Source organism: Neisseria maigaei (assembly GCF_958267405.1).
GTDB lineage: Bacteria > Pseudomonadota > Gammaproteobacteria > Burkholderiales > Neisseriaceae > Neisseria > Neisseria bergeri.
On the sequence record NZ_CATQFT010000002.1, the window covers coordinates 1 to 111,557 of the forward strand.

Below are 111,557 nucleotides of genomic sequence, written 5' to 3' on the forward strand. Positions count from 1 at the left end.
TGCCTGATTATCAGGTATCCGGGGAGGATTAAGGGGGTATTTGGGTAAAATTAGGCGCAATTAGGGGCGAAAACAGCCGAAAACCTGTGTTGGGGTTTCGGCTGTTGGGGGAAAAGGAATTTTGCAAAGGTCTCAAACCGACAAAATCATTCCACCATTGACCGTGTATTTGCGGTTTTAGGGATAGGGTAGCGGGTATTTTTTGCGGGTTAAAATGGAACAGTGCAGATTGGCGGGATGAAGTCCGCCATTCGGGTTTGCGAACCGCCCTGTACGTTGCGGATGTGTATTTGGAATCGGCAGGGAATTTGGATTTGAATTGGTAAAAGCGGTATGGAACGATGAGTTCAACCCGCCACATCCTTGGAAACGCATCGGGTTGCGGACATAAATCGGCAAAATGGTTGTCATCGTTAAGCGGGAATGCCGTTCTACCGTTTGTGTTTTTGCATTAATAAGGATGGTGCGGATTGGTGGAATCGGAGGGATAAAACCCGCCTTACGAAAATGTCCTGCGGATTTATGTTTTTACCGAAACTAAAAATAATCGGCGCAACCCTGCAAGCTGCCGGAAACGGTCTGCCGTTACAACCCGGTTTTGTTTTTGAGGGGGAGTTTGACATGGGGTTTGGCGGGTTTCGTGGCTTCTTTCAAACCGAGTTCGATTTGCTGGGCTTCGCTCAAGAGGTTGCTCCAGTCGCCTTTTTTGTACCACTCGCGCCCGTCCAACTCAATGGGGTGTTGGATGCGCTCGCAGCCGTTGCCGCACTGCAAATCGTCTTCGCGGCAATATTTGTCGCAACCCCAGCAGATGCGCTCCGGATTTTTTGGGAAAATGGGGAATTTTTTTGCCATATTCGGTGCCTTGTTTTTTATTGGATGAAATTATAGGGGATACGGCGGTGGCGGTTTCGGGTTTATACGGTTTTTACGCGTGGGTGTTAAGGTTTGTGAAATGCCGTATTATGAGGCGGTGTCGGTATTTTATACGGTAGATGTGTCAAGCGCGGGGGTGTTTTTTGGGAATAAGGTGGGGGAGTTGGTAGGATGGGTGGGTGGATGGGTGGATGGGTGGGCTGAAGCCCACCGCTACGGCTTTCTATAAAAATACCTAAACCGTCATTCCCACGAACCTACATTCCGTCATTCCCACGAAAGTGGGAATCTAGGACTCGGGACTGGAGAAACCTTTTTACCCGATAAGTTTCCGCACCGACAGACCTAGATTCCCGCCTGCGCGGGAATGACGGCATCGGTCTGCCGTTTTCAGACGGCATTTCGGCTCAATCCAGCAGTGCGTCCACAAACGCGCGCGCGTCAAACGGACGCAAGTCGTCTATGCCTTCGCCCACGCCGATGTAGCGGACGGGAACTGGACGGTCGGAGGCAAGCGCGGCGAGGATGCCGCCTTTTGCCGTGCCGTCTAGCTTGGTAACGATTAAACCGGTCAGCCCCAATGCGTCGTCAAAGGCTTTGACTTGGTTGACGGCGTTTTGACCGATGTTGGCATCAAGCACGACGATGATTTCGTGCGGCGCGTCGGGCATGGCTTTTTGCAGCACGCGCTTCACTTTTTTGATTTCTTCCATCAAATGAAGCTGCGTGGGCAGGCGGCCGGCGGTGTCGGCCAGCACGATGTCGATGCCGCGCGCTTTGGCGGCTTGGACGGCATCAAAACAAACGGCTGCGGAATCGCCCGTGGTTTGTGAAATCACGGTTACGTTGTTGCGTTCGCCCCATGCCTGAAGCTGCTCGCGGGCGGCGGCGCGGAAAGTATCGCCTGCCGCCAGCAATACGGATTTGCCCTGCGCTTGGAAATATTTGGCGAGTTTGCCGATGGAGGTGGTTTTACCCGCGCCGTTGATACCTGCCAGCATGATGACGAACGGCTCTTTCGTTTCTGGCAACACCAGCGGTTTTTCCAACGGCTTAATCAGGTCGTACAGCGCATCCTTCAGCGCGCCGCGCAATTCGTTGCCGTCTTTCAGCCCTTTGAGGCTGACGCGGTCGCGCACGTCTTTCATCAGGTATTCGGTGGCTTCCATGCCCATATCACTGGTAATGAGCACGGTTTCCAGCTCTTCGTACAAATCTTCGTCGATTTGTCCCCCGCCGAACACGCCCGCCAGCGATTTCGCCATTTTGTCGCGCGATTTGGTCAAGCCTTGTTTCAAACGCGTAGCCCAACTGAGCTTGTGTTCTTCAGTTGTCGCAACGGCTTCTTGAACTTGCTCGACAGCCTCGCTGACGGTTTCGGCAACAGCTTCTTTCGCCGCTTCGACTTGTTCCGCTGCTTTTTCAGCCGCTTCCTCTGCTTCAGACGGCATCTCGGCAACGGTTTCTCGAACCTGCTCAACGGTTTCGCTGACGGTTTCAACAACGGCTTCTTTTGCGGATTCAACGTATTCCTCTACTTTTTCAGCCGCTTCCTCTGCTTCAGACGGCATTTCGGCAACGGCTTCCTTTACCTGTTCAACCGCACTACTGACGGTTTCAGCAACAGCTTCTTTTGCCACTTCGACTTGTTCCGCTGCTTTTTCAGCCGCTTCCTCTGCTTCAGACAACATCTCGGCAACGTTTTCCTTTACTTGCTCGACAGCCTCGCTGACGGTTTCGGCAACGGCTTCTTTCGCCGCTTCGACTTGTTCCGCTGCTTTTTCCGCAACCTCAGCCGCTTCAGACGGCATCGCGGCAACGGTTTCCTTTACTTGTTCAACCGCACTACTGACGGTTTCAACAGCCGATTCGACCTGCCCTTTGACGATTTCCGTTAAAGATTCAGAATCTTCTTTAATATTTTCAACTATTTGAGCAACTTCAGATTCTACTTTTGCTGCGGTTTCCTGAATTTGAGCCTCATTGGAAGCCGGAGTTTCCTGTTTTTTCTTGCGACGGAAGAAGCTGAACATTGAATTTTCCTTTTAATTTTAGAAACTTGAAATAGGGAGTATTGTAGCGTATTTTACGCGGCAAGGTTGTCTGAAAATCCGGGCTGTAAGGTTTCAGCATCTCAAACGTCTAATCATACAAACCGTCCACACAGGAAACATTAAAATGAAACCCCGTACTTTCTTTTCCCTTTGCGCCAAGTTCGGCTGCCTGTTTGCGCTGGGTGCCTGTTCGCCCAAAATCGCCGATGCCGGAGCCGCGACCGTGCCGCACACTTTATCCACTTTGAAAACCGCGGACAACCGCCCCGCCGATGTTTATTTGAAAAAAGACAAACCGACGCTGATTAAATTCTGGGCGAGCTGGTGTCCTTTGTGTCTGTCCGAATTGGGACAGACCGAAAAATGGGCGCAAGATGCAAAATTCAGCTCCGCCAACCTGATTACCGTCGCCTCCCCCGGCTTTTTGCACGAGAAAAAAGACGGCGACTTTCAAAAATGGTATGCCGGTTTGAATTATCCCAAGCTGCCCGTCGTTACAGACAACGGCGGCACCATCGCCCAAAGCCTGAATATCAGCGTTTACCCCTCGTGGGCGTTAATCGGTAAAGACGGCGACGTACAGCGCATCGTCAAAGGCAGCATTAACGAAGCGCAGGCATTGGCGTTAATCAGCGATCCGAATGCCGATTTAGGCCGTCTGAAAAATTCGTTCTACAAACCCGACACACAGAAAAAGGATTCAAAAATCATGAACACGCGCACCATCTACCTTGCAGGCGGCTGCTTCTGGGGCTTGGAAGCCTATTTCCAACGCATCGACGGCGTGGTTGACGCGGTATCCGGCTACGCCAACGGCAAAACGAAAAATCCGAGCTATGAAGACGTGTCCTACCGCCATACGGGTCATGCCGAGACCGTCAAAGTTACCTACGATGCCGACAAACTCAGCCTCGACGATATCTTGCAATATTATTTCCGCGTCGTTGACCCGACCAGCCTCAACAAACAAGGCAACGACACCGGCACGCAATACCGCAGCGGCGTGTACTACACCGACCCTGCCGAAAAAGCCGTCATCGCCGCCGCCCTCAAACGCGAGCAGCAAAAATACAAACTTCCCCTCGTTGTCGAAAACGAGCCGCTGAAAAACTTCTACGATGCCGAGGAATACCATCAGGACTACCTGATTAAAAACCCCAACGGCTACTGCCACATCGACATCCGCAAAGCCGACGAACCGCTGCCGGGCAAAAGCAAAGCCGCCCCGCAAGGCAAAGGCTTCGACGCGGCGACGTATAAAAAACCCAATGATGCCGAACTCAAACGCATCCTGACCGAAGAGCAATACCAAGTTACCCAACACAGCGCAACCGAATACGCTTTCAGCCACGAATACGACCACTTGTTCAAACCCGGCATTTATGTGGACATCGTCAGCGGCGAACCTTTGTTCAGCTCCGCCGACAAATACGATTCCGGCTGCGGCTGGCCGAGCTTCACCCGCCCGATTAACGCCGCCGCCGTTACCGAACACGACGATTTCAGCTACAATATGCGCCGCACCGAAGTGCGCAGCCACGCCGCCGACTCACACTTGGGACACGTCTTCCCCGACGGCCCGCGCGACAAAGGCGGACTGCGCTACTGCATCAACGGCGCAAGCCTGAAATTCATCCCGCTGGAACAAATGGACGCGGCAGGCTACGGCGCGTTGAAAGGCAAAGTGAAATAAACCGCACCGCCGCCCAACCCGACAAAATGCCGTCTGAAACCCGAAACGTTTCAGACGGCATTTTTTATCCGATGGGGATTTTGTTCAGACGGCATCGCCGCCGCTTTCTACCAGCCCCGCCAACCTTTCCAACGCAAAGGCGACCGCCTGCGCGCGAACGGATTCGCGGTTGCCGTCAAAACGGCGCATTGCTTCGCAACTTCCGCCCGGAAAGGCAAACCCGAACCAAACCGTGCCGACGGGTTTGCTTTCGCTGCCGCCGCCCGGGCCGGCGATTCCGGAAATACCGACGGCGTAATCCGCCTGCGCCACGGCTTTCGCGCCGCGCGCCATCTCATAGACGGTTTGGCGGCTGACCGCGCCGTGTTCGAGCAGGGTTTCGGGCAACACGCCCAAGCGGTCTTCTTTGGCTTTGTTGCTGTATGTTACAAAACTCTGGTCGAACCATTGCGAACTGCCTGCAACGCTTGTGAATGCGGCGGCAAGCATTCCGCCCGTGCAGGATTCGGCACAGCTTACGGTTTGACGTTTTTTCGTCAGGTTTCGGGCGATGGTGTGCAACGCGTCCATTTCCCACTCCCCTTTCAGACGGCGTTTAAGAATTGATGATGTGTATGTCGCGTTGCGGGAACGGGATGTTGATATTGACTTTGCGGAGGTTTTCGACCACTTGTTCGTTCAAGTCGCATTGCAGCGTCCAGCGGTCCGACTCGTGTGCCCAGGCCCACAGTGTGATTTCGATGGCGTTGTCGCCCAAGGCGGTGATGTAGGCGGCGGCCTGCCGCTCTTCGTTTTGAATGCTCAAGGGGTGTTCGGTGGCGGCTTTCAACACCGCCTCTTTCGCCACTTTCAAATCGCAGTTGTAATCGACGCCGACAACCACTTGGGCGCGGCACAGCGGCAGTGTGGAACGGTTGACGATGCTGTTGCCCATCACCACGCTGTTGGGCAGCACGACTTCTTCGTTGTCGGTCGTCCGCAAAGAAGTCTGCACCATTTTGATTTCCCGGACAAACCCTTCAAAACCGCCGACGCGGATAAAGTCGCCGACTTTGAACGGGCGGAACAGGATAATCAGCGCGCCGGCGGCAAAGTTGGACAGTTGGTCTTTCAGGGACAACGCCACCGCCAAACCCGCGCCGCCGATTAAGGCGGTTACGGATGTTGTGGAAACGCCCAATCTGCCCAATGCGGCAATAATCACCAAAATCAATAAGCCGATATTGGCAACATTACACAAAAAACTAATCAGCGTGGCATCGACCTTGGCGCGCGTCATCGCCGTCCTCATCACGGCGACAATGCGTTTCGCCGCCCATTTTCCGACCAAGAAAATAAGCAGCGCGGCGGCAAGGTTCAGCCCGAACGCCCACGCCTTTTCAGCCAGATGCTCCCAACCGGAAACACTCATCAGGTGTAAAAAATCAAATTGTTTGAAGTCCATTGTTTTTCCTCTCGATCGAATATCCTCCCCGTGCGGCGGAATCGACACCGGTGTAAAAATGCCGTCTGAAGCCCTGCGGGGCGGTATGTTTGTTTTATTTCAAAACCGTCCTGATCCAACGGGAAACCCATCCGCGCTGGTTCGCATCAATATCGCGCTGCGCGGGTGCGGTGGTGTGCGTCGGAGCTTGGGCGAAACGGAACACGTCGGGCAGGCGCGTGTTTTTGACGGCGGGGTAAACCCACATTTCGGACGGAACCGCCTGCTGCACTTCCCGACTTTGCAGCCATTGCACCAGTTTTGCCGCCAGCTTCGGCTGTTTCGCGCCCTTCAAGACCGCCGCGCCTTCGACCTGACGGAATACGCCGCCTTTTAAAAACAGGTTGCCCGTCGGCGGCTCGCTATATTTGCCTTTGGAAAAATACACTTCCGCCGCCGGGCTGGCGGCATAACCGACCACCAGCGGGTACGCGCCGCCGTTGTGCGAAAAGTCGGTGTAATACGCCTCGCTCCAGCCTTTGGCGACCTTCACGCCGTTCTGCCGCATCTGTGCCCACCATTTGAACGCGCCTTCTTCGCCCATCCCGCTGATGTTCGCCATCAGGAAGCCCAACCCGGGGGACGACGTGGCGGGAGACGGCACGACCAATAGGTTTTTATATTCGGGGCGGGTCAAATCCTGCAGGGTTTGCGGCAGGGGCAGCTTTTTGCCTTCAAACCATTTTTTGTCGTAATTGATGGACACATAGCCGTAATCGACCGCCAAAGCCGAAGGCAGCCCGACCGCGACGGGGGCGGATCCGGGTTGCGCCGCCGCCAAAATACCCATTTCCCGCGCCTTGCCGATATTGGCGTTGTCCAAACCGTACACCGCGTCGGCAATCGGATTGGCGCGGCTCAAAATCAGCTTGTTGAGCATTTCGTTCGCGCCGCCCGCCTGAATGACGGACACTTTCGCATCGTTTGCCCGCTCGAAGCGCGCAATCAGCCCTTTGGGCAGGCTGAACGACTTATGCACCGCCAGCCTGACTTCCGTCTGCGCCTGCAGGTATGCCGAAACCGCCAACAGCGGCAGCAGCCAAATTTTCCGTTTCATTCCGAGTCCTCCTCTATTCGCTGTAAAATAACATTCTAACAAATTTTCACGGTTCAAAATGCAAGAAAACCCGACCGTGTGGCTGTTCGACCTCGACAACACGCTGCACGATGCCGACGCAGGCATCTTCACACTCATCAACCGCGCCATGACACGCTATATGGCACGCCGCCTCAAACTCTCCGAATCCGCCGCGTCCGACCTGCGTCAAGACTATTGGCATCGTTACGGCGCAACGCTCGCCGGACTGCACATCCACCATCCCGAAATCGACATTGCGGAATTTTTGCGCGAAAGCCATCCGATCGATGCAATCCTGACCAGGCTGCACGGTATGGCGGATACGGAACACACCCTATGCCGTCTGAACGGACGCAAGGCGGTTTTTTCCAACGGCCCGTCGTTTTACGTCCGTGCCGTTGTCGGCGCACTCGGTTTGGAAAACCGTTTCGACGCACTGTTCGGCACGGACGATTTCGGACTGCTATACAAACCCAATCCGCAAGCGTATCTCAATGTTTGCCGCCTGTTGGACGTACCGCCCGAATGCTGCATTATGGTGGACGACAGCGCGGACAACCTGCATCAGGCAAAAGCATTGGGCATGAAAACCGTCTGGTTCGGTACAAAATCCCACGCTCTACCCTTTATCGATGCCTGCGCACGCGATATGGCGCAACTGGCTTGGTATGCAGAAACTTTGTCAGAACACCGCCAAAATCATTACAATACCCGCACAAACCCCGAAAATACGAAAGAATGCTATGCGTAAAACCTTCCTCCTCCTAACGGCCGCCGCCGCCCTTTTGTCGGGCTGCGCGTGGGAAACTTATCAAGACGGCAACGGCAAGACCGCCGTCCGTCAAAAATATCCTGCCGGTACACCCGTTTATTACCAAGACGGCAGCTACTCGAAAAATATGAACTACAACCAATACCGCCCCGAACGCCATGCCGTGCTGCCCAACCAAACCGGCAACAACGCCGACGAAGAGCATCGCCAACACTGGCAAAAACCAAAGTTTCAAAACCGATAAACCCAACCTATGCCGTCTGAAGCCGCTTCAGACGGCATTGCACAGGAAACCGTCATGCCGCACAACACTTTAAACATCGTTATCCTCGCCGCTGGCAAAGGCACGCGCATGTATTCGCAAAAACCCAAGGTTTTGCACGAAATCGGCGGCGAAACAATGCTCGGGCGCGTGATCGGCACCGCCGCCGCGCTGAATCCGCAAAACATCTGCGTCGTTATCGGACACGGCAAAGAGCAAGTTTTAGACACCGTCAAACGCGATGTCGTTTGGGTCGAACAAACCGAACAGCTCGGCACCGGCCACGCCGTCAAAACCGCCCTGCCCCACCTTGCCGCCAAAGGCCGCACGCTGGTGCTGTACGGCGACGTTCCTTTAATTGACGTTGAAACCCTCGAAACCCTGCTCGAAGCCGCAGGCGACGAAGTCGGCCTGTTGACTGACGTGCCCGACGACCCGTCAGGTTTGGGGCGCATCATCCGCGATGACAACGGCAGCGTAACCGCCATCATCGAAGAAAAAGACGCAAGTGCCGCCCAAAAGGCCGTCCGCGAAATCAACACAGGCATCCTCGTCCTGCCCAACGTCAAACTGGAAAACTGGCTGAACAGCCTTTCCAGCAACAATGCCCAAGGCGAATACTACCTGACCGACCTCATCGCAAAAGCCGTTGCCGACGGTATTAAAGTTCATCCCGTCCAAGTCCGCTCCTCCCATCTGGCCGCCGGCGTGAACAACAAACTCCAACTGGCCGAACTCGAGCGTATTTTCCAAACTGAACAGGCACAAGAATTGCTCAAAGCAGGTGTAACCCTGCGCGATCCGGCGCGTTTCGATTTGCGGGGTCGTCTGAAACACGGACAGGATGTCGTGATTGATGTGAACTGTATCTTTGAAGGCGAAGTCGAAATCGGCGACAACGTCGAAATCGGCGCAAACTGCGTCATCAAAAACGCCAAAATCGGCGCAAACAGCAAAATCGCCGCCTTCTCCCACCTCGAAGACTGCGAAGTCGGCGAAAACAACCGAATCGGCCCATACGCCCGCCTGCGTCCGCAAGCACACCTTTCAGACGACGTACACGTCGGCAACTTCGTCGAAATCAAAAACGCCGCCATCGGCAAAGGCACAAAAGCCAACCACCTCACCTACATCGGCGATGCCGAAGTCGGCAGTAAAACCAACTTCGGCGCGGGCACGATTATTGCCAACTACGACGGCGTGCACAAACACAAAACCGTCATCGGCGACGAAGTGCGCATCGGTTCAAACTGCGTACTGGTTGCCCCTGTAACACTGGGCAACAAAGTAACCACAGGCGCAGGCAGCGCGATTACCCGCAACGTCGAAGACGGCAAACTCGCCCTCGCCCGCGCCCGCCAAACCGTCATCGAAGGCTGGGTAAGGCCGGAAAAAGACAAACAATAAAGCCATGCCGTCTGAAGCCGGTTTCAGGTTTCAGACGGCATCAAACCCCTCTGATATCAGATAAGGACTGCAAACCATGTCATTACCCCCATGCCCGCAATGCGCCTCCGAATACACCTATGAAGACGGCGGACAATACATCTGCCCCGAATGCGCCCACGAATGGAATGAAACCGAATCCGCCGCCGACCTTGCGGCTCAAGTGCGCGATGCCAACGGCGCGGCGCTGCAAAATGGCGATACCGTCATCCTCATTAAAGACCTCAAGGTAAAAGGCAGCTCGATGACGATCAAACAAGGTACGAAAGTCAAAGGCATACGCCTGCAGGAAGGCGATCACAACATCGCTTGCAAAATCGACGGCAGCGCGATGAATTTAAAATCCGAATTCGTCAAAAAAGCCTGACCGCCCAAAAACAAGAAACGCCGTCCGAACTCGTTTGACAAGGTTCGGACGGCGTTTTCACAGTGCGGATAATATCGATTGTTTTTTAAACTATTCCGGTTCTATCCTTTTTGATTGCAAACTGAAGCAGCCACTTTACCCAAAGCTCCCTCCGAATCAACCGGTTCCATCTTTAGGGTTGGGTAGTATCTTTGGACAGTTTTAGCAGCATTCATATCAAATTTTTCCATATATTCATGCCCTACACTTTGGCTGTTGCAGTTAACCCTGATCCGAGAAAATAGAACCCACCCTTTCTTAAGCCCAAGTTCCTTAACATCATCCATCGCCCATATTGACATTACCCCCACTCTATACCCATCCATATAGTCAATATCTTTACTTACAAGCCACGCCACTTTCCCATCTATATACACAAGATCAAATTTGTCTGAAAATTCAGATGCATACGCAGATGAAGAAACCAACAGCAAGAAAACAATAAAGGCTTTTATTTTTCCGATAACAGACAAAATATTCATCACATCCTCCAAACTCAAACGACATTTTCTCCGTATCCAACACACACTTCCGATCTGTCTCAACAGGCGGTTCGTCAGGAAAAAAGGCCATTCCCTCCCCTGCATCGCGAGACCCATTGGGAATGGGGCGTATCAGCCGGTTTTCCCACAATAAATCGCTACCCCCTTCTTGCATCCTTTGAATACATTGCCGGACGATTTCCTCATCCCTATCGTCGGCAGCGCGTATATTCCCATAACAATAGTTTGAACCTTCCGAAAACCTGTTTAAATAAATATCCACAAATATGGGAATTTTTTTACTCATATTGTTCTCCGGTATGTTTATAACTTGAGGTACTTTCCGTCAAGGAAAGTACCTCAAAAGTGTACACTTTTGAAAAAATCTGCCCGTGTAACAAACCAATACCTACACCGCTGATTCAAAATCCGAATTCGTCAAAAAAGCCTGACCGCCCAAACAGTAAAATGCCGTCTGAACCCCTTGTCGGATTCAGACGGCATTTATCCGTCAGGCAGTTTTATACGCCCAGCAGCCCTTGTCCCAAGAATCCGCCTTTTTCCACGCCGGGCAAGACGAAGAAATAGCCGCCGCCAAAGGGGCTGATGTATTCTTCCAGCGGTTCGCCGTTAAGGAGGTTTTGCACGAAGATGAAACCGTCGGCAAGGTTTGCCTGATAGCAGACGAACACCAGCCCGACATCAAGCTGTCCGCTTGAGGCAAGTCCGCGCGAATAGCTGTAGGCGCGGCGGAAGAGGCGGTGTTTTTTGAGGAACTCAGGATCGCGCGGGTTCGCCAGACGCATATGGCTGTCTTTGGGCGTGATATTACCCTCGGGGTCCTTGGCGAAATCCGGTTGGTCGGCTTCTTTTTTGCCGTCCATCGGCGCGCCGCTGTATTTGCGCCGCCCGAAAATGTCGGTTTGCTCTTGAAGCGGCGTCCTGTCCCAAAACTCGACAAAGTGGCGGATAAGGCGGACTGCCTGATAGCTGCCGTTTTTCGCCCACTCCGGTTCGTCAAGGCTGTTGGCGGCCACGCCCGTCCACAAAACCTCGTCTGCGGTTTTGGGGTCGGAAACCTTGGGATTGCCCGTGCCGTCGCGGAAGCCCAACAGGTTGCGCGCCGCCATCGCGCCGGGTTCGGATTTGGGCTGCCATCCGTCGATACTCCAGCGGATAACGGCGGTTTGGGCGGTGTGTTTGATGATGTCGCGCAGGGCGGCTTGGCAGGTTTCGGGGGTGAAGGCGCAGATTTGCAGGCTCAAATCGCCGTCGCACCAGCTTTTTTGCAGCTTATCGTTGGAGAAGTCGCGCATTTCCTGCAAATGAACCGGTTTTTTGTCTTTGAGTCCGAACCGGCCGTCAAACAGGCTGCTGCCCACCCCCACGGTAACGGTCAATCCGTCGGGGTTGAAGGCTTTGCCCAAAATGCCGCTGCCGGCAGGCGGGAGTTTGTCGTCGCCGTCTTGGTATTCGCCGCCTTGGGTGAGAAACTCGATACGGGCGGTCAGCGTGCGGAACAGGTTTTCCAACTGCTTGGCACTTTGCGCGGTAACGTCGAAGGCGCACATAATGGAAAACGCCTGCTGCGGCGTAACGATGCCTGCCTGATGTTCGCCGTAGCAGGGATAAGCTTGGGGCGAATGTTGGCTTTCGGCGGTGCGTTCGGCGGTTTCGCCCTGTTTTTTGCCGCCGAACCAGCCGCCGATTGCGCCGACTGCTCCGGCTGCGATCGCAGTTTTAAAGAGAGTGCGCCTGGTCGGTTGTGTCGGGTTATTCGTACTCATGTTTTATCCTTTGTTTAAACTCTGTATCCGATACGGCGGAACGCGGGGAACGGAAACCTCCACCTTTTTCAATACCTTTCCGGTTTTGCAGATAAAATTTCAGACGGCATCTGCCGCCAAATGCCGTCTGAACGCTTAAGGCTTATTTCAAGCCGAGTATGCCGCGAAGTTGGGCAAGGTCTTCAGCAAGCGCGTTGACGGGGGCTTGTAACGCTTTGCGGTCGGCTTCGCTCAGCTTGTCGTAGGTTTCAAAACCGTCTTTAGTCCGGTATTTCGCCAGAATTTCGTTGACCTGTTTGAAGTTGGTATCGGTTTTTTCCAACAAGGCTTTGTTTTTAGCCTCAATCAGCGGACGGAACAAATCAACGATTTTTTTCGAACCGTCCACATTGGCTTGGAAGTCGCTCAAATCGGTGTGGCTGTAACGGTCTTCTTCGCCACTGATTTTACTGCCCGCCACTTCTTCAATCAGTTCGGACGCGCCGCCGACCACTTTGCCCGGAGGGAATGCCAATGCGTCGATTTCTTTTTGCAGGGCTTCGACATCGGTCATCAGTTTGGCTGCGGTTTCCTTCACGCCGGACACGTCTTTTTCCACCCAAAGGGCGTGTTCGATACGGTGGAAGCCGGTAAATCCGGCATCTTTCGCGCCGTCTTTGAAGTCGTCTTCACGCGCATCGATGACGGGGTCGAGTTCGCTGAAAAGCTCGGCAATCGGTTCGATGCGTTCGTAATGGACGCGGGTGTCGGCAAACAGGGATTTCGCCTTTTCAATGTCGCCTGCTTTGACGGCTTCGGTAAAGGTTTTGGTTTTCGCCACCAGCTCTTTAACCTCGCCTTGAACGTAGGCTTTATAGTCGGCGAGCGGTTGGGACAGTTTTTCCAAATCCGCTTCATTGGCGGTGTCTTTAAAGCCGCTGTCGGTTACCACCAGCTTGCCGCGCGGATTGGTCAAAAGGCCGCAAGTCATTTCGTATTCGCCCGGCAACAGGGTTACGGTCATTTTGTCGGAAAGTCCGGGGGCGATGTTTTCGCGCTCGTCCACCACCATCACGCCTTTCAGGATTTCCCATTCGAGCTTGCGGCCGCTGTCGTTTTTAATGTTGAACACAACCTGTCCGCTCGGTACGGTCAGATTCATCGGTTCACAGGCATTGTCGTTGACGGCGATACTGACCGAACCGCCTTCGTTAGCGGATTGGGTCTCACCGGACGCAGCCGGTGCGGCTTTCTCCGCTTCCGGTGGCTGGCAAGCAGTCAAACCTAAGGCAAGCATCACAGACAATGCGGTCAAATTGAGTTTTCTCATTTCAGCTCCTCTTTACGGGTTAAAGTTTCAGACGGCCTACTGCCGCGCAAAAACCAAGTCATGACGGGAATAAGGTACAACAGCCAAACCAAGGCCTCGCCCTGCGTCGGATGGTCGGTATAGCCGAAAAATCCGCCGAGCAGCACGCCCAACGGACTGTCTTCGTGCAAATATTTTGATGAGTCGAACACAATATCCTGAAGCGCGTTCCAAATACCTGCCTCATGCAGCGCGCGCAGCGAGCCGGCAAGCAGACCGGCGGCAACGACAATCAAAAACACCCCCGTCCAACGGAAAAACTTCGCCAGATTCAGGCGCATCCCGCCCTGATAAATCAACGCGCCAATCACGGCGGCAGCCAAAACCCCCGCTACCGCACCGGCCGGCATCTGCCACGTCGGGCTCTGTTTGAATACGGCAAGCAGGAAAAAAACGCTCTCCAGACCTTCGCGCGCCACGGCAAGAAACGCCATACCGACCAAGGCCCATCCTTGACCGCTGCCACGGTTCAAAGCCGCCTGCACGGAGTCCTGAAGCTGCTGCTTCATCGAACGCGCCGCCTTTTTCATCCATAAAATCATATAAGTCAGCATCGCGACGGCAACCAAACCGATAATGCCGACGACGAACTCCTGCTGCTTCTGGGGAATCTCGCCCGTTGCCGAATGGATGCCGTATCCCAGCCCCAGACACATCAAAGAAGCAAGGACGACCCCGAACCAAACCTTAGGCATCAGTTTGGAATGTCCGGACTGTTTCAAAAAACCTGCAACGATACCGACAATCAGTGCAGCTTCGATACCCTCGCGCAACATAATTAAAAAAGCAACCAGCATAAGTATCAGTTTATAAGTAAATGGACGGTATATTATCAGGACATTTATATGACTTGTAAATAAGAATACAAACTATTTTGCCCTATTTTTTTCAAACTACCCCACCGTCGGAAAACTTTAGGGCTGTGTTAAAATCTCCTTTTTCAAACCTTTAAAAAATCAGTCGCTTGAAAATCCGACTCAAGGATTTCAACGTCATTGCCCATTATGAAAAAACATCTGTTTCAAACGGCACTGTTCGGCATGGTTGCCGCCATTCTTGCCGCCTGTCAAAACAAAAGCATCCAACCCCTCCCGATTCCTGACACATCCGTTATTCAAGGCCCCGACCGCCCTACTGGTACCCCTTTTCCTGTCGGCACTACGGTTTCAGGCGGAGGGGCGGTTTACACGGCGGTTCCTCACGACAGCCTGCCGCACTGGAGCGCGCAAAACTTTACCCAGAGCCTGCAGTCTTTCAGGCTTGGCTGCTCAAATTTGAAAAACCGCCAAGGCTGGCAGGATGTGTGCGCCCAAGCCTTTCAAACCCCCGTCCATTCCTTTCAGGCAAAACAGTTTTTTGAACGCTATTTCACACCGTGGCAGGTTGCAGGCAACGGAAGCCTTGCCGGTACGGTTACCGGCTATTACGAGCCGGTACTGAAAGGCGACGACAGGCGGACGGCACAAGCCCGCTTCCCGATTTACGGTATTCCCGACGATTTTATCTCCGTCCCGCTGCCTGCAGGTTTGAGGAGCGGAAAAACCCTTGTCCGCATCAGGCAGACGGGAAAAAACAGCGGCACAATCGACAATGCTGGAGGCACACATACCGCCGACCTCTCCCAATTCCCTATCACCGCGCGCACAACGGCAATCAAGGGCAGGTTTGAAGGAAGCCGCTTCCTCCCTTACCACACGCGCAACCAAATCAACGGCGGTGCGCTTGACGGCAAAGCCCCGATACTCGGTTACGCCGAAGACCCCGTCGAACTCTTTTTTATGCACATACAAGGCTCGGGCCGTCTGAAAACCCCGTCTGGCAAATACATCCGCATCGGCTATGCCGACAAAAACGAACATCCCTACGTTTCCATCGGACGCTATATGGCGGACAAAGGCTACCTCAAACTCGGGCAAACCTCGATGCAGGGCATTAAGTCTTATATGCGGCAAAATCCGCAACGCCTCGCCGAAGTTTTGGGGCAAAACCCCAGCTATGTCTTTTTCCGCGAGCTTGCCGGAAGCGGCAATGACGGTCCCGTCGGCGCACTGGGCACGCCGCTGATGGGGGAATATGCCGGCGCAGTAGACCGGCACTACATTACCTTGGGCGCGCCCTTATTTGTCGCCACCGCCCACCCGGTTACCCGCAAAGCCCTCAACCGCCTGATTATGGCGCAGGATACCGGCAGCGCGATTAAAGGCGCGGTGCGCGTGGATTATTTCTGGGGTTACGGCGACGAAGCAGGGGAAACAGCAGGTAAGATGAAAGAACCGGGTTACGTCTGGCAGCTTCTACCCAACGGCATGAAGCCCGAATACCGGCCGTAAACCGGCAAACAATGCCGTCTGAAGCCCATCACGGCCAATCGGGCGCATTAAGGTGAGGTTTTGAGATACCGCAGGCACAAGTCGGCCGGTCGGACAAAACGCCTTTCTTATTTGACGGAATTATAGTGGATTAACAAAAATCAGAACAAGGCGACGAAGCCGCAGACAGTACAAATAGTACGGAACCGATTCACTTGGTGCTTCAGCACCTTAGAGAATCGTTCTCTTTGAGCTAAGGCGAGGCAACGCCGTACTGGTTTTTGTTAATCCACTATAATTTCCGCCCGAACGGAAATACCCTTGCAAATGATCGGAATCAAACGGGTATTCAAACGCGTCCGAACAAAAAAAGGCGGACATTCCTGCCCGCCCGTACCGGTACGGAAACCACACATCCGATTCGGACGGCGGCATCCTCCCGGTTGTCCCCTGCTAAAACGACAATGTCGGTTTGCCGTTGCATTTGATTTCTTTTTCCAATTCATCGAACTCGGCTTCAAACCGCCGTTTCAACTGCTCGATCGCCGCCTGACGCTGCTGATACGTTTGGTTTGACGGCAACGCATTTCGCGCGTCGAGGTATGCCTGTTCCGTTTGTCTGCACTTTTTCTGATGGGCGATGATTTTGTCCTTCATCGCCGCATCGGTTTTGACATACTGCCTGCGTTCGACATACAGCTCTTTCCCGTCATCGGAAAGTTTGATCGGGATTTCCCCTATCCCCGTATTTATCGAAAGCGCGCCGTCTTTTTCAGATAAAAGCAAAGACTCTTCCTTGCCTGTAAACACATTGATTTTATTAAGGAAGTAATTGCCTTTTTCTTTTTTGACAGCAATCACGCCCTCTTTTTTGTCCGACTTTTCGCGCCAATAACCCTCGTAACCGCCGGCATCCTTGCCGCAGCCTGCCAACACCGCCGCCACGCCGACGGCCAAAAGCATTTGTTTCATTTCCATACTCCTTTAACATTAAGACCAAGCGAGTATATTGTTTTTTTTTTTCAGCTTGTCAATATTGATTTGCAAAAACTATAAACCAGCAGCAGGCAATGCCGTCTGAACGCCCATCCCGGACAAACAGGGAAATCCCTCTTTTTTTGAGCAAGCCCAAGCTTTCAGACGGCATTTTGCTGTTTCCCGACACGGAAGGCGGTTTATAATCCGAAGAGGAAGGTGCGGCACGGAAGCCGTCCGCGCCTGTTTTTTTTTCAACCGGATACTAAGGAACAGTTATGTGCGGTATCGTCGGCGCCATCCGCGCCCATCACAACGTCGTCGATTTTCTGACCGACGGCCTCAAACGCCTCGAATATCGGGGTTACGACTCATCAGGCATTGCCGTCAACACCGACGGCAAAATCAAACGTGTGCGCCGCGTCGGACGCGTACAGCTTATGGAGGACGCGGCACGCGAAAAAGGCATCAGCGGCGGCATCGGCATCGGGCATACGCGTTGGGCGACACACGGCGGCGTTACCGAGCCGAACGCCCACCCACACATCAGCGGTGGTATGATTGCCGTCGTCCACAACGGCATCATCGAAAACTTTGAAAGCGAACGCAAACGCTTGGAAGGTTTGGGATACCGTTTTGAATCGCAAACGGATACCGAAGTCATCGCCCACAGCATCAATCACGAATACGCGCAAAACGGCGGCAGGCTGTTTGAAGCAGTGCAGGAAGCAGTCAAACGCTTCCACGGCGCATACGCCATCGCGGTTATTGCCCAAGACAAGCCTGATGAATTAGTTGTGGCGCGTATGGGCTGCCCGCTTTTGGTCGCTTTGGGCGATGATGAAACCTTTATCGCTTCGGACGTGTCCGCCGTCATCGCCTTTACGCGCCGCGTGGCGTACCTCGAAGACGGCGACATCGCACTGCTGGCTTCAGACGGCATCAAAAGGCTGACCGATAAAAACGGCCTGTCCGCCGAACGCAAAGTCAAGGTATCTGAACTCTCACTTGCCTCTTTGGAATTGGGGCCGTACAGCCACTTTATGCAAAAGGAAATCCACGAGCAGCCCCGCGCGATTGCGGACACGGCGGAGGTTTTCCTCGACGGCGGCTTCATCCCCGAAAACTTCGGCAAAAACGCCAAAAGCGTGTTTGAAAGCATCCGCAGCGTTAAAATCCTTGCCTGCGGCACTTCCTATTATGCCGCGCTGACCGCCAAATACTGGCTCGAATCCATCGCCAAAATCCCGGCCGACGTCGAAATCGCCAGCGAATACCGATACCGCAGCGTGATTGCCGATCCGGACCAACTGGTCATTACCATTTCCCAATCCGGCGAAACGCTGGACACAATGGAGGCTTTGAAATACGCCAAATCCTTGGGACACTGCCACAGCCTCTCCATCTGCAACGTGATGGAATCCGCCCTGCCGCGCGAAAGCAGCCTCGTGCTTTATACCCGTGCCGGTGCGGAAATCGGCGTCGCCTCGACCAAAGCATTTACCACGCAACTGGTTGCACTGTTCGGTTTGGCGGTAACGCTGGCGAAGGTACGCGGCTTGGTATCCGGCGAAGATGAAGCACGTTACACCGAAGAACTCCGCCAGCTTCCCGGCAGCGTGCAGCATGCTTTGAACCTCGAACCTCAAATTGCCGCATGGGCGCAACAGTTTGCCAAGAAAACCAGCGCGCTGTTTTTAGGGCGCGGCATCCATTACCCGATTGCCCTCGAAGGTGCGTTGAAGCTGAAGGAAATCACCTACATCCACGCCGAAGCCTATCCTGCCGGCGAACTGAAACACGGGCCGCTTGCCTTGGTGGACGAAAATATGCCCGTCGTCGTCATCGCGCCCAACAACAGCCTGCTGGACAAAGTCAAAGCCAATATGCAGGAAGTCGGCGCGCGCGGCGGCGAACTTTTCGTCTTTGCCGACCTCGACAGCAATTTTAATGCCACCGAAGGCGTGCACGTCATCCGCGCGCCGCGCCACGTCGGCGAACTGTCCCCTGTCGTGCATACCGTCCCCGTGCAGCTCCTCGCCTACCACACCGCCCTCGCACGCGGCACGGATGTGGACAAGCCGCGCAATCTGGCGAAATCCGTAACCGTCGAATAACCCCCGCCGTTTTGCAAAAATGCCGTCTGAAGCCCGATTTTTCAGGCTTCAGACGGCATTTTCCCGTTTGATTTGCGGTATAATCCGCCTTTACCCATTGTTTGCAAAGCACAATATGACACGCAAAATCTTAGTTACCTCCGCCCTGCCCTATGCCAACGGCAGCATCCACCTCGGCCACATGGTCGAACACATCCAAACCGACGTTTGGGTGCGCTTCCAAAAACTGCGCGGCCACGAATGCCACTACTGCTGCGCCGACGACACCCACGGCACGCCCGTGATGCTGGCCGCGCAAAAACAAGGCATCGCGCCCGAAGACATGATTGCCAAAGTGCGCGAAGAACATCTCGCTGACTTCACCGGTTTCGGCATCGGCTACGACAATTATTACAGCACCCATTCCCCTGAAAACAAACAGTTTTCCCAAGACATTTACCGCGCACTGAAAGCCAACGGCAAAATCGAAAGCCGCGTTATCGAGCAGCTTTTTGACCCCGAAAAACAAATGTTCCTGCCCGACCGCTTCGTCAAAGGCGAATGCCCCAAATGCCACGCTCAAGACCAATACGGCGACAACTGCGAAGTCTGCGGCACGACCTATTCCCCGACCGAACTGATCAACCCGTATTCCGCCGTTTCCGGCGCGAAACCCGAATTGCGCGAATCCGAACACTTCTTCTTCAAACTGGGCGAATGCGCCGACTTCCTCAAAGCATGGACTTCCGGCAACAACCCGCACGACGGCAAGCCCCATCTGCAACCCGAAGCCCTCAACAAAATGAAAGAATGGCTGGGCGAAGGCGAAGAAACCACCCTGTCCGACTGGGACATTTCCCGCGACGCGCCGTATTTCGGTTTTGAAATCCCCGACGCGCCGGGCAAATACTTCTACGTCTGGCTGGACGCGCCCGTCGGCTACATGGCATCGTTTAAAAATCTGTGCGACCGCATCGGCATCGATTTTGACGAATACTTCAAAGCCGGCAGCCAAACCGAGATGTATCACTTCATCGGCAAAGACATCCTCTATTTCCACGCCCTGTTCTGGCCCGCCATGCTGCATTTCTCCGGTCACCGCGCCCCGACCGGCGTGTACGCACACGGCTTTTTGACCGTGGACGGACAAAAAATGTCCAAATCGCGCGGCACCTTCATCACCGCCAAATCCTATCTGGAACAAGGCCTGAACCCCGAGTGGATGCGTTACTACATCGCCGCCAAACTCAACAGCAAAATCGAAGACATCGATTTGAACCTGCAAGACTTTATTTCGCGCGTCAACAGCGACCTCGTCGGCAAATACGTCAACATCGCCGCCCGCGCGTCAGGTTTCATCGCCAAACGCTTTGAAGGCCGTCTGAAAGACGTTTCAGGCAGCGCATTGCTGGCAAAACTTGCCGCCGAAAGCAACAACATAGCCGAGCAATACGAAAACCGCGAATACGCCCGCGCCCTGCGCGACATCATGGCATTGGCAGACATTGTCAACGAATACGTCGATGCCAACAAACCGTGGGAATTGGCGAAACAAGAAGGCCAAGACGAACGCCTGCACGAAGTATGCAGCGAACTCATCAACGCCTTTACCATGTTGACCGCCTACCTCGCCCCCGTATTGCCGAAAGTGGCCGAAAATGCCGCCAAATTCCTGAATTTGGAAGCCATCACTTGGGCAAATACACGCGAAACCTTAGGCGAACACGCCATCAACAAATACGAACATTTAATGCAACGAGTGGAGCAAAAACAAGTGGACGATTTGATCGAAGCCAACAAACAAAGCATCGCCGCCGCAGCCGCGCCTGCCGCCGAAGAGAGCAAATACGAAAAAGTCGCCGAACAAGCGAGCTTTGACGACTTTATGAAAATCGATATGCGCGTCGCCAAAGTATTGAACTGCGAAGCCGTCGAGGGTAGCACCAAACTTTTGAAATTCGACCTCGATTTTGGTTTTGAAAAACGCATTATCTTCTCCGGCATCGCCGCGTCTTACCCGAACCCTGCCGAATTGAACGGCCGCATGGTCATTGCCGTCGCCAACTTCGCCCCGCGCAAAATGGCAAAATTCGGCGTATCTGAAGGCATGATTCTCTCCGCCGCCACGGCAGACGGGAAACTGAAGCTCTTGGATGTGGATACAGGCGCGCAACCGGGCGACAAAGTCGGTTAAGTAGAAATATCAAAAACAATGCCGTCTGAACCCTTTGGGCGTTCAGACGGCATTGTTTTTCGTCATCCCGACAAGCTCAAACCACGCGGTTTTGCGCCTCACCTTTCACAAAGGCGTGAATGTTCGCCAACAATATATCAAACAGCCTGTCCAAAGCCTCGCGGCTCGCCCACGCGGTATGCGGCGTAACAATCAGATTGGGCAGGCGTGCATTCAGCAAGGGATTGCCGCCCCTTGGCGGCTCCTCCGTCAAAACATCGACACCAGCTCCGCCGATCTGCCCGTATTTGAGTGCGGCAATCAGCGCGTTTTCATCCACCAGCCCGCCGCGCCCGCAATTAATCAAAACCGCACCGGGCTTCATCTGCCGCAATTCGTTTTCGCCTATCATATTTTCAGTTTGGGCGTTCAGCGGACAGTGCAGCGACAACACGTCGGCAGTCCGTACCGCATCTTCAAAGGAAACATAGCCTTCGCGCACAACGGGCGCGTGTTTGTGTTCGGCAAACACCACCCCCATACCGAATGCCTGCGCGTATCCGACCAGCGTCCTCCCGATATTGCCGCGTCCGAAAACCGCCAGCGTTTTGCCGTTCAAATCCCTGATTGGCGCGCCGTAATGGCAGAAAAACGGCGACTTCTCCCATAATCCTGCCGCAACATCACGCTGATAGGCGGGCAAATTCCGCATCAAGGCAATCATCAGCATAAAGGCGTGTTCCGCAACCGATTCGTTTCCGTATGCGCGGACATTGCATACTGCAACGCCCGCCGCCTTCGCCGCCCCGATATCGACATTGTTCACACCGGTCGCACTGACGGCAATCAGCTCCAACTGCGGATTAGCCGCAATAATGTCGGCGGAAATCATTACCTTATTGGTAATGACAACATGTGCGTCGTGCACCCGTTCTGCCGTTTCATCCGCACCTGTCGTACCGTAAACTGCGAGCTCGTGCGGAAAATCAAAATGAAAAACCCGGCCGGGCAAAGTATCCGCATCCAAAACAACGATCTTTTTATGATTCATAATTTCTATCCATATTTGAAAAATGATTTATTTACACTAACAACAAATAGCAAATTTAAACCGCGCAACCTTATGATAATCTTTATCATTCCTCCGTCAATGTCCAATCTGGGAGAGGATGATGCTTAAGGGCATCGCCTTCGGCGGAGATTTGTGCGCCTTTGGCTTCGATGTTGCCTTCGGTGGCACGGATGCTGAGATGGTGGCCGGCTGTCAGCGAGCTGCCGACGGCTTCGGCGCTGCTGCCATCCTGCACCTGCGTGCTGCGGCTGCGGGCACAATCAGAGCCGAACCGAAACCGAGCAGCAGGCTGAAAGCCAGCGTGCCCAAATGCAAACGACAGCCTGAACGGGGTTTCGGGCTGCCTTTAATCTGCATTATGGAATCATGATTAGCCATACGGGTTTTCTGTTTTTTGCTTTTCTTCTTTAAACCATTGTTCAAAAATATTACCCGGTGTTAAATCATCTCTATGCGAGAAAAATTTTTCATATGAATAATTAGCGGATGCTTTCTGATTTACATTGTCATATATGAGTTTCAACTGAGTTGGAATTTCCTGATGATTCTCGGCAAAGACAGAGCATAGTTCCGAATAATCTTCCATTCCAAGATTAAGAAACTGCCATTGAATCTCTTTTGTATTAAAAGACTCCTTTCTCATAATTTTATTATCCACTTTAAAAAAAGCATCAAAAGACAATACGTTTCTTTCCCTTGCACCATATATATAGACAGCGGTACCCCCCTCTCCTGAAAATTCAAGTGCCAAGCTAAGCATACGTTTTTGTATTTCTGATATCTTATCTTCTTGGTAGGCTTGGGCACCGGCGGCTAGGGTTTGCATAGAAAAAAGATACAAGGCAGCAAGCCGCCTACGCTTACTCGATACTCTGTACGGGAAAAAATATCTTACCCCACGGCATATCGTTTTCTTCAAAGATGCTTTCAAGATGATCGATAAAGGTGGGATTCACGGCATTGTCGTCTTCTGCACTGTTCACTACTTCGGGATCAAAATATTTAAAATAAAATAATTCTCCCTTAGAGGTAAGGTTAATATGTGTAAGCCAATAATATCCCCACCAACGATCAAATTCTTGACTTTTCAAATAAAGATCTGCATCGGGATCATAACGGGCAAGATTCCGGCAATACTCCCAGATGTCTTCATCCGTAATCTCTTTCTGCGGCCAAAATTCCATCCATCTCAAGGTAAACAGCCGGTAAATAATCTCTACTGTTTCCTGCCAATCAATCCCTGAATTGGGAAGGTCTACAGGTTCTGTATCAACAAAAGCTAATTTTCGAAATACATCCTGAATAGCAGATGCTTGTCGTTCATTCATTCTCATAATACATTACCTTTTCATTTATATTACTTTATTGGAAATTTCAATTTTAAATTTTCGTTAAATTTCATTTTTACTTTCCTGTGTTGTAAATCTTTTCAACTTTTTTAATGCCATCAATTTCATATTGAATAACAAAATGATCTGGCCTTAAACTATTTCCCTTGTATTGTATATCGACATTTACCGTTACGCGTTTCTTTTCCATTAATGCATTTGCCCATTCATTTTCTAGAATTTTATAATTGCTTAAATTAACTCCGCTAAGCTGGGATACCAGATTATCCAACTTTGGAGCCCCGCCAAATCTATCTCCCGCTATACTGACGGGCAGTATAGGCGTATCGGGGGCGGTCGCGCTGGTCGAACCCCTAATCAACACCGTCGTTTTCTATTTCCATGAAAAAGTCTGGAACCGTTACGAAAAAAACAAAACGGCCAAACAACAACCGCTGTTCCCATTGCACCGGTGCGGCTGACGTTTGAGCGGCATTTGATTTCCCTGCCCGGTATGTTACCCTTGTTTCTTTTAACAGATACGCGAAAGGACAAATATGGGTGACCTGATTATTGAAGATTTGCAGGAAGGCTTCGGAAAAGAAGCAGTTAAAGGCAAAGAGATTACCGTGCATTACACGGGTTGGCTGGAAGACGGAACGAAATTCGACTCCAGCCTCGACCGCCGCCAGCCGCTGACCATCACGCTCGGTGCCGGACAAGTTATCAAAGGTTGGGACGAAGGCTTCGGCGGAATGAAGGAAGGCGGCAAACGCAAGCTGACCATCCCTTCGGAAATGGGCTACGGCGCACACGGCGCGGGCGGCGTGATTCCCCCGCACGCCACTTTGATATTTGAAGTCGAGCTGCTGAAAGTGTACGAATAAAGCTGCCTGCTCCATGCCGTCTGAAACACAAACAAATCGTTTCAGACGGCATTTTGTTTTAAATAAAACATCCGTATTGGCAAATACTATTGAAAAACATAGCCTGTTTTTCCGGTTTTATCGTATCATTCCCCAACTTACCCCATTGATAAGGAAGCGGTTTATGCTGCAAAGAACTTTGGCGAAATCCATCAGCGTTACCGGAGTCGGCCTGCATTCCGGCGAACGGGTCGCACTAACCCTGCATCCCGCACCTGAAAACAGCGGGATTTCCTTCCGCCGCACGGATTTGGAAGGAGAAATGGGTGGGCAAATCAAACTGACCCCTTATTTGATCAACGATACCCGCCTTTCCTCCACCATCGTTACCGACAAAGGCGTGCGCGTCGGCACCATCGAACACATTATGTCCGCACTGTCCGCCTACGGTATCGACAATGCGCTGATTGAGCTGAACGCGCCCGAAATACCGATTATGGACGGCTCCAGCCTGCCGTTTATTTACCTTTTGCAAGATGCGGGCGTGATCGATCAAAAGGCGCAAAAGCGTTTTTTGAAAATCCTCAAGCCCGTCGAAATCAAGGAAGCGGGCAAATGGGTACGCTTTACACCGTATGACGGATTTAAAGTTACCCTGACCATCGAATTCGACCACCCTGTTTTCAACCGCAGCTCGCCAACGTTTGAAATCGATTTCGCTGGCAAATCCTACATCGACGAAATCGCACGCGCGCGCACTTTCGGCTTTATGCACGAAGTGGAAATGATGCGTGCCCACAATCTCGGCTTAGGCGGCAATTTGAACAACGCCATCGTGATTGACGACACGGATGTCCTGAATCCCGAAGGTTTACGCTATCCCGATGAATTTGTCCGCCACAAAATCCTTGATGCCATCGGCGATTTGTATATCGTCGGACACCCGATTGTCGGCGCGTTTGAAGGCTACAAATCGGGACACGCCATCAACAACGCCCTTTTGCGCGCGGTTTTGGCAGACGAAACGGCTTACGAATGGGTGGAATTTGCCGACAGCGATGATTTGCCCGACGCATTTCACGAGCTGAACATTAAAAAATGTGGATAACGCTCCCTTTTCCAAACAAATGCCGTCTGAATCGATAAAATACCCGCTTCAGACGGCATTTTTATATACGTATCCCCATCCGAAACTTTACTTATACACAACTCGCCCAAAGCTATCTTTTTGAAATATTACGAGATTTACCCGAAAATCTCATTTTCTCCACTACTTATACACAAACTCGGATGCACACTCTGCCAATATGCAGAAAAAAGACATTCGTGCCGACACTTTCTTATTCCCACAAGTTCCAAACACACTTCCTGCTCAAATCTCCACAGCATTCCCATCCTTAAAGGCACCGGCAGCCATTCGGTAAAGAAAAGCGGGATGTCATCTGCACAACAAGCAAACTATCCACAAAGCCTATTCCCCACGAAAAACAATCCACAGGGATACACAAAAGGAAAACTGCCTTACCGACACCCTTTAAAAGCGGCAATCCCGATGATTTTAAAAATAAAAAAAAGTTACCCACAGAAAACTTCCCATATCAATATAATCATCGTTTTATTATTTAAATTTTATATTTTATTAATAACCCTTCAGCGAAATGGCACAGCAAAGCGTAAAGGCATCTTTTCAAAAAATTAAAAAGTTAAGGATTGTTAAACAAGTGTAAATCGGGTAGAGTTGTAGTCGATAAATTAAATCTATAATGGAGCTTCCTGCAATGAAAGGCGATATTGGCGTAATCGGTTTGGCGGTTATGGGGCAAAACCTGATTCTGAATATGAACGATTGCGGATTTAAGGTGGTTGCCTACAACCGGACAACCAATAAAGTGGACGAGTTTTTAAACGGCGCGGCAAAAGGGACGGGTATTATCGGCGCGTACTCCCTGCAAGACTTGGTCGATAAGCTGGCAAAACCAAGAAAAATCATGATGATGGTTCGCGCAGGTTCGGTGGTTGACGACTTTATCGGACAACTGCTTCCGCTGTTGGAAGAAGGCGACATCATTATCGACGGCGGCAATGCCAATTACCCCGACACGATACGGCGGACACATTACCTTGCCGGAAAAGGGATTTTGTTTGTCGGCGCGGGCGTATCCGGCGGCGAGGAAGGCGCGCGGCGCGGCCCGTCCATCATGCCGGGCGGGGATAAACGCGCTTGGGAAGCCGTCAAACCGATTTTCCAGGCGATTGCCGCCAAAACGCCGCATGGCGAACCGTGTTGCGACTGGGTCGGCAGGGACGGCGCGGGACATTTTGTCAAAATGGTGCACAACGGCATCGAATACGGCGATATGCAGTTGATTTGCGAGGCTTACCAGTTTATGAAAGACGGTTTGGGACTGTCCTACGACGAAATGCACCGCGTGTTTGCCGAGTGGAACAAAACCGAGCTGGATTCTTATCTGATTGAAATCACAGCGGCAATTTTGGGCTATAAAGACGAAGGCGGCGAACCGCTGGTTGAGAAAATCCTCGATACGGCAGGGCAAAAAGGCACGGGCAAGTGGACGGGCATCAATGCCTTGGATTTGGGCATTCCGCTGACGCTGATTTCCGAAGCGGTATTCGCCCGCTGCGTTTCGTCGTTCAAAGAACAGCGCGTACAGACCGGCAAGCTGTTCGCCCGAACCGTTACGCCCGTCGAAGGCGGCAAACAAGAATGGGTCGAGGCGTTGAGACAGGCCCTGCTTGCATCCAAAATCATTTCCTACGCACAAGGCTTTATGCTGATCCGCGAAGCGGGCGAAAGCTACGGCTGGGATTTGGACTACGGTAACACTGCGCTGCTGTGGCGCGAAGGCTGCATCATCCGCAGCGCGTTTTTGGGCAATATCCGCGACGCGTATGAAAACAATCCCGATTTGGTGTTCTTGGGTACGGATCCGTATTTCAAAAATATTTTGGAAAACTGCCTGCCGGCGTGGCGCAAGGTGGTTGCCAAGGCGGTCGAATGCGGCATCCCTATGCCCTGCACGGCATCCGCCATCACGTTCTTGGACGGCTACACGACCGAACGTCTGCCTGCCAACCTCTTGCAGGCGCAACGCGACTATTTCGGCGCGCATACGTACGAGCGGACCGACAAACCGCGCGGCGAGTTTTTCCATACGAACTGGACGGGCAAAGGCGGAGATACCGCTTCAACGACGTACGATATTTAAAACTGTTTCAGGATATGCCGTCTGAACCGTTCAGACGGCATTTGTTTTACGGAAAATTTTAATGTTTCAATGGCTTTATGATGTGTTGTGGCGGTTTGTGCCGGTGTTGATACGGTACCGGCTTCGCAAGCGGGCGGAGAAATCTCCGGCGTATAGGGAAAATTGGGGGGAACGCTTCGGCAAACCGCATCCGCATCCGGTTAGCGGTGCGATTTGGATACATGCGGTATCTGTCGGTGAAACGCGTGCCGCCTTACCGCTGGTGAAGGAGTTAAGGCTGCGTTTTCCCTGCGTGCCACTGCTGATTACCCAGATGACACCGACAGGGCGGGAAACGGCTCAGGCGGTGTTTCCTGATGCGCAATGCCGTTACCTGCCTTATGACAGGAAGGCATGGGTGAGGCAGTTTTTGCGCGAACACCGCCCTTTGTTCGGCGTGTTGATGGAAACGGAAATCTGGCCCAACCTGATGACGGCGTGTCGGAAGGAAGGGATTCCGCTGTTTTTGGCAAATGCAAGGCTGTCGGAAAAATCTCTGGAAGGATATTTAAAAATACTCAGCCTGATCCGTCCTGCAGCAGCTTCATTGTCCGGCTGCCTGGCTCAGACGGAGGCGGATGCCGCCCGCCTGATGCGGATAGGCGTACGGGAAAGCAGTGTGTGCGGCAATACCAAATACGACATGATGCCGTCTGAACAGATGAAAACGCTGTCGTGGCAGTTTGAAAAACGAATCGGAGGTCGTCCGGTTGCCGTGTGCGGCAGTACGCGCGTATACAAAGGGGAGGACGAGGCGGAGAAATTGTTGGCGGCATGGCAGAAATATCGCGGAAATGCACTTTTGGTTATTGTCCCACGGCATCTCGAGCATTTTCAGACGGCATTTGAAACGGCAGAACGCTTCGGGTTTAAGGTTCAGCGGCGTAGCGACGGTTTGCCGGTAGCGGCCGATACGCAGGTGTGGATAGGCGACAGTATGGGCGAGCTGTATGCGTATTACCTGTGTGCCGATGTCGCTTTTGTCGGCGGCAGTCTGGTCGATTCCGGCTGTCAAAACATCATCGAACCGCTTTCCTGCGGCGTTCCGACGATATTCGGCTTTTCTACCTACAACTTTGCACAGGCATGCAGCCATGCGCTGGAGGCCGGTGCGGCAATCCAGGTAGATTCTGCAGACGGATGGCGGGAGACGGTCGAATCGGTATTGGCGCAGGGAGGAAGCGGCACACCGATGAGTGAGCGTATCGAAAAATTCATTTCCCAACATCGCGGGGCCAGTGGGAGAATGGCGGAAATGATTTGCCAGACGGTGCGAAATGCGGATTCCGTATGCGAGTGATACAATCGGCATTCACAGATTTAGGTAGGGGTATCGTATGAGTATTTATGCCGTCGCGCACATCGTCCATCTGTATTGCGCCATTGCCTTTGTCGGCGGCGTGTTTTTTGAAGTGCTGGTTTTGTCCGTCCTGCACACGGGACGGGTGTCGCGCGAGGCGCGGCGCGAAGTGGAAAAGGCAATGTCCTACCGTGCCGTCAGGGTGATGCCGTTTGTGGTCGGACTGCTGTTCGCCAGCGGCATCGTGATGGCGGCAAACCGCTACCTTCCTATATTGGGCGAACCGTTTGCCACTTCCTTTGGTACGATGCTGACGCTGAAAATCCTGTTGGCGTTCAGCGTGTTGGCGCATTTCGCCATCGCCGTCGTCAAAATGGCGCGTTCCACACTGACGGTCGGCTGGTCGAAATACATACACGCCGTCGTCTTTACCCATATGCTGCTGATTGTGTTTTTGGCAAAAGCGATGTTTTATATCGGTTGGTAACACAACTACATTTCAAATCAGGAGATTGAACCATGACAGAATATCCCGGTATCGGGTCGCCGTTGTTTTACGGCGTTTTTTTTGCGGCAGTGCTGGTCATGATTGCCTTGGATATGTTTTCGCTGAAGAAAAACGGCAGCCATAAAGTCGGTGTCAAAGAAGCCTTGGCATGGAGCGGCTTGTGGGTTGCCGTATCCTGCCTGTTTGCCGGATGGCTGTATTTCGAACTTGCCGGCAATCCCGGCTACGGCGCGGCAGTCGCAAAAGAAAAAGTATTGGAATTCTTTACCGGCTACATTTTGGAAAAATCGTTGGCAGTCGACAATATTTTCGTGTTCCTGATGATATTCGGCTACTTCAAAGTCGCTCCGCAGTTTCAGCACCGCGTGCTGCTGTACGGCGTATTGGGCGCATTGGTATTGCGCACCGTCATGATTTTCGTCGGCGCGGCACTGGTTCGGCAGTTCGAGTGGATTCTGTATCTGTTCGGCGCATTCCTGCTCTATACCGGCATACACATGATGAAGCCCGAAGGCGATGAGAAAGAGGATTTGGCAAACAGCAGGCTGCTGAATGCCGTCAAGAAAGTCGTTCCGGTCGGTACGGCGTTTCACGGAGAGAAATTTTTTACCGTCGAGAACGGCAAAAAAATCGCCACGCCGCTGTTTTTGGTGCTGGTCATGATTGAATTGAGCGATGTCGTGTTTGCCGTGGACAGCATTCCCGCCGTCTTTGCCGTTACCACCGATCCGTTTATCGTGCTGACTTCCAATATTTTCGCAATTCTGGGCTTGCGGGCGATGTATTTCCTGCTGGCGGATGTGGCGGAACGCTTTATCTTCCTGAAATACGGCTTGGCATTCGTGTTGGGTTTTATCGGTGTGAAAATGCTGGTAATGCATTGGGTGCATATCCCGATTTCCGTTTCGCTGTCGGTCGTCTTCGGAGCGTTGGGTGCATCGATACTGACCTCGTTAATTTATACGAAAAAACAGCCTGATAAATAAAATGCCGTCTGAACACCGACAAAATGGTTGACAGCATCAGGCTTGATGTATAGAATTTCGAGCTTATCGGGTCGTTAGCTCAGTCGGTAGAGCAGCGGACTTTTAATCCGTTGGTCGAGCGTTCGAATCGCTCACGACCCACCAGATAAAACAAAAAAGCTGAGTTTTCAAAACTCGGCTTTTTTTGTTTTCCGACAATCCTTGTTCGGAAAGCGCGGCATTTCGTCAAATTCTTTGGTGCGGCTTCCGTATTTTTCCCGAAAATCCCTTATAATTCCTCCTCTGCAACCTTCATCGGGTGATGCTTTATGCGTTGTCCCGAATATTGAAATATTATAGTGGATTAACAAAAACCAGTACGGCGTTGCCTCGCCTTAGCTCAAAGAGAACGATTCTCTAAGGTGCTCAAGCACCAAGTGAATCGGTTCCGTACTGTTTGTACTGTCTGCGGCTCGCCGCCTTATCCTGATTTAAATTTGATTCACTATACAAGTACCCACCAGGAAAGAACAAACGTGGACAAACTGAAAATCTCTGCAAACGGGCCGCTCAACGGCGAAATTACAGTTTCCGGTGCAAAAAATGCAGCTTTACCGCTGATGTGTGCTGGCTTGTTGACATCAGGTACGCTCCGCTTGAAAAACGTCCCCATGCTGGCTGATGTCAAAACCACGCAAAAACTGCTTCAAGGGATGGGCGCACGCGTTCTGACCGACAATATCAGCGAATTTGAAATCAACGGAGGTACGGTAAACAATACTTGCGCCCCTTACGAATTGGTCAGAACCATGCGCGCCTCAATTTTGGTACTCGGCCCTACGCTGGCGCGTTTCGGTGAGGCGCAAGTCAGTCTGCCGGGCGGTTGTGCCATCGGTTCGCGCCCCGTCGATCAGCATTTGAAGGGCTTGGAGGCAATGGGGGCGGAAATCGTCATCGAACACGGTTACGTCAAAGCCAAGGGCAAACTCAAAGGCGTGCGTGTGGCGATGGATGTCGTTACCGTCGGCGGTACGGAAAACCTGCTGATGGCGGCGACGCTGGCGGAAGGTACGACGGTTTTGGAAAACTGCGCCATCGAGCCCGAGGTGGTCGATTTGGCGGAGTGCCTGGTCAAAATGGGCGCGAAAATCAGCGGCATCGGAACATCGACCATGATCGTGGAAGGTGTGGGCGAGCTGCACGGCTGCGAACACAGCGTCGTCCCCGACCGGATTGAAGCAGGGACGTTCCTGTGCGCGGTGGCGATAACCGGCGGCAGGGTGGTTTTGCGGAATGCCGCGCCGAAAACGATGGAAGTGGTGTTGGACAAACTGGTCGAGGCAGGTGCGGTGATCGAGGCGGGCGACGATTGGATCGCCATCGATATGCGGCAGCGTCCGAAGGCGGTGGATATCCGCACGGTCGTCCATCCCGGCTTTCCTACCGATATGCAGGCGCAGTTTATGGCATTGAATGCCGTGGCGGAGGGAAGCTGCCGCGTGGTGGAAACGATTTTTGAAAACCGTTTTATGCACGTCCCCGAGTTGAACCGGATGGGGGCGAACATTACAACCGAGGGCAATACGGCATTTGTGCAGGGGGTGGAGCAGCTTTCCGGCGCGGTCGTCAAGGCGACGGATTTGCGCGCGTCCGCAAGCCTCGTTATCGCCGGTTTGGCGGCACGCGGCGAAACCGTGGTCGAACAGATTTACCACTTGGATCGCGGTTATGAAAATATTGAAAAAAAACTTGGCAGCGTCGGCGCGAACATCGAGCGCGTATCCGGCTGATCGGGTTGCGATGCCGTCTGAAGGCTTCAGACGGCATCAATTGTTTCTGTATCGCAAACACTGATTGAAAAGGACTGATTATGGCATTTTTAAAACTGACCGAACAAAACGTGCAGGGCAAAACCGTCCTCATCCGCGCCGATATGAACGTGCCGTTCAAAGACGGCAAAATCAGCGACGACACCCGTATCCGCGCCTCGCTCGCGTCCGTCAAATACTGCTTGGACAACGGCGCGTCCGTTATCGTGATGACCCACTTGGGCCGACCGACCGAAGGCGAGTTCCACCCCGAAGACGATGTCGCGCCCGTTGCCGCGCACTTGGGCGGCCTGTTGGGCAAAGACGTGAAAGTATTGAACGACTGGCGTGAAAACAAACCTACCCTGAACGCGGGCGATGTCGTCATGCTGCAAAACGTACGCATCAACAAAGGCGAGAAGAAAAACGATTTGGAACTGGGCAAAGCCTACGCTTCTTTGTGCGACGTGTTCGTCAACGACGCGTTCGGTACCGCCCACCGCGCCCAAGCTTCTACTGAAGCCGTTGCCCAAGCCGCGCCCGTTGCCTGCGCCGGCGTATTGATGGCGGGCGAACTCGACGCTTTGGGCAAAGCCTTGAAAGAGCCTGCGCGCCCGATGGTGGCGATTGTCGCCGGCAGCAAAGTGTCCACCAAGCTGACCATCCTCGAATCGTTGGCGGACAAAGTCGATCAGCTTATCGTCGGCGGCGGCATCGCCAACACCTTCCTGTTGGCAGAAGGCAAAGCCATCGGCAAATCTTTGGCGGAACACGACTTGGTGGAAGAATCCAAAAAAATCATGGCGAAAATGGCGGCCAAAGGCGGCTCCGTACCGCTGCCGACCGATGTCGTCGTTGCCAAAGCCTTTGCCGCCGATGCCGAAGCGGTCGTGAAAGACATTGCCGACGTTGCCGAAGACGACATGATTCTGGACATCGGCCCGAAATCCGCCGCCGCGCTTGCCGAGTTGCTCAAAGCCGCAGGCACGGTGGTGTGGAATGGCCCGGTCGGCGTGTTCGAGTTTGACCAATTCGCAGGCGGCACGAAAGCCCTTGCCGAAGCCATTGCCCAAAGTAAAGCGTTCTCGATTGCGGGCGGCGGCGACACGCTGGCGGCGATTGCCAAATTCAGCGTTACCGACCAAATCGGCTATATTTCTACCGGAGGCGGCGCGTTCTTGGAGTTCTTGGAAGGCAAAGAGTTGCCCGCCGTAGCCGCTTTGGAAAAACGCGGCGCGTAAGCGGTTTGATATAAAAAATGCCGTCTGAAACGTTGTGCTGTTTCAGACGGCATTTTTGTGTGGCGTTTATTGTGCTTTGGCTGCCCATTCCGCCGGTGTGGCGGCTACCGAAATGGAAAGTGCGTGCAGTTCGTTGCTTTCCAGTTGGGCTTTGAGTCCGTCTTTAATCAAGCGGTGGCGCGCGAGGCGTGCTTTGCCTTCAAATTCTGATGAAACGATGACGGCGAAAAAATGGTGTCCGTCGCCTTCTACTTCGATGTGTTCGCATTTTGCCACGCCTGCAATCAGGGCTTTGACTTGTTCGGGTGTCAGCATAGTGGGGAGTCCTTATTGGGAAAATGCGCCATTATACTGGCAAATCGAAATGCCGTCTGAAAACGGGTTCAGACGGCATTTTTGACGGTGTTTTATTTTTTGGCCTTGAAGCCGAGCAGGTGCTGGGTGGTGGCAAGCCACGCGCCGAATACGCCCAACGCGATGACGAAGCAGAACACCAGCACGATTTCTTCAGGGTAAAAGAAACGCCAGCCGATGTTCAAGCCGTAGGGTTTGAAGATGGCATCGACCAAGGGGCGCACTGAGGAAAGCAGCCAACCGCAAAGCCCCAGACTGACGGCTGCGGAAAGAATGCTCTGCCACATGGCTTGATAAAGGAATGGGCGGCGGATAAACGATGCGGGCGCACCGAGCAGCTTGGTGATTTCGATTTCTTCTTTGCGGCTGAGGATTTGCAGGCGGATGGTGTTGTGTGCGACAAGGACGAACGCCATCCCCAGCGTCAGTGAAAGAAACCATAAAATTTTACGGATGAATTCGTTGATTTGGTACAGTGTCTGTACCCATTCCGTATCCATGTTAGCGGATTCGACCATAGGCAGTTTGGTAATGTCCCGGTAGATTGCCTGCATTTGGTCGGGAGTAGTTGCCGGGTCGGGGGTAACGATAAAGACATCCGGCAGGGGGTTGCCGTCAAGCATGGAAATCAGATTTTGGTCGAGATTGGACTGTAATTCTTCCAAACCGTCTTCTTTGCTGATAAAGCGGATGTTGTCGAGTCGTTTGTCGCGCGTCAGCAGGCTGCGCACGGTCTCGCTGTCGCTTTGTGCGGCGGCGGTTTCCATATAGATTGTGATTTGCGGCGACTCGTTGAGTTTGCCCAACACGCTTTGTCCGCTTTGGATGCCCAAATACATAAACAGCGGAAGCGTCATGGCGACGGCGAGCATCAGGAGGGTCAGTATCGTGCCGACAGGTTGGCGCATGAGTTGTTTGAGTGCGGTGCGTGCGGATTCGACGTGTAGCGAGACGTAGTGGATGATGCTCATGCGAGTCGTCCTTTCGAGAGGCGCAGGATGCGGTGTCCGTAGTCCGCCATGAGGGTTTCGTCATGGGCGGCAACGATGACGGTTGTTCCTGCTTCGTGGAAGGTTTTGAACAATTCCATGATGTCGAGCGCGTAGGCGCGGTCGAGGTTGGCTGAGGGTTCGTCGGCAATCAGCAGGCTGGGCTGGTGAACGACGGCGCGGGCAATGCACAGCCTCTGCTGTTCACCGCCTGAGAGGGTTACGGGATCGTCCAATTCTCGTCCTTTCAAGCCGACTTTTTCAATGGCGATTCGGGCGCGTTCTTCGGCTTTGCGCGGCGGATAGCCGATAATCCGCAGGGGCAGGATGACGTTTTGCAGGACGTTGCGGTCGTAGAGGATTTTGTGGTCTTGAAACACGATGCCGATATGTTGGCGCATAAAGCCGATTTGGTTGTCGGTCAGTGTGCCGAGGTCTTGGTTGTTGAAGTGGACTTTGCCCCTGCTTGGTTTGGTAATGCCCGAAATCAGCTTGAGGACGGTGGATTTGCCTGAACCGGAGTGTCCTGCGATAAAAATCATCTCGCCTTTGTTGATTTGGAAGCTGACGTTTTTCAGGGCTTCAAAACCGCCGGGATAGGTTTTGGAAACTTGTTCGAAACGGATCATGGGAGGTCCTGTGAGGAATGGGCGGCATATCGTTTCGGGCGGTTGCGTCCGCAGGGATATGCCGTCTGAACAATAGGTAAGACAGTACCGATTATAAAGATTCCGCCTGTTTTTAGATAGTGGATAAGTTTGCACCGGCAGGCGGGTGGAAAAGAAAAATGCCGTCTGAAGCGGCTTCAGACGGCATCCGGCATTTAACGGCATTTTGAACGGGCGAGTTTGACGGCTTCGGTCAGGCTTTTTTCGTTCACTTCCCCGGTAATGGTCTGCCTGTATCCGCATTTCGGGGCTTCGACGACGGTAAAGGGCAGTACGCCGACATTGTTTCCGTAGGATTTCATAAAGTTTCGGCTGTTCGCCCCGGTGTAACGCCAAATCGGATAGCTGACGGGGGTTTGCTTGAGGAAGTTGCCGATATTGTCGGATGTGTCGAGCGCGATGCCGACCATATCGACGCTGCCTTTTTTCTGCGCTTTGTACCATTTCGACATGGCGGGCATCTCTTTTCGGCACGGGCCGCACCAAGTCGCCCACAGGTTGACGATGCGTACGGGGGCTTTGAGCGATTGCAGGTTTTGCGGGGTGTTGTCTTTCCATCCAGCAAGCTCGTCTGCCGAGGCGGTATGTGCGGCAAATGTGGCGGCAAGGGCGATTGCGGCAAGATTCAAGTATTTCATCGTTTTGTCCTTTGTATGTCGATTCGGGTATTGTAAACCGTTTGGTACGGTTGGAGGCGGGATATTGAGTAAAACCCTGCGTAAGCCGATAATAAGGGGATTGTCGAGAAGTAAGGAAATGTCATGTCTGAAATCAAAATTTTCCACAATCCGCGTTGCAGCAAATCGCGTGCCGCCTTGTCCCTATTGGAAGAACGCGGCATTGCTGCCGAAGTGGTCAAATATTTGGATACGCCGCCCGACTTGTCCGAATTGAAGGATATTTTCAACAAATTGGGCTTGGCATCGGCGCGCGGGATGATGCGCGTGAAAGATGATTTGTATAAGGAATTGGGTTTGGACAACCCTGATTTGGACAATGACGCGCTGCTGTGTGCCATCGCCGATCATCCCGCCCTGTTGGAGCGTCCGATTGTTTTGGCGAACGGTAAGGCGGCTGTCGGTAGGCCGTTGGAAAATATCGAAGCGGTATTGTGAATAAACGGCTGTTTTGCAGCCGCAACGGCTTGCGCTATTACCTGTTGGGCGGTTTCTGTTTGAGTGTTTTTCCGCTTTTGCTGGTGTTTGCCTCATCCGTTTGGGCGGTTTATCGGACGGGCGGGCAGGTTTTGCCGCCGTATGTCCGGGCGGATGCCGCGCTGGTGTTGGGGGCTGCCGCGTGGGACAAACGCCCCTCCCCGGTTTTTCGGGAACGCATCAACCACGCCATCGCGCTTTATCAGAGCCGCAGGGTAGGCAAAATCGTGTTTACGGGAGGCCGGACCAAAAAAGGCTATATGACCGAAGCCGAGGTCGGGCGGCGGTACGCGCTCAAACAGGGGGTTCCGGCGCGCAACATCCTGTTTGAAAACACTTCGCGCAACACTTATGAAAACCTGAACAACATCCGTCCGGTTTTGCGTGCCAACGGTATTGCCAGCGTGGTAATTGTCAGCGATCCCTACCATTTGGCGCGGGCGGCGGAAATGGCGGAGGATTTGGGTGTCCGCGTTTATATGTCTGCCACGCCGACCACGCGGTTTGATGCGGGAAATAAGAAAAAAATCTTTATGCTGCAAGAGGGATATGCGTTATCCCTTTACCGGTTGGAAAAATGGGGGCGGGATTTTTTCAATTGGCTGTTTCATTGAACCTTTTTTTCGGACGCAATCCCGAAGGAATCCGGTCGGCGGCGCATGATACACTGTTCCGCGTGCCGAAGCATTGAAAACAAGGAAAATGCCGTCTGAAACTTATCCATAGGCAGGGTTCGGACGGCATTTTTGATGCCCAAGCACGGTAAAAACAGTAAAATAAACGCTTTCAAAGATTTCGGAGCCATCATGACCGTCAAAACCCGTTTCGCCCCCAGCCCCACCGGCTACCTGCACATCGGCGGCGTGCGCACCGCCTTGTTTTCATGGGCGTTTGCCCGCCATCATAAAGGCGAATTTTTATTGCGTATCGAAGACACCGACTTGGCGCGTTCCACCGCCGAATCCGTCAACATCATCCTCGACGGTATGAAATGGGTCGGCCTGAATTACGACAACGCCGACAACGTCGTTTACCAAACCCGCCGTTTCGACCGCTACAAAGAAGTCATCGCCGAACTCTTGGCAAAAGGCGCTGCCTACTACTGCTATTGCAGCAAAGAAGAATTGGAAGCCATGCGCGAGAAAGCCGAAAAAGAAGGCACGGCGACTTACGACCGCCGCTGGCGGCCGGAAGCAGGCAAAACCCTGCCTGAAATCCCTGCCGGCGTGCAACCCGTCGTCCGCTTCAAAACGCCTTTGGACGGCGTAACCAAGTGGGCGGACCTGGTCAAAGGCGAAATTTCCATTCCCAACGAAGCCCTCGACGACCTGATTATCGCCCGTGCCGACGGCACGCCGACCTACAACTTCTGTGTCGTAGTGGATGACTTCGATATGGGCGTTACCCACGTTATCCGGGGCGACGACCATGTGAACAACACCCCTAAGCAAATCAACATCTTGAAAGCCATCGGCGCGAACCTGCCCGAATACGGTCACCTGCCGATGATTCTCAACGAACAAGGCAAAAAAATCTCCAAACGCAGCGGCGATACCGTCGCCATTACCGATTTCGGCGCGATGGGCATCCTGCCCGAAGCGATGCTCAACTATCTGGCGCGTTTGGGCTGGGCGCACGGCGACGACGAATTTTTCACGATGGAACAATTCATCGAATGGTTTGATTTGAAAGACGTTTCCCCGTCCCCAAGCCGTATGGACTTGAAAAAGCTCTATTGGATCAACGGCGAACACATCAAAATCACGCCCAACGAAAAACTCGCCGAACTCGTCAAACCCCGCCTTGCGCTGCGCGATATTCATGAAACCGAAAAACCTGCGTTGGAAGACGTGTTGGCACTGGTCAAAGACCGTGCCCAAGACCTGAACACGCTTGCCGACGAGTGCATCTACTTCTACGTCAAACAAACCCCTGCCGAAGCGGACGTGCAGAAACACTGGGACGACGAAGCCGCCGCCCGTATGCTGCGCTTTGCCGAACGCCTCGAAGGACTGGAAGACTGGAACGCCGAAGCCATCCACGACCTGTTCAAACCCTTCTGCGACGAAGAAGGCATCAAAATGGGCAAACTCGGCATGCCCCTGCGCCTCGCTGTATGCGGTACGGCGAAAACCCCGAGCGTCGATGCCGTATTGGCATTGATCGGCAAAGAGGAAGTGTTGAAACGCATCCGCGCTTAAGTTATCCACAGGTTCGTGCAATGCCGTCTGATGTCGGAATGCGGCTTCAGACGGCATTCAAACGGAAGTTGAATATGAAAAAAATATTGTATTTTCTGATACTTGCTTTTTCTACAGGCGTATGGGCGGGGGATGCGGAAGACAATCTGCTCAGCATCCAATCCGGCTATCGTGCCTTACTGCAAAAACAAAACAATCTGGACGGAAAAATCATCGGGATGCAGTCGGATTTGGAAGATGCGCGCCGGCGTTTGCAGACGGCGCAGGCGGATATTACCCGTTTGGAAGCGGAAATCCCCAGGGCGATGGCGGTGAAAGCGCGTCAGGAAGAGGAATTGAGGCAGGCGGGATTGCGCTTGAACAAGGCTTGGAATGCGGTTTACGGCGCGGGCGGGACAAAAGCGGCGGGAAATTGACCGATGAATTCCCTCTTTGTGGACAATACTGTTTTCATTACACGGCTGAAAGCCGGGCATATCGGTAGGTTGGTTCAGGCGTTGTTTGAGGAGTGGCACGGATTTGAACCGTGGTCTTCTGTGGATAAGATTCGTGCCTATTACGGCAGGTGTTTGAAGGATGACGAACTGCCGCTGGCTTTTGCGGCTGTGGATGATTCCGGCACCCTGTTGGGTTCGGCTGCGGTCAAGCGGCATGATATGGAAAGTTTTCCACAGTATGAATATTGGTTGGGTGATGTCTTTGTTTTACCTGAATATCGCGGAAAAGGCATTGGCAGGAGGCTGGTCGCCCACTGCATAGGCGCGGCTCGTTCGCTGGGGATAAAATTCTTGTATCTTTATACGCCTGATGTGCAAATATTTTATGAATCATTCGGCTGGGCGGTTGTCGGGCGACATTTCCATAACGGGGAATGGGTTACGGTTATGCGTTTGGATGTGGATAAGGTTTAAGCCGAATGGACAGATGCCGTCTGAGCTGTTCAGACGGCATTTTTATGTTTGGAAACTTCCTGTCAGATATAGTGGATTAACAAAAACCGGTACGGCGTTGTCTTGCCTTAGCTCAAAGAGAACGATTCTCTAAGGTGCTGAAGCACCAAGTGAATCGCTTCCGTACTATTTGTACTGTCTGCGGCTTCGTCGCCTTGTCCTGATTTTTGTTAATCCACTATAAAGTTTATCCACAGATTTTTCCATATGGTTTGATGCTGCTCCGCCAACGGAAATTAAGATACGGATTTGCACAAATCTTTCAGGCGGTACAGTTCTGACAATGCTTCGCGCGGGGTCAGGCTGTCGGGATCGAGTTTCTCCAAGGCTGCTGCCAATATACCTTCAAAATGTTTTTCCTCTGCTTTGTCCACAAAGCTGTCCACATTCGGTTCATCTCCTTTTTCAGACGGCATGGTACTGAAAATATCCAGTTGGGGCTGGTTTGCGGCGGCTTGGTTTTCCAGTCCGTTCAAATGCTTTTGGGCGGATTTCAATGCGCGTACGGGCAGGCCGGCGAGTTTGGCGACGGCGATGCCGTAGCTTTTTCCGGCAGGACCCGGTTGGATTTGGTGCAGGAACACGATGTCCTGTCCCTGTTCTAGCGCGGAAAGGTGCATATTGAATGCGGCGGTGTGGGCTTCGGGCAGGTAGGTCAGCTCGAAATAGTGGGTAGCAAACAGGCTGAAGGATTTGTTTTTTTGCAGCAGGTGTTCGGCGATGGCGTGCGCGAGGGCGAGACCGTCGAAAGTGGAAGTACCACGTCCGACTTCGTCCATTAAAACAAGGCTTTGTTCGGTGGCGTGATGCAGGATGTAGGCGGTTTCGCTCATTTCGACCATGAAGGTGGAGCGGTTGGAGGCGAGGTCGTCCGATGCGCCGATGCGGGTGAAGATTTGATCGATGGGCCCGATTGTGGCGGCATCGGCAGGCACAAAACAGCCGGTGTGTGCCAATAAAACAATCAGCGCGACTTGGCGCATATAGGTGGATTTGCCGCCCATATTGGGTCCGGTGAGCAGCATAAGGCGGTGTTTGTGGTCGAGGTCGGTGTGGTTGGCGGTGAAGTGGCGTACCTGCTGTTCGACAACGGGATGGCGGCCGTTTTCGATGTGGATAACCGGATAGTCAGCAAACTCGGGGCGGACGAAGTTCCGCTCTTTTGACAAGGCTGAAAATGTGGACAACACGTCCAGCGCGGCGGCGGCTTTGGCGGCTTTTTGAAGCTGCGGCAATGCCGTCTGAAGGTTTTTCAATACGCCGTCAAAGAGTTGTTTTTCTAAGGCGAGGGCTTGGTCTTGAGCAGTCAGCACTTTGTCTTCAAAGGCTTTCAGTTCCGGCGTGATGAAGCGTTCGGCGTTTTTGAGGGTTTGCCGGCGTTGGTAGTCGGCAGGTGCTTGTTCGGCTTGGGTTTTGGACAATTCAATGTAAAAGCCGTGAACGCGGTTGAACTCGACTTTGAGTGTGGACAAACCGGTACGTTCGCGTTCCTTGGCTTCCAAATCCAGCAAAAATTCGTCGCCATGGTTTTGAATGCGGCGCAATTCGTCCAGTTCGGGATGAAAACCGTGGTTGATGACATTGCCGTCTTTCAGCCAGACGGAAGGTTCGGGCAAAATGGCTTGGCGGATCTGCTCGGCTGTGGATAGGTTTTCAGGGAAAACGGCTTTGAGGGTTTCTAAGAGACTGCTGTCCTCGGCGGACAATTCGATTTCGGACAGGGCAAACAGGCTGTCGCGCAGGGCGGCGAGGTCGCGCGGGCGGGCGTTGCCCACGGCAATACGGGCGGCGATGCGTTCTATGTCGGCAATGCTTTTCAGACGGCATTGGAGGGGTTCGTATTGCGAACCCAGCGCGGCAACGGCTTCTTGGCGCGCTCGGATGTGGGCGCGGTTGCGTAAAGGGTGGTGCAGCCATAATGCCAACAGGCGGCTGCCCATATGGGTGGCGCAGCCGTCGAGTATGGAAAACAGGGTCGGCGATTTTTTGCCGGAGAGGGTTTGCGTGATTTCGAGATTGCGGCGCGTGGCGGCATCCATGCCGATATATTGGCTGTCGGTTTCGAGCGACAGCCCGTCCAAGTGTTGCGGCATCAGGTTTTGCGTCAGGCGGATATAGTTCAACAGCGCGCCCGCCGCGCCAATCGCAACGGCGTGTTCTTTGCTGTCCAAACCGAAGCCGTGCAAATCTTGGCAGCCGAAATATTCCGTCAGCAGTTTTTCCCCCGCGTCGGCGGCAAACTGCCACGCGTTCAGACGTGTAACACCCGATGCCTTCTGAAGTTGCGGTGCGTTTTTACTGTCCGGCAACAGAATTTCCGCCGCCTGCAGGCGCGCCAGTTCGTCGTTCAACTTATCCACAGTTGTCAGTTTGGTTTTGAATTCGCCGCTTTGCAGCGATGCCCACGCCAAACCGATGTATTTTTTGTCGGGAGACACGGCAACGATGCGGTTGGTTTCCTTGTCTTCCAGCAATGCGGAATCGGTCAGCGTGCCGGGCGTTACGATGCGGACAACTTTGCGTTCCACCGGTCCTTTGCCCGCGCCGACTTCGCCGACCTGTTCGCAAATCGCCACGCTTTTGCCCATCTTCACCAACCGCGCCAGATACTGTTCCGCCGCGTGAAACGGCACGCCCGCCATTTTAATCGGCACGCCGTCCATCTGCCCGCGCGTGGTCAGGGTAATGTCCAGCAGCTTTGCCGCTTCCACTGCGTCATCCAAAAACAGCTCGTAAAAATCGCCCATGCGGTAAAACACCAGTTTGTCGGCATGTTGCGCTTTGATGGCGAGATACTGCTGCATCATCGGGGAAACGGAGGGTTTGGACATGGGGCTGCCTTATCATTAGGAAAACGGTATTGTAGCAAAAGGTTTTGTCTTCGACGGAATGAGACTGACCGTAAGCCTGTCAATAAAGTTGTGGAGATAAATAGGAAAACAGCAAAGTTATCCACAAAAATATCATTAAGTCAAAAAACATCCACGCTTATCTGTCTTATACGGCAAGCCTTAAACTCAAACTTATTTGACAAAAAGGTAATGAAAATATTGGATATTTGCTACTTATACACAAGCAGGTCGGCAATCATCAAAATCATCATTAAAATTTTAAATTCAAATATTGATAATAAAAGTTTTGGAAATCTGTGAAAACAGCAAAATTCATCTATATCAAATAAGCGTCAAGTAGTTGGATGTAATAGTAGAATGTAACTTTATTTCAGAATACAATACAGGCATTGAAATTTCGTTTCATAGCTTGGAGTATAAACATGAGCATTAAAGTAGCGATTAACGGTTTCGGCCGCATCGGCCGTCTGGCATTGCGTCAAATTGAAAAAGCCAAAGGCATCGAAGTCGTCGCCGTCAACGACCTGACCCCTGCCGATATGCTGCTGCACCTTTTCAAATACGATAGCACCCAAGGTCGCTTCCAAGGTACTGCCGAATTGAAAGACGATGCCATCGTAGTGAACGGCAAAGAAATCAAAGTTTTCGCCAATCCGAATCCTGAAGAATTGCCTTGGGGCGAATTGGGCGTAGACGTCGTCCTCGAATGTACCGGCTTCTTTACCAGCAAAACCAAAGCCGAAGCCCACATCCGCGCCGGTGCGCGCAAAGTCGTGATTTCCGCCCCCGGCGGCAATGACGTGAAAACCGTCGTATATGGCGTGAACCAAGACATTTTGGATGGCAGCGAAACCGTCATCTCCGCCGCTTCCTGCACCACCAACTGCCTCGCCCCGATGGCGGCAGTCCTGCAAAAGGAATTCGGTGTAGTCGAAGGCCTGATGACCACCATCCACGCCTACACCGGCGACCAAAACACCCTTGACGCGCCGCACCGCAAAGGCGATTTGCGCCGCGCCCGCGCCGCCGCTCTCAACATCGTGCCCAACAGCACCGGCGCCGCCAAAGCCATCGGTCTGGTTATCCCCGAATTGAACGGCAAACTCGACGGCTCCGCCCAACGCGTCCCCGTCGCAACCGGCTCGCTGACCGAATTGGTTTCCGTCCTCGAACGCACCGTAACCAAAGAAGAAATCAACGCCGCAATGAAAGCCGCCGCCAGCGAATCTTACGGCTACAACGAAGATCAAATCGTTTCTTCCGACGTCGTCGGCATCGAATACGGCTCGCTCTTCGATGCGACCCAAACCCGCGTGATGACCGTGGGCGGTAAACAACTGGTGAAAACCGTTGCCTGGTACGACAACGAAATGTCCTACACCTGCCAACTCGTCCGCACTTTGGAATACTTCGCAGGCAAAATCTAAAAGATTTCGGATTGGGTAAACCAGTCTGTGGATAAGTTAAGAAAAAAGGTCGTCTGAAAACCTAAATCTAGGTTTTCAGACGACCTTTTTTCTTATTGACTAAATAATTATTGCAACATTTTGTTACTTATAGTCCGTTGCTTTATATGTAACAAAAAGGATAATTGCTTTGAATTCGGAGGTTGAAATGGTACTAGAAAAAATTGGAGCAAGAATTCGAGAATTGCGTAAGGCTCAGAATCTAAGCCAAGAAAAATTTGCTTTGAAGGCTGAAATTGATAGGACTTATCTTGCAGGCATTGAACAAGGAAAAAGAAATCTATCCATGAAAAATATGGAGAAAATCATTAATGCTCTAGGAACTACATTCCATCAATTTTTTGAAGATATATAAATTTGTAGATTATAAGTAACAATTGATATAAAATGGAGAGACTAATGTCTAGTTTTATTCAGGCAGAAAGAGATATTCAATCTTATTTTGAAATTGGTCAGGCAGTTTGTTTCAACGGTCAATCATGGTGTGTACAGAACGTAGGTAAACCTACTTGCGGAAACGGCGAACCTAAAACGGATATTTATATTTTATTAAAAAGTGAATCATCTGAAGAAATAAGAGAAATTAAAATTTCATACAAGAAAAGTAATGCTGATTTTGTAGAAAATAAAATTAAAGCAGACCGAGCTGAAATGATTTTTGGAAATAATTGGGCAAAAATTATTCAAAGTTCAACAACAAATATTCGTAGGAAATTTTTAGATAAAAATCTAATTTTTAAAAAAAGCAAGGGTAGGACAGACAATGGATCTATTACGCTTGGTTGGAAGTTTGAACTTGTTAATAAATTAAACGGGGAATTATCAGATAAAGTAGATTTAACTACTGAACAATTATTAGATATTTACGTAGGTAATAATCTAGATGAAGAAAAGAAAAATGCGAGTGTAAATGGGGTAATTATTCCAAACTCTGGTGTTGCGAATTATATTCTGATAGGAGACGAATTTTCGTCTACTGAAGAAATACTGGATAAAATTGTTTCATTAGATGAATATGTTAGGGATAATCCTAATATTTATTTTGCCTGTAAAGCACTTAATTATCGAAGTTTCGAAGATAAATTTGATGGAGATAGACCACTTGCAGTTCAAGTAAAATGGGAAGTTGTTAATGGAAAACTGACTCATGAATTGATTTTTGATAAACCATTTCAATGTAATGGGAATAAAGTTGCGAAACAATTAAAACAATGCCTAATTAACTTAGGTGTTCAAAATACAGATGATTTAAATGATAAAAACACGCAAGATTGTAATATTTTTCAATGAAAGGAACAGATGAAGATAATTAGTTTATTTAGCGGTTGTGGTGGTTTAGATTTAGGCTTTGAAAAAGCAGGATTTGAAGTGCCTGTTGCAAACGAATATGATAAAACCATTTGGTCAACATTTAAGGCTAATCATCCTAAAACACATTTGATTGAAGGCGATATACGCAGTATTAAGGAAGAAGATTTTCCTGATGAAATCGATGGTATTATCGGAGGTCCTCCTTGTCAGTCATGGTCGGAAGCAGGGGCTTTGCGAGGTATTGATGATGAGCGGGGTCAATTGTTTTTCGACTATATTCGTATTTTGAAAAGTAAGCAGCCTAAGTTCTTTTTAGCTGAGAACGTTAGCGGTATGCTTGCAAACCGCCATAATGAAGCGGTACAAAATTTACTGAAAATGTTTGATGAATGTGGGTACGATGTAAGCCTGACTATGGTAAATGCCAAAGATTATGGTGTGGCTCAAGAACGTAAAAGGGTCTTCTATATTGGTTTTCGTAAAGATTTGAAAATCAAATTCTCATTTCCAACAGGTTCGACAGTTAAAGATGGAGATAAGATAACATTGAAGGATATTATTTGGGATTTACAAGATACAGCCGTTCCTGCGGCTTTTCAAAATAAAGCTAATCCTAATGCTATTAATAACAACGAATATTTTATAGGTAGTTTTTCCCCAATTTTTATGAGCAGGAACCGTGTGAAAGCATGGCATGAACAAGCATTTACAGTTCAGGCTTCGGGGCGGCAATGCCAGCTTCATCCACAAGCTCCAAAAATGGAGAAACATGGAGTAAATGACTACCGTTTTGTAGTTGGAAAAGAAGCTCTTTATCGTAGGATGACTGTGCGTGAAGTAGCGAGGGTTCAAGGCTTTCCTGATGATTTTAAATTTATCTATCAAAATATTAATGATGCGTACAAAATGATAGGTAATGCTGTACCTGTTAATTTAGCTTATGAGATTGCGGTAGCAATCAAAAAAGAGTTGATAATTTAAGAAAAGGTCGTCTGAAAATTTTTCAGACGACCTTTTTTAATAGAATTGTGAATAAAATTTCACACAACACTTATCCCAATAACCGTCGCGCGGTTTTCCTCGATTTGAAACCTGACTTCGTAATCCGCAATATTCATCACATAAATCCGTTCGGGAATATCCTGATAGGCGGGGCGCGGGTCTTGGGCAATACTTTGGCTGATGAGTTTTTTCGTGTTTGCAGATAAATTTTCCGCGCCGATGTTTTCCTGCCAAACGACCTCCAATTCTTCGGGTTTGCCGCTGACGAAACCGGATGCGGCATCGGGTTTGGATTCGATAAAGGGGATATAAGGTTTGATGTCCACAATCGGTGTGCCGTCCAGCAGGTCTGCGCCGCTGCAGTAGAGGCGGACGGGTTTGCCGGTTTCGATGCGTTCGAGTCTCAGGAGCGAGAGTCCGAGATGGTTGGGGCGGTGGGGGCTGCGTGTGGCGAATACGCCCATTTTTTGTTTGCCGCCGAGCCGTGGCGGGCGCACCATTTGTACCCAGCCTTCATCTAATACGCCGTGAAAAATAAAACTTATCCACACATAGTCGAAGTGTTCCAGTCCGCGTACGCTGTCTGCGGTAAATTCAGGATTCAGCTCGATGCAGACTTCTGCGGCGGAGACCAAACCGGGCTGGCGGGCGATGCCGAATTTCTGTTTGTAGGGTGAGCGAGCGGCGGCAATGGGGACGATGGTGTAAGTCATGATGATTGTGGATAAGTTTTTCGGAAAAACGCTATCTTATCACAGCCGGTTTTACCGCTTTGGGGTAGTAATTTGTTATAATACAGGGCATTTTAATCGTGTTGAAATAAAGTAGCACAGAATCCTCGTGTCCAAGACGCTCTTAAAAAAGGCATTGGAGTATTGATAAAAAAAAGAAGCATAACGGTTCGCTATAACGAAGAGGGAATCCCGTATATTACACCCAAGTCAGGTTGTTATCTTTCCTTTCAGATCTCACCTATAGGAGGTGAGATTGAAATTTTGGGTAATAAAATCGGATTACAGCTTCTAGCAAGGAGCATCTTAGGTATAGCTAAAATGGAGGAGGTGGATATGACATATCATATCCACCTAGATGAATTGTACTCCTTAAATAAAGAAGGTAAGAGTTTTGTTATTCGTAAAATAGAGAATGACGATCTTAAGTGAAGAAGTAATGAGATGATTGTTTCTATTGATGTTGATGCACAAAAAACGTTTACGCCTTTGTGTCCTAAAGAGCTGCCTGTGAACGAGGGGCATTTGATTGTCGAAGAGTTGAATGCCCAAGCCGCTTTGGCGGATTTGCGCGTGATGACGAAAGATGCGCATCATATGGCGGCGAAATGGCTTGTGGATAACCCTATTGATATGTTGAAACCGACAGGTTTGCCCGATGCGGATTTGACTTGGGTGGCTCATGCGATGGTCGGTACGCGCGGCTATGAATTGTTGGACGGGCTGCCTTCTGTTAAGGAATACGATTATTGCGTTTGGAAAGGCGTTGATCCTGAATTGCATCCTTACGGCGCGTGTTTTCATGATATTGAGGAAAAACTGAGTACAGGGCTGATTGAATGGCTGTGTTGTCAAAATACGGATACAGTCATTGTCGGCGGGTTGGCTACGGATTATTGTGTTAAAACAACGGTTTTGCAGTTGCTCAAAGGTGGCAGTTGGCAGGTTATCGTTAATGAAGCGGCTTGTCGGGGTATTGCGCCGGATACTATCGAAACGGCATGGCAGGAAATGCGTTCTGCCGGTGCAATCATCTTAAAAAACGCTGAAGAAATTAAAAAATATATTAATAATCAATAATTTTAAAAATGTTTCACGTGAAACCCCTTTCCTAAATATGAAAATTTTGCTTGTCCGCTTGTCCAGTATGGGCGATTTAATTCACACTTTGCCTGCAATCGAAGATTTGGCGCAACAATGTCCTGATGTAGAACTGCATTGGCTGTGTGAAGCCGGGTTTGCGGATATTGCGCGCCTGCATCCGTTTGTGAAAAAAATCCATGTGATGAAATGGCGGCAATGGCGCAAACATCTTTTTCAGGCTGAAACTTGGCAGGAAATAGGTCGTCTGAAACAGACTTTGCGGCAGGAAGCATTTGATTTTGTATTGGACAGTCAAGGTCTGATTAAAAGCGCGTGTTTCGCCAAAATGGCAAAATCCCCTATTTATGGTTTGGATAAAAACAGCGCGCGCGAGGGATTTGCTGTGGTTGCGTATGTGAAAACATACGCTGTACCTAAAGGGAAAAATGCTGTTTGGCGCAATCGTGAGCTGTTCGCCCAAGTATTTGGATATGCAATGCCGGAAACACAGGTATTCGGTTTGACCGTTCCCGAAGCAGGTCGTCTGAAAAATTTGGAGCAGCCGTATTATGCGGCTTTGCACGCGACCAGCCGGGACAGTAAGTTATGGCCTGTGGAAAACTGGCGGGCGTTGCTGCAAAAGCTGAATGAAGAACAACAATGCAACATTTACCTGCCATGGGGAAATGAAACTGAAAAAACGCGTGCCGAACAAATTGCAGACGGACTGCCATTTGCCATTGTGTGCGACAAAATGAATTTATTGCAGGCGGCGTATCTGCTGAAACACGCGGTCGGAATTGTCGGTGTGGATACCGGTTTACTGCATTTGGCAAATGCTTTGGAAAAACCTGTGATCGGTATTTATACCGATACCGATCCGATTAAAACAGGCGTTCAAGTTTCGGCTGTTGCAAAAAATTTGGGCAATATCGGGCAGATTCCGACTGCGGATTTGGTTTATCAAACGTTGATGGATTGTGTTGCAGCAGACAAAGGCTAAAGTGTCGTCTGAAACTGATATAACGGCATGGTATTTACAGTTCGTTGAGTGCAGGAATGTATACCCACCAGCCTGAGTAAATGCTTTAAAAATGGTATAATCGGCAAACATTATCTGAAAGATTTCTGAATGAATTCGTTTTTAAGGAAAACGGATTTGATTTTATAGAGAAGAAGGTTTGGCTATCGCTTGATAGCGAGAGTAGCGTTCTTTTTAGGAGAATTCAATGAAAGCACTGGTCGCAGTAAAGCGCGTAGTGGACTACAACGTCAAAGTTCGTGTAAAAGCCAATGGTTCGGATGTGGATATCGGCAATGTCAAAATGTCGATGAATCCGTTTGACGAAATCGCTGTGGAAGAAGCCGTCCGTTTGAAAGAAGCCGGAAAAGTAAGCGAAATCGTAGCGGTTTCTTTGGGCGAAAAGAAATGCGAAGAAACGTTGCGTACAGCTTTGGCGATGGGGGTCGACCGTGCAATTCATGTTGAAACCGATGCGAAATTGGAGCCGCTGGCAGTTGCCAAGTTGCTGAAAGCCGTTGCGGACAAAGAAAATCCACAAATTTTCTTTTTGGGCAAACAAGCGATTGATGATGATGCCAACCAAGTGGCGCAAATGCTGGCTGCTTTGCTGAATGCGGCGCAAGGTACGTTTGCGTCCAAAGTACAAATTGAAGGCGACGAAGTGCAGATCGTGCGGGAAATTGATGGCGGCGAAGAAACCATCGCATTGAAACTGCCTGCTGTTATCAGTGCGGATTTGCGTTTGAACGAGCCGCGCTTTGTCAAACTCCCCAATATTATGGCAGCAAAGAAAAAACCTTTGGAAAAACTGGCTCCTGCTGATTTGGTTGCGGATATTTCACCTCGTCTGAAAACAGTGAAATTCGCCGAACCTAAAGCGCGTCAGGCAGGCGTAAAAGTAGCAAGCGTTGCCGAATTGGTTGAGAAATTGAAAAACGAAGCCAAAGTGATTTGAGGAGACTGAAATGAGCGTATTGATTATTGCTGAACACGACAACAAACAGTTGAATCCTGCCACTTTGCATGCTGTTACCGCTGCCGCTAAACTGGGTAAAGTCGATTTATTGGTTGCCGGAAACGGCGCATCTGCCGTAGTGGAATCCGCGAAACAAGTAGCGGGTGTGGAAAAAGTTTTGGTTGCGGATGCTGCCCATTATGCCGAGGGTTTGGCTGAAGAACTGGCTCCGCTGGTTGTCAAATTGGCAGCGGATTACCGCTATGTTGCAGCAACGGCAACCACATTCGGTAAAAACCTTTTGCCCCGCGTGGCCGCTTTATTAGACGTACCGCAAATTTCTGATTTGACTGAGATTGTGGATAACACGACTTTTGTGCGCCCGATTTATGCAGGTAATGCATTTGAAACCGTGCAAGCTGATACAGAAAAATTGGTGCTGACCTTCCGTGCGACGGCTTTTGACGCAGCGGTGGCGCAAGGTGGTAATGCCGAGGTAATTAATGTTGAAACAACCCCTGCTCAAAACCTGAGCCGTTTTGTGAACCGTCAGCTTTCCCATTCTGATCGTCCTGAATTAACTCAGGCAAAAGTGATTATTTCCGGTGGTCGTGCGTTGGGTAGTGCAGAAAAATTCAATGAAGTGCTGACACCGTTGGCGGATGTTTTAGGTGCGGCAATCGGTGCATCCCGTGCGGCAGTTGATGCCGAATATGCGCCAAACGATGCTCAAGTCGGACAAACCGGTAAAGTGGTTGCGCCGCAACTCTATTTTGCAATCGGTATTTCAGGTGCGATTCAACACGTTGCCGGTATGCAAGATAGTAAGGTGATTGTTGCAATCAATAAAGATGCTGATGCGCCGATTTTCAATGTGGCCGATTACGGATTAGTTGGCGATTTATTTGAAATCGTCCCGCAATTAACAGAAGCATTGAAAAATTGATGTTTCACGTGAAACGTTCAGACGACCTTGTTATTAATGAGGTCGTCTGAAAACATTTCAGCATGATTACGACTTATAAAACCATTACTTCCCCGACGCAGGCTGAGTTTAAAGATAAAGGCAGTCGTTTTATTGTATTTGCCTATCCGATTCGGACGTTGGCTGATGTGAAAAAATACCTCGATCCGTTAAAGGAAGAGCATCATAAAGCACGACACTGGTGCTATGCCTATCGTTTGGGTGTGGATGGTATGCAATTTCGTGCCAACGATGATGGAGAGCCATCAGGAAGTGCTGGACGACCAATTTTGGGGCAGATTGATTCGGTGGGTATCACCGATGTTTTGGTTGTGGTCGTCCGCTATTTTGGTGGTACTTTATTGGGTGTTCCAGGTCTGATACATGCGTACAAAGAGGCGACGGCTCAAGCGTTGGCAGTTGCAGAAGTAGTTGAAAAGAATATTGAAAAAACCGTTTGGCTGAAATGTGAATATCCGTTTTTGAATGAAGCGATACGCATTGCCAAACAATATCAGGTGGATATATTGGAGCAGGATTTGCAGTTGGATTGCCGATTGACGGTAAGTTTGTCGTTGGCAAATTATGAAGTCTGTGTTGCGGCTTGGAAGAATACACGGCAGATTAAAGTAAATACGGAAAAGTCTTTTGAATGAAAAGGTCGTCTGAAAATCCACATCTTAGGGTTTTTAGACGACCTCTTCGCTGATTAATCTTCTTGCGTATATCTGTCCAAGGCATCGACGCTGGAGCGCAAATATAGCCAGGCTAATTGATGGAATTCGCCAAGCGCGTTCCATAGTGCATCTTCACTCATAATGCTGTATTCGCCTTTCGTACTTAAATCCAGTTCTGCCCCGTCTTCAATAGCCTGATGACACGCCTGATACTCGTGGGTATAGAAATTGTCCATATCTCGAATTAAAGCGACGGCATGTTTCCAACGCAGGATGTCTTCTTCCAATTGCGGTAGTAAATGACACCATTCGCGGTATTTGCTTTGGATTTCATCAATACGTTTTTGCATAGCTACTTGTCCTTTTTCAATTTTGTGGATAAGTTAAGTTAAATAGGTTGGTATAGTGGAGTGAGGCGGTCTTTGTTTGATTCCACTAAAATTTCTTCAAACGGGACAATAGTCCCTTTATGTCGAGTTTTCGTTAAAAGTATATATTTGTCAAGGAGATGGCATGAAACTGCTGGTTATCGGTAATGGCGGTCGCGAACACGCGCTGGCTTGGAAATTGGCGCAGTCGCCCAAAGTGGAAACAGTATTTGTTGCACCCGGTAATGCCGGTACGGCGATTGAACCTAAGTTGCAAAACATCGCCTTGATCGCGCATCGGGATTTGATTGAATTCTGTCGTAAAGAAAATATTACTTTTACCGTCGTCGGTCCTGAAGCACCTTTGGCGGCAGGTGTTGTGGATGATTTCCGTGCCGTAGGACTGAAAATATTTGGTCCGACACGATATGCGGCGCAGTTGGAGAGTTCTAAAGATTTCGCCAAAGTATTTATGGCGAAATACAACATTCCGACCGCGCAATATCAAACCTTTGAAAACGCTGATGCTGCACATGATTACGTCAATCAGAAAGGTGCGCCCATCGTCATCAAAGCCGATGGTTTGGCGGCAGGCAAAGGCGTGATTGTGGCGATGACTTTGGATGAAGCGCATGCTGCCATTGACGATATGCTGCTGGGCAACAAAATGGGCAATGCCGGCGCGCGTGTTGTGATTGAAGATTTCCTGCAAGGTGAAGAAGCGAGCTTTATCGTTATGGTTGATGGCAATCATGTATTGCCTATGGCGACCAGCCAAGATCACAAGCGTCTTTTAGACGGCGACAAAGGCCCGAATACGGGCGGTATGGGTGCGTACAGTCCCGCGCCTGTGGTAACGCCTGCTGTGTACGAGCGCGCGATGAACGAGATTATTTTGCCGACCGTGGCGGGTATGAAAGCGGAAGGGCATGAGTTTACCGGCTTCCTGTACGCAGGTTTGATGATTGATCAAAGCGGCACACCCTATACGATTGAGTTTAACTGCCGTTTCGGCGATCCCGAAACCCAGCCTATTATGAGCCGTCTGAACAGCAACTTGGCGGATTTGGTCGAAGCAGCAATAGACGGCAAACTCGATAGTGTAACCGCAGAATGGGACCCGCAAACTGCCGTAGGCGTGGTGCTGGCGGCACAAAATTATCCCGAAACGCCTAAAAAAGGCGATGTTATTTCCGGTTTGGATGCTGCCAACCAAGTAGGCAAAGTTTTCCATGCTGGCACAATGGCAAACGATAAAGGCGACGTATTGACCAACGGCGGACGCGTATTGTGTGTCGTAGGATTGGGCGACGATGTGGCGCAAGCCAAAGCCAAGGCGTATAGCGCATTGGAAAAAATCAGCTTCGACGGGATGCAATACCGTAAAGACATTGCCGATAAAGCGATTAACCGTTAATTAGAAAGAGGATGATGCCGTCTGAAGCCAAGTGACTGATACGCTTCAGACGGCATTTGATATTATGTTATTTCCGAGAATTATCGCAGCATCAGCGCAACGTAAGTTAAGCGTTTATTTGAAAAAAGGCGGTTTGGTCGCTTATCCGACCGAATCTTGTTATGGCTTGGGGTGTCTTCCGACATTAGCCAAAGCACTCAGTAAGTTGGTGCATTTGAAAAAAAGGCCGCAACACAAGGGTATGATTGTCATCGGGAATCAATTTGAACAGTTGCAGCCTTTACTTCAAATGCCGTCTGAAAATCTGCAGGCTATGCTTAGAAAAGAATGGCCCGCCCCTAAAACGTTCCTATTATCCGCCAAATCATGCGTATTACCTGCGTTGCGCGGGAAGAGGCGCAGCAAGCTTGCGGTTAGAGTGCCCGATCATACAGGTGCAAGGCGTTTGTGTCAGGCATTGGGTATGCCTTTGGTTTCCACTTCATGTAATCGGGCGGGCAAACGCGCGTGTCGGACGGAGAGGGAGGTTAGAAGGCAGTTCGGACGCGATGTATGGATTGTCGGTGGGAGAATCGGCAGGCAGAAATCGCCGAGTCAGATTATTGACGGGGAAACAGGTAAACGTTTGCGTTAGATATGGGTACTTGAATGAAAACTTTTTTGCATACACAAAGAAAAAATTTTTCGGATGGTATTTCTCTACATGATTGTTATTGCACAGAGATAAAGGTAGAAGGACACAACGTCTGCTTTGATTTTGAGGACGGTTTTATCGTTCTGAACAACAATCCAAACAATCAAGTGGGAAAGCATCTGAAAACAGATTTTTCCCGTGTTGTTTTAACCCATGAAAATGAAAACGCCGAAGACGATTATTTGGTCGATATTTTTGAAGACATCGTCTTTTTAGGGAAACGTTTGTTTACGGTCAGAAAATTTCTTGATCTTTCTGAATTGCTTGAGATGGTCAATGCACAAGGCTATTTTCTTGAATTTCTGTATCTGTATGAGTGTATCGGTGTCAAAACAAGCGATTATTTTTTAGAGGCTGTGTTGGTTACGGGACGGAGCCGGGAATGCAAAAAATGCTTTATCAAAATTATGGGGGCAAGCAGTTTTGTGTATCAATGGAACAATTTACGTTTGGATAATGAAATTGTATAGCGGGTTTATATTTCGGATGGAAGCCGGTTTAAAAAAATAATGTGGATAATTTCAGGGATAACTTTTCAGGGAATGGCAAAATGCCGTCTGAAATGCTGATATTTCAGTATTTCAGACGGCATTTTTATAATAAGGCTTATGGATAAGTTTGTGTATAAGTTGAAATCAGAGTTTTTTCCCGCATACGGTTTCATATTGTTTTTCAGTTAATGTCCCGGACAGGATGCTCATCGGGCGGAGGGAAGAGGCTGTGTAGCTTTGTGTGGAAATTTCTGTGTTTTTTGTATCAAACAACTGTAGCGAACTTAAGCGGTATGTTTTGTTGTTGCAGTGGATTTCCCACTCGGCAATGGCAGTCTTGTATGCGGGGGTGTTGGCAAAACGTTCTTGTTTTAGATTGGTAACAACTTTTTTATCTTGGAAAATCATCAGATTTCCGTTTTTTCTCACGCTGTCTTTATTGATATATGTATGAATATTGCCGTTTGAGATTGTGCCGATATTTTCCCATCGGGCAGACTTGTCCGGTGTGCTGCAGGCGGTTAGCAATATAGGGAGTAAAACGAAAGATAGGAAGATTGGGCGCATTGGGGTTTCCTTAATCATTGAAATCTGCTCATTCAGAAAGAACGGGTTGGGCGGGAGGGATAATGCCGTCTGTAAAATGAGGTAAATATAGCAAATTGATGCAGCCTTCGTGTTTTACGTATTTATATATTCCGTATGGGGAATATGCTGCTTTTGAAGTGTGTATTATGGATGAACTGCCGATAACAGTAAATCGGTTTGATTTGTTTCCGTCAGCTTATGCCGTCTGAAGCCCTTTCAGACGGCATTTATTTTGAAGTTCTGGTTGTTTTTGCCAGTGATATTTTGATGGTTTGAAGCTGTCTTTTATATTCCCGGCAATGCGGGCAGAACAGCAGGTGTGTGTATATGGAAATCTTCTCGCCCGGGGTGGTTTCCCGTTCCTGATGTTTGGAAAGAAGCAGGGCAATATCGCGGCATTTTTTCATAACGGTTACTTCGGGTTTTCTTGGTTGAACCATTTGATTTGCAGGCATTGGCGCAATGATTCTCGGGCGCGGTGCATAATGGTGTGGTAGTTGGCTGTACTGATACCGCACATTTGTTGTATTTCGTTGGATGAAAAACCGAGTATTTCCTTCAGGGTGAATACCCGTGCGGTGTTTTCAGGAAGGTTGTATAGGCAGCTTTGCAGAATTTTTTGAAATTCGTTGTTATTTAATGATTTTTCCGGAGTGTTCCAATGTTGAGGCTGCCCTTCCGGCGTCCAATGCCCGTTTTGGGAAAAATAGCTTTCAAATGCTTCATCCAGCAGTTCGTCATCTAGTGCGGTAAAGACTTTCCTTTGCCTCCCGATTTGACGTAATGCGTCAATAATTTTGTTTTTCAATATGGCAAAAAGCCAGCTGTTGACAAGCGCCCTGCCTTGAAAACTGTCGCCTGCGCTGTATGCGGACAGCAATGTTTCCTGCACTAAATCTTCAGCCAAATCAGGGTGGTCGGGCAATTGGAGCCGCGCAAAATGCAGAAGCAGTTTGCGCGACTCCATTAATTCGGCATCGGTCAGGTCGGGTAGCGGCATAGTATCGGGAACAAGGTAATTTTATGCGGATAGATAGTTTTAGCCCGGGGAATTGCCTTCCATATTTTCGGATATGGCGGACAAAGAGGGGATGATAATCCTTTGTTCAATCCAGCCTGACCATTTCCCAAGCAAAATATTTTTCCAATTATCGGCTTCGGGCATAAATTCGACAAGGGTATGGGTAAGGGTGTCAAACGAAAGTGCGGAAGCCCCCATTATCTCCAGCAGCATAATATCGAAGCCGTCCAATGTTTGGTACATTACATCATCTTCGGCGTTTCGCCATATTAACAAGGCTGTTTCCGCTTCCTGCAAATCATCGGTAACATCATATCGATATTGCCGGATAAAGGCCGCTGGGGAGGGCGTGTATTTGCTGTGATTTGAATAATGAATATCGGGAATATCCGGAATTTGTGCAACTTCTGCCAGCAATTGGGTATATTCAAAATCCATCAGTGCCAAAATGCCGTCTGAAAGTGGCAGGCTTTGGCAATATTGTAGGAACTCGCCGGGGATTTCTTGAAAATAGGGCGTTTGGGCGTGCGCGTCGCGGACGAAACCTTCCTTCAGACGGCCCCATTCTTCGCTGTCAAAGTATTGCAGCGTTTCGGTATAGCAGCGGTCGATAAAGCTGTGGATATTGTTGCGTATCAGGCGGATATAGACGTTCAGTCGGTCCTGCGGCAGGCCGTCTGCGGCTTCGCCCCCGCGTATGGCTTGGGCGAAACGGTGCTGGTATTGGGCGGAGGTTTCAGGCTGCACGGCGGTATTCCTTTCCGGCACGCGTTTGATAATCGGCGATTTTGGCGACTTCGGCTTCGAGTTCGGCAAAAGGCGGAAAATTGAAATCGCGTTCCAACAGGGTGGGCGGAATCGTCGGCAGCTTGGCATAGGCAAGTTCAAGCAAGTCCCAAACGGTCGGTAAAACTGCCGCGCCGTGGGTATCAATCAACAATTCGGGATTTTCGGCATCGTGTCCGGCGATGTGGATGTAGCACACGCGCCCTGCGTCAACGTTTTCCAAAAAAGCCTCCGGCGACAGCAGACCGTGATTGACGGCGTTGACGTAGATATTGTTCACGTCCAGATGAATGCCGCAATCGGCCTCGCGTGCAACCGCGTTGAGGAACTCGACCTCGTTCATCTCGGCAAGCGGAGAATGCAGGTAGTAGGACGTGTTTTCCACGGCGATGCGGCAGCCCAAACGGTCTTGCACTTCGCGGATACGCCGCGCCGTATGATGCACCATTTCTTCAGTGAAAGGCAGCGGCAACAAATCGTAAAGATGACCGCCGTCGTGGCAGTAGCTCAAATGGTCGGAGAAAAACGTACAGTCGTAACGGCGCATCATTTCTTTGATGCCGTCTATCAAATCAGTATCCAGCGGGGCTTGCCCGCCCAGCGACATAGACAATCCGTGCAACGCCAGCGGCAGCCGTTCCGCCACGCGGTCAAACTGTTTGCGTGCCCTGCCGCCCATTTTCAGCCAATTTTCCGGTGCGGCTTCGATAAAGCATATCGGGCTGTTTTCGGAAAGCGAGAGAAAGTCTTCCGCCAAGTCGCGGCGGTAGCCCAAGCCTGTGTGTTGAATCATATTTTTACCCGGTTCGGATGGCACAAAAGAATAATGTGCTGGTTTAAAAAAATCTTTGTTTGCTGTTAAAAAAGCCGCATTTTATCGAAAAACGCGGCTTGGGTTGAAGGGGCGGTATTATTTAGAACCGCATTTGCCTTCGCCGCATTTGCCTTCGGCAGATTTGGCTTTGGCTTTAGATGCCTTAGCGTGTTTGTGGGCTTTTTTTACGGTTGCACCGCATTTGCCCTCGCCGCATTTGCCTTCTCCTGCTTTAGAAGCAGCCGCGCCGCACGAACCTTCGGCAGATTTGGACGCGCCGCAAGAGCCTTGGGCGGATTTTTGAACGCCTGTTGCGTTGCTTGCCGGTTTGTCGGCGGCAACGGCACCGGCAGCCAAAGACAGGGATAAAGCACCGGCGAGTGCGGCAGCAATGTTTTTGTTCATTTCTATTTCCTTTTCAGAATATCAAGTTAACGAGATAAGGTTGGAATGTTTAAAGTCAGATTCCACGACTGAATCAATCTTGTTTCAGACGGCATCGGGGGCAAAACCGTTTTTTCAGCAGCGTATCCAGCGACCATCCGCCCGCACCCTGCAAAAGCAACGGGATTAATACCACGATATAAATTAAAGCCATTTTATAACCGTTGTCGCAGACATTGTAACCCGAACCGGCGTGAACCGCAGCCCAAGCGACGGCGGTAACGACCATCAGCCCCAATGCCGACAGGCGCGTTGCCAAACCCAAAAGCAACAGTACGGGCAGCAAAAGCTCCGCATACATCGCGAGATTCCAGTTTAACGCGTCCGGCAGCAAGTTGAACGGGAATGGGAATTGATCGTTGATTTCGGAAAACCAATTCTCCCCGTTCCATTTTTGCAAACCCGATTCCAAAAATTCATATGCGGCAAACAGACGCAAAACCAGCATAGCGGATGCCGTCTGCCAAGTTGTTCCGATTTTCATAAGTGTTCCTGTTTTTGGTTCTGTTGATACCCCGTTAGACGGATTTTGTCGGAAAAACTGACACTCGGCAGCCAATAATTTAACAAGTTAATGAATATAAAGATAAAGTATTTTGATGGGAAGAAAGGAAAAAAGGCGGGTTATTTAGATAACGGCGGTGTTGTGAGATAATTCTCGCCTTGGACGGTATGCTTTTAAATACAATTTCCGTAAAGGAAAAAAAGAAAATATTAATTTTGATGATGACTTAACAAAGCCCCTTTCGCTTGGCTGTCAAAGGTGGTTGTTAAGAAAAGCAATCCCCCTTTGACGGGATGCGATATATAAAGGAATGGAAAATATGGTAACGTTTTCAAAAATCAGACCACTTTTGGCAATCGCCGCCGCCGCGTTGCTTGCCGCCTGCGGTACGGCGGGAAACAATGCCGCCCGCAAGCCGGTGCAAACCGCCAAACCCACCGCAGTGGTCGGTTTGGCACTCGGTGGCGGAGCATCTAAAGGATTTGCCCATATAGGCATTATTAAAGTTTTGAAAGAAAACGGTATTCCTGTGAAGGTGGTTACCGGCACATCGGCAGGTTCGATTGTCGGCAGCCTTTTTGCATCGGGTATGTCGCCCGACCGCCTCGAATTGGAAGCCGAAATTTTAGGTAAAACCGATTTGGTCGATTTAACCTTGTCCACCAGTGGTTTTATCAAAGGCGAAAAGCTGCAAAATTACATCAACCGAAAAGTCGGCGGCAGGCAGATTCAGCAGTTTCCCATCAAATTTGCCGCCGTTGCCACTGATTTTGAAACCGGCAAGGCCGTCACTTTCAATCAGGGGAATGTCGGACAGGCGGTTCGTGCTTCCGCAGCCATTCCCAATGTGTTCCAACCCGTTATCATCAGCGGGCATACATATGTTGACGGCGGCCTGTCGCAGCCCGTGCCCGTCAGTGCCGCCCGGCGGCAGGGAGCGAATTTCGTGATTGCCGTCGATATTTCCGCACGTCCGAGCAAAAATGTCGGTCAAGGCTTCTTCTCGTATCTCGATCAGACGCTGAACGTAATGAGCGTTTCCGCGTTGCAAAATGAGTTGGGGCAGGCGGATGTGGTTATCAAACCGCAGGTGTTGGATTTGGGGGCTGTTGGCGGTTTCGATCAGAAAAAACGCGCCATCCGGTTGGGCGAGGAGGCTGCACGTGCCGCATTGCCTGAAATCAAACGCAAACTGGCGGCATACCGTTATTGACGCTATGCCGTCTGAACGTGTTTCCAGAAGGCTTTATCCATAGAAAAAAATACCCGAATCCCGTACAATACGCCCCTAAAATTTTGAAAGAACACAAGAATCATGGAAGCCGAAGTAATCAACCAGCTTAACAACACCCTGAACGACTTGGAGAAGCGCAGCGAAGACATCCGCGTTTATATGGATTATCAGGGCAAGAAAGACCGATTGGAAGAAGTCATCGGCCTTTCCGAAGACCCCGAACTTTGGAACGACCCGAAACGCGCCCAAGAAATCGGCAAAGAGCGCAAAATCCTCGAAGGCATCGTGCTGACGCTGGACAACATCGCTTCGGGCATCGAAGACAACCGCATGCTGATTGAAATAACCGTTGAAGAAAACGACGAAGAAGGTTTTACCGCCGTGCAGGAAGACGTGTCGGGACTGGAAAAACAGATGGCGGATTTGGAGTTCAAACGGATGTTCAACCAGCCTGCCGACCCGAACAACTGCTTTATCGACATCACCGCAGGCGCGGGCGGTACCGAAGCGGAAGACTGGGCGGGTATGCTGTTCCGTATGTACAGCCGCTACGCCGAGCGCAAAGGCTTCAAAATCGAAATCCTTGAGGAAGACGACGGCGAAATCGCAGGCATCAACCGCGCCACCATCCGTGTGGAAGGCGAATACGCCTACGGCTTGCTGCGTACCGAAACCGGCGTTCACCGCTTGGTGCGTTACTCGCCGTTTGACTCGAACAACAAACGCCATACCTCGTTTGCCTCCGTGTTCGTTTACCCTGAAATCGACGATTCTATCGAAATCGAAATCAACCCCGCCGATTTGCGCATCGACACCTACCGTGCATCGGGCGCGGGCGGTCAGCACATCAACAAAACCGACTCCGCCGTGCGCATCACCCACGAGCCGACCGGGATTGTGGTGCAATGTCAAAACGACCGTTCGCAACACGCCAACAAAGCCGCCGCGATGGAAATGTTGAAATCCAAACTGTACGAATTGGAAATGCGCAAACGCAACGAAGAGAAACAGGCGTTGGAGGAAGGTAAGTCCGATGTGGGTTGGGGCAGCCAAATCCGTTCGTACGTCTTGGACTCCTCGCGCATCAAAGACTTGCGTACAGGCTACGAAGTCGGCAATACCAAAGCCGTATTGGACGGCGACTTGGACGGCTTTATCGAAGCCAGCCTGAAACAGGGTGTGTAGTTTGAACTGTATGCCGTCTGAAGTCTGTGCCGCTTCAGACGGCATTTTTGCGTTTCGTGTTATAATCCGCGCCGCACACGGGACGGGCAGACAGTCGCCGCGTATCGCGTAAGGCATACGGGGAGGAAAGTCCGGGCTCCGCAGGGCAGAATGCCGGTTAACGGCCGGGCGCGGTAACGCGACGGAAAGTGGAACAGAAAGCAAAACCGCCGATGGCTGCTTTGGCAGCACAGGCAAGGGTGAAAAGGTGCGGTAAGGGCGCACCGCGCATTTGGTAACAATATGCGGCAGGCCAAACCCCATTCGGAGCAAGACCAAACAGAACGCAATGACGCTGCCCGCCGAGCGTTCGGGTAGGTTGCTTGAGCATACCGGCAACGGTATGCCTAGAGGAATGACTGTCCGAGACAGAACCCGGCTTACCGCCCGTCCGGTGTGCATCCGATACGCAAATGCCGTCTGAAACCTGAAATACGGTTCAGACGGCATTTTTATTTAGGCTGTGTTTTTATATTCCGTTGATGCAACTCTAATTTAGTCGGACAAAATGCCTTTTTCCAATGAAACCAAACTGTTTCCATACAAACGGAAATCAACGGCTTTCCCTTGCGTTATTCAAATGACAATCGGCAGGCTGCCTTCCGGTTGGGCAGGAGCCTGTCCTGTCGGATGGAAACGGTTTGGTTTCATTATGCGGAAAAATGCCGTCTGAAGGGTTCAGACGGCATCGGCGCGTCGGGGCGGGGCTTAGTCTGTGCCTTCGAGCATTTTGTTCAATTTGGGAACGAGCAGGAGCAGCAGGAAGCCTGTGGCTGCGCCGATGTAGAATAGCAGCCGGTAAAAGCCGATTTCGTCGCCCGCCTGATAGCCTTTTTCAAATAATACGCCGCCCAAAGTGAAGCCTAATGAAAAGGCAAGGAAATTAAGGGCGACCATTTGGGTTTTGAATAAAGGCGGTGCGATTTTGGTGGAAATGGACAGCGCAATCGGGGAAATCATCAGTTCGCCTATCGTGATGGCGAGGACAATCAGTGCGAAAACCGCAATAGGCATCGGCGTGCCAGAGGAAATAAAGGGGACGAATCCCAAAAACGACGCGCCGGTAACAAATACCGCCATAGCGAATTTCAGCGGGGTTTTAGGCTGTTTGCGCCCCATTTTTGTCCACATTGCCGCCATTATTCCGGAAAATAGGATGACCCACAGGCTTTGCATAGAATCTTTCCAGGCGACGGGTACGGTAAACGAACCGATGGTGCGGTTGACGGTTTCGTCGAAATAGACGGTTGCTACGGTGTAAATCTGAAACCAGACGGCCCAAAACATACAGATGGTCAGGAAAAGCGGGATGTAGGCGATGATGTGCCGTTTGTTGTTGGAACTGACGCGGGGGTTGGTCAGCAGGCGGGCGAAATAGGCGATGACGGCAAGGATGACGGTAGATAAGAGGATGCCGGAGAAATTGTCGAGGTTGACAAGCCCGGTTTTGATGGCGGTTGCAAGTGCGGCGATGAGGGTGATGCCGACGGCGGCCGCAGTTTTGCCCTGTCCTTTTGAAAGCGGATGGGGGACGGTGGGGTGGGGCAGGTTTTTACGTCCCAAGGAATAACGCCACAAGCCGAATGCCATACCGACCGCCGCTGCGCCAAAGCCATAATGGAAACCGATGTTTTCTTGAAGCAGGCCGGTCAGCAGCGGGCCTAGGAAGCCGCCGATATTGATGGCGATGTAGAAAATGGAAAATCCCGCATCGCGCAGCGGGCGCATTTCGTCTTGTTCGTATAATGTGCCCACCATAGAGCTGGCCGTGGATTTCACGCCGCCGCTGCCCAATGCGATGAATATCAGCCCGATTAAAAGGCCGTACAGGCCCGGTGCTACGGCAAGGACGATGTGTCCAAGCATCACGACGATGCCCGAGAGGAAGAGGGTTTTTTCCGCACCCCATACGCGGTCGGCAAACCACGCGCCCAAAATGGTGGACAGGTACACGCTGCCGCTGTATGCGCCGACAATGCCGCCAGCGAGGGTTTTGTCTATGCCCAAGCCGCCTTTATCGGCGGTGTAATAGAGGTAAATCAGCAGGATGCCCTGCATTCCGTAAAATGAAAAACGTTCCCACAATTCGATATGGAAGAGAGTGGAAAGCTGGAAGGGGTGGCCGAAGAATGTTTTTTCTCCGGTGCGGGCGGGATGCCGGGACATAAAGGTTCTCCTAAAAGATTTTCTCTCAATGCCGTCTGAAACGGATGCGGACGGCGGCGGTGTTTTTTGTATGAAAATCGGTTTTTAACCGATATTTTCATTCTTTGTCAAACGACGCGCTGCCGTTTCTGCGGACGGATGTTTTATATTTGTTTCAATTCAACGGATTGAATTTTAGAGTACGTGTTCTGATACGGCGCGGGTAAAGCCTTTTCTGTCAAGGGATTATCCGATAGGACGGTTTTTACTTAGATGGAAAATCACCGCCTTATATATCCGCCACGCCGAAGGGCGCATTATAGTGGATTAACAAAAACCGGTACGGCGTTGCCTCGCCTTAGCTTAAAGAGAACGATTCTCTAAGGTGCTGAAGCACCAAGTGAATCGGTTCCGTACTATTTGTACTGTCTGCGGCTTCGTCGCCTTGTCCTGATTTTTGTTAATCCACTATAAAGACCGTCGGGCATCTGCAGCCGTCATTCCCGCGCAGGCGGGAATCCAGACCTTAGAACAACAGCAATATTCAAAGATTATCTGAAAGTCCGAGATTCTAGATTCCCGCTTTCGCGGGAATGACGAAAAGTTGTGGGAATGACGGTTCGGGCATTCCTTAAATTACCCGTGTATCGCTGTAAATCTTAGAGATGGCGGAATATAGCGGATTAACAAAAACCGGTACGGCGTTGCCTCGCCTTAGCTCAAAGAGAACGATTCTCTAAGGTGCTGAAGCACCAAGTGAATCGGTTCCGTACTATTTGTACTGTCTGCGGCTTCGTCGCCTTTTCCTGATTTTTGTTAATTCACTATATCGATTCTGTTCCCTTGCAGGTGGACGGCGGAAAAGCAGGTTTTCAAATGTCCGGTTTGGCAGCGCGCCTTTCAGACGGCATGGCGGCGGACAGTGCCATGCCGTCTGAAAACCGTTTATTTCCCTTTGCCGTTTCCGGCGGTGTCTTTTTTGTCCGAACCGAAGAGGTGGTCGAAACGTATGGTGTATGTCAGTTCGCCGCCCGACGAACGGCTGCCGATACGGGCAACCGCCTGTATGGCGCGGGTCAGCCGGTAAATCAGTTTGACGGACTGTTCCGCGCTGGAGATGCCGTATTCGTAGCCGATGTAGAGTTTGCCGGTCAGTTGTTTGCCGACGGTCAGCACCTGTTCGGCGGGGTTGAGTTCGCCGGTTTGCGCGTTGCGGCTGCGCTTGCTGGTAAAGCCCAAATCATCCACCAGCCCGATGCGGTCGTTGATTTGTCCGGCAAGCAGCGCGCCTGCGGCTGCGGACAGGGCGGCATTGTCGCCGCTGCTGCCGCTGCCGGCGCGGTTGAGGATGAGCCAGGAGAGCTTGTCTTTTTCACTCATCGGTTCGTTTGCCGTCAGCGTAATGCGCGGGCTGTTGAGGCTGCCCAATATTTCCACGCCCGCACCGACGGGGGAAAGGCGGCGTTCGGCGCGGATGTTGAGGTTGGGGTCGTTGAGCGGGCCGACAAAGGAGACCGTGCCTTTGGTAATGTCCAAATCCTGCCCATATGCCTTGTAACGCCCTTTGATGACGCGGACCGTGCCCACGCCCCGCACGCTTCCGCCCGGTTGCGCGGTCAGGGTCAGTTTGCCGCCTATGGTAACGTCCGCGCCGTAGCCGGCGAAGCGGATGCCGTCATTGAGGTCTAAAGTCAGGTTCATATTGACGGGGAGCGGTGCCGCCGCCTCTTTTTTGACTTCGCCCAATACGACGACATCGTCGCCGACGGACGGCATCGAGGATTTTTGCGAACCGAACAGCCCCTGATCCGTTTTAATCATCCCGGTAACGGATATGCCTTTTTGCGGCGAATAGCGCAGGCGGGTGTTGCCGGAAACCGTCAGGCGGCGGTTAGGGCGGGACAGGATGCGGTATTTGTCGAACACCGCGCCGATATCGACATCGGGCCCGCTGTTTTCCATACCGACCGTGCCGGAGAGTTCCGCCGTCCCTTCGTGCCGGAATTTCAGGCTGTCGATTACCCATTTCCTGCCCGCGATATGCGAACGCAGCGAACCGTTGTCCAAGATGATGCCTTGGGTTTGGTTGCGGTAATAGAGCTTGTCGCCGTTGATGCTGCCGCCCAAGTGCGGGTCGGCGATGCTGCCGCCGAGGGTTACGGCGGCATTCAGGCTGCCTTTGACGGTTTGTCCGACGGGCAGGAAGTTGCGGAATGCTTCGGCATCGGCAACGGTCAGGTTGAGCCTGCCGCCCAGGGGCGCGGTATCGAAGGAGCGGCTTTGCCCGACGGTGATGTTGCCGTTGATTTTCCCGTAGTTGCTGCTGCCGTTGACGGCGGCATTGACGGACGGAGAGCCGACCCGTCCGCCGATTTGCGCGGCGGTATTCAGGCTGCCGGTAATGTTTTGCGCGGCGGTGGGCAGAAAGGGCTTCAATGCGCCCAAGTCGGGAAGGGAGGCGGTAATCCTGCCGCCGAGCGGTGCATTTGCCATATTGCCGCCGAAGGCGTTGCCGATACCCAAATCGGCGTTAATCCGTCCGAAACGTGCGCCGCCGTCAATCAGGATTCCGATGCGGTCGTTTTGAAAGCGCGTTTTCAGGGAAAATGCGTTCAAACCCAAAGCCTGACCGCCGGGCAATACGGCATCGCCGCTTTGTCGGCTGATATTGAGGTAGCCGCGCGCGTTACGCCCGTAGGCGACATCCCAGTCGCCGTTTAAAACCAGATTGTGTTCGACGGGCGGTTTGAAGAAATTGTGCAACTCGGCGATATGCAGACCGTGTGCGCCGCCTTTTGCCGATATGCCGGTTTTTTTATCCCAAGAAAAGTGTTGCAGGTTGAGGCTGCCGCCCATTGCCTGCCAATTTGCCGTACTTGCCGCCACGCGTTCCGCACCGGCTTCGAGCGTCATACGGTTTTGCAGCTTGAGGTTGAACGCGCCGCCTATGTCGAAAACACTAATACTGCCTTTCCATAGGGTAAGTGCCTTGTTGATACCGCCTGAAGCGTCCAAGTTAAATTTGAACGGTTTGCCGTCCAGCGTCATGGCGGCGTGTGTGCGGATGCGGTGCTGCGCGCCCGTGCCTTCCAGCGTCAGACCGGCGGTATCGACAACCGCCGCCCCACCCGACAGGGAAAGTCGGCTGCCTTTGATGTCGGCGCGTATCGGGCGGCTTGTGTTGGGCGAGCCTCTGAGCGTGAAATCGAGCGAACGGATGTCTGCCGCCTTGCCGATGTGCAGGTTGCGCGCCGTGCCGGAAAGGTCGGTTTCAAAGGTTCGGATGCCGCCGTCCAAATCGCCGGAAAGGTGTCCGCGTACATTTAAAGCCCCCGCGAGTCCGAAACCGAAACGGGAGAGGTCGGGTGCAGTGATATTGAGGTTGAGCCGGTCGCCTTTTTTGCCGAAGCCGCCGTCTGTTTTAATAATGTTCTGTCCCAGCCGCAAATCGACGGCGGCGCGCGGAAGGTGGTGGGACTCGTAAATAATGTCGGCATGACCGTTAAGCGGTACACCGTTGAGTATGCTGGGGGAAAAACGCATTTTGCCTGCAAAATGCTCTTTTGCCAGTTCGCCTGCAAGGTTTATTGAGCCGTTGATATTGCCTGACGGAAATTGCGGATCGATGCGCGAAGGGTCGAATGCGCGGGAACGGATGTCCAGCTTGAGCAGGCGGTCTTTAAACAGTTCGAGGTAGCCTTGCGCGGTCAGGCTGCCTTGCCCTGCTTCAATGCCAACGGTGTCGAACACCAGTTTTTGCTGTCCGTTTGCGGGGTCGCTTTCAATACCCAGACTGCCGTGCGTGCGTGCCGTACCGTTGCTGAGTTTCCAAGTGATGCCGGGTGAGGCGGTTGGGCCTTTGATGCCGATGCTGCCGTCCAATCTGCCTTTGAACGCGGTTTGCAGCACGTCTTCCGCGCCGACGGAGTTGATGCCTATATTTAAATCGAGGATGTCTTTTTCGGTATCGATTTTGCCCGACAGCCTGATGCCGCCCCGTCCGAGCAGGGCGGCGGATGTATTGCCGATATGCACCGTGCCGTCCTGCCTGATGACAAAGCCGCCTACAACCTGACGGACGGGGATGCCGTTGCGGTCGGCAAAGCCGGCTTTGGTGTTTTCCAAATCGAGCGAGCCTTCCAGCGCGATGCCGTCTGAAAACGACGGGATGGCGGTCAGGTCGAAATTCAGCCCGGCATCGGGCAGGGAAGGCACGAAGGCGGACGGATTGATGTTGAATCCTTTGACCAGCACTTCTTCCAATGTTTTATCCAATGATTCGGCAAACGGGTGGATGACGGATTTTCCCGAGAGGCGGATATTGCCGCCGTCGATCGCCAGTTCGGCGCGCACATCCTTCAGGCTGCCGCTCAGCCGTGCCGTACTGTTTATGGTTTCGCCTTCGAGTCCGCCTTTGGTGTAAATGGCGGTATCGAGGGCAAACGGTTTTTTCAAGCCGACCGAGGCAGCCCCCGACGAACTGCTCCACGGCGTGTCGGCGGCCTTCAGGTCGAGGCGGTGTCCTTTGCGGTCGTAACGGTATGCCGCGTTGAGGCGTTCGAGATAGACGGTTTGTTTGTCAAAAGTTTTGCCTACGCTGATTTTGCCCGTCTCGAAGCGGTCGAGATAGACGGCGGAGGGCAGGTCTATGCTGTCGGGAAGGCTGAGCGGAGGGCGTTCTTCTTTAGGCGGAGTCGGTTTGGTAACGATGGCGATGTCGCCGGCGGAAATTTCGGTGATGTGCAGGCTGCGGCGCATCAGTTCGGACGGTTTCCACGCGAAGCGGAAGCGGCTGATTTTAAGGTCTGCCCCCTCGGTTTCTATCGACCAGTTGTCGCCGTCGAAGCCGTCGAGCAGCGTGCCTTTGAGGTTTTGGGAGGAAATGTTTACGCCGAACCAAGACGGGATTTGGTACAGCCCGAAGCGCAAACCCGCTTCCGTACTGGCGAGCCAGCCGAGGAAACATACTGCCAAAATCAGGACAGACAGCAGTGCCGCCGACAGCTTCAGCAGCGGGCGGCGTTTTTTTGCCGGCGGGGCTGGGCGGTGTTCAGACGGCATTTTGCGCGTGCCGTTTTCGGTCGGATCGGTATCTGTCGGTGCGGTATCGGTCATAATGTCTGTTTCAAAATAGTTTGCTGCAATGCCGTCTGAAGCGGCCGTATCGGTTTAGAAGCGCGTTCCCAAGCTGATGTGCCAGCGGATTTTCTTGTCGTTGTGCCCGTAGGCGATGTCGAAGGAAAACGGCGCGAGCGGGCTGAACCAGCGCACGCCCAGTCCCGAACCGTGTTTCAGCTTCATACGTTTGAAATTGGCGGCGGCATCGCCCATATCGTGGAACACCGCGCCGGACAGGGTGCGCGTAAACGGCAGTTGGTATTCCAGGCTGCCCACCAAGAGGGCGCGTTCGGGCAGGACCGATCCGTTCGGGCCGGCAAGTCCGATGCTGTCGAGTTCGTAACCGCGCACGGAAGACGCGCCACCGCTGCGGAACATCAGCCCCGAGGGGACATCGGCATTGTCGCGGGCAACGGTGTAACCCGCTTGTCCGCGTATGATGAACGTGCCGAGTTTTTTGTTTTCGGGCGTGAAGAAATAACCTGCGCGGGCAGAGGTGCGGATCAGCGCGGTGGAGGACAGGAATGTGCCCAAAGTCGTCCCGATTTTGCCGTCGAGGTAATGGCCGTTTTCGGGATGCAGCACGTTGTTGAGCAGCTGGCGTTTCCAAGAGGCGGTCAGCATCGTGGCGTGGCTGTTGCCCAAATCGACATCCGAGCCGGGGATTTTCCGGCCTTCTGCGAGAAACTCCGCCCCCAGCCTGGCATCGATGCCCGCGCGGTCGCGCACATACCAGACGCCGCCGGAGAAGGCGCGTTTTTCGAGGTTTTGGGTGGTCGAACGGTTGTAGGAAACGTTGCTTGTCCAGTAGTTGCCCCGGTAGTTGCGCGGCTGGCTGATGCCGGCGGCAAGCGTGGTTTCGTATTTGTCCATATCCCAGACGATCGAACCGATATAGCCTTTGTTGAAGAGGTTGTAATAGTCGTAGGCGATTTTGCCGCCCAAACCGTATTCCGAATCGAGGCGGATGCCGGTTTCGAGCTTGTGGCGTTTGACCTCGGTTACGCTGACTTTGACGGGGACGCGGTCGCCTTGGAGGCGGTCGAAGTCGGCTTGTACGGACGCGCCGGAATAATGCCCGTTTTGTTCGAGCGCCTGTTGGAAGTCGAGCAGCAGGTCGAGGTCGTAGGGCGTGCCCGGTTGGAAGCGCGCCAGGCCGGAGACGATTTGTTCGGGGTAACGCTGCGTGCCGGTAATTTCAAAGTCGCCGAAGGCGATGGGGCGGCCGCTGTCCACGACGACGTTCAAATCGGCGGTGGCGGTATCGGGGTTGACGGCCGCCCGGGTGTTGCCGAGCTTGGCAAGCGGGTAGCCTTTGCGCGTTACCGCGCCGAGGACGGAAGTTTTGCTGTTTTCCCAACTGTCCTGATCGAAATCGCTGCCTACCGGCTGCTGCCAGTTTTCCAGCGCGTTGCGGTAGTATTCGGCGAGGTTGCCGTCTGAAAGGATGTCGCCGAGGATGGCGACGCCGACGTTGGCGATTTTGGTGCGCGGGCCCGGTGTGATGTGCACCGTATAAGCTCCGTCTTTTTCCGTCAGGCTGACTTTGCTACTGAAATAGCCTTTGCTGCGGAGCATTGTTTTAACGTTGTCCGGTGCTTCTTCGGCGAGGAAGCCCGTCTGTTCCTTGTCCAATACTTCTTCCTGCTGCTGCGTGATGAGCGGCAGGTGTTCTTCGACCATATCTTTGATTTCACTGTCCTGCGTGTCGATGCGGACGGGGAATTTGGGTTTTAATTTGACTGATTCGGTGTCGGGGCTTTTGTTTTTGAACAATGCGAAACCCGCCGCCTTGTTTTCGGAAAGGTCGGCGGCAGGCGCGTATGCGTGCGGAAAGAAAAATAAAGCCGGCAGGAGCAGGGCGGTCGGTTTGATCATCATAGTACGGGTGTCGTGCATCGGTGTGGCGGTTTTCGATTCTAACACTGTTCGGACGGGGTTTCGAACGGCCGTTTTTGTGTTGTTCGGACGGGGCGGGACGCTTCAGACGGCATACTGCCGCCGGTATTTCGGAGGTTGCGGCCCGCCGGAAATGTATCTGCTTGTTTTAAGGTATTTTGTTTCTAATCCGCATATGGAAAACAGGCTGCGTTTCGGAATAGTGTCGAAAAATAGGCAGGATTAAATAAATTTATTTTCGTTCAATAAATTAAACCGTTGCGCCGAATGATAAAGCAAAGCCTGTCCGGCACTGCATAGGGCAAATCAACGCAACCTTAAAACACAGCCGAAAAATAAAAAAACACAGAGAATGAGTTTTCTTTTAAAATACAACATTTTTTAACATATCACAACATAAGGAAGAATTATGGCGTTCGGCAAATCCTTATTTCATGCGATCGGCCGCGTCAGCCTGGTCAGGCAGATTGCCGCCGGTTTGGCGTTGGGCATCGTAATCGGTTCGGTTTCCCCGCAACTGGGCTTGGCGGCAGGCTTGTTCGGCAGCCTGTTTGTCGGCGCACTCAAAGCGGTCGCGCCGGTTTTGGTATTTATTTTGGTGGCGGCCACAATCGCGCAGCACCAAAAAGGCAACAAGGCGCATATCAGGCCGATTATCGTCCTCTATCTCATCGGTACGTTTTCCGCAGCCCTGACCGCCGTCATCGCCGGTATGGTTTTCCCGACGCACATTGTTTTGGCGGGCGCGGGCGATGTATCCGCCGCGCCGCCTTCCGGCATTGTGGAAGTATTGAAATCGCTGCTGATGAACCTGGTCGCCAACCCGATTAACGCGATTGCCAATGCCAACTATATCGGCATTTTGGCTTGGGCTTTGGTTTTGGGCGCGGCGTTGCGGAATCACGGTTCGGACGTTACGCGGCAGGTCGTTGCCGATTTGGCGGAAGCGGTTTCCACCGTCGTGAAATGGATTATCCGTTTTGCCCCTTTGGGTATTTTCGGGCTGGTGTCATCCACAATCGCGGAGACGGGTTTCGGCGCGCTGGCGGGTTACGCGAAGCTGCTTGCGGTGCTGTTGGGCTGTATGGCGTTTATCGCGCTAGTGGTCAATCCCGCCATCGTGTGGTGGAAAATCCGCCGCAATCCTTATCCGCTGGTGTTTACCTGCCTGCGCGAAAGCGGCGTGTATGCCTTCTTTACCCGTTCTTCCGCCGCCAATATCCCCGTGAATATGGCTTTGGCGAAAAAGCTGGGGCTGCACGAAGACACTTATTCGATTTCCATCCCGTTGGGGGCGACCGTCAATATGGGCGGCGCGGCGATTACGATTACCGTTTTGGCTATGGCGGCGGCGCACACCCAAGGCATACAGGTTGATTTTGCCACCGCGCTGCTGTTGAGCCTGGTGGCAACGGTCAGCGCGTGCGGCGCGTCCGGTGTGGCAGGCGGTTCGCTGCTGCTGATTCCGCTGGCGTGCAGCCTGTTCGGCATCAGCAACGATGTCGCCATGCAGGTGGTCGCCGTCGGCTTCATCATCGGCGTGATTCAGGATTCGGCAGAAACGGCGTTGAATTCTTCAACCGACGTTTTGTTTACCGCTGCCGCCGATTTGGGCCGACAGAGAAACCGTGCGGAATAAACCAAGCTATGCCGTCTGAAGCCTGGTTGGCGTTCAGACGGCATATTTTTACAATTTTATGGGCATATGGCGGAAACAATACCGGCTGCCTTATTGAATATGTTTCAACACACAGGGCGATACATAAAGCACCGCCCTATGAAGGAGATGATGATGTTTAAACGCAGTGTGATTGCAATGGCTTGTATTTTTGCCCTTTCAGCCTGCGGTGGCGGCGGTGGCGGATCGCCCGATGTCAAGTCGGCGGACACGCCGTCAAAACCGGCCGCTCCTGTTGTTGCTGAAAAAGAGACAGGGGCAAAGGAAGATGCGCCACAGGTAGGTTCTCAAGGACAGGGCGCGCCATCCACACAAGGCAGCCAAGATATGGCGGCAGTTTCGGCAGAAAATACAGGCAATGGCGGTGCGGCAACAACGGACAACCCCAAAAATGAAGACGCGGGGGCGCAAAATGATATGCCGCAGAATGCCGCCGATACAGATAGTTTGACACCGAATCACACCACAGCACCGAATATGCCCGCCGGGGATATGGGAAACCAAGTACCGGATAACGGGGAATCGGCGCAACCGGAAAACAAACCGGATGCGGCAAATGCGGCGGACGGAATGCAGGGGGACAATCCGTCGGCAGGGGAAAATGCCGGCAATACGGCAGATCAAGCTGAAAACAATCAAGTCGGCGGCTCTCAAAATCCTGCCCCTTCAACCAATTCTAACGCCACGAATGGCGGCAGCGATTTTGGAAGGACGAACGTGGGCAATTCTGTTGTGATTGACGGGCCGTCGCAAAATATAACGTTGACCCACTGTAAAGGCGATTCTTGTAATGGTGATAATCTATTAAGCGAAGAAGCCCCGTCAAAATCAGAATTTGAAAAATTAAGTGATGAAGAAAAAATTAAGCGATATAAAAAAGACGAGCAACGGGAGAATTTTGTCGGTTTGGTTGCTGACAGGGTAAAAAAGGATGGAACTAACAAATATATCATCTTCTATACGGACAAACCCCCTACCCGTTCTGCACGGTCGAGGAGGTCGCTTCCTGCCGAGATGCCGCTGATTCCCGTCAATCAGGACGATACGCTGATTGTCGATGGGGAAGCGGTCAGCCTGACGGGGCATTCCGGCAATATCTTCGCGCCCGAAGGGAATTACCGGTATCTGACTTACGGGGCGGAAAAATTGCCCGGCGGATCGTATGCCCTCCGTGTGCAAGGCGAACCGGCAAAAGGCGAAATGCTTGCGGGCGCGGCCGTGTACAACGGCGAAGTGCTGCATTTCCATATGGAAAACGGCCGTCCGTACCCGTCTAGGGGCAGGTTTGCCGCAAAAGTCGATTTCGGCAGCAAATCTGTGGACGGCATTATCGACAGCGGCGATGATTTGCATATGGGTACGCAAAAATTCAAAGCCGTCATCGATGGAAACGGCTTTAAGGGGACTTGGACGGAAAATGGCAGCGGGGATGTTTCCGGAAGGTTTTACGGCCCGGCCGGCGAGGAAGTGGCGGGAAAATACAGCTATCGCCCGACAGATGCGGAAAAGGGCGGATTCGGCGTGTTTGCCGGCAAAAAAGAGCAGGATTGATGCTGATGCCGTCTGAAGCGCAGGTATTCATTACGGCGGGACGACGCGTTCAAATCATCAAACAAGCCCCCGAAAAAGGCGGCATCCCAAAATCCGGCACTGAAATTGCCGCGCGTATCGGCGGCATTCCCCCTCCGTCTGGGGAAACCGTCGGCAGCAGCCGGAATGCCGGGTATTTCCGCCCGCCTTTTTCGGGTTGTTGAAATATGAAAATAAAGCACAGGCCGTCTGAATGTTCAGACGGCCTGTTTTTTCAACGGCTGTGTTTCAACACTCCGCCGGTTCCAACCGGCAGCGGCAGGGCGATAATGCCTTGAACCCCCGCTCTTCGGGGCGGCAGGGTTCGGGCCGGTTTGGGGAAAGGCATCGCCTTTCCGAATCGGGGCGGTACGACGGGGTGTGCCTTATGTGCTAAAAGGGCTTGCGGAAACGGTATGCCGTCTGAAGCGGGGGCGTTCAGACGGCATTGTGATGTTTGGGTCGCGGGTCCGGTTCAAATCCGCATCAGTTGATAAACCCGTCGTCTTTCATTTTCTTTTCGGAAAAATACTGGCCGCATACCAGCAGGGCGGCGAGGATGATGACAAACAGCCCCGCCATAGTCAGTGTGATCTTAAAGAACAATTCCGCTTCGAGAAAAGAAAACCAAAGTTGCACAATCAGCAGCAGCACCCAGCCGGCAAATAGTCCGAGACAGGCATAAACGCCGAGCTTAAACACGATCCCGCTCCAAAATGACGACGTAGGCTTCGCGTTTGAAAAACAGCAGCATACGGCGTAAATCTTTTTCCATCGTTACGACCCGCCAGCCTTCGGGGGTTTGTTTGTTGAGGAACGCGCTGAAATTGACGGGGTTGACCTTTGCCGCGCCGAAAAACAGGCTGGACAACAGGCTTTCCTGATAAATGACGACTTTGTATTCTTTCATCGTATTTCCTTTTCGGTTGAAACACCGCCCTTTGGGGCGGCAGGATCAGACTTTATTTGGGAGGGGCGTAACCCCTTCCAAATCAGGATGATACATAGGGCGGTGCTTTATGTGTCGTCCTGTGTGTTGAAACATAGGATTCCTTTAACTAAGGGATTGCCTTTTCAGACAATCCCTTAAATTGCAGCGATGCAATGCGGCGAAACTTATTGCTTATTGCCCAACTGCGGCAATACCGAACCTTCGCCCAGCGACAACAAGCCGTTTTGCGAGTAGATACCCAGTTTGGCGCGGGTGTCGGTGATGTCGAGGTTTCGCATCGTGAGCTGTCCGATGCGGTCGAGCGGTGTGAACGCCGCACCTTCGACTTTTTCCATACTCAGGCGTTCGGGTTGGTAGGTCAGGTTGGGCGATTCGGTGTTCAGAATCGAGTAGTCGTTGCCGCGCCGCAATTCGAGGGTAACTTCGCCGGTAACGGCTTTGGCGACCCAGCGTTGGGCGGTTTCGCGCAACATCAAGGCTTGGCTGTCGAACCAGCGGCCTTGGTAGAGCAAACGTCCGAGGCGCAGGCCGTTGATGCGGTATTGTTCGATGGTATCCTCGTTGTGGATGCCGGTAACCAAGCGTTCGTAGGCGATGTGGAACAACGCCATTCCCGGGGCTTCGTAGATGCCGCGCGATTTGGCTTCGATGATGCGGTTTTCGATTTGGTCGCTCATACCCAAGCCGTGGCGGCCGCCGATGCGGTTGGCTTCGAGGAAGAGTTCGACAGGATCGGCGTATTCTTTGCCGTTCAGTGCAACCGGCACGCCTTCTTCAAAGTGTACGCTGACTTCTTCGGGTTTGACTTCGACGTTTTCGTCCCAGAAGGCAACGCCCATAATGGGTTTGACGATTTTGATGCCCGAGTTCAAAAATTCCAAGTCTTTGGCTTCGTGGGTCGCGCCGAGCATATTGGAATCGGTGGAGTAGGCTTTTTCAACCGACATTTTGTAGTTGAAGCCGTTGGCAATCAGAAATTCGCTCATTTCGTGGCGGCCGCCGAGTTCGTCGATAAATTGTTGGTCGAGCCAGGGTTTGTAGATTTTCAGCGCGGGATTGGTGAGCAAACCGTAGCGGTAGAAACGCTCGATGTCGTTGCCTTTGTAGGTGCTGCCGTCGCCCCAAATATTCACATCGTCTTCTTTCATGGCGGAAACAAGCATCGTGCCGGTTACGGCGCGGCCCAGAGGCGTGGTGTTGAAATAGGCGATGCCGCCGGTGGAAACGTGGAACGCGCCGCATTGGATGGCGGCGATGCCTTCGTGTGCCAACTGCGCGCGGCAGTCGATCAGGCGGGCGTTTTCCGCACCGTATTCCATCGCTTTTTTAGGAATGGCGTTGTAATCGTCTTCGTCGGGCTGTCCGAGGTTGGCAGTGTAGGCATAAGGCAGCGCGCCTTTGAGTTTCATCCACAACAGCGCGGCAGAGGTATCAAGGCCGCCGGAGAAGGCGATGCCGACTTTCTGACCGACGGGGAGGTTTTGTAAAATAGTATGGTTTTGGTTCATGAAAAAATCCTCGATAGCTTGAAAAATCAAAGCCATTATCTTATAAATAGGAAATATTGTCAGCCATCATGCCGTCTGAACGGGTATTCCGCCGTTTCAGGCGGTATTTAAAACTGAAAACATTATGAACGCGTTCAACCTCATCATCATCGGCGACGAAATTCTGCACGGCAGCCGCCAAGACAAGCATTTCGCCTTTTTCAAATCCCTGCTGGAATCGCGCGGGCTGAAGCTCAATCAGGTGCAATACCTGCCCGACGAACCCGATTTGCTGGTCAAACAACTGCGCCGCAGTTTTTCAGACGGCCTGCCGACTTTCGTTACCGGCGGCATCGGAGCCACGCCCGACGACCACACCCGCCAAGCCGCAGCCGCTGCTTTGGATTTGCCCGTCGTCCGCCATCCTGAAGCCGCCAAGTTCATCGAAGGCGTGACCCTTAAACGCGGTGAGCCGCTCGATTCGCCCGAACACGCCCAACGCCTGAAGATGGCGGATTTTCCCCAAGGCGCGGAATTGGTGCCTAATCCGTTTAATAATATCGCCGGATTTTCCATCCGCGAGCATTATTTCTTCCCCGGCTTCCCCGTGATGGCGCATCCGATGGCCGAATGGGTTTTGAATACTTATTACGCCGACCGCTTCAACCAAACCGAACGCGGCAGCCGCAGCGTGTATGTGTTCGAGCAGCCCGAATCGCGCATTACGCCGCTTATGGAGCATATCGAGCAAACTTATCCCGGCGTGCGTTCGTACAGCCTGCCCAGCGTCGGTTGGACGCATTCAGACGGCACGCAGGTCAAACCGCACATTGAGTTCGGCATCAAAGCCGAAGGAGAAGCCGTCAACCTTTTGGACGCGGCGTGGGCGGAAGTGTTGCACAGCTTGGACGGATTGGGAGCAGAGCTGAAAAATCGGGTAAACTGAAAACCGTTTGCCCAAATCGGACGATATTTAAGGAAAACCATGCAATACCGAATCAGAAGAGAAAACGAAGCACCCGAAGCAAAAAATGCGGGGGAAACCTTATGGGAGCGCGACATCATGCGCGAAGTGCTGCTGTCCGCCTATCGGGACAGGCGCAGGGAGCGGATGTGGAAAAACATCTGGCGCGCCGTCAGTACCCTGATTCTGGTTGCCCTGATTGCAGGCATTTTCCAAAAAGACGAAGCCGCATTGCAGTTGACGGGCAATATGCCGCATACCGCAGTCGTCAACCTGTACGGCGAAATCGGTAACGGCGTAGAAGACCAGGTCAAAAAACTCAAAGACGGTATGGAAGCCGCCTATAAAAACCCGCAGGCAAAAGCCATCATCATCCGCGCCAACAGTCCCGGCGGTTCGCCTGTCGTGTCCAACACCGCTTTTGAAGAAATACGCCGTCTGAAGGCGCAGCACCCCGGCATCCCCGTTTATCTCGTGGCGGAGGATATGTGCGCGTCCGGCTGCTACTACATCGCGGCGGCGGCGGACAAAATCTATGCCGACCCGTCCAGCATCGTCGGCAGCATCGGCGTTATCGGCAGCAGTTTCGACGCGACCGGCCTGATGGAAAAAATCGGCGTGAAACGCAGGGTTAAAATTGCAGGCAGCAACAAAGGCATGGGCGATCCGTTTTCGCCCGAAACGCCCGAACAGGCGAAAATCTGGGAAGAAATGCTGACCGGCATACACGGCGAATTTATCAAAGCCGTCAAAACCGGACGCAGCGGCCGCCTCAAATTCCGACAATATCCCGACGTGTTCAGCGGTCGGGTGTACACGGGTGCGGATGCGCAGAAAGTCGGGCTGGTGGACGGACTCGGCAATATTTACAGCGTGGCGCGAGACGTGGTCAAAGCCCCCGATGTGGTGGATTACACTCCGAAGGACGATTTCGGCAGAATCTTGGGTAGACGCTTCGGCGCAGAACTCAAAGCAAGCGTTTCGGAAGCTCTGCAATCCCTCCGATAACGCTTTCCGCCGGATATAGTGGTTGAAATTTAAACCACTATACCGATGCCGTCTGAAAGGTTTTCAGACGGCATTTTTTTGCATGGTAGGGTGATATTTGTGAAACGGTAATATGAAAACAGAACGCTTGTCGCGTGGTTTGTACCGTGCCGGTCTGTACGATGGCAGCAATATAGTGGATTAAATTTAAACCAGTACAGCGTTGCCTCGCCTTGCCGTACTATCTGTACTGTCTGCGGCTTCGTCGCCTTGTCCTGATTTAAATTTAATCCACTATAAAGATAGAAACGTTTTGTTTTTATAGGATTGGCGCGAAACAGACGGTCCGGCGTTCTTGAAATCAAATAAGAATCGTTATCATAACATGATTGTATTTATTGGGTTTTTTTGGGCGTTTTGCCGATATTTACCTTTTAATGGTTTTTGAAATTCGCTAAAATACGAAATTATTGTAGAAATTTTGTTAACGGATTTGGGTGTAACCATGTTGTCCGCTTACTTTCCCGTCTTTGTCTTTATCCTCGTCGGTCTCGCGGCCGGCGTGCTGTTTATCCTGCTCGGCACAATTTTGGGCCCGAAACGCCACTATGCCGAAAAAGACGCGCCTTACGAATGCGGTTTTGAAGCCTTTGAAAACGCGAGGATGAAGTTCGACGTGCGCTATTACCTCGTCGCCATCCTCTTCATCCTGTTTGATTTGGAGGTTGCGTTTATGCTGCCGTGGGCAGTCGTGTTCAAAGATTTGGGCGCGTACGGCTTCTGGTCTATGCTGGTGTTTATCGTCGTTCTGACGGTAGGCTTTGTTTACGAATGGAAAAAAGGTGCGCTGGAATGGGAATAGAAGGCGTTTTGAAAAAAGGTTTCATCACCACCAGCGCGGATACGGTGCTGAACTATATGCGTACCGGTTCATTGTGGCCGGTTACTTTCGGCTTGGCCTGCTGCGCCGTAGAAATGATGCATGCGGGCATGGCGCGTTATGACCTTGACCGTTTCGGCATCATTTTCCGTCCGTCCCCACGTCAGGCCGACCTGATGATTGTGGCAGGTACGCTGACCAACAAAATGGCACCTGCCCTACGCCGCGTATACGACCAGCTCGCCGAGCCGCGCTGGGTATTGTCTATGGGTTCGTGTGCTAACGGCGGCGGCTATTATCACTATTCTTATTCCGTTGTGCGCGGTGCCGACCGCGTCGTGCCGGTAGATGTTTATGTGCCGGGTTGTCCGCCGACTGCGGAAGCCCTGATTTACGGCCTGATTCAGCTCCAACAAAAAATCAAGCGCACTTCCACCATCGCGCGTGATGAGTAAGGAGAGGACGATATGGCAAGCATTCAAAACTTATACGAGACCGTTGTCGGTGTGCTTGGCGATCAGGCAAGCAAAGTCATTTCAGCTTTGGGCGAGATTACCGTCGAGTGTCTGCCTGAACACTATATTTCAGTCATGACCACGCTGCGCGACCATGAAGAACTGCATTTCGAGCTTCTGGTTGACTTGTGCGGTGTCGATTACAGCACTTATAAAAACGAATTATGGCAGGGCAAGCGCTTTGCCGTCGTCAGCCAGCTTCTTTCCGTTAAAAACAATCAGCGCATCCGCGTGCGCGTCTGGGTTTCAGACGACGACTTCCCCGTAGTCGAATCCGTAGTCGATATTTACAACAGCGCGGATTGGTACGAACGCGAAGCCTTCGATATGTACGGCATCATGTTCAACAATCACCCGGACTTGCGCCGCATCCTGACCGATTACGGTTTCGTCGGACATCCGTTCCGCAAAGACTTCCCGATTTCCGGCTATGTGGAAATGCGTTACGACGAAGAGCAAAAACGCGTGATTTACCAACCTGTTACCATTGAGCCGCGCGAGATCACACCGCGTATCGTCCGTGAGGAGAACTACGGTGGCCAATAAATTAAGAAACTACACCATCAACTTCGGCCCGCAACATCCTGCGGCGCACGGCGTATTGCGTATGATTTTGGAGTTGGAGGGCGAAACCATCGTCCGTGCCGACCCGCACATCGGTCTCCTGCACCGCGGTACTGAAAAACTGGCTGAAACCAAAACCTATCTGCAAGCCCTACCCTATATGGACCGCTTGGACTACGTTTCCATGATGGTTAACGAGCAGGCGTATTGCTTGGCAGTAGAAAAACTTGCCGGTATCGATGTACCTATCCGCGCCCAATACATCCGCGTGATGTTCGCCGAAGTAACGCGCATCCTCAATCACTTGATGGGCATCGGTTCGCACGCCTTCGACATCGGCGCGATGACCGCCATCCTTTACGCCTTCCGCGACCGCGAAGAGCTGATGGACTTGTACGAAGCCGTGTCCGGCGCGCGTATGCACGCCGCCTACTTCCGTCCCGGCGGCGTTTACCGCGATCTGCCCGACTTCATGCCCAAATACGAGAGCAGCAAATTCCGCAACGCCAAAGTATTGAAGCAGCTCAACGAATCCCGCGAAGGCACCATGCTCGACTTCATCGACGCCTTTTGCGAACGCTTCCCCAAAAACATCGACACACTCGAAACCCTCCTGACCGACAACCGTATTTGGAAACAGCGTACCGTCGGCATCGGCGTCGTCTCCCCCGAACGCGCCATGCAAAAAGGCTTTACCGGCGTTATGTTGCGCGGTTCGGGCGTGGAATGGGACGTACGTAAGAAACAACCGTATGAAGTGTACGACCAAATGGATTTCGACATCCCTGTCGGTGTGAATGGCGACTGCTACGACCGTTACCTCTGCCGTATGGAAGAAATGCGTCAATCCGTGCGCATCATCAAACAATGCGTTGACTGGCTGCGCGTCAATCCCGGCCCGGTCATTACCACAAACCACAAATTTGCTCCGCCCAAACGTACCGAAATGAAAACAGGTATGGAAGACCTGATTCACCATTTCAAACTCTTTACCGAGGGTATGCACGTTCCCGAGGGCGAGACCTATACCGCTGTCGAACATCCGAAAGGCGAGTTCGGCGTTTACATCATTTCAGACGGTGCAAACAAACCCTACCGCCTGAAAATCCGCGCACCCGGCTTCGCCCACCTGCAAGGCATGGACGAAATGGCAAAAGGCCACATGCTCGCTGACGTCGTTGCCATCATCGGTACGCAGGACATCGTATTCGGGGAGGTTGACCGATAATGTTATCCGCAGAATCCTTAAAACAAATCGACATCGAGTTGGCGAAATATCCCGCCGACCAACGCCGTTCCGCCATCATGGGCGCGTTGCGTATCGCCCAAACCGAAAAAGGCTGGCTCGCCCCCGAAACCATCGCTTTTGTCGCCGACTACATCGGCATCTCGCCTGCACAAGCCTACGAAGTCGCCACTTTCTACAATATGTACGACCTTGAGCCTGTCGGCAAATACAAACTGACCGTTTGTACCAACCTGCCCTGCGCCCTGCGCGGCGGTATGGCGACCGGCGAATACATCAAACAAAAACTCGGTATCGGCTACGGCGAAACCACGCCCGACGGCAAATTTACCCTTGTCGAAGGCGAGTGCATGGGCGCGTGCGGCGACGCTCCGGTTATGCTGGTCAACAACCACAGCATGTGCAGCTTTATGACCGAAGAGGCGATTGAGAAAAAATTAGCAGAATTAGAATAGATTATCCGGATGCAGCCGGGGTTGTAATCAAATTTAAACGGTTATTCCAAAATTCTAAATTGTGATTTTAAAAAGTAACAATAAAAAAGGAGTGGTTGATGAGGGGGGTAATTGTCAAATGGGATGACGAAAAAGGTTATGGTTTTATACGGATAGATGGCGGTAACAAAGAAATCTTCTGCCATATTTCCGACTTTTCCTCAAGAAACCCGCGTCCTGAGATTAACGAGGCGGTCGGTTTTGAAGTGGTTTCAGACGGCAAGGGAAGATTTTCTGCAAAACAGATACGCTATCTGAATCGGGAGTGTGCAGTTTCTCCCGGATACCGCAAAAAACATCGAAAAGACGAGGAATCTCCCACTTCGATTGTTCAGGTTGTGCTGTCTTTGTTGGTCGGTTTGCTGCTTGTTTCGGTAATCGGCTATAAGGCGTATCAATATGCGTCAGAGAAGCTGACTCCGAAACAGGAAAATACGCCGGTTAAAACGCAAGTATTGCCCGAAATAAAACGGCAGCAGCCCGACAGCAGCCCATACCGTTGCGACGGCAGGCAATATTGCTCACAAATGACTTCGTGCGAAGAAGCCAAATGGTTTGTGAGGAACTGTTCCGATACCAAGATGGACGGCGATGGCGACGGCATTCCGTGTGAAAATATGTGCAGCGGATGGTAATTTTGATTGATGACGGGAAGAACAAACACAGGTTTGGTTCAGATTAAACGAAGACAGGAAAATGCCGTCTGAAAACAGACGAACCGTTTCAGACGGCATCAGGAACATTGAGACGGCAGGCAGCCGCAAACGATACGAAAACAAACAGGCACACCAAAAATGGCTATTTACCAATCAGGCGTGATTTTTGACCAAGTGGATACCGCCAATCCCGATTGTTGGACATTGGACGAATACGTCAAACGCGGCGGCTATACCGCCCTGCGTAAAATCCTGTCCGAAAACATCTCGCAAACCGACGTGATTGACGAAGTCAAAACCTCCGGCTTGCGCGGGCGCGGCGGTGCGGGCTTCCCGACCGGTTTGAAATGGAGCTTTATGCCCCGTTCCTTCCCGGGCGAAAAATATGTGGTTTGCAATACCGACGAAGGCGAGCCCGGTACATTTAAAGACCGCGACATTATTATGTTCAATCCCCATGCCCTGATTGAAGGCATGATTATTGCCGGTTACGCGATGGGTGCGAAAGCGGGCTACAATTACATTCACGGCGAAATTTTCGAAGGCTACCAACGTTTTGAAGCCGCTTTGGAGCAGGCGCGTGCCGCAGGCTTTTTGGGTAAAAATATTTTGGGTTCGGATTTTGAATTTGAACTCTTTGCCCACCACGGCTACGGCGCATATATTTGCGGCGAAGAAACCGCATTGCTCGAATCGTTGGAAGGCAAAAAAGGCCAGCCGCGCTTTAAACCGCCATTCCCTGCTTCGTTCGGCCTGTACGGCAAACCGACCACCATCAACAATACCGAAACGTTCTCCTCCGTCCCCTTCATTATCCGTGACGGCGGTCAGACGTTTGCCGACAAAGGCATTCCGAATGCCGGCGGTACCAAATTGTTCTGTATTTCCGGTCATGTTGAGCGTCCGGGCAACTATGAAGTGCCGTTAGGCACGCCGTTTGCCGAAATCCTGAAAATGGCGGGCGGTATGCGCGGCGGTAAAAAACTTAAAGCCGTCATTCCCGGCGGTTCGTCCGCGCCAGTTTTGCCTGCCGATATCATCATGCAGACCAATATGGATTATGACTCGATTTCCAAGGCAGGCTCGATGCTGGGTTCCGGTGCGATTATCGTGATGGACGAAGACGTGTGCATGGTCAAAGCCCTCGAACGCTTAAGCTACTTTTACTACGACGAGTCTTGCGGCCAATGCACCCCGTGCCGCGAAGGTACGGGCTGGCTCTACCGCATCGTCCACCGCATCGTAGAAGGCAAAGGTAAAATGGAAGATTTGGATTTGCTGGATTCCGTCGGCAACCAAATGGCAGGCCGCACCATCTGCGCCCTTGCCGATGCCGCCGTCTTCCCCGTACGCAGCTTTACCAAGCATTTCCGTGATGAGTTTGTGCATTACATCGAACACGGCGGACCGATGAAACCGAATAAGTGGTGTTGAGGGAATATAACAATGATTATGGATTTAAAGACTAGTATTTAGAATGTCTGGATATTCAAATCGGAGGATGAGGCAAAATTGGCTCTTGATTATATTCAAGAGGCGGTCGATGAATGGATTGGTACAAATTGTGATAAGCCTTTTGCCGTCCGTGATTTGTTCGGTGGTGAAAGTGCGTGGGATTGGCAGGATATGCCATTAGAACCTTTATGGAAAAATTATCGTGAAAAGGGGAAAACTCCTGAAGAAGCATTTGATTTAGCAGCAAAGGCAGCAGGAAAACTATTAAAAATAGTTTTGGACAAAGATAGAAAAAGAAGGTTCCAAGTGCATAAAGGTTATGTCAATAGCTATTCATGGATTGCTGAAGAATAAATTTGTTGTACACGAAGAAATATATAAATCGCCGTCATTCCCGCGTAGGCGGGAATCCATAGTGGAATCTACAGAACCCGATATTTGAAAAGCAGTTGCTAAAATCCAAAAAAGGATTCCCGCCTACGCGGGAATGACGGCGGGAGTGGCCAGATGTTTTCAGATGAAAACGGCTGTAAATGATATTGAAAAAAGTTGTTTATATTGCAGGAAACAATAAATGCGAAACCATCCGCTTGCTAGGCAACCTGCCGTATATATTTTGGCAAACGGTAAAAACGGAACACTCTATATCGGCGTTACCATGAATCTGCCGGAAAGAGTTTGGCAGCACAAAAACCATGTCAATATTGATGGCTTTACTGCCCGATATGATGTGCATGATTTAGTTTGGTATGAGTTTTTTGAGAATATGCCTGAAGCAGTTGCCAAAGAAAAAACGATGAAAAAATGGCGACGTGAATGGAAGATTAAACTGATTGAAGAACAAAATCCCGAATGGTTGGATTTGTCGGGCGTGTTGTTTGTTTAGTTTTATTTCTGGAACTTTAAAAACTGTCGTTATTCCAGCTCCCGCCTACGCAAGGGCAGGCTACGGCGGGAATTACTGCAAAAGTTAACAAACAGATGTTTGAAAAACAGTTACCGAAACCCAAGAATGGATTCCCGCCTGCGCGGGAATGACGGCAAGATGGTGGTGTTTTGACAGCATTAACTACCAACTAAACTCAAAAGGCCGTCTGAAGCCCATTTTTCAGACGACCTCCATAAAAGATTATTTATTAAATACCCGTAACTAGGAACGAACCATGTTACAAATCGAAATCGACGGCAAACAGGTATCTGTGGAGCAGGGCGCGACGGTGATTGAAGCCGCGCACAAGCTCGGTACTTATATCCCGCATTTCTGTTACCACAAAAAACTTTCCATCGCCGCCAACTGCCGTATGTGTTTGGTGGACGTGGAAAAAGCCCCCAAACCTCTGCCCGCCTGTGCCACGCCGGTAACGGACGGCATGATTGTGCGTACGCATTCGGCAAAGGCGAGGGAGGCACAGGAAGGTGTGATGGAGTTCCTGCTCATCAACCATCCGCTCGACTGTCCGACCTGCGACCAAGGCGGCGAATGCCAGTTGCAGGATTTGGCGGTGGGCTACGGCAAAACCACCAGCCGCTACACCGAAGAAAAACGTTCCGTCGTCGGCAAGGATATGGGTCCTTTGGTTTCCGCCGAGGAAATGAGCCGCTGTATCCACTGCACCCGCTGCGTGCGTTTCACCGAAGAAATCGCCGGCCTGCAGGAAATTGCGATGGCGAATCGCGGCGAACACTCCGAAATCATGCCTTTTATCGGCAAAGCAGTGGAAACCGAATTGTCAGGCAACGTCATCGATTTGTGTCCTGTCGGTGCATTGACCAGCAAACCGTTCCGCTTTAACGCGCGTACTTGGGAATTGAACCGCCGCAAATCCGTTTCCGCCCATGATGCTTTGGGCAGCAACCTGATTGTACAAACCAAAGATCATACTGTCCGCCGCGTGTTGCCATTGGAAAACGAAGCCATCAACGAATGCTGGCTGTCCGACCGCGACCGTTTCGCCTACGAAGGCCTGTATCACGAAAGCCGTCTGAAAAACCCGAAAATCAAACAGGGCGGCGAGTGGATGGACGTGGATTGGAAAACCGCGTTGGAATATGTCCGCAGCGCGATTGAATGTATCGCCAAAGACGGCAACCAAAACCAAGTCGGCATTTGGGCCAATCCGATGAATACGGTTGAAGAGCTGTATCTGGCCAAAAAATTTGCCGACGGCTTGGGTGTTAAAAACTTTGCAACCCGTTTGCGCCAACAAGACAAACGTCTTTCAGACGGCCTTAAAGGTGCGCAATGGTTGGGACAAAGCATTGAATCTTTGGCTGACAATGATGCCGTATTGGTAGTCGGCGCGAACTTGCGCAAAGAACAGCCGCTCCTGACCGCCCGCCTGCGCCGCGCCGCCAAAGACCGTATGGCCTTGAGCGTATTGGCCAGCAGTAAAGAAGAATTGTTTATGCCGCTTCTGTCTCAAGAAGCTGCACATCCCGACGAGTGGGCAGGCCGTCTGAAAAACCTGTCTGCCAATGCGGAACACGCCGTTACCGCCAGCCTGAAAAACGCTGAAAAAGCAGCAGTGATTTTGGGCGCGGAAGTGCAAAACCATCCCGATTACGCCGCCATTTATGCCGCCGCGCAAGAGCTGGCAGATGCGACCGGCGCAGTGCTGGGTATTTTGCCGCAAGCCGCCAACAGCGTCGGTGCGGATGTCTTGAATGTAAACTCCGGCGAGAGCGTTACTGAAATGGCAAACGCGCCGAAACAGGCAGTCTTGCTGCTCAACGTCGAGCCTGAAATCGATACGGTTGACGGCGCAAAAGCCGTGGCCGCGTTGAAACAGGCGAAAAGCGTGATGGCGTTTACGCCGTTTGTCAGCGAAACGCTGCTGGACGTATGCGACGTGTTGTTGCCGATTGCGCCGTTTACCGAAACATCAGGCAGCTTCATCAATATGGAAGGCCGTCTGCAATCCTTCCACGGCGTGGTACAAGGCTTCGGCGATTCGCGTCCGCTGTGGAAAGTGTTGCGCGTATTGGGCAACCTGTTTGACCTGAAAGGCTTTGAATACCACGATACCGCCGCGATTCTGAAAGACGCGTTGGACGCGGAAAGCCTGCCGTCCAAACTGAACAACCGCGCAGCTTCGAGTCAAAAAGATTTTCAGACGGCATCAAGCCGCCTTGTGCGCGTGGGCGGAGTCGGCATCTATCACACCGATGCCATCGTGCGCCGTTCCGCACCGTTGCAAGAAACCGGCCATGCCGCCGTGCCTGCCGCTCGTGTAAATCCGAACACATTGGCACGCTTGGGCCTGCAAGACGGACAAGCCGCTGTCGCCAAACAAAACGGCGCAAGCGTATCGGTTGCAGTCAAAGCCGATGCCGGTTTGCCTGAAAACGTGGTGCATCTGCCGCTGCATACCGAAAATGCCGCGCTGGGTGCGTTGATGGACACTATTGAACTGGCGGGAGCTTGATCATGCAAGAATGGTTCCAAAACCTCTTTGCCGCAACGCTCGGTCTGGGCGATTTGGGTATCACCGTAGGCTTGGTGGTATCCGTCATCGTCAAAATCGTGATTATCCTGATTCCGCTGATTCTGACCGTTGCCTACCTGACGTATTTCGAACGTAAAGTCATCGGCTTCATGCAGCTTCGCGTCGGCCCGAACGTAACCGGCCCGTGGGGTCTGATTCAGCCGTTTGCCGACGTGTTCAAACTCTTGTTTAAAGAGGTAACCCGTCCGAAGCTGTCAAACAAAGCCCTGTTCTATATCGGCCCGATTATGTCGCTCGCCCCGTCTTTTGCGGCGTGGGCAGTGATTCCGTTCAACGAAGAATGGGTGCTGACCAATATCAATATCGGCCTTTTGTATATCCTGATGATTACCTCGCTGTCGGTTTACGGCGTGATTATCGCGGGCTGGGCTTCCAACTCCAAATATTCGTTCTTGGGCGCAATGCGTGCTTCCGCGCAAAGTATTTCTTACGAAATCGCCATGAGTGCCGCGCTGGTGTGCGTCGTGATGGTGTCGGGCAGCATGAACTTCTCCGACATCGTTGCCGCGCAGGCAAAAGGCATCGCGGGCGGTTCCGTGTTCTCGTGGAACTGGCTGCCGCTCTTCCCCATCTTCATCGTCTATCTGATTTCCGCCGTTGCCGAAACCAACCGCGCGCCGTTTGACGTGGCAGAGGGTGAGTCTGAAATCGTTGCCGGACACCACGTCGAATATTCCGGCTTCGCATTCGCGCTGTTCTTCCTCGCCGAATACATTTTCATGATCCTGATTGCCGCGCTGACATCGCTGATGTTCCTCGGCGGCTGGCTGTCCCCGTTCCCGCAAAGCTGGGGCATTGTCGGAACGCCTTCCGCATTCTGGATGTTCGTGAAAATGGCGGCAGTGCTGTACTGGTATCTGTGGATCCGTGCAACCTTCCCACGCTACCGTTACGACCAAATCATGCGCCTAGGCTGGAAAGTGCTGATTCCGATCGGCTTCGCCTACATCGTGATTTTGGGCGTGTGGATGATTTCACCGCTGAATTTGTGGAAATAAGTTTCAGACGGCATCTTGAGGCCGTCTGAACAAAGCGATTTTGAATACCTAACGAAATCCCTGTTTTGAGGGAACATAATATGGCTAACTTAGTAAAAACCTTTCTGCTCGGCGAGTTGGTAAAAGGTTTGGGCGTAACGCTCAAAAACTTTTTTGCCCGCAAAGACACAATTTATTTCCCCGAAGAGAAAACGCCGCAATCCGTGCGTTTCCGCGGCCTGCACGCGCAACGCCGTTATCCGAACGGCGAAGAGCGCTGTATCGCGTGTAAATTGTGCGAGGCAGTTTGTCCGGCAATGGCGATTAACATCGAATCGGAAGAACGCGAAGACGGCACCCGCCGCACCAAGCGTTACGACATCGACCTGACCAAGTGCATCTTCTGCGGTTTCTGCGAAGAAGCCTGCCCGACCGATGCGATTGTGGAAACCCATATTTTTGAATACCACGGCGAGAAAAAAGGCGACTTGCACATGACCAAGCCGATTCTTTTGGCCATTGGCGACAAATACGAAGCTGAAATCGCCAAACGCAAAGCCGCTGACGCACCGTATCGTTAAGGAGCAGACGAATGACTTTTTCCGCGATTCTGTTCTATATCCTTGCCGCCATCGTTTTGTACGGTGCGGTTCGTACCGTTACTGCTAAAAACCCTGTACATGCCGCTTTGCATTTGGTGCTGACTTTCTGCGTGAGCGCGATGATTTGGATGCTGATGCAGGCAGAGTTTTTGGGCGTGACGCTGGTGGTGGTTTACGTCGGTGCCGTGATGGTGTTGTTCCTGTTCGTTGTGATGATGTTGAACATCGACATTGAAGAAATGCGTGCTGGTTTCTGGCGGCATGCGCCTGTTGCCGGTGTGGTCGGTACGCTGTTGGCGGTTGCGCTGATTCTGATTTTGGTCAACCCGAAAACCGACCTGGCCGCATTTGGTCTGATGAAAGACATTCCTGCCGATTACAACAATATCCGTGATTTGGGCAGCCGTATTTATACCGATTACCTGTTGCCGTTTGAATTGGCGGCGGTATTACTGCTGTTGGGTATGGTGGCGGCGATTGCGCTGGTTCACCGTAAAACGGTTAATCCGAAACGTATGGACCCTGCAGATCAAGTTAAAGTACGCGCCGACCAAGGCCGTATGCGTCTGGTGAAAATGGAAGCGGTCAAACCGCAAGTCGAATCTGCCGAAGAAAGCGAAGTTTCAGACGGCCTCAAGCCGGAAGGGGAGGGCAAAGCATGATTACCTTGACGCATTATCTGGTATTGGGTGCGCTCCTGTTCGGTATCAGCGCAATGGGTATCTTTATGAACCGCAAAAACGTGCTGGTATTGCTGATGTCCATCGAGCTGATGCTCTTGGCGGTGAACTTCAACTTTATCGCTTTCTCCCAATATTTGGGCGATACTGCCGGACAGATTTTCGTATTCTTCGTACTGACCGTTGCCGCTGCCGAATCCGCCATCGGTTTGGCGATTATGGTATTGGTGTACCGCAACCGACAAACGATTAATGTTGCCGATTTGGACGAGTTGAAAGGGTAAAGGTAGGTTGGGTTGAGGCCCGACAGGGCACCGATGCCGTCTGAAAACCCGATAGGAAAAACGATGAAGTCCATAGACGAACAAAGCCTGCATAATGCCTGCCGCCTGTTTGAAAGCGGCGATATCGACCGTATCGAAGTCGGTACCACCGCGGGCCTGCAACAGATTCACCGTTACCTGTTCGGCGGCTTATATGATTTTGCGGGTCAAATCAGGGAAGACAACATTTCCAAAGGTGGTTTCCGTTTTGCCAACGCCATGTATCTGAAAGAGGCTTTGGCTAAAATCGAGCAGATGTCCGAGCGGACTTTTGAAGAAATCATCGCCAAATATGTTGAAATGAACATTGCCCATCCGTTTTTGGAGGGTAATGGCAGAAGTACCCGCATCTGGCTGGACTTGGTGCTGAAGAAAAACCTGAAAAAAGTCGTGAACTGGCAAAATGTAAGCAAAACCCTGTATTTGCAGGCGATGGAACGCAGCCCCGTCAACGATTTAGAACTGCGCTTTCTGTTAAAGGACAACCTGACTGACGATGTGGACAACCGTGAAATCATTTTTAAAGGTATTGAGCAGTCATATTATTACGAAGGGTATGAGAAAGGTTGAATGCCGTCTGAAAGCGGGTTCGGACGGTTTCGGACGACCTCAGAAGGGAAACGTTCATGATTACGGTAATCATATTATTGATATTCGGTAAAATGCAGGAGTATTACGCAGACCGTTCCGCCACATGGATGTGGGCGGCAGCTTTTGCTGTTGTGATTTCGTTATTCTCCTTGGCGGGCGGAATTTTTGCCGCACTCATTAGCGGCGCGATTTCCGGATTGTACGCATGGGCCTATTTTTTTCTGCTGCGACGGTTCACCGACAATCTGCCTGTTTGGGTCTTGATTTATGCTGCCGGTGCTATTTTGCCCTTACTGTTGGTTTTTTCTCGGGTGGCTTAACCCTTCCCTTGAACGTGAATTTTTAAATCGATTAGGTTCAATCAAATGAACGACATGACTTTATATCTGACTATCGCCCTCGTACCTTTGGCAGGCTCGCTGATTGCGGGTTTGTTCGGCAACAAAATTGGACGTGCCGGCGCGCATACCGTAACAATACTCGGTGTGGCGGTGTCCGCCTTGCTGTCGGCTTATGTGCTGTGGGGATTCCTCAATGGCAGCCGTGCCAAGTTTGACGAGAACGTTTATACCTGGCTGACAATGGGCGGCTTGGATTTTTCCGTCGGCTTCTTGGTCGATACGATGACGGCGATGATGATGGTCGTGGTAACGGGCGTGTCGTTGATGGTGCATATCTACACCATCGGCTATATGCACGACGAAAAAGTCGGCTACCAACGCTTCTTCAGCTATATTTCTTTGTTTACTTTCAGCATGTTGATGCTGATTATGAGCAACAACTTCATCCAGCTCTTCTTCGGCTGGGAGGCTGTGGGTTTGGTGTCGTACCTTTTGATCGGTTTCTATTTCAAACGTCCGAGCGCAACATTTGCCAACCTGAAAGCCTTTTTAATCAACCGTGTCGGCGACTTCGGCTTTTTGCTCGGTATCGGCTTGGTGCTTGCCTATTTCGGCGGCAGCCTGCGCTATCAAGATGTATTCGCTTATCTGCCTAATGTTCAGACGGCCACTATCCAACTGTTCCCCGGTGTGGAATGGTCTTTGATTACCGTAACCTGTTTGCTCCTGTTTGTGGGTGCGATGGGTAAATCGGCACAATTCCCGCTGCATGTCTGGCTGCCTGATTCGATGGAAGGTCCGACACCGATTTCCGCATTGATTCACGCCGCAACCATGGTTACCGCCGGTCTGTTCATGGTATCGCGTATGTCGCCGATTTATGAGATGAGCAGCACTGCGCTGTCGGTCATTATGGTTATCGGTGCGATTACTGCCCTGTTTATGGGTTTCTTGGGCGTGATTCAAAACGACATCAAACGTGTGGTGGCGTATTCCACCCTGTCGCAACTGGGCTACATGACCGTGGCTCTTGGCGCGTCCGCCTATTCCGTGGCGATGTTCCATGTGATGACCCATGCTTTCTTTAAAGCCTTGTTGTTCTTGGCCGCAGGTAGCGCGATTATCGGTATGCACCACGACCAAGACATGCGCCATATGGGCAACCTGAAAAAATACATGCCGATTACTTGGCTGACCATGCTGATCGGTAACTTGTCGCTGATCGGTACGCCGTTCTTCTCAGGCTTCTATTCCAAAGATTCGATTATCGAAGCAGCCAAATACAGCACCCTGCCGGGCAGCGGCTTTGCCTATTTCGCCGTTCTCGCCAGCGTGTTCGTTACCGCGTTTTACGCTTTCCGCCAATACTTTATGGTGTTCCACGGCGAAGAGAAATGGCGCAGCCTGCCCGAACACCATTCAGACGGCCATGGCGAAGAACATCACGGTTTGGGCAAAAACGACAATCCGCACGAAAGCCCGCTGGTCGTTACCCTGCCGCTGATTCTGCTTGCCATTCCGTCCGTCATCATCGGCTACATCGCCATCGAACCCATGCTCTACGGCGATTTCTTCAAAGACGTGATTTTTGTCAACGCCGACGCGCATCCGACCATGCACATCATGCAAGAAGAGTTCCACGGCGCATTGGCGATGGTGTCGCACAGCCTGCATTCGCCCGTCCTCTACCTCGCAATCGCAGGCGTATTGAGCGCATGGCTTTTGTACGTCAAACTGCCGCACCTGCCCGCCAAAATCGCGCAGGCGTTCCGTCCGGTTTACGTTTTGTTTGAAAACAAATACTACTTCGACGCCCTGTATTTCAACGTCTTTGCCAAAGGCACGCGTGCATTGGGTACTTTCTTCTGGAAAGTCGGTGATACCGCCATTATCGACAATGGTATCGTTAACGGCTCTGCCAAACTGGTCGGCGCGATTGCCGCGCAAGTGCGTAAAGCCCAAACCGGCTTTATCTACACCTACGCCGCCGCTATGGTATTCGGCGTATTGGTCTTGCTCGGCATGACCTTCTGGGGCTTGTTCAGATAAGGATGAGGCTTCAGACGGCCTCTTCAAACGTCGTCTGACAAACCAACCCGCACAACGATATTTTTATTTTAACCACAGGTTAACCATTATGTTTTCCAACTACCTACTCAGCTTGGCAATATGGATACCCATCGCCGCAGGTGTGCTGGTTTTGGCGACGGGGCCGGACAGCCGTGCGCCGCTTGCCCGCGTGCTCGCCTTTATGGGCGCGCTTGCCGGTTTCTTGGTAACGCTGCCCCTGTTTGCCGGTTTCGACCGTTTGAGCGGCGGCTATCAGTTTACCGAGTTCCACGAGTGGATTCCGCTTCTGAAAATCAACTACGCATTGGGCGTGGACGGTATTTCAGTGCTCTTTATCATCTTGAATGCGTTTATCACGCTGTTGGTGGTATTGGCCGGTTGGAAAGTCATTCAGAAACGTCCGGCACAGTATATGGCGGCATTCCTGATCATGTCGGGTTTGATTAACGGCGCGTTTGCCGCGCAGGATGCGATTCTGTTTTATGTGTTCTTCGAGGGTATGCTGATTCCGCTGTACCTGATTATCGGTGTATGGGGCGGTCCGCGCCGCGTCTATGCGTCGGTCAAGCTGTTCCTCTATACGCTGATGGGTTCGCTTTTGATGCTGGTTGCCATGGTTTACCTGTACTATCAGACAGGCAGCTTCTCTATTGTCGATTTCCAAAACATCAAACAGATTCCGTTGGGCGTGCAACAGCTTTTGTTTGCGGCGTTCTTCCTGTCGTTTGCCGTGAAAGTGCCGATGTTCCCCGTACACACTTGGCTGCCGGATGCCCACGTTGAAGCGCCGACCGGCGGTTCGATGGTGTTGGCGGCGATTACGCTGAAACTGGGCGCATACGGCTTTTTGCGCTTCATCCTGCCGATTGTGCCGGACGCGGCACGCTATTTTGCCCCCGTAATCATCGTATTGAGCCTGATTGCCGTGATTTACATCGGTATGGTGGCTCTGGTGCAGACCGATATGAAAAAACTGGTGGCGTATTCGTCCATCAGCCATATGGGTTTTGTAACACTTGGGATGTTTTTGTTTATTGACGGGCAGTTGGACGACTGGGCGTTGAAAGGCGCGGTCATTCAGATGATTTCGCACGGCTTCGTGTCTGCCGCGATGTTTATGTGTATCGGCGTGATGTACGACCGCCTGCATACCCGCAATATTGCCGATTATGGCGGCGTGGTCAATGTGATGCCTAAGTTTGCGGCGTTTATGATGTTGTTCGGTATGGCGAACGCCGGTCTGCCTGCGACTTCCGGCTTCGTGGGCGAGTTTATGGTGATTATGGGCGCGGTTAAAGTGAATTTCTGGGTGGGCGCGCTGGCGGCTATGACCTTGATTTACGGTGCGTCTTATACCCTGTGGATGTACAAACGCGTTATTTTTGGTGCGATCCACAATCCGCACGTTGCCGAAATGAAAGACATCAACTGTCGCGAGTTTGCGATTCTGGCGGTTTTGGCGGTTGCGGTATTGGGTATGGGCCTGTATCCGAACGCGTTTATCGAAGTGGTGCATCAGGCGGCAAACGATTTGATTGCCCATGTGGCGCAAAGCAAGATTTGAGGTGTGTAAATGAATTGGTCTGATTTGAATTTGATGCCCGCACTGCCCGAAGTCGCGCTGCTGTCGCTACAGGTGTTATTGTTGCTGGCGGACTTGTGGGTCAGTGATGACAAACGCCGTTGGACGCATTACGGCGCGTTGGCAACGGTGGCGGTTACGGCGGCGGTGCAGCTTGCGGTGTGGGAACAGGGCAGCACGTCTTCGTTCAACGGCATGTATATTGCAGACGGTATGTCGCGTTTGGCAAAAATGGTTTTATATGCCTTGACCTTTGCCCTGTTTGTCTATGCCAGACCCTACAACCAAGTGCGCGGTATTTTCAAAGGCGAGTTTTACACCCTGTCGCTGTTTGCCCTCTTGGGCATGAGCGTGATGGTGAGCGCGGGGCATTTTTTAACTGCCTATATCGGTTTGGAACTCTTGTCGCTTGCCCTTTACGCCCTGATTGCCCTGCGCCGCGATTCCGGCTTTGCCGCCGAAGCCGCCTTGAAATATTTTGTTTTGGGCGCGCTGGCATCCGGCCTGCTGCTCTACGGTATTTCTATGGTTTACGGCGCAACCGGTTCGCTGGAATTTGCCGGCGTGCTTGCCTCTTCCTTCAATGAAGAAGCCAACGAATGGCTGTTGAAACTGGGTTTGGTGTTTATCGTCGTCGCCGTTGCGTTCAAACTCGGTGCGGTGCCGTTCCATATGTGGGTGCCCGACGTGTATCACGGCGCGCCCACTTCTGTTACCGCCTTGGTCGGCACTGCCCCGAAAGTCGCCGCCGTCGTTTTCGCTTTCCGCATCCTCGTTACCGGGCTGGGAACCGTGCATCATGACTGGTCTCTGATGTTTGCCCTGCTTGCCGCCGCCTCGCTGCTGGTCGGCAACCTTGCCGCCATCATGCAGACCAATATCAAACGTATGCTCGCCTATTCCACCGTATCGCATATGGGTTTCATCCTGTTGGCGTTTATGGCGGGCGCGGTCGGCTTTGCGGCGGGTCTCTATTACGCCATTACCTACGCGCTGATGGCGGCGGCAGGGTTCGGCGTGTTGATGGTGTTGTCGGACGGGGACAACGAGTGCGAAAACATCAGCGATTTGGCAGGGTTGAACCAACACCGCGTATGGCTTGCCTTTTTGATGCTGCTGGTTATGTTCTCTATGGCGGGTATTCCGCCGCTGATGGGTTTTTACGCCAAATTCGGCGTGATTATGGCACTCTTGAAACAAGGCTATGTTTGGTTGTCCGTATTTGCCGTCGTGATGTCGCTGATTGGCGCGTTCTACTACCTGCGCGTGGTCAAAGTCATGTATTTTGACGAATCCGGCCTCGCCCGTCCCGCCGCCGGCGGCAACAATGCCGCAAAATTCCTCTTGAGCGTCAACGCGCTGCTGTTGGTGCTGTGGGGCATTATGCCGCAAACCGTTATCGGCTGGTGCGCCAAGGCGTTGGAGAACACGCTGTAAGCCGCCGCAACGGCAGCCGTGTCAGAGGCTGCCGTTTTTGTTAAGATATGCCGTTCCGCAATGCAGTTCAGACGGCATCGCCGCCGACAACGCCCAAACAGAAAGCCCGCCATGACCGCATCCATGTACATCCTTTTGCTGCTTGCCTTGATTTTTGCCAACGCCCCCTTCCTCACGACCAGGCTGTTCGGCATCGTACCGCTCAAGCGCAAACATTTCGGACACCACCTGATCGAGCTGGCGGCAGGTTTCGCGCTGACCGCCGTTCTTGCCTACATCCTCGAATCCCGTGCGGGAGCGGTACACAATCAGGGTTGGGAGTTTTACGCCACCGTTGTCTGCCTGTACCTCATTTTCGCCTTCCCGTGTTTCGTGCGGCGTTATTTTTGGCACACGCGCAACAGGGAATAGGCAGGCATAGAAATGCCGTCTGAAACCCTTTCAGACGGCATTTGTTTCATTCAAGTGCCGGCCGACATCGCTGTGCCGGTACGTTTCAATCGGCGATATACGCCGGTTTCAATATTTGCGGGCGACTGCAAATTCTGCCAACTGCCGCAGGCGCAGGGCTTTGCCGCCGAAGGGTTCGAGCAGCGCGACCGCTTCGGCAACCAGTTTGTGTGCGTATGAGCGCGCCGCTTCCAAGCCCATCAGTTTCACATAAGTCGGCTTGTCGTTGTCGGCATCTTTGCCCGCCGTTTTGCCCAAAGTCGCCGTATCCGCTTCACAATCCAACACATCGTCGATGACTTGGAACGCCAGGCCCAGTTTTGCCGCGTAAGCGTCCAATACGGCAAGTTCCGCATCGGACAGATCGGGACACGCCGTCGCCCCCAATAAAACCGCCGCACGGATCAACGCCCCCGTTTTCAGGCTGTGCATCCGTTCCAAATCGGCTTGAACCATTTGTTTGCCGACATTTGCCAAATCGATTGCCTGTCCGCCCGCCATACCCGCGCTGCCGCCCGCTTTCGCCAACACCGACAGCATCGCCAACTGGCGTGCGGCGGGCAGTTCTGTCGGACGGCTCAACACGTCGAAGGCTTGGGTTTGCAAAGCGTCGCCGGTCAGAAGGGCGGTTGCTTCGCCATATTTGATGTGGCAGGTCGGTTTGCCGCGCCGCCGGCTGTCGTTGTCCATCGCCGGCATATCGTCGTGAACCAAAGAATAGACGTGAATCATTTCGATTGCCGCCATTGCCTGTCCGACCGCATCCGCCACGGCCCCGCCCAATTCCGAAGCCGCCAGCACCAGCATCGGGCGCAGACGCTTGCCGCCGTCCAAAGCCGCATAGCGCATCGCTTCGTGCAGCGTGTGCGGGATTTCGTTTTCAGACGGCAAAAAGCGTTCCAGCAGCAGCTCTGTCTGCGCCTGCGTCCTAAGCTGCCACGTTTTCAAATCATTCGTCGGATTCAAGGTTCAACTCCTTCAGCCCGTCTGTGTCTAAAACCTGTAGCTTTTGTTCGACTTGGGACAGTTTGGTTTGGCAGTATCTGACCAGTTCGTTGCCTTCCTGATAGGCGGCAAGCGCGTCTTCCAAGGGCATTTCGCCCTGCATAGACTGCGTCAGTGATTCAAGGCGAGACAATGCCTCTTCAAACGATTTCGGGGCGTTTTTCTTCATCGTATTTCCTTTTCGGTTGAAACCCCGTCCTTTAGGGCGGCAGGATCAGACTTTATTTGGGAGGGGAGTACCCTTTCAAAATCAGGACGATACATAGGGAGGTGCTTTATGTGCCGTCCTGTGTGTTGGAACATAGTTTCGAGTGTTCCGGTAAAAAGCGGATTGTAGCATTTTTGCAAAACGGATGCCGTCTGAAACCCGAATCCGGCTTCAGACGGCATTGTTTTGTCCTGCAAACGGCAAGGCGTTACCCGAGTAGTTCGTCGGTGATGCCCTGCAAAAAGGCGAGGCGTTCGGGAAGTGCCGCCCCGGTTTCGGCGGCGGCTTTGACGGCGCAGCCGGGTTCGGCGCGGTGGGTGCAGTTGTGGAAGCGGCATTGTCCGACGAGATGGCTCAGGTCGGGGAAGTATTGCAGCAGGTCGGCGGCTTCGAGGTGGTACAGGCCGAATTCTTGCAAACCTGGGGAGTCGATTAATTGGGTTTCTTCGTTTAAGTCGTAAAGCTGGGCGTGGGTGGTGGTGTGTTTGCCGGAATCGAGCGCGGTGGAGATGTCGCCGGTGCGGGCGGTTTGGCTGCCTAAAAGGGCGTTGGTCAGGGTGGATTTACCCATGCCGCTTTGTCCGAGCAGAATGTTGCTATGCCCTTGCAGGACGGGGCGCAGGCTGTCGGCGTTTTCCAGCGCGCGGGTTTCGATGACGGGATAACCCAGCGTTTCGTAGAATTTGAGTTTTTCGCGCCAAAGGGCGGTTTCGGGCAGGTCGGCTTTGTTCAGGATGATGACGGCTTGGATGCCCGCGGCTTCGGCGGCAAGCAGGGCGCGCTGTAGCAGCCGCACGCTCGGACTCGGGACGGCGGCGGTTACGATGAGGAGTTGGGTAACGTTGGCGGCGATGAGTTTGGTTTTCCACGCGTCTTGGCGGTAGAGCAGGCTTTGGCGCGGTAAAAAATCTTCAATCACAACTTGTTCGGCGTTGACGGGGCTGATGCGGACGCGGTCGCCGCAGGCGAAATCGACCCGCTTTTTGCGCGTGCTGGCTTCGTAGGTTTTGCCGTCGGGCGTACGCACGATGTAGCGGCGGCCGTAGCTGGTGATGATTTGGGCGGTATCGGTCATGGTTTTGACGGGTAGGGGAACGGGAATGCCGTCTGAAAACGGCGGTTTCCAGACAATAAGGTTTCAGTCATGCTGCCACTCGACATGCTCACTCAAGAAGCCGCCGCTTTGGTGCGCCCAAAGTTTGGCGTACAGGCCTTGTTTTTCGAGCAACTCGGTGTGGCTGCCTTCTTCGATGATGCGGCCTTTGTCCAAGACGATGAGCCTGTCCATCGCGGCGATGGTGGAGAGACGGTGGGCGATGGCGATGACGGTTTTGCCGTCCATCATTTTGTCGAGGCTTTCTTGGATGGCGGCTTCGACTTCTGAGTCGAGCGCGCTGGTGGCTTCATCGAGCAGCAGGATGGGTGCGTCTTTGAGCATGACGCGCGCGATGGCAATGCGCTGGCGTTGACCGCCGGAGAGTTTCACGCCGCGTTCGCCGACGTGCGCGTCATAGCCGCGCCGTCCTTTGGCATCGGAAAGGTTGGGGATGAAATCAGCGGCTTCGGCGCGTTCGGCGGCGGAGATCATTTCGGCATCAGTTGCATCGGGGCGACCGTAAACGATGTTGTCGCGGACGGAGCGGTGCAGCAGCGAGGTGTCTTGCGTGACCAAACCGATTTGGGCGCGCAGGCTTTCTTGGGTCACGCTGTCCACGGTTTGGCCGTCGATCGAAATCGTGCCGCTTTGCGGTTCGTAGAAGCGCAGGAGCAGGTTGACGATGGTGGATTTGCCCGCGCCGCTGCGTCCAATCAAGCCGACTTTTTCGCCCGGGCGAATGGTCAGGTTGAAGCCATTGAGCAGCGGTTTGCCTGCTTCGTAGCAAAAATCGACGTGTTCGAACTTGATTTCGCCTTGCGACACTTTCAACGGCAGTGCTTTCGGCTTGTCGAGGATGGTGTGGGGTTTGGACAGGGTCGCCATGCCGTCGTTGACGGTACCGATGTTTTCAAACAATCGGGCAGATTCCCACATGATGTATTGCGACAAACCGTTGACGCGCAACGCCATGGCGGTGGCGGTGGCGACCGCGCCGACGCCGACTTGCCCGTGATACCAAAGCCAGATGCCCAGCGCGGTCGTGCCGGCGGTCAGCGAGCTGTTAACGATGAAGCTGCAGGTGTGCAGAAGCGTCGCCAAACGCATTTGAGCATGGACGGTCACCATAAACTCTTCCATCGACTGCTTGGCGTAGGCCGCTTCGCGCGCGCCGTGGGAGAAGAGTTTGACGGTGGTGATGTTGGAATAGGCATCGGTAATGCGGCCGGTCATTAGCGAGCGCGCATCCGCCTGACGCGCGGCGGTTTTGCCGAGCCTGGGAATCAGGAAGCGCATAATCAGGGCGAATCCAATCATCCAGCCGATAAAGGGCAACAGCAGCCAGCCGTCGAACGAAATCAGAATCACGCCGGACGTGATGAAATACACCAGCACATACACGACCATGTCGGCAACCGTCATCACCACGTCGCGTAGTGCCAGTGCGGTCTGCATGACTTTGGCGGACACGCGTCCTGCAAATTCGTCCTGATAGAAGCCGAGGCTCTGTCCCAGCATCAGGCGATGGAAGTTCCAGCGCAGGCGCATGGGGAACACGCCTTGTAGGGTTTGCAGGCGCACGTTGGACGCGAGGAAGGTCCAGAGGGCGAAAAACACCATCATCGCCGCCATCGCCGCCAAAGCCCAGCCTTTTTCGGCAAACAGGGTCGCGGGCGTGTATTTGCCGAGCCAGTCCACGACTTTGCCCATAAATTGAAACAGCAGGGCTTCCATGATGCCGATGCCTGCGGTAAATGCCGCCAAAACGGCAATCCATTTGCGCAAACCCCTGATGTTGCTCCAGATAAACCGCCACAGTCCTTTTTCAGGCGTTTTCGGCGCAGCTTCGGGGTAGGGGTCGATTCGGGACTCGAACCAGGAAAAGATTTTGTTCAACATTGTTTTCGATTTCGGTAAAACAGTTTCAGACGGCATCAAACACAATGCCGTCTGAAAGGAAGGACAATAACGCCATTTTACGGGAAAAGCCGTCGGGAAGACAGCGTGGGGCGGAAACGCAGGGTTTCGGCAGGGCAAACGCCGCGCCGCCTTCAGACGGCATTATTTCAGCAGGTTTTTCAAAGCAAGGCGCACGCCTTCGCCCACGTCCGTTCCTTTCGGAACGCCTTTGACCGCCGCTTTTGCCTCGCGTTCGCTGTAACCCAGCGCAAGCAGCGTGCTGACGATGTCATTGGTTTCGTCATTCTCGGACGGGGCGGCAAACAGCCCGTCTGTTACCGTATGCGCGACCAGCTTGCCGCGCAGTTCCAAGACCATGCGTTCGGCGGTTTTTTTGCCGATTCCCGGAGCGGAGGAGAGGCGTTTGACATCTTCTTCTGCAACCGCCTGCGCCAGTTCGTCGGCAGTCATTGCCGATAAAATCCCCAAGGCGGTTTTTGCCCCGATGCCGCTGACCTTAATCAGTTGGCGGAAGGTCTTGCGTTCTTCCGCAGTGGCAAAACCGAAGAGCAGGTGTGCGTCTTCCCGAATGATAAGCTGGGTAAACAGTTGTACGCTTTCACCCACGGGCGGCAGGTTGTAGAAGGTCTGCATGGATACGTCGGCTTCATAGCCGACACCGTTGACATCGATGACGATTTGCGGAGGGTTTTTTTCAACCAGTTTGCCGGTCAGTCTGCTGATCATGTATGAAGGATCCTGAAGTGTCGGGTGCAAAATGCCGTCTGAAACCGGTTCGGGCTTCAGACGGCACGGATTGTATCAAATTCAGTCGTCGCGGCGGGAGGAAATCACGCGGCCGGTACGGGCATCGACAACGACTTTGTATTCCTGTCCGTTTTTGACGATTTCGACATCATAGTGCGGACGGCCGTCGTCGTGTTCGAGATCGATGTCGGTGATTTTGCCGCCGACACGCGCCAACGCTGCTTTTTCAGCTTGGGCGCGGCTGATGATTTTGTCTTGTTTGTTGTGTTGGTGTACGGCGTGTTCGTGGTCGTCATCGCCGTGTCCGTCGTGGTGGGCGAGCGCGGGGGCGGAAATGCCCAGCAGTGCGCCGGTGGCAGCGGTCAAGAGAAGGTGTTTGATGTTCATATTTTGCTCCTGCGAAGTATCTGGTGGTGTTTGAAGGACGTAAAGGCGGGACATCAACCGGCAGTCAATGCCGTCTGAATCATACCGCGTGCCTGAGCTTCGGCTTCGGCGGCACGTTCCTGCGAGGAAAACGGCCCCATTTTGACGACGTATTCGTAACGGCGTTTTTCAACCGATAGGTTCGGGTTTGATGCCGACGAAGCCAGGTTTTGGGCGGCTTGGTTCAGATAGGCTTGTGCTTCGTGTTCCGTACCGAAAGATTTCAAGTCGATAAAGATGTCTTTGTTTTCGGCAACCGGTGCGGATTGGCCCGGGACGATTTGTTCGATTTTGACGTGCGCCGTCCCTTGGCTGACAAAGCCCAATTTTTGCGCGGCGGCTTTGGATACGTCGATGATGCGGTTGCCGTGGAAGGGGCCGCGGTCGTTGACGCGGACGATGACGCTTTTGCCGTTTTTGGTGTTGGTTACGCGCACATAGCTGGGGATGGGCAGGGTTTTGTGGGCGGCGGTAAAGGCGTTCATATCGTAGCGGTCCCCGCCGGAAGTTTTGCGCCCGTGAAACCTGCCGCCGTACCACGAGGCGTTGCCGGTTTGCGTGAACTCGGCGACTTGGTTTATCGGCGTGTAGCGTTTTCCGGCGACTTTGTAGCTGCGGTTGGCGGAGGCGTGCAGTTTTTCTGCCTTGACCACTGCGTCGGCGGATGCCGTCTGAAGGGAATGTGTGCCGAATGCGGCGGTGAGGAGGAAAAGGGTTTTTCGGGTTAAAGTCAAAACGTGTTCCGTTCTTGAGTTGAAGACGAATGGGCATCATGCCCTACGGACACATTCCGAACCGCCGCACGCTGCGGCAGCGGTTCGGAATGCGTCCGAACGGTTTTCAGACGGCATGAACCTGCGTTCAAACGCCACCTGCGTAACCGTGTTGCCGCCACGCTTCAAAGAGAATCACGGCGACGGTGTTGGAAAGGTTCATACTCCGGCTGCCGGGCTGCATGGGCAGGCGGATTTTTTGCGCGGCGGGCAGGCTGTCGAGGATGTCGGCAGGCAGTCCGCGCGTTTCCGGCCCGAACAGTAAAACGTCGCCTTTTTGAAACGCCGTTTCATCGGGGCGCGCCGTGCCTTTGGTGGTCAGGGCGAAAATGCGCCTGCCTGCGAGTGCCTTGAGGCAGTCGTCGAAGTTTTCGTGCACCGTCAGGCTGGCGAACTCGTGGTAGTCGAGCCCGGCGCGTTTCATTTTGGCGGAATCCAATGGGAAACCGAGCGGTTTGACAAGGTGCAAATCCGCGCCGGTATTGGCGCACAGGCGGATGATGTTGCCTGTGTTCGGTGGGATTTCCGGTTGGTATAAAACGATGGTAAACATAAATATCAATCACTTATAGGCGCGTAACCTTGCCACAAGGCGGATGGGGTGTCAAAAAATTTAGTTATTTTTTCATTGGCGTGCGTGCCAGCGTCCAGCAGCAGATGCGGTTTGCGCCTGACTTTTTCAGTATCTTCGCCAGCTCGCCCAGCGTCGCGCCGGTGGTAAAGACATCGTCGATTAACAGAATATTACAGTTTTCCGGTATCGGTGTGCGGATTTCAAAGGCATTTTTGATGTTTTTCAGTCGGTCGCTGCCTTTGAGCGTGCTTTGAGGAGGCCGGTGGCGGCGGAAAACGGTATGCCGCGGCAGTGTGCGCCAACCGTAGCGTTGCGCCAACAACCCGACGATGCTCTCGCTTTGGTTGAACCCGCGTTGCAGCAGCCGCTCCCTGCTTAGTGGAACGGGCAGGACGAAATCGAAACATTCGTCTGAAAGCCGGTCGGGCGGATTCTGCATCATCAGGTCTGCCAGCGGCTGCACCATGCCCAAATCAGCCAAGTGCTTCAGCGCGCGTATCATATTGCTGACGGGCGGTTCGTAATGCAGCGATGCCCACATCCGGTCGAATGCGGGCGGTTTTTTCTGGCACGCGCCGCACACCGCGCCGCCTTGAACGTGTCTGAAACACAGGGGGCAGCTGTTTGCCGCGTCGGTGCGGTATGCCGCCAAATCCGCCGCGCAGCCGGCGCAGATGCCGTCTGAAACGCCGGACGAACCGTGGCATAATACGCAGTGTCTGACTGCGGCCGCGTCTGCGATGCGCTGCCAACAAGAGAGAAAATCCATGCCTGATGCCGTCAAAAAAGTTTACCTGATACACGGTTGGGGGGCGAACCGCCACGTGTTCGACGACCTGATGCCCCGTCTGCCTGCAGAATGGGCGGTGTACGCACCCGATTTGCCCGGACATGGGGACGCTCCGTTTGTCCGACCTTTCGACATTGCGGCGGCGGCCGACGGCATTGCCGCTCAAATTGACGCGCCGGCTGACATTCTCGGTTGGTCGCTCGGCGGATTGGTTGCGCTGTATCTGGCGGCGCGCCATCCCGACAAAGTCCGTTCGCTCTGCCTGACGGCGAGTTTCGCGCGGCTGACGGCTGCCGAAGACTATCCCGAAGGGCTTGCCGCGCCTGCATTGGGCAAAATGGTCGGTGCGTTCCGTTCGGATTATGCCAAACATATCAAACAGTTTCTACAATTACAGCTTTTGCATACGCATGATGCGGACGGAATCATAGGCAGAATCCTGCCCGATTTGGCGCGCTGCGGCACACCCTCCGCCTTACAGGAAGCTTTGGACGCGGCGGAAAGGGCGGATGCGCGGCATTTGTTGGACAAGATAGATGTTCCGGTACTGCTGGTGTTCGGCGGCAAAGACGCGATTACGCCGCCGCGCATGGGTGAATATCTGCACCGCCGTTTGAAGGGCAGCAGGTTGGTTGTGATGGAAAAGGCGGCACACGCGCCGTTTTTAAGCCACGCGGAAGCGTTTGCCGCGCTGTACCGCGACTTTGCCGAAGGGGTTTGAGATGAACCATCAGGACGCACGCTGGCAGGTTCACCGCCATCTTGCCGAACATACCGACCAACGCCTGACACTCGTCCGCAACGCGCCCAAGCATATCCTGCTTGCTGGGGCGGATGCGGACATCAGCCGCAGCCTGCTGGCGAAACGATATCCGCAGGCGGTGTTTGAAGAATACGATTTCCGTGCGGATTTTTTGGCGGCGGCGGCCGCCGCCCGCAAAGGCGGTTTTTGGCAAAGGTTGGCGGGTAAGGGCGTGGTGCAGCACTGCCAATCCCCGACCGCGCCGCTGCCCGAAGCGTGTGCCGATATGTTGTGGTCGAATCTCGGACTGTTGGCGGCGGAACAAATCCTTCCTGTGCTGCACAACTGGGCGCGCGCCTTGAAGACGGACGGGCTGCTGTTTTTCACCTGCTTCGGGCGCGACACTTTTACCGAACTGAAATGCCGTCTGAAAGAAAACGGCATTGAAAGCCGCAGCGTGATGTTTCCCGATATGCACGACTTGGGCGATATGCTTGCCGAAAACGGCTTTTACGACCCCGTTACCGATACGGCGAAGCTGGTGTTGGACTACAAAAAGGCGGAAACGTTTTGGGCGGATATGGACACGCTGGGCGTTTGGCGGGCGATGGCATGGAACGACGAAAACGCCGCGCGTTCGTGTGTCGGGGCGATATTTGAACGGGAAGGCGGTTTAAGCATTACGCTGGAAACGGTGTACGGACACGCCGTTAAAAAACTGGTGCTGCCGCAGGGGGAGAACGTGGTACAGTTTTTTCCGAAGAGATGATGTGCAGATGCCGTCTGAAGCCGTTTTCAAGTTTCAGACGGCATCTGTCTGTGAAAAACGACAGAAATAAAGGAAATGCCTATGTATGCCGATGCCGGAGACGTATATTGCGTCTATAACATCAGACTGAAGCAGTACACTGCCTGTCAGGTTACCCGAGTTGAAGAACACGGTGGCAAAAAAACACATGCAACTCTGCTGGCTTTGGACTGGCAGGGCAACAAACCGCTTGGGGCGGCGGAGCTGGCGGATTTGAAACCGCTTTACAAAGACTTTATGTATTGGGAACGCGGTCTGCACATGTATAAGGCAAGTGCCGTCGTGCCGACGGGATATGTACGGGTTGGGAATACCGCGCCGCTGGTTGGCGAAGACACGCAGCAGTATGCCTCTTTTTGGGGCGACGGCTACGACGTGTACCGTCAGTTGAGATGGCAGCAGATACCCGAAAAACAGAGAAAGGCATTCAAAAAAGCCGCCAAAAGCAAAAAGACCGTGATGTTTGCCGGACGGGAATACGGCATATCCAAACAGAATTTGAGCGATGTTTGGGATGATTTTGAAGACGCGATGGAACTGAAGGCGTTTCCCTGCCTGTCTTCGCTGTTTCTGACCAAATGGCATAAAAATCTATATGAATATCTGGAGGAATATCCGTTTATCACCCAATTGTGTCTGGAAAACCACGGTCAGACCGTGCTGGATTTCAGCAATACGCGCATAACCAACCTTTCTGTCGATATGACCGGCGTGGAATCGCTTTATCTGAACGAAGGCTTGGACAGCCTGAACCTAAAAGGCGAAATCAAGGAAAACTGCAAGGTCTATACCGCCGAAAAGGGCGCGGGTCTGATTTTGGAAGTGGGCAAAAGCGTTCCTGAAGTGCGGGGTTTGGAAAACCTGACCGCCGTCAACGTCATGGGCATTGCCGATTTCGATATGCAAAACCTGTCGGAAACGTATCCCAAGCTCAAAACCATACGGCTGTGGGGCAAACCGGGCAATATCGCCAATTTTTCCGCCGTATCGGGATTTGAGGATTTGGAAGTGTTCACTACCGTAGATTTGTTCGGTTTCGGCGCGGACGACATCCCGCATCCCGACCGGCTGCCGAAGCTGCACAGGCTGTGGATGAGCAGCCTGCCCGAAGAGGCGGCGAAGGCAATGAAGAAACTTTATAAGAAACGGAAGGAAGACGGGCTGGACCTGTGGATAGAAAAAGCCCGAAAACCCGAATGGCTGGCGCAAAATTTCGACAACCCCTTCCGCGATTGGGACGGCGCGGAGCACATCCCGAAAAGCCATGCCAAAAAAGCGGCGGAGCTGTACCGGAAAACCCGTGCCGGCGTGGTCAAACTGCTCGGTAATCCGCCTGAAAACATAGGAGAGGAGCTGGCAGAGGCGGTCAAAGCCTATACCGGAGGTTTCAACAAAATGGACAAAAAACACTTTATCGACACGGTAGAGCGGGAAGATATTGCCGAGGCGTTGGAAACGATATTGAACCTGATACCAGAGGGGTCTTGTGCTGACAAGGAAAAACTGTTTGAAATATTTGATAAAAACAGGAATTTTTAAATAGAGGCAATGCCGTCTGAAACTTGATAACGGGCTTCAGACGGCATTTTATCTGGCGTGGTATTTCGTGCCTGCATTGTACAATGCAACACAGGTTATTGATGTAACCTGTGTTTTTCTTTTTGCAGACAAGATTTGGAGAGAGTGATGTTGAAATCGGTCATGTACGAAGGGCAAAGGGTGTACGAGGATTTTTTCGGCAATAGATACCAATACGACTTGGGAAATCCTACTGATAAATTGGCTTATGATATTGATGTTTCTGCTCAAATGAGGGACCAAATGTCATTGGTGGCGACAAAAGATAAAAATGGAGGTGGAATACTATGATGAATTGGTTGAAAGGGCAGAAAACAGTTACCCTGAAATTTTACAGTTTGGAAGAAATCGCAGAATTGCTGAGGGATGAAGGCTACCGTAAGGTTGAAGTTACCGATGTCTTGGGGCAGGAAATGGTTCGGGTTTTGATAGACGGTAGGAAGATATTGATTGGGCTGGAAGACAACGGTGATTTGCAGTTGCTGGCAGTATTGGAAGGTGTGCCAAACAGTAGTGAGGCTATGAATGCAATCAATGAAAGTGTCAGGGGGCTTACAGCTCATAAGAGTGAAATTTTTACTTTCTTGAATATGACTTTATTTGCTATCGAAGGATATGGTATCAGCAAGGAGCACATTCTTCAGATGCTGGAAAAGTTTCCCGCGAGCTGTTCGATAGCAGGCCTGATTTTAAGCAAATATGCGCAAACAGTTTGAAATGATTATTTGACGGCGTAACCGATATATTCCCTTTTCAGACGGCATTTTGTCCCAACACCGCCAACACCGCCGCACCGTAACGTGCGGCTTTTTCTTCGCCTACGCCATATACGGCGGCAAGCTCCGCCAAACCTTCCGGCTGTTTGGCGGCAATGGCGCGCAGGGCGGCTTTGCTGAGAATGCGGTAGGGTTCGGACTGTTCGTGTTTTGCCGTTTCGCCGCACCATCGGATCAGAGCGCGCATCAGGCGGCGTTTGCGTTTGGCGGCTTCATCGATGCCGTCTGAAAACGGACGGCAGACGGCGAGGATGTCCCGTCCGTATTTGGCGGCGCGTACGCTGCCCAAGCCGTGCACGCCTTCGAGGTCGGTTTCGGTTTCGGGCGTGGCGGCAAGCATATCGGCAAGGCTTTCGTCGGAGAGGACGGAATGCAGGGCGCAGTTTTCCGTCCTTGCCCGTTCATACCGCCAGGCTTCGAGTTTTTGACGCAGTTGTTGTTCGCGTTCGGTTTGAGGACGGATGACGGCATCGTGGCTGAAGCCGGCGGCGTTGCGGCAGACTTTGAGTATGCCGTGTCCGAAACGGTCGATTTTGGCTTCGCCCAAGCCGTAGATGTCGTGCAGCCCGTTGAGGTCTTGCGGCATTTTTTCGACAAGGTCGCGTAGGGTTTTGTCGCCGAAAATCATATAGGCGGGGATGCCTTCGGCTTCTGCCTGTTTCATACGCCAAACGCGCAATGCCTGCCACAGGCGTTCTTCTCGTTCGGTACGCAGCCAGTTGTCTTTGAGGGTGCGGACGGCGGATTTATTGCGCTTGAGCGGACGCAGCATCACTTCGGTTTCGCCTTTGAGGACTTTTTTGGCGGCTTCGGTCAGTTGCAATGCCTGATATCGGGCAATGTTGACGGTGAGGTAGCCGAGGCTGATGCACTGGCGGATGACGCTGCGCCATTCTTTGTCGGACAACTCCGTACCGATGCCGAAGGTGGACAGTTGTTCGTGCCGGTTGCCGCGTATCCAATCGTCGCTTTTACCGCGCAAAAGGTTGGTGATGTAACCGGCGGCAAAGCGTTGTCCGGCGCGGTACACGCAGCTGAGTAATTTTTGCACCAACACCGTGCCGTCAAACCGTACGGGCGGATGCAGGCAGTTGTCGCAATGGCCGCAGGGTTCGGATTCTTCGCCGAAATGTTTGAGCAGCAGTACGCGGCGGCAGGCGGCGGTTTCGCAGACGGAAAGCATGGCATCGAGTTTTTGCATTTCGATTTGCTTTTGCACTTCATCGCTGTTGCCTTCGGCAATCCGTTCGCGCAGCAACACCCAATCGTTCAAACCGTAACACAGCCAGCTCACGGCCGGCAGCCCGTCCCGGCCGGCGCGCCCCGATTCCTGATAGAAATGTTCGACACTTTGGGGCATATCGAGATGGGCGACAAAGCGCACGTCGGGTTTGTCTATGCCCATGCCGAACGCCACGGTCGCCACCACAATAATATTGTCTTCATGCGTAAAACGGCGTTGGTTTTCCTCGCGTACGTCCATGCTCAAACCGGCATGATACGGAATCGCGTTTAATCCGTTTTCACGCAAAAACTGCGCCACATCTTCCACCTTTTTGCGGCTTAGGCAATACACAATGCCGCTTTGTCCCGCCATTTCTTTGCGGATGAAATCCAGCAGTTGCTTTTTGCCGTTGTTTTTTTCGATAACCTGATAATAAATATTCGGGCGGTCGAAGCTGGAGACAAATTCGGGCGCGTCGTCCAAGTGCAGATAATGCTTGATGTCGGCACGCGTGGCCGCATCGGCGGTAGCGGTCAGGGCGATGCGCGGGACGTTCGGATAGCGTTCGGCAAGGATGCCGAGCTGTCGGTATTCGGGGCGGAAATCGTGTCCCCATTGACTGACGCAATGCGCCTCGTCAATGGCAAACAGGCTGACGGTTTGTTGGTCGAGAAAACGTAAAAAGCGGTCGGTAACCAAGCGTTCCGGCGCAACATAAAGCAGTTTCAGACGGCCTTGGGCAAGCTTGTCGGCAATCTCGCGCGCCTCATCTGCCGATGTGCCGCTGTTGACTGCCGCCGCTTCGATGCCGGCGGCGTGCAGGTTTGCCACTTGGTCGTTCATCAGCGCAATCAGCGGCGATACGACAACCGCCACGCCTTCGCGCATCAGCGCGGGAATCTGGTAACACAAAGACTTGCCACCGCCCGTCGGCATCAGCACCGTCAAACTGCCGCCGCCTGCCAAAGTATTGATGACAGCCTCCTGCCTGCCGCGAAATTCGGGATAGCCGAATACTTCGTGCAAAATCTGTTTGGCGGTGGGTCGGTGCGTCATTGTTCCGTGTCCGGTAAAGGGTGTTGGTCGGTCGGCGGCAATATGCCGTCTGAAATCGGGATTTAGAAGAGTTTGCCCACTTCCGCCTCAATATCGCCGGCACGCATGAACGTTTCGCCGATCAGGAAGGTGTGCACGCCGCGCGACCGCATAAATTCCACATCCGCCTTACCCGTAATGCCGCTTTCGGTAACGACGGTTTTGCCTTCCAGCGCGGGCAGCAGCGACAGGGTTTGGTCGAGGGAGACTTCAAAAGTCCGCAGGTTGCGGTTGTTTACGCCCCACAGCGGCGTGGTCAGGTTGCGGCATTTTTCCAATTCGGTTTCGTCGTGCAGCTCGAGCAGGACGGTCATGCCCAATTCGTGCGCCACCGCTTCAAAGCGTTCCAATTGTTCCTGTTCCAGTGCGGCGGCAATCAGCAGGACGGCATCCGCCCCCCATGCGCGCGCTTGATAAACCTGGTATTCGTCGATGATGAAGTCTTTGCGCAGCACGGGCAGTGATACGGCTTCGCGCGCCTGTTTGAGGTATTCGGGCGAACCTTGGAAATAGGGTTCGTCGGTCAGTACGGACAAACACGCCGCCCCGGCGTTTTCATAGGCGCGGGCAATCTCGGCAGGGCGGAAGTCGGGGCGGATTAGCCCCTTGCTCGGGCTTGCCTTTTTGATTTCGGCAATGACGGCGGGCAGGTTTAGGCGGTGTTTGCCGCGTATCGAATCGATGAAGCTGCGGACGGGTGGCGCGTTTTCGGCAAGCGTGCGGATGTGTTCGGGGGAAACGGCGGCTTTTTGGGCGGCAACTTCCTGTGCTTTGGTGGCAAGGATTTTATTGAGGATGTCGGTCATATCGTGTTCCGTATTTGTCCGGGGAAAGGGGGAATATTAGCATCAAACCGTTAACGCCTGTTTGTGCGGAAGCTGTCGAAATAGGACAGGACGGTCTGCGGCAGCCATTGCAGGTGCAGCCTGCCGCCGGTGCTGCTGACAAAGCCGACATGACCACCGTGTGCAGGTTGGAACAGGGTAACGGCTTCGGACACTTCGTCTGCGCGGGGCAGCGCTTCGGGCGGCAGGAAGGGGTCGTTGGCGGCATTGAGCAGGAGCA

117 protein-coding genes, 1 tRNA gene, 1 other RNA gene and 2 pseudogenes (1 of these 121 running past the window's edge) are annotated in these 111,557 nt (G+C 52.3%); 71 read left to right on the forward strand and 50 right to left on the reverse strand.

Going from position 1 to position 111,557, the window contains the following annotated elements; genetic code table 11:
• Positions 1 to 585: 585 nt before the first annotated feature.
• Positions 586 to 855, reverse strand: a complete 270-nt coding sequence (locus Q3O06_RS01040) for a DUF3079 domain-containing protein (RefSeq protein WP_301817143.1) — start codon at positions 853 to 855, stop codon at positions 586 to 588.
• A 428-nt stretch (positions 856 to 1,283) separates the two neighbouring features.
• Positions 1,284 to 2,909 carry a signal recognition particle-docking protein FtsY gene (gene ftsY / locus Q3O06_RS01045; protein WP_308020981.1) on the reverse strand — a complete coding sequence of 542 codons (1,626 nt, stop codon included), beginning with the start codon at positions 2,907 to 2,909 and terminating at the stop codon, positions 1,284 to 1,286.
• Between the two features lie 145 nt (positions 2,910 to 3,054).
• Here ftsY and msrAB point away from each other — a divergent pair, with 145 nt between their 5' ends.
• Entirely contained in the window at positions 3,055 to 4,623 is a 1,569-nt protein-coding gene (gene msrAB, locus Q3O06_RS01050; protein ID WP_301817145.1) for a bifunctional peptide-methionine (S)-S-oxide reductase MsrA/peptide-methionine (R)-S-oxide reductase MsrB, read from the forward strand.
• Positions 4,624 to 4,707: 84 nt separating this feature from the next.
• On the opposite strand, the gene Q3O06_RS01055 is transcribed toward msrAB, so the two are convergent.
• The 3 genes from Q3O06_RS01055 to Q3O06_RS01065 form a co-directional block, all read right to left on the reverse strand.
• On the reverse strand, positions 4,708 to 5,193 hold the full coding sequence (locus Q3O06_RS01055) for a CinA family protein (RefSeq protein WP_301817147.1): 486 nt from the start codon (positions 5,191 to 5,193) through the stop codon (positions 4,708 to 4,710).
• A gap of 25 nt (positions 5,194 to 5,218) precedes the next feature.
• The gene (locus tag Q3O06_RS01060; protein ID WP_301817148.1) at positions 5,219 to 6,067 is read right to left on the reverse strand and encodes a mechanosensitive ion channel family protein; all 849 of its coding nucleotides are present in this window, start codon (positions 6,065 to 6,067) and stop codon (positions 5,219 to 5,221) included.
• Positions 6,068 to 6,161: 94 nt separating this feature from the next.
• Entirely contained in the window at positions 6,162 to 7,163 is a 1,002-nt protein-coding gene (locus tag Q3O06_RS01065; RefSeq protein WP_301817150.1) for a thiamine ABC transporter substrate-binding protein, read from the reverse strand.
• A 58-nt stretch (positions 7,164 to 7,221) separates the two neighbouring features.
• Here Q3O06_RS01065 and Q3O06_RS01070 point away from each other — a divergent pair, with 58 nt between their 5' ends.
• From Q3O06_RS01070 to Q3O06_RS01085, 4 genes are all read left to right on the forward strand, one after another.
• Entirely contained in the window at positions 7,222 to 7,935 is a 714-nt protein-coding gene (locus tag Q3O06_RS01070) for a pyrimidine 5'-nucleotidase (protein ID WP_301817151.1), read from the forward strand.
• On the forward strand, positions 7,928 to 8,200 hold the full coding sequence (locus Q3O06_RS01075; RefSeq protein WP_301817152.1) for a spore cortex protein: 273 nt from the start codon (positions 7,928 to 7,930) through the stop codon (positions 8,198 to 8,200). The genes Q3O06_RS01070 and Q3O06_RS01075 overlap by 8 nt, the downstream gene beginning before the upstream one ends.
• 54 nt (positions 8,201 to 8,254) lie before the next feature.
• Positions 8,255 to 9,625, forward strand: coding sequence for a bifunctional UDP-N-acetylglucosamine diphosphorylase/glucosamine-1-phosphate N-acetyltransferase GlmU (gene glmU / locus Q3O06_RS01080; RefSeq protein ID WP_301817316.1), 1,371 nt, complete (start codon positions 8,255 to 8,257; stop codon positions 9,623 to 9,625).
• 76 nt (positions 9,626 to 9,701) lie between these two features.
• Positions 9,702 to 10,031 carry a zinc ribbon domain-containing protein YjdM gene (locus Q3O06_RS01085; RefSeq protein WP_002236289.1) on the forward strand — a complete coding sequence of 110 codons (330 nt, stop codon included), beginning with the start codon at positions 9,702 to 9,704 and terminating at the stop codon, positions 10,029 to 10,031.
• Positions 10,032 to 10,132: 101 nt separating this feature from the next.
• Here Q3O06_RS01085 and Q3O06_RS01090 read toward each other — a convergent pair whose 3' ends face one another.
• The 5 genes from Q3O06_RS01090 to efeU all read right to left on the reverse strand — a co-directional run bounded on the left by Q3O06_RS01090 (position 10,133) and on the right by efeU (position 14,484).
• Positions 10,133 to 10,552: a hypothetical protein gene (locus tag Q3O06_RS01090; RefSeq protein ID WP_301817153.1), complete on the reverse strand. Its 420-nt coding sequence runs from the start codon at positions 10,550 to 10,552 to the stop codon at positions 10,133 to 10,135.
• Positions 10,470 to 10,859, reverse strand: a complete 390-nt coding sequence (locus tag Q3O06_RS01095) for a hypothetical protein (RefSeq protein WP_301817154.1) — start codon at positions 10,857 to 10,859, stop codon at positions 10,470 to 10,472. The genes Q3O06_RS01090 and Q3O06_RS01095 overlap by 83 nt, the downstream gene beginning before the upstream one ends.
• Positions 10,860 to 11,073: 214 nt before the next feature.
• Positions 11,074 to 12,339, reverse strand: a complete 1,266-nt coding sequence (gene efeB / locus Q3O06_RS01100) for an iron uptake transporter deferrochelatase/peroxidase subunit (RefSeq protein ID WP_301817155.1) — start codon at positions 12,337 to 12,339, stop codon at positions 11,074 to 11,076.
• 142 nt (positions 12,340 to 12,481) lie between these two features.
• A complete protein-coding gene (gene efeO, locus Q3O06_RS01105) occupies positions 12,482 to 13,648 on the reverse strand; it encodes an iron uptake system protein EfeO (RefSeq protein ID WP_301817157.1) in 1,167 nt (388 codons plus the stop codon).
• Positions 13,645 to 14,484, reverse strand: a complete 840-nt coding sequence (gene efeU / locus Q3O06_RS01110; RefSeq protein WP_118793067.1) for an iron uptake transporter permease EfeU — start codon at positions 14,482 to 14,484, stop codon at positions 13,645 to 13,647. The genes efeO and efeU overlap by 4 nt, the downstream gene beginning before the upstream one ends.
• 207 nt (positions 14,485 to 14,691) lie before the next feature.
• Here efeU and mltA point away from each other — a divergent pair, with 207 nt between their 5' ends.
• Positions 14,692 to 16,017, forward strand: a complete 1,326-nt coding sequence (gene mltA, locus Q3O06_RS01115; RefSeq protein ID WP_301817317.1) for a murein transglycosylase A — start codon at positions 14,692 to 14,694, stop codon at positions 16,015 to 16,017.
• Positions 16,018 to 16,449: 432 nt separating this feature from the next.
• Here mltA and Q3O06_RS01120 read toward each other — a convergent pair whose 3' ends face one another.
• Entirely contained in the window at positions 16,450 to 16,968 is a 519-nt protein-coding gene (locus Q3O06_RS01120; protein ID WP_301817160.1) for a hypothetical protein, read from the reverse strand.
• Between the two features lie 281 nt (positions 16,969 to 17,249).
• Here Q3O06_RS01120 and glmS point away from each other — a divergent pair, with 281 nt between their 5' ends.
• The gene (glmS, locus tag Q3O06_RS01125) at positions 17,250 to 19,088 is read left to right on the forward strand and encodes a glutamine--fructose-6-phosphate transaminase (isomerizing) (protein WP_301817162.1); all 1,839 of its coding nucleotides are present in this window, start codon (positions 17,250 to 17,252) and stop codon (positions 19,086 to 19,088) included.
• A 115-nt stretch (positions 19,089 to 19,203) separates the two neighbouring features.
• Positions 19,204 to 21,261 (forward strand): methionine--tRNA ligase, encoded by a 2,058-nt coding sequence (metG, locus tag Q3O06_RS01130; RefSeq protein ID WP_301817164.1) that lies wholly within the window; start codon positions 19,204 to 19,206, stop codon positions 21,259 to 21,261.
• Positions 21,262 to 21,337: 76 nt separating this feature from the next.
• Here the strand turns inward: metG and Q3O06_RS01135 are convergent, their stop codons facing one another.
• From Q3O06_RS01135 to Q3O06_RS01155, 5 genes are all read right to left on the reverse strand, one after another.
• A complete protein-coding gene (locus Q3O06_RS01135) occupies positions 21,338 to 22,291 on the reverse strand; it encodes a D-2-hydroxyacid dehydrogenase (RefSeq protein ID WP_301817165.1) in 954 nt (317 codons plus the stop codon).
• Positions 22,292 to 22,376: 85 nt separating this feature from the next.
• A complete protein-coding gene (locus Q3O06_RS01140; protein ID WP_301817320.1) occupies positions 22,377 to 22,634 on the reverse strand; it encodes a hemagglutinin repeat-containing protein in 258 nt (85 codons plus the stop codon).
• A gap of 48 nt (positions 22,635 to 22,682) precedes the next feature.
• Positions 22,683 to 23,138: a hypothetical protein gene (locus Q3O06_RS01145; RefSeq protein ID WP_118997838.1), complete on the reverse strand. Its 456-nt coding sequence runs from the start codon at positions 23,136 to 23,138 to the stop codon at positions 22,683 to 22,685.
• Positions 23,139 to 23,172: 34 nt separating this feature from the next.
• Positions 23,173 to 23,646, reverse strand: a complete 474-nt coding sequence (locus Q3O06_RS01150) for a hypothetical protein (protein ID WP_003712413.1) — start codon at positions 23,644 to 23,646, stop codon at positions 23,173 to 23,175.
• A gap of 70 nt (positions 23,647 to 23,716) precedes the next feature.
• A complete protein-coding gene (locus tag Q3O06_RS01155) occupies positions 23,717 to 24,025 on the reverse strand; it encodes a DNA/RNA non-specific endonuclease (protein ID WP_301667623.1) in 309 nt (102 codons plus the stop codon).
• On the opposite strand from Q3O06_RS01155, the pseudogene Q3O06_RS01160 reads away from it, so the two are divergent.
• The 11 genes and pseudogenes from Q3O06_RS01160 to Q3O06_RS01210 all read left to right on the forward strand — a co-directional run.
• Positions 23,964 to 24,122, forward strand: a pseudogene (locus Q3O06_RS01160) (DUF2061 domain-containing protein); the annotation flags it as partial. The gene Q3O06_RS01155 and the pseudogene Q3O06_RS01160 sit on opposite strands and share 62 nt — an antisense overlap.
• Before the next feature lie 75 nt (positions 24,123 to 24,197).
• Positions 24,198 to 24,527: an FKBP-type peptidyl-prolyl cis-trans isomerase gene (locus Q3O06_RS01165; protein WP_301817169.1), complete on the forward strand. Its 330-nt coding sequence runs from the start codon at positions 24,198 to 24,200 to the stop codon at positions 24,525 to 24,527.
• 163 nt (positions 24,528 to 24,690) lie between these two features.
• Positions 24,691 to 25,614 (forward strand): UDP-3-O-acyl-N-acetylglucosamine deacetylase, encoded by a 924-nt coding sequence (gene lpxC / locus Q3O06_RS01170; RefSeq protein ID WP_301817171.1) that lies wholly within the window; start codon positions 24,691 to 24,693, stop codon positions 25,612 to 25,614.
• Positions 25,615 to 25,941: 327 nt separating this feature from the next.
• On the forward strand, positions 25,942 to 26,205 hold the full coding sequence (locus tag Q3O06_RS01175; RefSeq protein ID WP_301817172.1) for a hypothetical protein: 264 nt from the start codon (positions 25,942 to 25,944) through the stop codon (positions 26,203 to 26,205).
• Positions 26,206 to 26,284: 79 nt separating this feature from the next.
• Entirely contained in the window at positions 26,285 to 27,733 is a 1,449-nt protein-coding gene (gene gnd, locus Q3O06_RS01180) for a decarboxylating NADP(+)-dependent phosphogluconate dehydrogenase (protein WP_301817174.1), read from the forward strand.
• Positions 27,734 to 27,794: 61 nt separating this feature from the next.
• Entirely contained in the window at positions 27,795 to 29,072 is a 1,278-nt protein-coding gene (gene waaA, locus Q3O06_RS01185; RefSeq protein ID WP_301817175.1) for a lipid IV(A) 3-deoxy-D-manno-octulosonic acid transferase, read from the forward strand.
• A 37-nt stretch (positions 29,073 to 29,109) separates the two neighbouring features.
• Positions 29,110 to 29,559 (forward strand): CopD family copper resistance protein, encoded by a 450-nt coding sequence (locus tag Q3O06_RS01190; protein ID WP_107819869.1) that lies wholly within the window; start codon positions 29,110 to 29,112, stop codon positions 29,557 to 29,559.
• 32 nt (positions 29,560 to 29,591) lie between these two features.
• Positions 29,592 to 30,566: a TerC family protein gene (locus Q3O06_RS01195; RefSeq protein ID WP_301817176.1), complete on the forward strand. Its 975-nt coding sequence runs from the start codon at positions 29,592 to 29,594 to the stop codon at positions 30,564 to 30,566.
• Between the two features lie 68 nt (positions 30,567 to 30,634).
• Positions 30,635 to 30,710, forward strand: a tRNA-Lys gene (locus Q3O06_RS01200).
• A gap of 371 nt (positions 30,711 to 31,081) precedes the next feature.
• Positions 31,082 to 32,335 (forward strand): UDP-N-acetylglucosamine 1-carboxyvinyltransferase, encoded by a 1,254-nt coding sequence (gene murA / locus Q3O06_RS01205; RefSeq protein WP_301817178.1) that lies wholly within the window; start codon positions 31,082 to 31,084, stop codon positions 32,333 to 32,335.
• Positions 32,336 to 32,415: 80 nt separating this feature from the next.
• A complete protein-coding gene (locus tag Q3O06_RS01210; protein ID WP_301817181.1) occupies positions 32,416 to 33,594 on the forward strand; it encodes a phosphoglycerate kinase in 1,179 nt (392 codons plus the stop codon).
• Positions 33,595 to 33,660: 66 nt separating this feature from the next.
• Here the strand turns inward: Q3O06_RS01210 and Q3O06_RS01215 are convergent, their stop codons facing one another.
• From Q3O06_RS01215 to Q3O06_RS01230, 4 genes are all read right to left on the reverse strand, one after another.
• Positions 33,661 to 33,909 (reverse strand): BolA family protein, encoded by a 249-nt coding sequence (locus tag Q3O06_RS01215; RefSeq protein WP_002247180.1) that lies wholly within the window; start codon positions 33,907 to 33,909, stop codon positions 33,661 to 33,663.
• Between the two features lie 92 nt (positions 33,910 to 34,001).
• Positions 34,002 to 34,919, reverse strand: a complete 918-nt coding sequence (ftsX, locus tag Q3O06_RS01220) for a permease-like cell division protein FtsX (RefSeq protein WP_301817184.1) — start codon at positions 34,917 to 34,919, stop codon at positions 34,002 to 34,004.
• Positions 34,916 to 35,566, reverse strand: a complete 651-nt coding sequence (gene ftsE, locus Q3O06_RS01225) for a cell division ATP-binding protein FtsE (RefSeq protein ID WP_025458129.1) — start codon at positions 35,564 to 35,566, stop codon at positions 34,916 to 34,918. The genes ftsX and ftsE overlap by 4 nt, the downstream gene beginning before the upstream one ends.
• A gap of 194 nt (positions 35,567 to 35,760) precedes the next feature.
• A complete protein-coding gene (locus tag Q3O06_RS01230) occupies positions 35,761 to 36,243 on the reverse strand; it encodes a TlpA disulfide reductase family protein (protein WP_301817187.1) in 483 nt (160 codons plus the stop codon).
• 123 nt (positions 36,244 to 36,366) lie between these two features.
• Between Q3O06_RS01230 and arsC the strand changes: the two genes are divergently transcribed.
• From arsC to Q3O06_RS01255, 5 genes are all read left to right on the forward strand, one after another.
• The gene (gene arsC, locus Q3O06_RS01235) at positions 36,367 to 36,720 is read left to right on the forward strand and encodes an arsenate reductase (glutaredoxin) (protein WP_301817188.1); all 354 of its coding nucleotides are present in this window, start codon (positions 36,367 to 36,369) and stop codon (positions 36,718 to 36,720) included.
• Entirely contained in the window at positions 36,717 to 37,373 is a 657-nt protein-coding gene (locus tag Q3O06_RS01240) for a YdcF family protein (RefSeq protein ID WP_061727342.1), read from the forward strand. Before arsC ends, Q3O06_RS01240 begins: the two co-directional genes overlap by 4 nt.
• Positions 37,374 to 37,565: 192 nt before the next feature.
• Entirely contained in the window at positions 37,566 to 38,960 is a 1,395-nt protein-coding gene (gltX, locus tag Q3O06_RS01245; RefSeq protein ID WP_301817191.1) for a glutamate--tRNA ligase, read from the forward strand.
• A gap of 20 nt (positions 38,961 to 38,980) precedes the next feature.
• Positions 38,981 to 39,376, forward strand: a complete 396-nt coding sequence (locus Q3O06_RS01250; protein ID WP_301817193.1) for a coiled-coil domain-containing protein — start codon at positions 38,981 to 38,983, stop codon at positions 39,374 to 39,376.
• Between the two features lie 3 nt (positions 39,377 to 39,379).
• Positions 39,380 to 39,871: a GNAT family N-acetyltransferase gene (locus Q3O06_RS01255; RefSeq protein WP_301817195.1), complete on the forward strand. Its 492-nt coding sequence runs from the start codon at positions 39,380 to 39,382 to the stop codon at positions 39,869 to 39,871.
• Positions 39,872 to 40,146: 275 nt separating this feature from the next.
• On the opposite strand, the gene mutS is transcribed toward Q3O06_RS01255, so the two are convergent.
• Positions 40,147 to 42,741, reverse strand: a complete 2,595-nt coding sequence (mutS, locus tag Q3O06_RS01260; RefSeq protein WP_301817197.1) for a DNA mismatch repair protein MutS — start codon at positions 42,739 to 42,741, stop codon at positions 40,147 to 40,149.
• Positions 42,742 to 43,184: 443 nt separating this feature from the next.
• Here mutS and gap point away from each other — a divergent pair, with 443 nt between their 5' ends.
• The 4 genes from gap to Q3O06_RS01280 all read left to right on the forward strand — a co-directional run bounded on the left by gap (position 43,185) and on the right by Q3O06_RS01280 (position 46,520).
• Positions 43,185 to 44,189, forward strand: coding sequence for a type I glyceraldehyde-3-phosphate dehydrogenase (gene gap, locus Q3O06_RS01265; protein ID WP_301817198.1), 1,005 nt, complete (start codon positions 43,185 to 43,187; stop codon positions 44,187 to 44,189).
• Between the two features lie 187 nt (positions 44,190 to 44,376).
• On the forward strand, positions 44,377 to 44,583 hold the full coding sequence (locus tag Q3O06_RS01270) for a helix-turn-helix domain-containing protein (protein ID WP_003749495.1): 207 nt from the start codon (positions 44,377 to 44,379) through the stop codon (positions 44,581 to 44,583).
• 44 nt (positions 44,584 to 44,627) lie between these two features.
• On the forward strand, positions 44,628 to 45,518 hold the full coding sequence (locus Q3O06_RS01275) for a hypothetical protein (RefSeq protein WP_301817200.1): 891 nt from the start codon (positions 44,628 to 44,630) through the stop codon (positions 45,516 to 45,518).
• 9 nt (positions 45,519 to 45,527) lie between these two features.
• A complete protein-coding gene (locus Q3O06_RS01280; protein WP_301817201.1) occupies positions 45,528 to 46,520 on the forward strand; it encodes a DNA cytosine methyltransferase in 993 nt (330 codons plus the stop codon).
• Positions 46,521 to 46,579: 59 nt separating this feature from the next.
• Here the strand turns inward: Q3O06_RS01280 and tsaA are convergent, their stop codons facing one another.
• Complete coding sequence (gene tsaA, locus Q3O06_RS01285; protein WP_301817203.1) at positions 46,580 to 47,254, reverse strand: tRNA (N6-threonylcarbamoyladenosine(37)-N6)-methyltransferase TrmO; 675 nt, start codon at positions 47,252 to 47,254, stop codon at positions 46,580 to 46,582.
• 282 nt (positions 47,255 to 47,536) lie between these two features.
• Between tsaA and Q3O06_RS11205 the strand changes: the two genes are divergently transcribed.
• The 6 genes from Q3O06_RS11205 to Q3O06_RS01310 all read left to right on the forward strand — a co-directional run bounded on the left by Q3O06_RS11205 (position 47,537) and on the right by Q3O06_RS01310 (position 51,954).
• Positions 47,537 to 47,704: an Imm32 family immunity protein gene (locus Q3O06_RS11205; protein ID WP_432758151.1), complete on the forward strand. Its 168-nt coding sequence runs from the start codon at positions 47,537 to 47,539 to the stop codon at positions 47,702 to 47,704.
• Positions 47,705 to 47,716: 12 nt separating this feature from the next.
• Positions 47,717 to 48,352: a nicotinamidase gene (locus tag Q3O06_RS01290; protein ID WP_301817205.1), complete on the forward strand. Its 636-nt coding sequence runs from the start codon at positions 47,717 to 47,719 to the stop codon at positions 48,350 to 48,352.
• Positions 48,353 to 48,389: 37 nt separating this feature from the next.
• Positions 48,390 to 49,358, forward strand: coding sequence for a lipopolysaccharide heptosyltransferase I (gene waaC / locus Q3O06_RS01295; protein WP_301817206.1), 969 nt, complete (start codon positions 48,390 to 48,392; stop codon positions 49,356 to 49,358).
• Between the two features lie 226 nt (positions 49,359 to 49,584).
• A complete protein-coding gene (locus Q3O06_RS01300; protein WP_301817208.1) occupies positions 49,585 to 50,334 on the forward strand; it encodes an electron transfer flavoprotein subunit beta/FixA family protein in 750 nt (249 codons plus the stop codon).
• 10 nt (positions 50,335 to 50,344) lie between these two features.
• Positions 50,345 to 51,280: an electron transfer flavoprotein subunit alpha/FixB family protein gene (locus tag Q3O06_RS01305; protein WP_301817209.1), complete on the forward strand. Its 936-nt coding sequence runs from the start codon at positions 50,345 to 50,347 to the stop codon at positions 51,278 to 51,280.
• A gap of 62 nt (positions 51,281 to 51,342) precedes the next feature.
• A complete protein-coding gene (locus Q3O06_RS01310) occupies positions 51,343 to 51,954 on the forward strand; it encodes an IMPACT family protein (protein ID WP_301817210.1) in 612 nt (203 codons plus the stop codon).
• A 53-nt stretch (positions 51,955 to 52,007) separates the two neighbouring features.
• Here the strand turns inward: Q3O06_RS01310 and Q3O06_RS01315 are convergent, their stop codons facing one another.
• Positions 52,008 to 52,325 carry a DUF4298 domain-containing protein gene (locus Q3O06_RS01315; protein ID WP_301817211.1) on the reverse strand — a complete coding sequence of 106 codons (318 nt, stop codon included), beginning with the start codon at positions 52,323 to 52,325 and terminating at the stop codon, positions 52,008 to 52,010.
• A 163-nt stretch (positions 52,326 to 52,488) separates the two neighbouring features.
• Between Q3O06_RS01315 and purD the strand changes: the two genes are divergently transcribed.
• From purD to Q3O06_RS01330, 3 genes are read left to right on the forward strand one after another with little or no spacing between them, the layout of a single operon-like run.
• Entirely contained in the window at positions 52,489 to 53,760 is a 1,272-nt protein-coding gene (gene purD / locus Q3O06_RS01320) for a phosphoribosylamine--glycine ligase (RefSeq protein WP_301817212.1), read from the forward strand.
• 31 nt (positions 53,761 to 53,791) lie between these two features.
• A complete protein-coding gene (locus tag Q3O06_RS01325; protein ID WP_301817213.1) occupies positions 53,792 to 54,394 on the forward strand; it encodes an L-threonylcarbamoyladenylate synthase in 603 nt (200 codons plus the stop codon).
• A gap of 14 nt (positions 54,395 to 54,408) precedes the next feature.
• A complete protein-coding gene (locus Q3O06_RS01330) occupies positions 54,409 to 54,924 on the forward strand; it encodes a hypothetical protein (RefSeq protein ID WP_301817214.1) in 516 nt (171 codons plus the stop codon).
• A 165-nt stretch (positions 54,925 to 55,089) separates the two neighbouring features.
• Here the strand turns inward: Q3O06_RS01330 and Q3O06_RS01335 are convergent, their stop codons facing one another.
• The 7 genes from Q3O06_RS01335 to Q3O06_RS01365 all read right to left on the reverse strand — a co-directional run bounded on the left by Q3O06_RS01335 (position 55,090) and on the right by Q3O06_RS01365 (position 59,082).
• Complete coding sequence (locus tag Q3O06_RS01335; RefSeq protein ID WP_003710766.1) at positions 55,090 to 55,530, reverse strand: surface-adhesin E family protein; 441 nt, start codon at positions 55,528 to 55,530, stop codon at positions 55,090 to 55,092.
• Between the two features lie 230 nt (positions 55,531 to 55,760).
• Positions 55,761 to 55,940: a zf-HC2 domain-containing protein gene (locus tag Q3O06_RS01340; RefSeq protein WP_301817216.1), complete on the reverse strand. Its 180-nt coding sequence runs from the start codon at positions 55,938 to 55,940 to the stop codon at positions 55,761 to 55,763.
• Positions 55,941 to 55,945: 5 nt separating this feature from the next.
• Positions 55,946 to 56,533: a sigma-70 family RNA polymerase sigma factor gene (locus Q3O06_RS01345; RefSeq protein WP_301817218.1), complete on the reverse strand. Its 588-nt coding sequence runs from the start codon at positions 56,531 to 56,533 to the stop codon at positions 55,946 to 55,948.
• Between the two features lie 39 nt (positions 56,534 to 56,572).
• On the reverse strand, positions 56,573 to 57,301 hold the full coding sequence (locus Q3O06_RS01350; RefSeq protein WP_301817219.1) for an HvfC family RiPP maturation protein: 729 nt from the start codon (positions 57,299 to 57,301) through the stop codon (positions 56,573 to 56,575).
• Positions 57,291 to 58,133: an HvfB family MNIO-type RiPP peptide maturase gene (locus Q3O06_RS01355; RefSeq protein WP_301817221.1), complete on the reverse strand. Its 843-nt coding sequence runs from the start codon at positions 58,131 to 58,133 to the stop codon at positions 57,291 to 57,293. Before Q3O06_RS01355 ends, Q3O06_RS01350 begins: the two co-directional genes overlap by 11 nt.
• 117 nt (positions 58,134 to 58,250) lie before the next feature.
• On the reverse strand, positions 58,251 to 58,559 hold the full coding sequence (locus tag Q3O06_RS01360; RefSeq protein WP_107819792.1) for an HvfA family oxazolone/thioamide-modified RiPP metallophore: 309 nt from the start codon (positions 58,557 to 58,559) through the stop codon (positions 58,251 to 58,253).
• A 73-nt stretch (positions 58,560 to 58,632) separates the two neighbouring features.
• A complete protein-coding gene (locus tag Q3O06_RS01365) occupies positions 58,633 to 59,082 on the reverse strand; it encodes an HvfX family Cu-binding RiPP maturation protein (protein ID WP_003710760.1) in 450 nt (149 codons plus the stop codon).
• Between the two features lie 340 nt (positions 59,083 to 59,422).
• Between Q3O06_RS01365 and Q3O06_RS01370 the strand changes: the two genes are divergently transcribed.
• The 3 genes from Q3O06_RS01370 to rnpB all read left to right on the forward strand — a co-directional run bounded on the left by Q3O06_RS01370 (position 59,423) and on the right by rnpB (position 61,960).
• A complete protein-coding gene (locus Q3O06_RS01370; RefSeq protein ID WP_301817223.1) occupies positions 59,423 to 60,316 on the forward strand; it encodes a patatin-like phospholipase family protein in 894 nt (297 codons plus the stop codon).
• A gap of 102 nt (positions 60,317 to 60,418) precedes the next feature.
• Entirely contained in the window at positions 60,419 to 61,522 is a 1,104-nt protein-coding gene (gene prfB, locus Q3O06_RS01375) for a peptide chain release factor 2 (protein ID WP_301817225.1), read from the forward strand.
• Between the two features lie 78 nt (positions 61,523 to 61,600).
• An RNA gene (gene rnpB, locus Q3O06_RS01380) (RNase P RNA component class A) lies at positions 61,601 to 61,960 on the forward strand.
• Positions 61,961 to 62,269: 309 nt separating this feature from the next.
• Here rnpB and Q3O06_RS01385 read toward each other — a convergent pair.
• From Q3O06_RS01385 to Q3O06_RS01395, 3 genes are all read right to left on the reverse strand, one after another.
• Positions 62,270 to 63,727: an MFS transporter gene (locus Q3O06_RS01385; protein WP_301817227.1), complete on the reverse strand. Its 1,458-nt coding sequence runs from the start codon at positions 63,725 to 63,727 to the stop codon at positions 62,270 to 62,272.
• A gap of 924 nt (positions 63,728 to 64,651) precedes the next feature.
• Entirely contained in the window at positions 64,652 to 68,821 is a 4,170-nt protein-coding gene (locus tag Q3O06_RS01390; protein WP_301817228.1) for a translocation/assembly module TamB domain-containing protein, read from the reverse strand.
• A gap of 54 nt (positions 68,822 to 68,875) precedes the next feature.
• Positions 68,876 to 70,723, reverse strand: coding sequence for an autotransporter assembly complex protein TamA (locus Q3O06_RS01395; protein WP_301817321.1), 1,848 nt, complete (start codon positions 70,721 to 70,723; stop codon positions 68,876 to 68,878).
• A gap of 409 nt (positions 70,724 to 71,132) precedes the next feature.
• On the opposite strand from Q3O06_RS01395, the gene sstT reads away from it, so the two are divergent.
• The 4 genes from sstT to Q3O06_RS01415 are packed head-to-tail and all read left to right on the forward strand — an operon-like array spanning position 71,133 to position 74,155.
• Positions 71,133 to 72,362 carry a serine/threonine transporter SstT gene (sstT, locus tag Q3O06_RS01400; RefSeq protein ID WP_002224199.1) on the forward strand — a complete coding sequence of 410 codons (1,230 nt, stop codon included), beginning with the start codon at positions 71,133 to 71,135 and terminating at the stop codon, positions 72,360 to 72,362.
• Positions 72,363 to 72,370: 8 nt separating this feature from the next.
• A complete protein-coding gene (locus Q3O06_RS01405) occupies positions 72,371 to 72,523 on the forward strand; it encodes a hypothetical protein (RefSeq protein WP_301817231.1) in 153 nt (50 codons plus the stop codon).
• Positions 72,516 to 73,952, forward strand: coding sequence for a transferrin-binding protein-like solute binding protein (locus Q3O06_RS01410; protein ID WP_301817323.1), 1,437 nt, complete (start codon positions 72,516 to 72,518; stop codon positions 73,950 to 73,952). Before Q3O06_RS01405 ends, Q3O06_RS01410 begins: the two co-directional genes overlap by 8 nt.
• 5 nt (positions 73,953 to 73,957) lie before the next feature.
• On the forward strand, positions 73,958 to 74,155 hold the full coding sequence (locus tag Q3O06_RS01415; RefSeq protein ID WP_301817233.1) for a hypothetical protein: 198 nt from the start codon (positions 73,958 to 73,960) through the stop codon (positions 74,153 to 74,155).
• Positions 74,156 to 74,456: 301 nt separating this feature from the next.
• Here Q3O06_RS01415 and Q3O06_RS01420 read toward each other — a convergent pair whose 3' ends face one another.
• From Q3O06_RS01420 to argG, 3 genes are all read right to left on the reverse strand, one after another.
• The gene (locus Q3O06_RS01420) at positions 74,457 to 74,672 is read right to left on the reverse strand and encodes a hypothetical protein (RefSeq protein ID WP_002233267.1); all 216 of its coding nucleotides are present in this window, start codon (positions 74,670 to 74,672) and stop codon (positions 74,457 to 74,459) included.
• Complete coding sequence (locus Q3O06_RS01425) at positions 74,665 to 74,880, reverse strand: DUF4177 domain-containing protein (RefSeq protein ID WP_002218233.1); 216 nt, start codon at positions 74,878 to 74,880, stop codon at positions 74,665 to 74,667. The genes Q3O06_RS01420 and Q3O06_RS01425 overlap by 8 nt, the downstream gene beginning before the upstream one ends.
• A 206-nt stretch (positions 74,881 to 75,086) precedes the next feature.
• Positions 75,087 to 76,430 (reverse strand): argininosuccinate synthase, encoded by a 1,344-nt coding sequence (argG, locus tag Q3O06_RS01430; protein WP_301817237.1) that lies wholly within the window; start codon positions 76,428 to 76,430, stop codon positions 75,087 to 75,089.
• 124 nt (positions 76,431 to 76,554) lie between these two features.
• On the opposite strand from argG, the gene Q3O06_RS01435 reads away from it, so the two are divergent.
• Both Q3O06_RS01435 and Q3O06_RS01440 read left to right on the forward strand, forming a co-directional pair.
• Positions 76,555 to 77,355 (forward strand): competence/damage-inducible protein A, encoded by an 801-nt coding sequence (locus tag Q3O06_RS01435; protein ID WP_301817238.1) that lies wholly within the window; start codon positions 76,555 to 76,557, stop codon positions 77,353 to 77,355.
• Positions 77,356 to 77,394: 39 nt separating this feature from the next.
• Positions 77,395 to 78,381, forward strand: coding sequence for a S49 family peptidase (locus Q3O06_RS01440; RefSeq protein WP_301817239.1), 987 nt, complete (start codon positions 77,395 to 77,397; stop codon positions 78,379 to 78,381).
• A 134-nt stretch (positions 78,382 to 78,515) separates the two neighbouring features.
• Here the strand turns inward: Q3O06_RS01440 and Q3O06_RS01445 are convergent.
• Positions 78,516 to 78,659 (reverse strand): annotated as a pseudogene (locus Q3O06_RS01445) (IS5/IS1182 family transposase); the annotation flags it as partial.
• 206 nt (positions 78,660 to 78,865) lie between these two features.
• Between Q3O06_RS01445 and Q3O06_RS01450 the strand changes: the two are divergent.
• The 21 genes from Q3O06_RS01450 (at position 78,866) to Q3O06_RS01550 (ending at position 96,690) form a co-directional block, all read left to right on the forward strand.
• The gene (locus Q3O06_RS01450) at positions 78,866 to 79,222 is read left to right on the forward strand and encodes an NADH-quinone oxidoreductase subunit A (RefSeq protein ID WP_002216332.1); all 357 of its coding nucleotides are present in this window, start codon (positions 78,866 to 78,868) and stop codon (positions 79,220 to 79,222) included.
• Positions 79,213 to 79,695, forward strand: a complete 483-nt coding sequence (locus tag Q3O06_RS01455; RefSeq protein ID WP_002215610.1) for a NuoB/complex I 20 kDa subunit family protein — start codon at positions 79,213 to 79,215, stop codon at positions 79,693 to 79,695. The genes Q3O06_RS01450 and Q3O06_RS01455 overlap by 10 nt, the downstream gene beginning before the upstream one ends.
• A gap of 12 nt (positions 79,696 to 79,707) precedes the next feature.
• A complete protein-coding gene (locus Q3O06_RS01460) occupies positions 79,708 to 80,301 on the forward strand; it encodes an NADH-quinone oxidoreductase subunit C (protein WP_003750574.1) in 594 nt (197 codons plus the stop codon).
• A complete protein-coding gene (gene nuoD, locus Q3O06_RS01465; RefSeq protein WP_070497252.1) occupies positions 80,291 to 81,547 on the forward strand; it encodes an NADH dehydrogenase (quinone) subunit D in 1,257 nt (418 codons plus the stop codon). The genes Q3O06_RS01460 and nuoD overlap by 11 nt, the downstream gene beginning before the upstream one ends.
• Positions 81,547 to 82,020 carry an NADH-quinone oxidoreductase subunit NuoE gene (gene nuoE / locus Q3O06_RS01470; RefSeq protein ID WP_301817243.1) on the forward strand — a complete coding sequence of 158 codons (474 nt, stop codon included), beginning with the start codon at positions 81,547 to 81,549 and terminating at the stop codon, positions 82,018 to 82,020. The genes nuoD and nuoE overlap by 1 nt, the downstream gene beginning before the upstream one ends.
• Before the next feature lie 98 nt (positions 82,021 to 82,118).
• Entirely contained in the window at positions 82,119 to 82,694 is a 576-nt protein-coding gene (locus Q3O06_RS01475; RefSeq protein ID WP_301817247.1) for an excalibur calcium-binding domain-containing protein, read from the forward strand.
• Between the two features lie 61 nt (positions 82,695 to 82,755).
• Positions 82,756 to 82,878 (forward strand): hypothetical protein, encoded by a 123-nt coding sequence (locus tag Q3O06_RS01480; protein ID WP_003681679.1) that lies wholly within the window; start codon positions 82,756 to 82,758, stop codon positions 82,876 to 82,878.
• Positions 82,854 to 84,149, forward strand: a complete 1,296-nt coding sequence (nuoF, locus tag Q3O06_RS01485; RefSeq protein WP_301817249.1) for an NADH-quinone oxidoreductase subunit NuoF — start codon at positions 82,854 to 82,856, stop codon at positions 84,147 to 84,149. Before Q3O06_RS01480 ends, nuoF begins: the two co-directional genes overlap by 25 nt.
• Before the next feature lie 78 nt (positions 84,150 to 84,227).
• Positions 84,228 to 84,524, forward strand: coding sequence for a hypothetical protein (locus Q3O06_RS01490; RefSeq protein WP_025463775.1), 297 nt, complete (start codon positions 84,228 to 84,230; stop codon positions 84,522 to 84,524).
• A 220-nt stretch (positions 84,525 to 84,744) separates the two neighbouring features.
• Complete coding sequence (locus Q3O06_RS01495; protein WP_285070903.1) at positions 84,745 to 85,056, forward strand: GIY-YIG nuclease family protein; 312 nt, start codon at positions 84,745 to 84,747, stop codon at positions 85,054 to 85,056.
• 277 nt (positions 85,057 to 85,333) lie between these two features.
• Complete coding sequence (gene nuoG / locus Q3O06_RS01500; RefSeq protein WP_301817259.1) at positions 85,334 to 87,595, forward strand: NADH-quinone oxidoreductase subunit NuoG; 2,262 nt, start codon at positions 85,334 to 85,336, stop codon at positions 87,593 to 87,595.
• 2 nt (positions 87,596 to 87,597) lie between these two features.
• Positions 87,598 to 88,674: an NADH-quinone oxidoreductase subunit NuoH gene (gene nuoH, locus Q3O06_RS01505; RefSeq protein WP_002218648.1), complete on the forward strand. Its 1,077-nt coding sequence runs from the start codon at positions 87,598 to 87,600 to the stop codon at positions 88,672 to 88,674.
• Positions 88,675 to 88,754: 80 nt separating this feature from the next.
• Positions 88,755 to 89,234 (forward strand): NADH-quinone oxidoreductase subunit NuoI, encoded by a 480-nt coding sequence (nuoI, locus tag Q3O06_RS01510; RefSeq protein WP_002218650.1) that lies wholly within the window; start codon positions 88,755 to 88,757, stop codon positions 89,232 to 89,234.
• An 11-nt stretch (positions 89,235 to 89,245) separates the two neighbouring features.
• Positions 89,246 to 89,917, forward strand: coding sequence for an NADH-quinone oxidoreductase subunit J (locus Q3O06_RS01515; RefSeq protein ID WP_118779612.1), 672 nt, complete (start codon positions 89,246 to 89,248; stop codon positions 89,915 to 89,917).
• Positions 89,914 to 90,219 carry an NADH-quinone oxidoreductase subunit NuoK gene (nuoK, locus tag Q3O06_RS01520; RefSeq protein WP_004519135.1) on the forward strand — a complete coding sequence of 102 codons (306 nt, stop codon included), beginning with the start codon at positions 89,914 to 89,916 and terminating at the stop codon, positions 90,217 to 90,219. The genes Q3O06_RS01515 and nuoK overlap by 4 nt, the downstream gene beginning before the upstream one ends.
• Before the next feature lie 33 nt (positions 90,220 to 90,252).
• Positions 90,253 to 90,828 (forward strand): protein adenylyltransferase Fic, encoded by a 576-nt coding sequence (fic, locus tag Q3O06_RS01525; RefSeq protein WP_301817263.1) that lies wholly within the window; start codon positions 90,253 to 90,255, stop codon positions 90,826 to 90,828.
• A gap of 56 nt (positions 90,829 to 90,884) precedes the next feature.
• Positions 90,885 to 91,169: a hypothetical protein gene (locus Q3O06_RS01530; protein ID WP_025458230.1), complete on the forward strand. Its 285-nt coding sequence runs from the start codon at positions 90,885 to 90,887 to the stop codon at positions 91,167 to 91,169.
• Between the two features lie 45 nt (positions 91,170 to 91,214).
• On the forward strand, positions 91,215 to 93,239 hold the full coding sequence (nuoL, locus tag Q3O06_RS01535) for an NADH-quinone oxidoreductase subunit L (protein WP_301817264.1): 2,025 nt from the start codon (positions 91,215 to 91,217) through the stop codon (positions 93,237 to 93,239).
• Between the two features lie 88 nt (positions 93,240 to 93,327).
• Positions 93,328 to 94,824 (forward strand): NADH-quinone oxidoreductase subunit M, encoded by a 1,497-nt coding sequence (locus tag Q3O06_RS01540; RefSeq protein ID WP_301817265.1) that lies wholly within the window; start codon positions 93,328 to 93,330, stop codon positions 94,822 to 94,824.
• Positions 94,825 to 94,833: 9 nt separating this feature from the next.
• On the forward strand, positions 94,834 to 96,279 hold the full coding sequence (gene nuoN, locus Q3O06_RS01545; RefSeq protein WP_301817267.1) for an NADH-quinone oxidoreductase subunit NuoN: 1,446 nt from the start codon (positions 94,834 to 94,836) through the stop codon (positions 96,277 to 96,279).
• A 111-nt stretch (positions 96,280 to 96,390) separates the two neighbouring features.
• The gene (locus Q3O06_RS01550) at positions 96,391 to 96,690 is read left to right on the forward strand and encodes a DUF2818 family protein (RefSeq protein WP_107819815.1); all 300 of its coding nucleotides are present in this window, start codon (positions 96,391 to 96,393) and stop codon (positions 96,688 to 96,690) included.
• A 108-nt stretch (positions 96,691 to 96,798) separates the two neighbouring features.
• Here the strand turns inward: Q3O06_RS01550 and Q3O06_RS01555 are convergent, their stop codons facing one another.
• From Q3O06_RS01555 to Q3O06_RS01600, 10 genes are all read right to left on the reverse strand, one after another.
• Positions 96,799 to 97,695 carry a polyprenyl synthetase family protein gene (locus Q3O06_RS01555; protein WP_301817269.1) on the reverse strand — a complete coding sequence of 299 codons (897 nt, stop codon included), beginning with the start codon at positions 97,693 to 97,695 and terminating at the stop codon, positions 96,799 to 96,801.
• Positions 97,679 to 97,903, reverse strand: coding sequence for an exodeoxyribonuclease VII small subunit (locus tag Q3O06_RS01560; RefSeq protein WP_301817271.1), 225 nt, complete (start codon positions 97,901 to 97,903; stop codon positions 97,679 to 97,681). The genes Q3O06_RS01555 and Q3O06_RS01560 overlap by 17 nt, the downstream gene beginning before the upstream one ends.
• A 247-nt stretch (positions 97,904 to 98,150) precedes the next feature.
• Positions 98,151 to 99,017, reverse strand: a complete 867-nt coding sequence (gene rsgA / locus Q3O06_RS01565) for a ribosome small subunit-dependent GTPase A (RefSeq protein WP_373323475.1) — start codon at positions 99,015 to 99,017, stop codon at positions 98,151 to 98,153.
• 63 nt (positions 99,018 to 99,080) lie between these two features.
• Positions 99,081 to 100,937 carry an ABC transporter ATP-binding protein gene (locus tag Q3O06_RS01570; protein ID WP_301817326.1) on the reverse strand — a complete coding sequence of 619 codons (1,857 nt, stop codon included), beginning with the start codon at positions 100,935 to 100,937 and terminating at the stop codon, positions 99,081 to 99,083.
• Positions 100,938 to 100,962: 25 nt separating this feature from the next.
• Entirely contained in the window at positions 100,963 to 101,100 is a 138-nt protein-coding gene (locus Q3O06_RS01575; RefSeq protein WP_101115934.1) for a hypothetical protein, read from the reverse strand.
• Complete coding sequence (ruvA, locus tag Q3O06_RS01580) at positions 101,100 to 101,684, reverse strand: Holliday junction branch migration protein RuvA (protein WP_003750533.1); 585 nt, start codon at positions 101,682 to 101,684, stop codon at positions 101,100 to 101,102. Before ruvA ends, Q3O06_RS01575 begins: the two co-directional genes overlap by 1 nt.
• 81 nt (positions 101,685 to 101,765) lie before the next feature.
• Positions 101,766 to 102,092: a PepSY domain-containing protein gene (locus Q3O06_RS01585; protein ID WP_025456667.1), complete on the reverse strand. Its 327-nt coding sequence runs from the start codon at positions 102,090 to 102,092 to the stop codon at positions 101,766 to 101,768.
• A 53-nt stretch (positions 102,093 to 102,145) separates the two neighbouring features.
• The gene (locus tag Q3O06_RS01590) at positions 102,146 to 102,865 is read right to left on the reverse strand and encodes a septal ring lytic transglycosylase RlpA family protein (protein WP_301817273.1); all 720 of its coding nucleotides are present in this window, start codon (positions 102,863 to 102,865) and stop codon (positions 102,146 to 102,148) included.
• A gap of 127 nt (positions 102,866 to 102,992) precedes the next feature.
• Positions 102,993 to 103,457, reverse strand: a complete 465-nt coding sequence (trmL, locus tag Q3O06_RS01595) for a tRNA (uridine(34)/cytosine(34)/5-carboxymethylaminomethyluridine(34)-2'-O)-methyltransferase TrmL (protein WP_002218664.1) — start codon at positions 103,455 to 103,457, stop codon at positions 102,993 to 102,995.
• Positions 103,458 to 103,521: 64 nt separating this feature from the next.
• Complete coding sequence (locus Q3O06_RS01600; protein WP_301817276.1) at positions 103,522 to 104,247, reverse strand: ComFC family protein; 726 nt, start codon at positions 104,245 to 104,247, stop codon at positions 103,522 to 103,524.
• Between Q3O06_RS01600 and bioH the strand changes: the two genes are divergently transcribed.
• The 4 genes from bioH to Q3O06_RS01620 all read left to right on the forward strand — a co-directional run bounded on the left by bioH (position 104,246) and on the right by Q3O06_RS01620 (position 108,112).
• Complete coding sequence (gene bioH / locus Q3O06_RS01605) at positions 104,246 to 104,989, forward strand: pimeloyl-ACP methyl ester esterase BioH (protein WP_301817277.1); 744 nt, start codon at positions 104,246 to 104,248, stop codon at positions 104,987 to 104,989. The genes Q3O06_RS01600 and bioH overlap by 2 nt on opposite strands.
• Position 104,990: 1 nt before the next feature.
• Complete coding sequence (locus Q3O06_RS01610) at positions 104,991 to 105,779, forward strand: class I SAM-dependent methyltransferase (protein ID WP_301817278.1); 789 nt, start codon at positions 104,991 to 104,993, stop codon at positions 105,777 to 105,779.
• Between the two features lie 81 nt (positions 105,780 to 105,860).
• The gene (locus Q3O06_RS01615; protein ID WP_301817279.1) at positions 105,861 to 107,357 is read left to right on the forward strand and encodes a gliding motility protein; all 1,497 of its coding nucleotides are present in this window, start codon (positions 105,861 to 105,863) and stop codon (positions 107,355 to 107,357) included.
• A gap of 326 nt (positions 107,358 to 107,683) precedes the next feature.
• The gene (locus tag Q3O06_RS01620) at positions 107,684 to 108,112 is read left to right on the forward strand and encodes a hypothetical protein (protein ID WP_301817281.1); all 429 of its coding nucleotides are present in this window, start codon (positions 107,684 to 107,686) and stop codon (positions 108,110 to 108,112) included.
• A 37-nt stretch (positions 108,113 to 108,149) separates the two neighbouring features.
• Here the strand turns inward: Q3O06_RS01620 and recQ are convergent, their stop codons facing one another.
• The 3 genes from recQ to Q3O06_RS01635 form a co-directional block, all read right to left on the reverse strand.
• Complete coding sequence (gene recQ / locus Q3O06_RS01625; protein WP_301817283.1) at positions 108,150 to 110,453, reverse strand: DNA helicase RecQ; 2,304 nt, start codon at positions 110,451 to 110,453, stop codon at positions 108,150 to 108,152.
• 62 nt (positions 110,454 to 110,515) lie between these two features.
• Positions 110,516 to 111,298 (reverse strand): indole-3-glycerol phosphate synthase TrpC, encoded by a 783-nt coding sequence (gene trpC / locus Q3O06_RS01630; protein WP_301817284.1) that lies wholly within the window; start codon positions 111,296 to 111,298, stop codon positions 110,516 to 110,518.
• Positions 111,299 to 111,348: 50 nt separating this feature from the next.
• Positions 111,349 to 111,557, reverse strand: the 3' portion of a protein-coding gene (locus Q3O06_RS01635; protein ID WP_301817286.1) for a YheT family hydrolase. 748 nt of this gene lie beyond the right edge of the window; 209 of the gene's 957 nt are visible here — the last part of the coding sequence; its start codon lies off the right edge, out of view; it ends in the stop codon at positions 111,349 to 111,351.

Coding starts and splice junctions, on each gene's coding strand:
- Q3O06_RS01550 (WP_107819815.1), top strand. CDS start 96,391: ATGACCGCATCCATGTACATCCTTTTGCTGCTTGCCTTGATTTTTGCC.
- Q3O06_RS01450 (WP_002216332.1), top strand. CDS start 78,866: ATGTTGTCCGCTTACTTTCCCGTCTTTGTCTTTATCCTCGTCGGTCTC.
- bioH (WP_301817277.1), top strand. CDS start 104,246: ATGCCTGATGCCGTCAAAAAAGTTTACCTGATACACGGTTGGGGGGCG.
- trmL (WP_002218664.1), bottom strand. CDS start 103,457: ATGTTTACCATCGTTTTATACCAACCGGAAATCCCACCGAACACAGGC.
- Q3O06_RS01335 (WP_003710766.1), bottom strand. CDS start 55,530: ATGATTAAGGAAACCCCAATGCGCCCAATCTTCCTATCTTTCGTTTTA.
- nuoF (WP_301817249.1), top strand. CDS start 82,854: ATGGCTATTTACCAATCAGGCGTGATTTTTGACCAAGTGGATACCGCC.
- metG (WP_301817164.1), top strand. CDS start 19,204: ATGACACGCAAAATCTTAGTTACCTCCGCCCTGCCCTATGCCAACGGC.
- Q3O06_RS01460 (WP_003750574.1), top strand. CDS start 79,708: ATGGCAAGCATTCAAAACTTATACGAGACCGTTGTCGGTGTGCTTGGC.
- mutS (WP_301817197.1), bottom strand. CDS start 42,741: ATGTCCAAACCCTCCGTTTCCCCGATGATGCAGCAGTATCTCGCCATC.
- Q3O06_RS01385 (WP_301817227.1), bottom strand. CDS start 63,727: ATGTCCCGGCATCCCGCCCGCACCGGAGAAAAAACATTCTTCGGCCAC.
- gltX (WP_301817191.1), top strand. CDS start 37,566: ATGACCGTCAAAACCCGTTTCGCCCCCAGCCCCACCGGCTACCTGCAC.
- Q3O06_RS01300 (WP_301817208.1), top strand. CDS start 49,585: ATGAAAGCACTGGTCGCAGTAAAGCGCGTAGTGGACTACAACGTCAAA.
- Q3O06_RS01600 (WP_301817276.1), bottom strand. CDS start 104,247: ATGGATTTTCTCTCTTGTTGGCAGCGCATCGCAGACGCGGCCGCAGTC.
- nuoL (WP_301817264.1), top strand. CDS start 91,215: ATGAACGACATGACTTTATATCTGACTATCGCCCTCGTACCTTTGGCA.
- Q3O06_RS01165 (WP_301817169.1), top strand. CDS start 24,198: ATGGGTGACCTGATTATTGAAGATTTGCAGGAAGGCTTCGGAAAAGAA.
- Q3O06_RS01370 (WP_301817223.1), top strand. CDS start 59,423: ATGGTAACGTTTTCAAAAATCAGACCACTTTTGGCAATCGCCGCCGCC.
- Q3O06_RS01455 (WP_002215610.1), top strand. CDS start 79,213: ATGGGAATAGAAGGCGTTTTGAAAAAAGGTTTCATCACCACCAGCGCG.
- Q3O06_RS01275 (WP_301817200.1), top strand. CDS start 44,628: ATGTCTAGTTTTATTCAGGCAGAAAGAGATATTCAATCTTATTTTGAA.
- efeO (WP_301817157.1), bottom strand. CDS start 13,648: ATGAGAAAACTCAATTTGACCGCATTGTCTGTGATGCTTGCCTTAGGT.
- Q3O06_RS01310 (WP_301817210.1), top strand. CDS start 51,343: ATGATTACGACTTATAAAACCATTACTTCCCCGACGCAGGCTGAGTTT.
- Q3O06_RS01495 (WP_285070903.1), top strand. CDS start 84,745: ATGCGAAACCATCCGCTTGCTAGGCAACCTGCCGTATATATTTTGGCA.
- ruvA (WP_003750533.1), bottom strand. CDS start 101,684: ATGATCAGCAGACTGACCGGCAAACTGGTTGAAAAAAACCCTCCGCAA.
- ftsY (WP_308020981.1), bottom strand. CDS start 2,909: ATGTTCAGCTTCTTCCGTCGCAAGAAAAAACAGGAAACTCCGGCTTCC.
- Q3O06_RS01075 (WP_301817152.1), top strand. CDS start 7,928: ATGCGTAAAACCTTCCTCCTCCTAACGGCCGCCGCCGCCCTTTTGTCG.
- arsC (WP_301817188.1), top strand. CDS start 36,367: ATGTCTGAAATCAAAATTTTCCACAATCCGCGTTGCAGCAAATCGCGT.
- Q3O06_RS01440 (WP_301817239.1), top strand. CDS start 77,395: ATGCAATACCGAATCAGAAGAGAAAACGAAGCACCCGAAGCAAAAAAT.
- Q3O06_RS01270 (WP_003749495.1), top strand. CDS start 44,377: ATGGTACTAGAAAAAATTGGAGCAAGAATTCGAGAATTGCGTAAGGCT.
- Q3O06_RS01610 (WP_301817278.1), top strand. CDS start 104,991: ATGAACCATCAGGACGCACGCTGGCAGGTTCACCGCCATCTTGCCGAA.
- purD (WP_301817212.1), top strand. CDS start 52,489: ATGAAACTGCTGGTTATCGGTAATGGCGGTCGCGAACACGCGCTGGCT.
- argG (WP_301817237.1), bottom strand. CDS start 76,430: ATGAACCAAAACCATACTATTTTACAAAACCTCCCCGTCGGTCAGAAA.
- Q3O06_RS01530 (WP_025458230.1), top strand. CDS start 90,885: ATGATTACGGTAATCATATTATTGATATTCGGTAAAATGCAGGAGTAT.
- Q3O06_RS01195 (WP_301817176.1), top strand. CDS start 29,592: ATGACAGAATATCCCGGTATCGGGTCGCCGTTGTTTTACGGCGTTTTT.
- Q3O06_RS01425 (WP_002218233.1), bottom strand. CDS start 74,880: ATGAAAGAATACAAAGTCGTCATTTATCAGGAAAGCCTGTTGTCCAGC.
- gap (WP_301817198.1), top strand. CDS start 43,185: ATGAGCATTAAAGTAGCGATTAACGGTTTCGGCCGCATCGGCCGTCTG.
- nuoE (WP_301817243.1), top strand. CDS start 81,547: ATGTTATCCGCAGAATCCTTAAAACAAATCGACATCGAGTTGGCGAAA.
- Q3O06_RS01135 (WP_301817165.1), bottom strand. CDS start 22,291: ATGAATCATAAAAAGATCGTTGTTTTGGATGCGGATACTTTGCCCGGC.
- Q3O06_RS01515 (WP_118779612.1), top strand. CDS start 89,246: ATGACTTTTTCCGCGATTCTGTTCTATATCCTTGCCGCCATCGTTTTG.
- Q3O06_RS01070 (WP_301817151.1), top strand. CDS start 7,222: ATGCAAGAAAACCCGACCGTGTGGCTGTTCGACCTCGACAACACGCTG.
- Q3O06_RS01560 (WP_301817271.1), bottom strand. CDS start 97,903: ATGAAGAAAAACGCCCCGAAATCGTTTGAAGAGGCATTGTCTCGCCTT.
- Q3O06_RS01040 (WP_301817143.1), bottom strand. CDS start 855: ATGGCAAAAAAATTCCCCATTTTCCCAAAAAATCCGGAGCGCATCTGC.
- fic (WP_301817263.1), top strand. CDS start 90,253: ATGCCGTCTGAAAACCCGATAGGAAAAACGATGAAGTCCATAGACGAA.
- ftsX (WP_301817184.1), bottom strand. CDS start 34,919: ATGAGCATCATCCACTACGTCTCGCTACACGTCGAATCCGCACGCACC.
- Q3O06_RS01480 (WP_003681679.1), top strand. CDS start 82,756: ATGCCGTCTGAAAACAGACGAACCGTTTCAGACGGCATCAGGAACATT.
- nuoI (WP_002218650.1), top strand. CDS start 88,755: ATGGCTAACTTAGTAAAAACCTTTCTGCTCGGCGAGTTGGTAAAAGGT.
- mltA (WP_301817317.1), top strand. CDS start 14,692: ATGAAAAAACATCTGTTTCAAACGGCACTGTTCGGCATGGTTGCCGCC.
- efeU (WP_118793067.1), bottom strand. CDS start 14,484: ATGCTGGTTGCTTTTTTAATTATGTTGCGCGAGGGTATCGAAGCTGCA.
- Q3O06_RS01120 (WP_301817160.1), bottom strand. CDS start 16,968: ATGAAACAAATGCTTTTGGCCGTCGGCGTGGCGGCGGTGTTGGCAGGC.
- Q3O06_RS01415 (WP_301817233.1), top strand. CDS start 73,958: ATGCCGTCTGAAGCGCAGGTATTCATTACGGCGGGACGACGCGTTCAA.
- Q3O06_RS01345 (WP_301817218.1), bottom strand. CDS start 56,533: ATGCCGCTACCCGACCTGACCGATGCCGAATTAATGGAGTCGCGCAAA.
- Q3O06_RS01175 (WP_301817172.1), top strand. CDS start 25,942: ATGTCATCTGCACAACAAGCAAACTATCCACAAAGCCTATTCCCCACG.
- prfB (WP_301817225.1), top strand. CDS start 60,419: ATGGAAGCCGAAGTAATCAACCAGCTTAACAACACCCTGAACGACTTG.
- lpxC (WP_301817171.1), top strand. CDS start 24,691: ATGCTGCAAAGAACTTTGGCGAAATCCATCAGCGTTACCGGAGTCGGC.
- Q3O06_RS01570 (WP_301817326.1), bottom strand. CDS start 100,937: ATGTTGAACAAAATCTTTTCCTGGTTCGAGTCCCGAATCGACCCCTAC.
- tsaA (WP_301817203.1), bottom strand. CDS start 47,254: ATGACTTACACCATCGTCCCCATTGCCGCCGCTCGCTCACCCTACAAA.
- Q3O06_RS01210 (WP_301817181.1), top strand. CDS start 32,416: ATGGCATTTTTAAAACTGACCGAACAAAACGTGCAGGGCAAAACCGTC.
- Q3O06_RS01250 (WP_301817193.1), top strand. CDS start 38,981: ATGCCGTCTGATGTCGGAATGCGGCTTCAGACGGCATTCAAACGGAAG.
- nuoG (WP_301817259.1), top strand. CDS start 85,334: ATGTTACAAATCGAAATCGACGGCAAACAGGTATCTGTGGAGCAGGGC.
- Q3O06_RS01615 (WP_301817279.1), top strand. CDS start 105,861: ATGTATGCCGATGCCGGAGACGTATATTGCGTCTATAACATCAGACTG.
- Q3O06_RS01585 (WP_025456667.1), bottom strand. CDS start 102,092: ATGAACATCAAACACCTTCTCTTGACCGCTGCCACCGGCGCACTGCTG.
- waaA (WP_301817175.1), top strand. CDS start 27,795: ATGTTTCAATGGCTTTATGATGTGTTGTGGCGGTTTGTGCCGGTGTTG.
- waaC (WP_301817206.1), top strand. CDS start 48,390: ATGAAAATTTTGCTTGTCCGCTTGTCCAGTATGGGCGATTTAATTCAC.
- recQ (WP_301817283.1), bottom strand. CDS start 110,453: ATGACGCACCGACCCACCGCCAAACAGATTTTGCACGAAGTATTCGGC.
- Q3O06_RS01305 (WP_301817209.1), top strand. CDS start 50,345: ATGAGCGTATTGATTATTGCTGAACACGACAACAAACAGTTGAATCCT.
- Q3O06_RS01540 (WP_301817265.1), top strand. CDS start 93,328: ATGTTTTCCAACTACCTACTCAGCTTGGCAATATGGATACCCATCGCC.
- Q3O06_RS01330 (WP_301817214.1), top strand. CDS start 54,409: ATGAAAACTTTTTTGCATACACAAAGAAAAAATTTTTCGGATGGTATT.
- Q3O06_RS01090 (WP_301817153.1), bottom strand. CDS start 10,552: ATGAATATTTTGTCTGTTATCGGAAAAATAAAAGCCTTTATTGTTTTC.
- Q3O06_RS01060 (WP_301817148.1), bottom strand. CDS start 6,067: ATGGACTTCAAACAATTTGATTTTTTACACCTGATGAGTGTTTCCGGT.
- gnd (WP_301817174.1), top strand. CDS start 26,285: ATGAAAGGCGATATTGGCGTAATCGGTTTGGCGGTTATGGGGCAAAAC.
- Q3O06_RS01395 (WP_301817321.1), bottom strand. CDS start 70,723: ATGCACGACACCCGTACTATGATGATCAAACCGACCGCCCTGCTCCTG.
- Q3O06_RS01280 (WP_301817201.1), top strand. CDS start 45,528: ATGAAGATAATTAGTTTATTTAGCGGTTGTGGTGGTTTAGATTTAGGC.
- msrAB (WP_301817145.1), top strand. CDS start 3,055: ATGAAACCCCGTACTTTCTTTTCCCTTTGCGCCAAGTTCGGCTGCCTG.
- ftsE (WP_025458129.1), bottom strand. CDS start 35,566: ATGATCCGTTTCGAACAAGTTTCCAAAACCTATCCCGGCGGTTTTGAA.
- Q3O06_RS01055 (WP_301817147.1), bottom strand. CDS start 5,193: ATGGACGCGTTGCACACCATCGCCCGAAACCTGACGAAAAAACGTCAA.
- Q3O06_RS01085 (WP_002236289.1), top strand. CDS start 9,702: ATGTCATTACCCCCATGCCCGCAATGCGCCTCCGAATACACCTATGAA.
- Q3O06_RS01435 (WP_301817238.1), top strand. CDS start 76,555: ATGAACGCGTTCAACCTCATCATCATCGGCGACGAAATTCTGCACGGC.
- sstT (WP_002224199.1), top strand. CDS start 71,133: ATGGCGTTCGGCAAATCCTTATTTCATGCGATCGGCCGCGTCAGCCTG.
- Q3O06_RS01340 (WP_301817216.1), bottom strand. CDS start 55,940: ATGAAAAAATGCCGCGATATTGCCCTGCTTCTTTCCAAACATCAGGAA.
- nuoK (WP_004519135.1), top strand. CDS start 89,914: ATGATTACCTTGACGCATTATCTGGTATTGGGTGCGCTCCTGTTCGGT.
- Q3O06_RS01405 (WP_301817231.1), top strand. CDS start 72,371: ATGCCGTCTGAAGCCTGGTTGGCGTTCAGACGGCATATTTTTACAATT.
- nuoN (WP_301817267.1), top strand. CDS start 94,834: ATGAATTGGTCTGATTTGAATTTGATGCCCGCACTGCCCGAAGTCGCG.
- Q3O06_RS01230 (WP_301817187.1), bottom strand. CDS start 36,243: ATGAAATACTTGAATCTTGCCGCAATCGCCCTTGCCGCCACATTTGCC.
- Q3O06_RS01190 (WP_107819869.1), top strand. CDS start 29,110: ATGAGTATTTATGCCGTCGCGCACATCGTCCATCTGTATTGCGCCATT.
- rsgA (WP_373323475.1), bottom strand. CDS start 99,017: ATGACCGATACCGCCCAAATCATCACCAGCTACGGCCGCCGCTACATC.
- Q3O06_RS01215 (WP_002247180.1), bottom strand. CDS start 33,909: ATGCTGACACCCGAACAAGTCAAAGCCCTGATTGCAGGCGTGGCAAAA.
- Q3O06_RS01410 (WP_301817323.1), top strand. CDS start 72,516: ATGTTTAAACGCAGTGTGATTGCAATGGCTTGTATTTTTGCCCTTTCA.
- Q3O06_RS01620 (WP_301817281.1), top strand. CDS start 107,684: ATGATGAATTGGTTGAAAGGGCAGAAAACAGTTACCCTGAAATTTTAC.
- Q3O06_RS01315 (WP_301817211.1), bottom strand. CDS start 52,325: ATGCAAAAACGTATTGATGAAATCCAAAGCAAATACCGCGAATGGTGT.
- Q3O06_RS01255 (WP_301817195.1), top strand. CDS start 39,380: ATGAATTCCCTCTTTGTGGACAATACTGTTTTCATTACACGGCTGAAA.
- Q3O06_RS01355 (WP_301817221.1), bottom strand. CDS start 58,133: ATGATTCAACACACAGGCTTGGGCTACCGCCGCGACTTGGCGGAAGAC.
- Q3O06_RS01145 (WP_118997838.1), bottom strand. CDS start 23,138: ATGCAAACCCTAGCCGCCGGTGCCCAAGCCTACCAAGAAGATAAGATA.
- Q3O06_RS01150 (WP_003712413.1), bottom strand. CDS start 23,646: ATGAGAATGAATGAACGACAAGCATCTGCTATTCAGGATGTATTTCGA.
- Q3O06_RS01390 (WP_301817228.1), bottom strand. CDS start 68,821: ATGACCGATACCGCACCGACAGATACCGATCCGACCGAAAACGGCACG.
- nuoH (WP_002218648.1), top strand. CDS start 87,598: ATGCAAGAATGGTTCCAAAACCTCTTTGCCGCAACGCTCGGTCTGGGC.
- efeB (WP_301817155.1), bottom strand. CDS start 12,339: ATGAGTACGAATAACCCGACACAACCGACCAGGCGCACTCTCTTTAAA.
- glmU (WP_301817316.1), top strand. CDS start 8,255: ATGCCGCACAACACTTTAAACATCGTTATCCTCGCCGCTGGCAAAGGC.
- trpC (WP_301817284.1), bottom strand. CDS start 111,298: ATGACCGACATCCTCAATAAAATCCTTGCCACCAAAGCACAGGAAGTT.
- Q3O06_RS01065 (WP_301817150.1), bottom strand. CDS start 7,163: ATGAAACGGAAAATTTGGCTGCTGCCGCTGTTGGCGGTTTCGGCATAC.
- Q3O06_RS01360 (WP_107819792.1), bottom strand. CDS start 58,559: ATGAACAAAAACATTGCTGCCGCACTCGCCGGTGCTTTATCCCTGTCT.
- Q3O06_RS01290 (WP_301817205.1), top strand. CDS start 47,717: ATGATTGTTTCTATTGATGTTGATGCACAAAAAACGTTTACGCCTTTG.
- Q3O06_RS01475 (WP_301817247.1), top strand. CDS start 82,119: ATGAGGGGGGTAATTGTCAAATGGGATGACGAAAAAGGTTATGGTTTT.
- Q3O06_RS01365 (WP_003710760.1), bottom strand. CDS start 59,082: ATGAAAATCGGAACAACTTGGCAGACGGCATCCGCTATGCTGGTTTTG.
- glmS (WP_301817162.1), top strand. CDS start 17,250: ATGTGCGGTATCGTCGGCGCCATCCGCGCCCATCACAACGTCGTCGAT.
- Q3O06_RS01575 (WP_101115934.1), bottom strand. CDS start 101,100: ATGCCGTCTGAAGGCGGCGCGGCGTTTGCCCTGCCGAAACCCTGCGTT.
- Q3O06_RS01095 (WP_301817154.1), bottom strand. CDS start 10,859: ATGAGTAAAAAAATTCCCATATTTGTGGATATTTATTTAAACAGGTTT.